Here is a 111,142-nt window from a genome sequence, read left to right as displayed (position 1 = left end):
GGCGAATGCGACAGTGGACGATTTGGACGCGTCTGAAACGGGCCGCGGCGGCTATGCCTACAAACTCTCCAATCCGGCTTCGTTTTTATGGACGATGCTGATCTTCCTGATCATCGTCGGTTTCGTCGCTTCCATCCTCTACCGCCAGGCCGCCCACGCCTTCCAGACCAATCCGGGTCTGAACAGCCTCATTCTCGGCGTTCTCCTGATCGGCGTCCTCCTGGTCTTCAACCAGGTGATCGCGCTGATGCCGGAAGTGCGCTGGTTCAACTCCTTCCGCGCCGCCGGCAGCGCCGATAAAGTCGGCCGCGAGCCGCGCCTGCTCGCGCCGATGCGCACGCTGATCGGCGGCCGCCGCAAGATGGCGTTGTCGACCAACGCCTTCCGCTCGATCCTCGATTCGATCGGTACGCGCCTCGACGAATCACGCGACACGTCGCGGTACCTGATCGGCCTGCTCGTCTTCCTCGGCCTGCTGGGCACGTTCTGGGGCCTCATTGAAACGATCGGCTCGATCAGCAACGTCATCGGGGCGCTCGATCCGAATTCCGGCAGTTCCAACGATGTGCTCGCGGCCATCAAGAGCGGTCTTGCCCAGCCGCTCTCCGGCATGGGCACAGCGTTCTCGTCGTCGCTGCTCGGCCTTTCCGGCTCGCTGATATTGGGCTTTCTCGACCTGCAGGCCGGCCGTGCCCAGAACCGCTTCTATACGGAACTGGAAAACTGGCTGTCCTCGGTGACCGATCTCGGATCGGACATGCCGCCGGTCGTCGCCGAAACCATCGCGAGCGGCTCCTCCGACGATATCAGGGCGCTGACCGAACAGCTGCGCGCTCTGGCTTCCGCCCAGACCAAGGGACCGGTCGATGCCCAGCAGAACGAACGGTCGCTGTCGGCCATGGCCAATCTCGCCGAGGGCATTCAGGGCCTGGTGAAGAACATGCGCAACGAACAGCAGATGCTGCGCGACTGGATCGAGGCGCAACAGGAAGAATCAAAGGCGCTTCGCCGCACGCTCGACCGGCTTTCCGACAAGATCGGGGGGAAGTAAGCGATGGCGCTCGGCAAGAACCGCCGTCGCGAGCGGGGGGTCGACTATTGGCCGGGTTTCGTGGATGCGCTTTCCACGCTGCTGCTCGCCATCATGTTCCTGCTTACGGTCTTCGTGCTGGCGCAGTTCCTGCTCAGCCGCGAAATCACCGGCCGCGACGAGGTGCTCAACCGGCTGAATGGCCAGATCGCCGAACTCACCCAGCTTCTGGCGCTCGAAAAGAGCAACAACCAGGATGCCGAGGATCAGCTGGCCAACCTGCAGTCGTCGCTCGCCACCGCCGAAGCCGACCGCTCGCGCCTGCAGCAGCTCCTGAACCAGGGAACCGGCAATAGCAGCGCCGCCAGTGCCCGCATCGGCGACCTCACCAACCAGCTCAACCAGGAACAGCAGCTGAGCGCGCGCGCCGCAAGCCAGGTCGAGCTGCTCAACCAGCAGATCGCCGCCCTCCGTGCCCAGATCGCCGCCGTCGAACAGGCTCTGCAGGCCTCGGAAGCCAAGGACGCCTCTTCGCAGGCGCAGATCTCCGATCTCGGCCGGCGCCTCAACGTCGCGCTGGCGCAGCGCGTCCAGGAGCTCAACCGCTACCGCTCGGACTTCTTCGGCCGGCTCAGGGAGATCCTGTCGGACCGGGAGAACATCCGCATCGTCGGCGACCGTTTCGTGTTCCAGTCGGAGGTACTCTTCCCCGTCGGCGGCAACGAACTCGACCCGGCCGGCCGGGTGGAGATGGACAAGCTCGCAGCCGCGCTTCTCGACCTTGCCAAGGAAATCCCGGCCGAGATCAACTGGGTGCTGCGCGTCGACGGCCATACCGACAATTCGCCGCTTTCCGGCACCGGCCGCTACCGGGACAACTGGGAGCTTTCCTCGGCCCGCGCCACGTCGGTGGTCAAATACCTGATCTCCAAGGGCGTGCCGGCCAACCGGCTGGTCGCGGCCGGTTTCGGCGAGTTCCAGCCGATCGCGCCGGGCGATACGCCCGAGGCCCGCTCCCAGAACCGCCGCATCGAGCTGAAGCTCACCGAGCGGTAAATCCGGCTATTTTCATATCGCTAAAGGCCGTCGCATCGCAAGCGACGAGGAAGAACCCACGGAATGGCCGAAGACAAGCCGGACATGGACGCCGTTATAAAGGCGGTCGCCGAAAGCCCTAGACGCGACAACAGCGCCTATCACAAGGCCATCGCCGAGGCGCGCCAGGCCTTCGAAGATGCCGAGGCAAAGCTTGGCGGGCCGGTCGAGGTGCGGACCAAGACCAAGATGAAGCGCAACGGCGACTACGTGGTGAAATGGACGTTCAAGCGACTGAAATAGGCATTTCAGGCGTTATGGAATGGCCGGCCGACGTGAACCCCAAACGGCTGAGACCACGGCGAACCTCCGGCGCGTTCATGAACAGGCGCCACAGCAGACCGGATCGATAGTTCTCGATCATCGCGATGATCGGGCCCTGATCGATCGCGAGATAGGTGCCGGCCACCCAGCCCGTCTTCGGGGCGAACGAATCGACAAAGCCGAATGCGCCGAGCAGCTTGCCGTCGCCGTAGTGAAGCAATGCGCGCATGGCGCTTTCCGCCTCGGCAGGCAGGAAGGGGAGGCTCGAGAGGGCCGCGGTCGGGGCGATGACGCCGCGATCGAATGTCGGCGAATGGGCGCCGTAACCCTGCGGCCCGTCGGATGCGCTGAGGCCCCAGACCCCGGCACCGGCATAGTCGGGCACGGTCAAACAATAGTCGTGGTTGATGCGCGTATGCGCCACGGCCTGGTCGCGGTAGTTGCTGCAATAGCGGTCGCTCAGGCCCCGCGGATCCAGCGCGCAGAAGGAATAATGCGAGATGAACAGCGGCCCGCCATAGGGCTCGCCCAGCGGAAGCTTCGTTCCGAGATAGGTCTCGCCGTTCAGCATGGCGCCCGAGCGTGCCCAGCCCGCATGGTAGCTTTCCGGCCTGATCGGATGGGTGTCCGAGCCTGCCGCCAGGACATAACAGGACAAGGCCTCGTTCCAGCCGCGGATCGGCAGGTTCATCGCCCAGTCGTAATTCGGGCTCCAGTGCCAGTAGAGAGCGTCGTCCTTGCCGCGGGTGAACCAGTCCCACTCCACCTCGTCGAACAATCGCGTGACATCCGCCCGCAATTTCTCTTCCCGGGTGGTCTCTCCGGCGAAATATTCCCGTGCGCAGATCAGCCCTTGCATCAGCAGCGTCGTTTCGACGAGGTCGCCGCCGTCGTCACGTCCTGAAAAGCGGATGACGTCGCTCGTGGAGCCGTCGATGAAATGCGCGAAGGCACCGTGGAAGGTCGGCGAATGCCTCAGGCGATCGATGATGGTCGATATGCGTGCGAGCGCCTGCGACCGCGTGATCCACTGGCGTTCGGAGGCGACGATGATGGCAAGCACCCCGAAGCCGACGCCGCTGATCGAAACCATATTCGGGGAGGGCGCGCCGGAGACAAAGCATTTGTCGAACGGCAGCCCCGATTCGGGATGGGCACCGTCCCAGAAGAAGCGGAAGGTCCGGGACTGTATCTTGTCCAGGCAATCATCGAGGGACAGGCTGGGCGGCAGTTGACTGAAATTCATGGACCTCGAGCTTCTGGCGGCAATAGTATACGCGATACTGGCGGTTCTGCGATAGGTAGGCACTCTGCCCGCCCGGTTCACGTCCAGCCTGGACCGGGCGAAACACGTTGGCGTGAAGGATCAGAGCGCGGCGGCGCTCTGCCGTTCGATGTCGTGGAACTGCAGGCGGGCGAGCTTGGCGTAGAGCCCTCCCTCGGCGATCAGGCTCTGATGCGTGCCTTCCTCGACGATCCGCCCATTTTCCAGAACCAGGATGCGATCGGCCTTCAGCACCGTCGCCAGCCGGTGGGCGATGACCAGCGTGGTGCGGTTCTGCATCAGTCCGTCGAGCGCCTTCTGGACCAGCGTTTCGCTTTCGGCATCGAGAGCCGAGGTCGCCTCGTCGAGCAGCAGGACGGGGGCGTCCTTCAATATGGCGCGGGCAATCGCGATGCGCTGGCGCTGGCCGCCGGAAAGGGTGATGCCGCGTTCGCCGGCCAAGGTGTCATAGCCGTTGTCGAGCTTGGAGATGAACTCGTCGGCCTGGGCGGCCATCGCCGCGGCACGGACCGCCTCGCGGCTTGCATCCGGTGCGCCAAAAGCGATGTTGTCGTGGATCGATGCGGCGAAAATGGTCACGTCCTGGGGCACGATGGCGAGGCGCGAGCGCAGGTCGGCAAGCTTTGCCTGACGCAAGTCGATACCGTCGAGCTTCACCGTGCCGGCGGAGGGATCGTAGAAGCGCAGCAGCAGCGAGAAGATCGTGCTCTTGCCGGCGCCGGACGGCCCGACGATCGCTACCGTCTCACCGGATTTCACCTTGAGCGACAGCGAATTGAGCGTGATGGCGCTGACGCGGGCGGGATAAGCGAAGGAGACCGTCTCGAACTCGACTTCGCCACGCGACGGGGAGGGGAGCGCGACCGGATTTTCGGCATCGCGAATGGCCGGGACCTCGTGCAGGAGCTCGGTCAGCCGCTCGGCGGCGCCGCCGGCTGCGGAAAGCTCGCCCCAGACTTCCGAAAGCTGGCCGAGCGAGCTGGCGGCGATTACCGAATAAAGCACGAACTGGCCAAGCGTTCCGGCGGTCATGGTGCCGGCCAGCACGCTCTGGGCGCCGTACCAGAGCACGCCGACGATGCTGCCGAAAACGAGAAGAATGCCGAACCCGGTCAACAGCGCACGGGCCTTGATCGCGGTGCGGGCGGCATCATAGGCGCTTTCGACCGTGCTGCCGTAACGGCCGTTGGCGGTTTTCTCGCCGCCGAAGGCCTGGACGGTGCGGGTGGCGCCGATCACCTCGGACGCGAAGGCCGAGGTCTGGGCGAGCGTGTCCTGGGCGGCGCGGGAACGTTTTCTGACCGAGCGGCCGAAGCCGACCAGCGGAAACACGATCAGCGGGATGGCGCCGAGCACCAGCGCGGAAAGCCGCGGGCTCGTATAGATCATCATGCCCATCGCGCCGAGACAGAGGATGGTGTTGCGCAGCGCCTGCGAGGCGGCGGAGCCGAAAGCGGACTTGATCTGGGTCGTGTCGGCGGTCAACCGCGAGACGATCTCGCCCGACTGGTTGACGTCGAAGAAGGACGGCGACAGCGACGTCACATGCGAAAACACCTCGCGGCGGAGGTCGGCCACGACCCGTTCGCCGATGGTGATGACGTAGTAGTAGCGCATGGCGCTGGCGACGGCGAGCAGCGCTGCCAATGCCAGCAGCATGCCAAAGTAGTTGTTGATGAAATGGCCGTCGGAAGAGGCAAAGCCATGGTCGACCATGCGGCGCACGGCGAGCGGCAGGGCAAGCGTGGTTGCGGCCGCGAGCACGAGGAAAACGATTGCCGCGGCGACCATCGAACGATAACGGGCAAGATAGGGAAGGAGCCTTGCAAGCGGTCTTAGGGCTCTGCCTCTCGGCTGGTTTTCTCGGGCGTCTGCCACGTCATCTCCATAGGCTCGAAAGGCTCATTTCTCGGCCTTGCGGGTACTTGTACTTCCGGCGACCTTCCTGTATAGGCTCCGCATCGAATTGGGAAGCCGTGACCAGACCGGTCTGCGGCTTCATTTATTAAAGAGGCCTCTCGCTCGCAATTGCGACAAATGGACCTCGCAGCGCAGGAATATCGACATGAAGGCTGGCATCCATCCGCAATACCACGTGATCAAGGTGGTCATGACCGACGGCACCGAATACGAAACCCGCTCGACCTGGGGTTCGGAAGGCGCAACCATGAACCTGGAAATCGACCCCAAGTCCCATCCGGCTTGGACGGGCGGCAACCAGCAGCTCATGGACCGCGGCGGCCGCGTTTCCAAGTTCAACAAGCGTTTCGGCGGCCTCGGCCTCTAATACGCTTCTTGGCGGACAAGATAGGAAGAGCCTGGCGCGAGCCGGGCTTTTTCGTTTCTCGTATTTGACGGGGGGAGCCGTTGAAAGGACAGTCCGATATTCCGGCAGCATTCCGGCGGATCGTGATCATGGGCAATGGCGGTTCCGGCAAGACCTGGCTGGCGCGGCGGCTGCCAGAGCCGCTCGGCCTGCCGCTCGTTCACCTCGACGACGTGCACTGGGAACCGGGCCGCTACGGGATCGCACGCGACAGGGCTGTCGTGCACGGTGATGTCCGGACGATCACGGCGGGAGAGGCCTGGCTGATCGAAGGTGTCTATGGCCTTTATGTCGATATCGCACTACCGAGGACGACGACGTTGATCTGGCTTGATCTGAGCGAGGAGGAATGCCTGGCGAATATCATGCGGCGCGGCATCCAAGGCGGTGAAAGCCAGGAGTCCTTCGACGGGCTGCTGAAATGGGTGTCTGAATACAAAGCCCGAAAGAACAATTGGAATTCGTTCGACGGTCATCTGAAGCTTTATGAAAGCTTTTCAGGCGAGAAGGCCCGGCTGACGAACAGGGCCGAGGTCGATGCCTATACGGAGCGTTTCTTGCAGGCATGAAAAAGCCGGCGCAGAGGGCACCGGCTTTGATCCTGGCGAAAAAGGGCTTATCAGCTGCCGAAGGCGGTGCGCAGCAGGCTGAGCTGGGCGCGGACGCTGTTTTCGTTGTCCGGCAGCACGGCTGCGTCGGCCGGGCGGTAGATTTCGCGGTCGAGAATGGCGACGCGGTTCTGGAGGCGCAGCGAACGCTCGACGAGGTCGCGGAAACCTTCCGGCAGATCGAGCCAGCCCGGAGCATTGCGGTCGACGTTGAAGCCGTCGAGGCGGACCTTGCTCTTTTCCGACATCACCTGTTCGCGGCTCATTTCGCCATTGTTGACGGCGCGCTGCAGAAGCAGCCAGGAGGCCATCTGCATGAGGCGGGTGGTGAGCCGCATGGACTCGGCTGCGTAAAGGACGGATGCCATGCGCGGCAGAACCTTGGAAGCGGCGCGGCCGGTACCGTCGAGGTAGCTCGCAGTCTCCTCGACCAGCGACATGCCCTCGGAGTACAGAGCCTTGAACTGCGAAGACGCAGCGGCGCGGCCTGCAAAACTTACGGTATTCAATCCCTGTTCGGACATCGAGATCATCCTGCTTAACGCAATCACATTCAGGCAATGACAACGGCGGATAAAAGTTCCCATGCCGTTCTGATGGCTTGAAGATGATACTTATAATGGAAATCCGCAAGGCGTTTCTTAAGGAAAGGTTAATACCCACAAGAAGTGGTAAACGGCCACCATGTTCCTGAAATGAGACGCATTTCACGCCCCAATACAGGACTTTGTTGCTCTGGGAAAGCCGGCAGAAAAACGTTGGCCTTGCAACGCGCGCGGCAAGACATGGGACCGGGCCGGCAAGGTCCCAAAAAAGAAGAGCCGCGGAAAGGCGGCTCTCAAGGTAAAACAGGGAGAAATCAGACCATTCGCCGAATGGTGAAACTGTCTGAGTCCAGGAAGCCTGAACGTCCCCATATTCTCAGATGATGATTAATATAGTCTTAAAAGTAAGCAGAAATACTTAGCATTCTTCGCTGCGGTCCGGCGTTCAGGATCGGAACAAATTGTCCGCCGCGCGCCGGCCGGCCGCCTTTGTCTCCTTCTCGGCCTCGATCCGGGCGATCTCCTGCCTCAGGAGGCCGATTCGCGATTCGAGCTCGTCCACCGACAGCATGGAGAGGTCGCAGCCGAGTTCGTGGGTGGTGGGCTTCTTCGGCCGGTCGTCGTCGAGAAAGCTCATGATGCCTCCTTCCTTGCGTTCATTTCTGGCCTGGCGTTCATGTCCGGCCTGGCATTGGCTTCCGGCAATGAGCCGCTGGTCTTGGCGCGCGGGTCGAGCGACAGGCTTTCCGGCGTGGCAAGCGGAGAGGTCGAGGCCGGCGCGGTCGTGTAGGCTTCGCGCTCGGCGACTGGGATGGGTGCCCGCTGGCGGCTGCGGATGATCGCGTAGGCGGTCACCAGAAGGTGGGCACCGGCCGTCACCGCAAACAGCGCATACGGGCCGGCCCAGGTCATCACCGGACCGCCGAGCGTGGGGCCGATGATCGTGCCGATGCCATAGAGAAGAAGCAGGCCGCCTGAGACTTTCACGAAGTCCTCCGGGGCAGCAAAGTCGTTGGCATGGGCAACCGCGATCGGATAGAGCGCGTTGGCGGCGGCTCCGTAGATCGCCACCAGCACGACGATGTCGTAGGTGCCGGATGGCCGGACCAGCACGATCGCCAGGCCCGCGAGCGCTGCCGCGGCCGAGAGGCCGGCGAGCACGTGGCGGCGGTCCATCCGGTCCGACAGCCGGCCCGCCGGAAACTGCATGATCGCGCCGGCGAAGATGGTGATGCTGACCATCGCCGCGACCGCTCCCTGGTCGAGGCCGGCACGCGTGCCGAAGACGGCGCCGAGCGTGCCATAGGCGCCGTTGGCGACGCCGATCAGGAGAATGCCGATGCAGGAGATCGGCGAGTTGCGGAAGAGGGCGCGCAGATCGAGCCGGGCGCGCTTCAGCGGTTGCGGCGACGCGGCTTTGGAAAGCGTGGTCGGCAGTGCCGCAAGGCTGTAGAGGATGCCGCAGATCATGAACAGCGTCGGCGTCGCGATATCCGCGAACGGCACCATGAGCTGGCCCCCGACGACGCCGAAAAGGGTGATCGAGATATAGAAGGAGAAGATCGTGCCGCGGCTTTCGCTGGTGGCGCGCTCGTTGAGCCAGCTTTCGATGATCATCGAGGTGCCGGCGGTGCAGAAGCCGGTGATGGCGCGCAGCACCAGCCACGTGTTCTGGTCGACCAGCAGTCCGGTCAAAAGCACGTTGAGGCAGATCAGCGACAGGAAGCCGGAAAAGGCGCGGACGTGGCCGATGCGGCGCACCACGTTGGGCGCCACGAAACAGCCGATCACGAAGCCGGATGCCCAGGTCGTGCCGAGCAGGCCGAGCACTTCGTTGGAATATCCCTCCTGCGCACCCCGCACCGGCAGAAGCAGGCTCTGCAAGCCATTGCCGAGGAAAAGCAGAAGCGTACCGCAGAGGAGGGCGAGGATTGGAAGGAGGTTTCGTCTCATCTTTGCTACTGTCAGCTCTCTGCGCGAATGCGATCAATCACGGCTTCACCGGCAAGCATTGTTGCATGCGGATGAACCGGGCGTTAACGAAAGCGAAGCGGATTAGCTATTCCTCGAATCCCCTCCACATCTATCTGTCGTGGGGCGCAAAAATGTCCAGCCTGTGGCGGACGAGATCGGCAAGGCGGAGATGACAAAGACAATCGCGGTCCTTCTGGTCCTCGCCATGCTGATACAGATCATCAAGCCGCTCAATTTGCCGGGCATGAGGCGCCGAGGCGATTTCTGGAAGCTCGCCGTTGTCGCCTTCGCGGTCTGGAGCGTCGCGCTGATCCTGCGCGAATTCACCACACTCTGACGCCGAGACTAGACGTCGATGGAGCCGCGCATGACGGGCACGCAGCGGCCGCTGATGGTGACATCGGTGACGGTACCGGCCGACTTGACGACATCGAGCTCGATAATGCTGCGGCGGCCCATCTCGACGCCCTGTTCGATCGTCACATGCACCCCGGCATCCTTCTCCGGCGCCTGCGTGACCAGGAAGGCGGACAAGGCGGCGGAGGCGCTGCCGGTGGCCGGATCTTCCATGACATTGTCGAGCGGCGCGAACATGCGGGCGCGGAGGCTCCAAGGCGTTTGCGGGCTGCGGACATAAAGGAAGACGGGGAAGTCGAGCCCGGCGCCGGCGTGTCTTGCGGCAGCCTCATGGAACATCGTGATGTTCGGCCGGGCGGCGGCAAGCGCGTCGAGGCTATCGAGTTCGGCGATCGCGAAGGCGAGGCCGACGGAGGCGAAGACCGGTTTGTGGGCGGTGGTGCGGATGTGTTCCGCATCGATCGAAACGCAGCCGGCTATGAGGCTCGGCTCGATCTCGGCGCCGATCTCCAGCGGGCGCGGCGCGCGGATCGTTGCGCCGATCACGCCGGCCGCGTCCCGCAGCAGCCCGACCTCCACCAGACCGGCGATCTCTTCGAAACGAAGCTGGTCGGTGACCGGCTTGCCGAACAGGTCGGGGCGCTGGCCGAGCACGTAAGCGGTGCCGACATTGGGATGGCCGGCAAAGGGGATTTCCATCGTCGGGGTGAAGATGCGAACCCGGGCGCTGTTCTCCGGATTTTCCGGCGGTAGAACGAAGGTGCTTTCGGCATAGTTGAACTCGGTGGCGATCTGCTGCATCTGCCGGTCGGTGAGCCCGCGCGCATCCGGCACGACGGCGAGCGGATTGCCGGCGAAACGCTCGGTCGTGAACACATCGACGGTGACGAAATCGGCGGTCGGCATGGCGAAACTCTCCGGAAGCGATGCCGGATTTAAAGCCTCGCCGACCGTCAATACCAGCCAATGTTTTTGATCGTGATCATCACGGGAATGAAAGCGATCGGCGCCATCGGCTCAGATAAGGCCGTGATCACGCATCGCCTTTTCCTCGTCGCCGGTGATATAGGCGAAAATCCTGGGCGCGCCATCGGCGATCGTCACCAGATAGAAGTTGGTGAAGCGCACATTGCCGGCTTCGCCCGCCTTGTTGACATAGGAAAAATCCCAGCCGACTTCGGCAAGCGCATGAAGATCATTGAGGCAGGTGATCTTCACGCCGGTAATGTCCATCCGCTTGCCGCCGACATCACGATATCGGGCGAAACCCTGCGGGATGACTTCGCGGAACGCTGCGTCATTGGCTCCCCCCAATACCCCTTGCGGTGCCGAGCCGACAAAATAGGCGGCGAAAAATGCGGCGATGCCGGCGACGTCTACCGACGCTGCGTCCTTCAGGGCGTCATTGCTGGTCCGGCCGTATTCATCGAACAGTCTGCGGACCTTGGTTTCCATTTCCGTCATGGGCAACCTCCCTTCCAGCAAGGAACGCCGTTTCGCCGGTTCGGTTCATATGTATTTTGATGCCGCGACAAAACAGAAAGGCCGCTCCGTTGCCGGGGCGGCCTTCTTCCTCCTCCTTGAAAAGGCGCTCCTCAAGCGGCCTTTTCGATATCCTTTTTCCAGCGGCCCTTGGCGGCCCCAGGCCCTGAGGGCCCGGTCAGGACTTGTTGACGCTTGCTGCGTAGATCTGATCGATCGTCGCAGCGATGCTCGCGTTGAAATCGGCGTCGCTCATCGAGACGCGCAGGTTTTCCGCCAGAGCGCGCGAGAAGCTGGCGATCATGCCATGGTTGCGGCTGAGCTTTTCGCAGGCATCCGCGGTGCTGTAGCCGCCGGAAAGGGCGACGACGCGGATGACCGACTTGTGAGCGACCAGGGGAGCGTAGAAATCGGCGACCGTCGGGATCGTCAGTTTCAGCATGACCTTCTCGCCTGCCGGAAGCTTGTCGAGCCGCTCGGCGATCTCGTCGCGCAGGATCGCTTCGGCCTGTTCCTTGGTCGGGCTCTTGATGGAAACTTCGGGCTCGATGATCGGCATGAGGCCCTGGCCGATGATCTGGCGGGCGACCTGGAACTGCTGCTCCACGACGGCGGCGATGCCGCCCTTGTCAGCATGAGCGATCACCGACCGCATCTTGGTCCCGAAAATCCCTTTTTCGCGACCGCGGATCAGGAGAGCATCCAGATCGGGCATCGGCTTCATCGTCTGAACGCCGTTTTCCTCGGCATTCAGGCCCTTGTCGATTTTGAGGAAAGGCACCACGCCGCGCTTTTCCCAGAGGTAGGACGGAACGGGCTCACCATCGACGTCGCCGTCCATGGTCCGCTCGAACAGGATGGCGCCGATAACCTTTTCGCCCGTGAAGGCGGGGGCGCTCATGATGCGGACGCGCATGGCATGCACCAGGCGGAACATCTCTTCGTCGCCCTGGTAGTCGGTGTCGGACACGCCGTAAAGACGCAGCGCTCCAGGTGTTGAACCGCCGCTTTGGTCCAGCGCCGCGATAAATCCGGGCGCGGAACTCATCTTGTTCAACATCTTGGCGTCCACCATACTACACTCCTGTCCCTAAGTTGGCGCGCAACGCGCGCATGTCTCCCTAAGCTTTCATTCGCGGATAACAGAAGTTTTTTTAAAGGGAAATGCACCCTTAAGTTATTGAAACGATTGAAATGCTTTCAATCGTTTAAAATATCTAAAAAATTTTAAACCCGTTAACTCCGAAGCGCGCCGCCCTATATGGCGCGCTCCCTGTTTCCCGGGCCGGCCAGGTCAGGCCGCCTTGACGAGCACGGAGACGCCCGGCAGTTCCTTGCCTTCCATCCATTCCAGGAACGCGCCACCGGCAGTCGAGACATAGGAGAAGTCGTCGGCAGCACCGGCATGGTTGAGGGCCGCGACCGTATCGCCGCCGCCCGCCACCGAGGTGAGCTTGCCGGCTTTCGTCTGGGCTGCGGCATGTTGCGCGGCGGCGACCGTCGCCTTGTCGAAGGGTTCGATCTCGAAGGCGCCGAGCGGACCGTTCCAGACGAGCGTCGAGGCCTTGGAAATCCACTCGTTGACGGCTGCGACCGATTTCGGGCCGACATCAAGCATCATCGCGTCGGCCGGGATGGCGGCGATATCTACCACTTCGTTGGCGGCTCCCGCCTTGAATTCGCGGGCGACGACGCCGTCGACCGGCAGCACGATGGCGCAATTGGCGGCTTTCGCTTCCGCCAGGATCGTCCGGGCGGTGTCGGCAAGGTCGTGCTCGCAGAGCGACTTGCCGACATCGATACCCTGCGCGGCGATGAAGGTATTGGCCATGCCGCCGCCGATCACCAGCGCATCGACCTTCTTGACCAGGTTCTGCAGGAGGTCGATCTTGGTCGATACCTTGGCGCCGCCGACGATGGCGACGACCGGGCGGGCCGGATTGCCGAGGCCCTTTTCGAGCGCTTCGAGTTCTTCCTGCATGGTGCGGCCGGCATAGGCGGGCAGGTGGTGTGCCAGCCCTTCCGTCGAGGCATGGGCGCGGTGGGCGGCCGAGAAGGCGTCGTTGACGAAGATGTCGCCGTTCTTGGCGAGCGCCTCGGTGAAGGCCGGATCGTTCTTTTCCTCGCCCTTGTGGAAACGGGTGTTTTCGAGAAGCAGGATATCGCCGTTCTTCATGGCTGAGATCGCCTGTTCGGCTTCCGGGCCGATGCAATCGGAGGCGAAGAGGATTTTTTGACCCAGCACTTCATTGACTGCCGAGACGATCAGCGAGAGCGACATGTCGGCGACCGGTTCGCCCTTCGGGCGGCCGAAATGGGCCAGCAGGATGACCTTGGCACCCTTCTTGGCCAGTTCCAGAATGGTCGGCGCGACGCGTTCGATGCGGGTCGCATCCGTCACCTTGCCGTCGGCGACGGGAACGTTGAGATCGACGCGCACGAGCACGCGCTTGGCTGCGATATCGGTGAGGTCGTCGAGGGTCTTGAAGGCCGGCATGATGTCAATCCATTGACTCGGGAAATGTGCAGCGGACCATACTATGCCTGACCGCCGACGCAAGGCGATTGGTTGCGACCATCCCCTTTCCGTGAGCCGCCTATGGGGAATGGTCGCTCATTTTATCGTGGGAATGCGGAAGGTGGAGGGTTTTATTCAGGCTCCTGCCGACAAGCCGCACAAGGACCGCGGGCAGGGATACCCGGCGCTCCGGCTGAGCTTTCGCTCCTCTATGCCGATCCTTCCGGCGGCACCGCGCCCGGCTTCACGGGCACGTGCTTGCCGCGATATTTGCGGATGAGGTCGCGGATGCGGTGGGCGATCTCGCGCATGTTGATGAAGATCGGCAGGTTGGTCGCCGGCTCCACCGGCTCCAGCGAAATGCCGATGCTGCGGACGTGTTCGTGCTCGTCGAGTTCGCGCACGATCAGGATGATCGAGCCGAAGCGGATGCGGTCGGCATAATCCGCCCTTCCGCCGAGACGCGACGTGATCAGGTCGCCGATTGTCATGTTCTGCTCGTTGGCGGAGAGCAGGCCGGGGCCATAGGCCGCGTCCAGCTCCTTGGCGGGCCTTGTCGGCGAGATCGCAAACGCGCCGAAAAATTCCGCGTCGTCCTCGTCGACCGGCACCTGGCTTGCGAAGATGCGGTCGAGCAGTTTCGAATAGGCGGGCGAGATGAACAGGTAGACCTGGTCGTTCTCCTTCAGCCGGCCGGCATATTGATAACGCATGCTGCGGCCGTCGCGGATGACCAGCGATGGCATCGCCCAGCGGGGAATGCGCTCGCCCTGCAGGATGGGGCTGCCCTTCATGACGCGGTAGGAGATCAGCTCGTGATGGGCGGTACCCGGCAGGTCGAGCTCGACCTTGTCGACGGCGCCGATGCGCGGCGGGATGATCAGGCCGAGCTTGTGGGCGACCGGCTTGATCGTCCAGCCCTGGACGAGGAGCGAGACCAGCACGATGATGAAGGTGATGTTGAAGAACAGCTGGCCGTTCTCGACGCCGCTCAGGATCGGCATGATCGCAAGCAGGATGGAGACGGCGCCGCGCAGGCCGACCCAGGCGAGGAAGCTGGTCTCCTGCTGGGTGAAATCGTAGGGCAGCAGGCTCAGCCACACGGCGATCGGCCGGGCGACGAAGATAAGGAAGAGGGCGAGCCCGATCGCCGGCAGAAGGATGGCCGGGAATTGCGACGGCGTGGCGAGCAGGCCGAGCACCAGGAACATGATGATCTGGGCGAGCCAGGTCAGTCCCTCGTTGAAACGGACGATCTGCGGCTTGGCGAACATCTTGCGGTTGCCGGAATAGATGCCGGCGACATAGACCGCCAGGAAGCCGCTGCCGCCCATGGCGCCGGTGAAGGAAAAGACCAGCAGCGCCAGCGTCAGCACGAAGATCGGCGCCAGGCCGCGGTCGGAGGTGAAGCGGTTCAGCACCCAGACGATCATCATGCCGCCGAACAGGCCGAAGAGGACGCCGAGCCCCATTTCCTCGACGAACAGGAACAGGAAATGCAGGTCGAGGCCGGAAAAACCCTGTCCGGTCGCGAGAAGCTCGGCAAGCGCGATGGTCAGGAAGATCGCCATCGGGTCGTTGGTGCCGGACTCGACCTCGAGCGTCGAGCGCACCTTGTCGCGGATGTTGATGCCGCTGACGCGCAAAAGGAAGAAGACGGCGGCCGCATCCGTGGAGGCGACGATCGAGCCGAGCAGCAGGCCTTCGAGCCAGTTGAAATCGAGGAAGATCGTCGCGGCGAAGGCGAAGATGCCGGCCGTCAGCAGCACGCCGGCCGAGGCGAGCGTGACCGCCGGCGCGGCGGCCATCCGGAACGAGTGGATGGGGGTCATGAAGCCGGAATCGAACAGCACGATCGCCAGCGCCAGGGAACCCAGCATGAAGGTGAAGGAAAAGTTCTCGAACTGGATGCCGAGCCCATCGACGCCGGCGAGCAGGCCGATCGACAGGAAGATCAGGAGAAGGGGCGCACCGAAGCGGAAGGCGAGGAGGCTCGAAAGGGCAGCCGCCAACACCAGGACCGTGCCGACCAGCAGGACGATATAAAAAGCCTCCACCTGGAACGTCCCTTCCTTGTCCCCGCGCCTCATACGATCCCCGCCCGCAGCCCCGGAACCGGAACTGTGCCACGCCGCAACGCGGCCATGCCAGAATGGGGCAGATGCCGGCCGAAGGCCAGCGAATCGACGGACCGATTAGGCGGGAACAATTCCGGCAAGAGAAGGGCAGGAGGCAAACAAGAGCGTGCGGGGAATAAAAAAGACGGATTAATGCCTTGGTGCCGATGGCTTTTCACTTTTCTGCCGGGAGACCCTGTCCAAACTTTCGTGACCTCTGTCAGCTATACTTGTATCCGATGGGTAACTGATAAAGCTGAGACAAGACGGGCCAGAACGCATATGCGGCAGCTCTGCCATCGCCAAAATCTTTAAAGTGATCTCCCAGCCCTAACGCGTGGCCGATCTCGTGGATTGCTACTTCAAAGCTGGCAAGCTGACCGCTAGGTGCGTCGAGATTGATATACAAAATGCAATCGATCTCGCCATTTTGCTTAATCGCATTCATCGGCCAATGAGGGGCAGATCGTGCAGCCCCGACATTCCCCGTACACGCGATATTCGGGGTAGCAGGATTTCCTGCCGCAAAACCTTTTGTGAAGATAAGACCCCGTTCGCGCGCAAGCACATCAGCTTCACTTGCCAGCCGATCAAAAATCGACTTCTCAAGCGTTTTTTCGATCATTGAGAGTGCCGCCGCAGCGCGATAATCATCGTTCTCGAAGACCGGGATTTTCATGTTGCCAATATCCCATCGCTTCGCCCGCCCAGGGGCGTAAAACCTTATAGGAGACAGCTTGGCGCTTCCGTTAATTTTAGAAAGGACATCGACCGTGTCTTTAGGAGTATTCCTACGAATTCTCCAAATAATATTTTCAATATGGCAAATAAAAAAAGTCATTTCATAATTCATGTTGCGCAATTTATGCTCCGAAATGTTTATGCCTCTCCTGTATATTTTAGATAGATTAATGCCCAATAAAATATTGCCGGAAGCCACTTGGGGCTGTCAACCAGCGCGCGCCATATCGTACACATGATATCCCCCGTAGTTCGGAAATGTGAGTGTGCTTTACGGCTGTCGACTTGCTCTCGACGAACTTCTTCGAAGCGAATACCGCCTCTCCAGCAATCTCCCGCAAACAAAAAAACTCCCTTGCCGGGGGGAGGCGATGTCCTGCCGATGGCGTCCAATGATAGCCTCTGCGATCCTGAGATCTGCTTCGAGCACTCCACGTCAGTGTCGGCCATGCGTCCGATGGATCCCATTTGTTGTCGTACCGGCGCGAGATCGGAGGGCATTGCCTTCCAGCGCCTGGACGGCAATTTCTCACGGCCCTCGGCTTCGGTACGCCCGTCCTTGGTCGCGGTGAGGTCGAAGTACTTGAAGAGATCGGCGGACGGACGGATGTTACCGGGTTGGCATTAGTTTTGCGGGTCAGCCAAATTTTCTCGGGCGCACATACGCGACATATCAGCTTCCGAAATAGCGCGTCGGCGTCGTTCCGAGCGCCTTCTTGAACATCACGATGAATGCGGTGACGGATTCGTAGCCGAGGTCGCTCGACACTCTCTGGACCGTGGCGCCGCTCGCGAGTTCGCGCAGGGCGATGATCAGGTGCAGTTGCCGCCGCCAGCGGCCGAAGGTCAGGCCTGTTTCCTGGACCATCAGCCGTTTGAGGGACCGTTCGCTGGTCGCGATATGGGCGGCCCATTCTTTCAGGGTGCGGCGGTCGCCGGGATTGGCCGTCAGGGCGGCGGTGATCATCGCGATCTTCGGATGGCCGGACACGGGCAGTTTCAGCCCCTCCTTCGGCATCACGGCCAGTTCGCCCAGGAGGACCTGCACGAGGCGGCCGATATGGTCGTCCGGAGCATAGCTGTCCGTTACGTCGGCAAGCCGCAGGATCATCTCGCGGAGCATCGGCGATACGGCGAGGGTGCAGCATTCCTGCGGAAGCGTCGCGGCGTCCGGTTCGACGAACAGATAGGAGAGGCGGGCGTTCGGCGTAACCTGGTTACTGTGGAGCACGCCGCCGGGAATCCAGATCCCGCAATCCGGCGGGACGATCCAAAGGCCGTTCGCGGCCGTGCAGGTCACTGCTCCATGCAGGGCGAGCACCAGCTGACCCTGCCTGTGCTGGTGCTGCGGCATCTCGCCTTCATAGTCGCTGAAGTCGAGCCGCAGGGCGACCGCCGGGCGATCCGACCGGTCTGGATCGAAGTCGGCGTAACAGGAACGGCGTTTTTTTTCGGTTTGGCCCGATTTGAAGATCATATGGCATTATCTCCAAATTCATCTGCGCCGCAATCCGTTACCGTTGGTGATCAGCAACGTGATGGAGACTGTTATGAAATTTGCTGTCGTCGGCGCAACCGGACGAATCGGCGCCACCCTGACGCAGACCCTGCTGGGGGCCGGGCACGAAGTAAGAGCGATCTCGAGGGGCGGCCCGGCCCTCGACGCGCTGGTCAGGCTCGGCGCCGAGCCGTTCCTGGGAAGTTTCGACACAGGCGCCGGGGAGCTCGACAAGGTCTTCTCGGATGTCGATGCCGCGTTCCTCATGGTGAAGACCGACTGGAACAATATCCACGGGCATTACCCGGCTGTCGCCAGCCGTTTCTTCGATGCGCTCCAGGGGTCTCCGGTCAAGCTGGCCGTCAGTCTGACCGCCATCGGCTCGGAAGTGAGCGGAAACACCGGCCATTTCGAGTGTTTTCATCATCTGGACCAGAAGCTGAACCAGCTCGGCAACATCGATCTTGTCCATCTGCGGGCCAGCTGGTTCATGGAGAACATGCTGGCTTTCACGGATGCGGTCGCGAGACATGGCCGGATCGGCTGGTCCGTCAATCCCGATGTGAAGCTCTCCTGGGTGGCGACGGCCGACATTGCCGGTCTGGCGGCGAGCGAATTGATGAACCCGACGGGCGAGCGCCGCGTCGTGCGGGAGGTCGGTTCGGAAGACCTGACGATGCCCGAGGTGGCCGCGATGATCGGCCGGGAAATCGGCAGGCCGGTGGAATACCGTTTCGTCGACAGGACGCGGCAGGAGATCGAAGCCGAATATCTGCAGAGGTTCGGGACGCCGGAACTGTGGTTGGACGACAGCCTGACCCTTGACGCCCTGAACGATGGCCGCGTGCGTTTCCACGGCGAGCGCAGCCTGCTGCCCACCCGGATGGAAACGTTCATCAGGGACGTCTGGAAGCCGCGTTATCTGGATTCGCTCGCCAACCAGGACGGGCGCGAGACATTCTACACCTGGAGTGCAAAGGCGTAGCCGCCGGAAGCGCTTCGTTATCCGGGCCTCCGGCCGGGGCATGGGCACTCGCCGGTTTTGCCGCCGACCTACCTTGCCGAAGGTGACCGCCCCAAACGAAAAACCCCCTCCCTTGCGGGGAGGGGGCGATACCTTGCCGGTGCCGCCCGAAGGCGGCCTCCGCGATCCTCAGATGAGCTTCGAGAACGCCACGGCCGTGTCGGCCATGCGGTTCGAGAAACCCCATTCGTTGTCGTACCAGGACAGGATGCGGACGAAATTGCCTTCGAGCACCTTGGTCTGGTCGATCGCGAAGATCGAGGAATGGCTGTCGTGGTTGAAGTCGCGGGAAACGAGCGGCTCTTCGGTGTAACCGAGGATGCCCTTCAGCGCGCCGTTCGAGGCGGACTTGATCGCTTCGTTGATTTCGGCGACCGAGGTCGTCTTCTTGGCGACGAACTTGAAGTCGACGACCGAGACGTTCGGGGTCGGCACGCGGATCGAGGTGCCGTCGAGCTTGCCCTTGAGGTGCGGCAGGACGAGGCCGACGGCCTTGGCGGCACCCGTCGAGGTCGGGATCATCGACAAGGCTGCGGCGCGGGCGCGGTACAGGTCCTTGTGCATCGTGTCGAGGGTCGGCTGGTCGCCCGTGTAGGAGTGGATCGTGGTCATGAAGCCGTGGTCGATGCCGACGGCGTCGTCGAGGACCTTGACCACCGGCACCAGGCAGTTGGTGGTGCAGGAGGCGTTGGAGATGACCAGGTGTTCGCGGGTCAGCTTGTCGTGGTTGACGCCGAAAACGACGGTCAAGTCGGCGCCGTCGGCAGGCGCCGAGACGATGACGCGCTTGGCGCCGGCCGTCAGGTGGGCGGCCGCCTTGTCGCGGGCGGTGAAGATGCCGGTGCATTCGAGCGCGATGTCGACGCCGAGTTCGCCATGCGGCAGGGTGGCCGGATCCTTGATCGCGGTCACCTTGATCGGCTTGCCGCCGCCGACGGTGATCGTGTCGCCCTCGACCTTCACGTCGGCCGGGAACTTGCCGTGGATCGAATCGTAGCGGAGCAGGTGGGCATTGGTCTCGACCGGGCCGAGGTCGTTGATGGCAACCACCTCGATGTCGGTGCGGCCGGATTCCACGATAGCACGCAGAACGTTACGGCCGATGCGGCCAAAGCCGTTGATGGCAACTTTCACAGTCATGTCAGTCTCCCGAAAATGTGCGGTCTGTCTTGGCGGGGCGCGCTCTACGCGCCCCCTTGATTGTCTGTCTCTGGCTCAGGCAAGCTGTTTTTCGGCTGCGGCGACAACCGCTTCCGCGGTGATGCCGAAGTGCTTGAAGAGATCCTTGGCCGGGCCGGAGGCGCCGAAGGACTTCATGCCGATGAAGGTCCCGTTCGGACCGATGAAGTGGTCCCATCCCTCGCGCACGGCCGCTTCGACGGCGATCTTGACCGGCGAATTGCCGATGACCGCGGTCTGGTAGGATTCCGGCTGGTCGAAGAAGAGTTCGACGCAGGGGACGGAAACGACGCGGGTGGCGATGCCCTTGCCGTCGAGCACGCCTTGCGCCTTCAGCGCCAGTTCGACTTCCGAGCCGGAAGCGAAGATCGTCACCTTGGCGTCGGCCGCCGAGACGAGTTCGTAGGCGCCCTGGGCGCAGAGGTTCTTCTCTTCATAGGTCTTGCGGGCCGGCGTCAGGTTCTGGCGGGTGAGCGCGAGACCCGACGGGCGGTGCTTTTCCTTGAGCGCCAGCTGCCAGCACTCGGCCGTCTCGGTCTCGTCGGCCGGGCGGAAGAGAAGCAGGTTGGGGATGGCGCGCAGCGCGGCCAGATGCTCGACCGGCTGGTGGGTCGGGCCGTCTTCGCCGACGCCGATCGAATCATGCGTCCAGACATGCACGACGCGGATGCCCATCAGGGCTGCGAGGCGCACGGACGGGCGGCAATAATCCGAGAAGATCAGGAAGCCGCCGGAATAGGGGATCAGGCCGCCATGCAGCGCGATGCCGTTGATGGCGGCTGCGGTCGCATGTTCGCGGATGCCCCAGTGCATGTAGCGGCCGGAGAAATCGGTCGGGGTGATCGACTTCATCTGGCTGGTCTTGGTGTTGTTCGACGGCGTCAGGTCGGCCGAGCCGCCGATCGTTTCCGGCAACAGGCCGTTGATGACTTCGAGCGCGTCCTCGGAGGCCTTGCGGGTGGCGACCGTCGGGTTGTTCTCGGCGATCTTCTTCTTGAAGGCGTCGATGGCGCTGTCGAAATTGCCCGGCAGGTCGCCGGCGAAACGGCGCACGAATTCGGCCTTCTTATCCGCAGCGGTGGCGGCGAGGCGGTCTTCCCAGTCCTTGCGGGTCTTGGTGGAGCGCAGGCCGGCGAGGCGCCAGGCGTCGAGGACGTCGGCCGGAACGGTGAAGGCTTCCGCCTCCCAGTTCAGGTGCTTGCGGGCGGCAGCGATTTCGTCGGCGCCGAGCGGGTTGCCGTGGACCTTGTGGGTGCCCTGCTTGTTCGGGGCGCCGAAGCCGATGATGGTCTTGCAGGCGATGAAGGTCGGGCGGTCGGATTTCTGGGCGGCCTCGATCGCGGCCGAGATCTGGTCCACGTCATGGCCGTCGACCTCGATCGTGTTCCAGTGGGCGGACTTGAAGCGCATGATCTGGTCGGTCGAATCCGACAATGAGACGGCGCCGTCGATGGTGATCTTGTTGTCGTCCCAGAAGAGGACGAGCTTGTTGAGCTTCAGGTGGCCGGCCAGCGCGATCGCTTCCTGGCTGATGCCTTCCATCAGGCAGCCGTCGCCGCAGAGCACGTAGGTGTGGTGGTTCTGCAGGTCGGAACCGAATTCCTCTTCCAGCTTGCGTTCGGCGATCGCCATGCCGACGGCATTGGCGATGCCCTGGCCGAGCGGGCCGGTGGTGGTCTCGATGCCCGAGGCATGGCCGTATTCCGGATGGCCGGCGGTCTTGGAACCGAGCTGGCGGAACTGCTTGATGTCCTCGATCGTCATGTCCTCGTATCCGGTGAGATAGAGGAGCGAATAGAGAAGCATGGAACCGTGGCCGGCCGACAGCACGAAACGGTCGCGGTCCGGCCAGAGCGGGTTCTTCGGGTCGAATTTCAGGTAGCGGGTGAACAGGACGGTCGCGATGTCGGCAGCGCCCATCGGCAGGCCGGGATGGCCGGAATTGGCCTTCTCTACAGCATCCATGGCGAGGAATCGGATTGCGTTCGCCATCCGGTTATGTTTGTCGAGAGAGGTCATGGCTAATCCGCTTTTTACGGGTGTCGGTCACGGTCCGCGTGGGACCACTTGAAGGGCGGCCCGGGGACCACCTGAGAGCGGCTGATCCTTAGCAGGTGCAACGCGCAAGTCAACAAAAGCACCGTTCCTCGAAGGGGTGATGACGAACTTTCCTGCAGCCTGCCTGAATTCTATGCAGCATGCGGGCAACCTGTGGCGAGGCGCAGAAACATAGTTGACGATCCACAGTTAGGACACTTTTGAGAGGCCTCGATTGATTGACCGGCTTGCGGGCGGTGAATAATCTGCCGCCCTTGCTGGAGGGGCCGATCATAGCGATTCGGCCGATTTCGCGTATCGACAGGAAGCTTCGCATGCCGTCGGAAAAGACGATCGACATGGTGATCTCGGAACTCAAGGCAGCGATCGGCGGCCTCGAGAGCGCCGTCGACGCGCGCATCGAGCGCCAGCGCGAGGCGCAGGACGTGGAAGGCGAGGTGCGCCGGGTGCATGCCGACCGCGCGCGCCTGGCGCAGGAGCTCGACCAGTCGCAATTCCGCGCCAATCGGCTGGAAGAGGTGAACCGGGAAGTCTCCCGGCGCCTGGTGACGGCGATGGAAACCATCCGCGCCGTGCTCGATCGCTGACACGCCAAGATCAAAAGGGAATGCCATGGCCCAGGTAACGGTGATGATCGACGGCAAGGCCTATCGCATGGCCTGCGAAGAAGGACAGGAGGGGCACCTGACCGACCTTGCCGACCGATTCGACCGTTACGTCGGCCACCTCAAGAGCCAGTTCGGCGAGATCGGCGATCTGCGCATCACGGTCATGGCCGGCATCATGATCATGGACGAGCTTTCGGAGGTCACCCGCAAGCTTGGCCTCATCGAAGCCGAGGTCGCGGCGCTCAAGTCCAACCGCGACGGGGCGCTCGAAAACCAGCAGCGCAGCGAGCAGCAGGTGGTCTCTGTGCTCGGCGAACTCGCCTCGCGGCTGGACGGCCTGACCGCCAAGCTCAACGGCCGCGCGCCGGCCCAGGTGAACTGATCCAAAGTTCATAATAAAGACTTTCCGCCACTGGTGCGGACCGGCGATCACACATATATTGGCGACGCGGTCTGCGCCTCACGACAGGAACCACAATCCCTGGGGCCATACTCGATCCAAAGGGAGCTGTCCCTGGCCAGGCCCGTGGGCTTGGACACACGGCGCCCACCTACGTTTGTAGGCACCCAGGATCGTAAACATCCATCGGTTGCCGTGGATCGCACTTCATCTTCCCCTCGATATCAGCGCGGTCCCCCGGCCACCCGGACTTCGCGCGGGTGGATCATGAATTTAAGTGATTCCTAATCTATTTACCATGCCGCGGACTTAGGAGCGTGGGATCGCGGCCTGGGCGATGCTCTTAATCCTCTTTTCAAACGACGGGATTACCTTCCCGACATGCGCATCAACGAGATCACCAACTGGGCCTACGGGGTCACGGTCGTGCTGACGGTGCTGTCGGGCACAGCCTTCCTGCTGTCTGCGAGAAGCGCGGACGAGGAGCGCCTCGCCGTCGAGGAACACCTGTCCCTCGATGAGCTCTCCGAACAGCTGGCGCTCGGCGCGGAAGAACGTACCGACGAGGTCCGGCTTTATGTGATGCGCGGCCAGGACCGGCATCTGAAGGCTTTCCAGAACAAGGAGGCGGAGGAGCAGGGGCTCGAACGGGCGATCAAGGATATCCGGGCGCTCGGAGCCTCCGACGGCGAGCTTGCCGCGCTCGTCGAAGTCGAGCAGGATGCCGATGCGCTCGATCAGCTCGAAGAGGCGGCCGTCGCGGCCTACCAGAGCGGCGACCGGGACGGCGCGCAGGAGACATTGTTCGGTCCCGAGCATGACCGTCTCCAGAGCGGGCTCATCGAAACCGTCACCCGCTTCCGCGAGTTGGTGAAGGCCCGTACCGGGACTGCGGTGGCGCTGGCGCAGTCGCGCAGCGACTGGTGGGGTTTTGCCGCCAAGACGATGCTCGCCATTACCGCAGCGCTGTTCCTCGGCGTCCTCTATTTCGTGCTGAAACGCCGCGTCGCCATGCCGCTCACCCGCATGACCGGCATCGTCACGCGGCTTGCCCGGCAGGACTATGCCGTGGAAGTGCCGCTCGACCGCCGGCGGGACGAGATCGGCGAGATGAACCAGGCAATCCATATCTTCCGCGAAAACGGGCTGGAGCGCGATCGCCTCGATGCCGAACGGCGGGCCGACCAGCTGACCAAGGATCTCATTCTGCAGATGATGCACCGTCTGCAGGCCTGCCAGACGCAAGGGGAGCTGGCGGACGTCGTCTCGCGTTTTGCGCCCCAGATCTTTCCGGACCTGGCGGGCCAGCTCTATGTGCTCAACGACAGCCGGACGATGCTCAACCAGATCGGATCCTGGCTCGATCCGCGGCTTTCGGCCATATCCTTCCAGACCAATGCCTGCTGGGGGTTGCGCCGCGGGCGGCCGCATCTCAGCAATCACGGCCAGGGCGACATTCCCTGCCAGCATCTCGGCGAAAGCGATGTCGCCGGGCTCTGCGTTCCCTTGACGGCGCAGGGCGACACGATCGGCCTCATCTATTTCGAGGAGCGTCCCGGCCACGAGATGGCGGCGGAAGGTTCGCGCCTCTATCTCGAGCTGATCGCCGAAAATATCGGCCTTGCGGTCGCCAACCTGCAGCTCCGCGACCGGCTGACCAATCTTGCGGTGCGCGATGCGCTGACGGGTCTTCTCAACCGCCGCTGCCTCGACGAGACGCTTTCGCGCCACGGGCGCGACCACGCGGGGCAGCCGCTCGCCTGCCTGATGATGGATATCGACCGTTTCAAGCGCTTCAACGACGAGTTCGGGCACGATGCCGGCGACATGGTGATGCAATATGTCGCGCAGATCATGCTCGATACCGTCGGCGAGGCGGGCACCTGCTACCGCTTCGGCGGCGAGGAATTCACGATACTCCTGCCGGACGCGGCGGAGACCGCCGCCTTCGAGCTTGCCGAACGGCTGCGGCAGAAGATCGCCGTCACGTCGCTCTCGCATGGCGGCCGCATTCTCGGCCTCGTGTCGATTTCGATCGGTGTCGCGGGTTCCCCTGTGGAGGGGCCGGTTTCGACGCTGCTCACGCGGGCGGACGCCGCACTTCTCGAAGCCAAGGCCGGCGGACGGAACCAGACCGTGCTTGCCGGCGCCGCAAAGCTTGCGGATCAGACGAGCCGCAACTCGGCCTGAGCCGGATCGCGACGGAACGCCGGGCTGCCGATATCCACTCCCGGCCTCGCCATTCTTCAGGCTTTGCTTGACAACGGACGCCGCAGCGACAAGTTCTTGCCGTCCTGTTCACTCGCCCTCTCGTTGACCTGCCGACCGGTATCCATGCCTTTTCTCAATTCGACCTTCGCACGATCCTCGCTGCTGATGCTTCTGCTCGGGGCGGGCGTCCTGGTGGCGATCGTGCTGTCCTCGTTCTTCCTCGCCCGGACGACGCAGGCCTATTTCCAGGACGTGGTCAAGCTGCGCGAGCTTCGCAGCGCCGCCGCCGACATCCAGCTTTTTCTGCGTGCGGCCGAATCCGGCCAGCGCGGTTACGTGCTGACGCAGGATCCCGAATTCCTGAAACCCTATACGACCGCAAGCGCGTTCATTCCGCGATTGCGCGAGCGGCTGAAGACATCCGCGGCCAATCTGGGCGGGATGCAGGTTCCGTTTGCCGAGCTCGATCCGCTGGTCGACGACAAGCTCGCCGAAATGCAGTCCACGGTGGAGATGGTGCAGAAGGGCAATGCCGTCGGGGCGATCGAGGTCATTCGCGGCGCCTACGGCCGACAGCTGATGGAAGGTATAACCGCGATCCTCGGCAGGCTGATGCGCGACATGGACCGGCGCATCGAGGCGGGGATCGACGACCTCAACGATTCCGCGTCGGCGCTGCAATGGATCACCATCGGTGGCGGACTGATGATCATCCTCGTTATCGGCGGCGCGATCCTGATCGTCGGACAGCATGTCCGTGCGCTCCAGCGGGCGCGTTCCGAGGTCGAGGAGCTCAATGCCGGGCTCGAGGAGCGCGTCAACGAGCGCTCCGAGGATCTGATCCAGGCCAATCGCGAGATCCAGCGCTATGCCTATATCGTCTCTCACGACCTGCGCGCGCCGCTGGTCAACATCATGGGCTTCACCAGCGAACTCGACGCGACGCTGAAATCGATCCGCACCTATGTCCTTGCCGACGGTGCGCCGCTGACCGAGAGCGAGGTGAGCGAAGCCCGCATCGCCGTCGAGGAGGACCTGCCGGAGGCGATCTCCTTCATCCGTTCGTCGACGAAGAAGATGGACGGGCTCATCAACGCCATCCTCAAGATTTCCCGCGACGGGCGGCGCGAACTGAAGCCGGAGCGGATCGATCTCGGGGAGTTGCTGGAGGCGACGGCCGCGAGCATCTATCACCAGGTCAGCGAGGCGGGCGGCGAGGTGAATATATCGGTCGATCAGGCGCGGGGCCTTATTACCGACCGATTTTCCATGGAACAGATTTTCGGCAATCTCTTCGACAATGCGGTAAAATACAAACATCCGGACCGGCCGCTCAGTCTTTCCGTCAAAGCCATGCCGATCGGCAGGGCCGCGATGAGAATAGAGGTTGCAGACAACGGCCGGGGTATTGCGCCGCAGGATCACGAGAGGGTTTTCGAGCTTTTCCGCCGCTCGGGAGTTCAGGATCAGCAGGGCGAGGGCATCGGGCTCGCGCATGTGCGTTCATTAGTTAGAAATTTAGGCGGCGAGATTACGGTGACATCCACATTGGGCGGCGGGACGACGTTCGTCATCCGGCTTCCGACGGATTTGTCACAGTATGTCAGGAGTAACGGGTCATGAAGGCTGCCGGAAAAGAAGTCACCATCGTCATGATCGAGGATGACGAAGGTCATGCGCGTCTGATCGAAAAGAATGTCCGCCGCGCCGGCGTCAATAACGAGATCATTCCTTTTACGAACGGCAATACGGCTCTCGACTTTATTCTTGGCGCCGATCGTTCCGGAAACTCAAATCAGGACCGCCATCTGCTGATCCTTCTCGATCTCAACCTCCCGGATATGTCGGGTATTGACATCCTGGAGAAGGTGAAGTCCAACCCTCACTCAAAGCGTCTGCCGGTGGTCATCCTCACGACCACGGACGATGAGCGGGAGATCCAGCGCTGCTACGATCTCGGTGCCAACGTCTACATCACCAAGCCGGTGGACTATGACAGTTTTGCGCATGCCATCCGACAGCTCGGGCTGTTCTTTGCCGTGATGCAGATACCCGGACAATAACGAGACGCGATGCCGCAAACCATACTCTATGTCGACGACGACCTTGCGCTTGCTCGACTGGCCGAACGCCATTTCGGGCGCGCCGGCTATGAGGTCATCCATGCCGTCAACGCGGCATCGGCAATGGACGCGGTGGAAAAAGGCGGTATCGACGTCATCGTTCTCGATCACTACCTGAAGGCGGAAACCGGGCTCGACATCCTTCACAGGCTGAAAGACCAGGGCTCGACCATTCCCGTGATCTACGTCACCGGTTCCAGCGACGCGACGATCGCCATCGACGCGCTGAAGAGCGGTGCGTCGGACTACGTCATCAAGACGGTCGGCGAGGAATTCTGGCCGTTGATGGAAAGCGCCATCGCGCAAGGCATCGCCAATGCGGAATTGCGGCGCGCCAAGGAAAAGGCCGATCAGGAGATCCGGCTTGGCAAGGAACGCGCCGAGGTTCTGCTCGCGGAGGTGAACCACCGGGTCGCCAACAGCCTGGCGCTGGTCGCGGCACTCATCCGCCTGCAGGTATCGAGCAGCAAGAGCGACGAGGTCAAGGCCGCCCTTTCCGAAACGCAGGCGCGCATCAGCGCGATCGCCGGCATGCACCGCAGCCTCTACACGTCCGACGACGTGCGGCATGTGGAGATGGACAAATATCTCGGCACGCTGGTGCGCGAGGTCCAGGGCTCGGTCAATGACGACCAGGGACCGTCGATCCGCCTGAATGCCGAACCGTTGTCGTTGACCTCCGACCGTGCCGTCTCCGTCGGCATGATCGTCACGGAACTGCTGACCAACGCGCTGAAATACGCCTATCCGGCCGGCACCGAAGGCGAGGTGCGGGTGCTTCTCAACCGCCAGGACGAGGGCAGCGCGCTTCTCGCCGTCGAGGACGACGGTATCGGCTGGCGCGAGGGGGACACGCCCAAGGGCACCGGGCTCGGCAGCCGGATCGTCAAATCCATGGCCGCCACGCTCGGCTCGACGATCCACTACGTGCCTTCACCTTCCGGCACCCGCGCCGAACTGACGATCAGCCTTCACTAGGCTGACGAGCCGTGATCGGGGCCTTTTTGCCATGGTCCAAACCGTTCATTTTGTTCCAACCATTGCAATGCCGGCATGGCGACCCTATGATTTCCGGATGCGAGTGAAGGTGCATAGCTCCGAGGACCGGTCTCGGTTTTCGGAACTGTGCGCGAAACATCGCGAACGAGGCGCTTCCGGCGCAGTCGTGTTGATATGTGCCGATCTCGCAATCGGTACATTCGTTTCGCGTGCAGGCATATTGTCCCAATTAAAGAGCTTCTCTTGTTAACCGAAATCCTTATCGTCATTGCCCTCACCGTCCTGAACGGTGTTCTCGCGATGTCGGAACTTGCCGTCGTCTCCTCCCGTCCGGTGCGGCTCCGGATCATGGCCGAACAGGGCAACCGTGGCGCGGCGACCGCCATCCGGCTTGCCGAAGATCCCGGCCGCTTCCTCTCCTCCGTCCAGATCGGCATCACCCTCGTCGGCGTGCTGTCCGGCGCATTCTCCGGCGCCACGCTTGGCGCGAGGCTGACCGCCTGGCTCGAAGCGCAGGGCATGGCCGAGAATGTCGCCGACTGGCTCGGCGTCGGCACCGTCGTCGTCGTCATTACCTATCTGTCGCTGATCGTCGGCGAACTGGTGCCGAAGCAGATCGCGCTCAGGGCGCCGGAAGCGGTGGCCGCCCGTGTCGCGCCGGCGATGAAGCTGCTCGCCACGGTCGGCGCACCGATCGTCTGGTTCCTCGATATTTCCGGTCGCCTCGTGCTCACCGTGCTTGGCCAGCGGGGCGAGTCGGGCGACCGCGTTACCGACGAGGAAATTCGCACCGTGCTTGCCGAGGCCCAGAGCGCCGGCGTGATCGAGACGGAAGAATCCGCGATGATCTCCGGCGTCATGCGGCTTGCCGACCGCACCGCGCGCGGCCTGATGACGCCACGCCGCGATGTCGAGGTCATCGATATCGAGGACGGGCCGGACGAAATCCGCGAGCAGCTTCGCGCCACCCAGCGCTCCCGCCTGCCTATCCGCAACGGCAGTTCGGACGAAATCCTCGGCACGCTGTTCGTCAAGGACGCCTATGACTTCATTGCCGGCGGCAAGATCCTCGATATCCGCAGCATCATGCGCGAGGCGCCCGTCGTCTCGGACCTGACCGGCGCGCTCGACGTCATCCAGGCGTTGCGCCGCGCGCCCGCCCATATGGTTCTGGTCTATGACGAATACGGCCATTTCGAAGGCATCATCACCTCGGGCGACATTCTCGAGGCGATCACAGGCGTCTTCCAGGAGGACGAGGTCGAGGAACCGGCGATCGTATCGCGCGACGACGGTTCGTTCCTGATCGCCGGCTGGATGCCGGTCGACGAATTCGCCGACCAGATGGGGTTCTCGCTCGGCGACGATCCGGGCTACGAGACGGTCGCGGGCTTCGTGCTTGACGAGATGAAACGCCTGCCGGAACTCGGCGAAAGCTTCACCAAGAACGGCTGGACCTTCGAGGTCATCGATCTCGACGGACGCCGTATCGACAAGCTCCTGGTCACGCGGTCGGACAAGGCATGATGAACGTCTCGAAGACCAAGGCGGAGCTTCGCGCCGCGCGGCTTGCCGCGCGGGACGCCATTCCGGCGGTCGAGCGGATCGAGAAGAGCCTTGCCCTTGCCTCGCACGGGGCGGAGGCAATCGGCATCGAGGGCGGCACGATCGTGTCGGGCTTCCTGCCGATCCGATCGGAAGTCGACGTGCGGCCGCTGATGGCCCATCTCCGGGACCTGGGCGCCCGGCTCTGCGTGCCCGTCATCCTCGACAAGCAGACCATCGTCTTTCGCGAACTGGTGCGCGGCGCCGAACTGGTGGCCGGCGTGTTCGGCACGTTCGGGCCAGGGCCGGACGCGGCCGAACTCGAGCCGCAGGTCATGCTGGTGCCGCTGTCGGTTTTCGACGCGGCGGGGCACCGGATCGGTTATGGTGGCGGTTATTACGACCGGGCGATCCACCGCCTGCAGCAAAAAGGCCTGAACCCGAAGCTGATCGGGATTGCCTTCGACTGCCAGGAAGTGGCATCAGTTCCCATTGAACCTCACGATATCAGACTAGACGCTGTCCTGACGGAGAGCGGTTACCGGCCCTTCGAAGACATGGGCCGCGCACGGATTGGATAAGAATGCGCCTTTTGTTCCTGGGTGACATGGTGGGCAAGACCGGCCGCGTGGCGGTCTGGGAAAAGCTGCCTGGACTCGTCGCCGACCTGAAGCTCGATTTCGTCATCGTCAACGGCGAGAATGCCGCCGGCGGCTTCGGCATCACCGAGGATATCTTCCTCGAGACGATCAATGCCGGCGCCGACGTGGTGACCACCGGCAACCACGTCTGGGACCAGAAGGAGGCGGTGAGCTTCGCCGGCCGCCACGAGCAGTTCCTGCGCCCCGCCAACTATCCGGCCGGCACGCCCGGCAAGGGATCCGGCATCTTCTATGCCCGCAACGGCGCGCGCATCCTGGTCGCCAACATCATGGGCCGGGTGTTCATGCATCCCGAACTCGACGACCCCTTCAAGAGCGCCGAGGCGATCCTCGCGGCCGCGCCCCTGAAGGAACAGGCGGACGCGATCATCTTCGATTTCCACGCGGAAGCGACCAGCGAGAAGCAGTGTTTCGGGCATTTCGTCGACGGCCGCGCCAGCCTTGTGGTCGGCACCCATACGCATGTGCCGACGGCCGACTGCCAGATCCTCAACGGCGGCACCGGCTACATGTCAGACGCCGGCATGTGCGGCGACTACGACTCGTCCCTCGGCATGGACAAGGAAGAGCCGCTCAACCGCTTCATCTCGAAAATGCCGAAGGGCCGTTTCGAGGCGGCGAGCGGACCCGCAACCATCTGCGGCCTCGGCATCGAGATTTCCGATACGACCGGGCTTGCGGAAAAGATCGAGCCGCTCAGGATCGGGCCACGGCTTGCCGAGACGATACCGTCGTTCTGGCGGTGACCTTCGTAGTTGATTGTCGCTGCCGGTGATGTTGGCCGTACGACATGGGCTGAAAAATCAACACACGATCACTTCGAGATAGTCGCGTGAGGCGAGATCCAGCATGACGGCATCGCGGGTTATGATGGCGACTTTCTTGATCCTTGCTGTAGCGATCAGATAACAATCTCCCGGGTCTCTATGTCCGGTGTCCATCACCACAGCGGCTGCCTCACAGGCGATCCGCTGTTTGATTGGAATAATTTTCGCTCCGGTCGCTGCAACGGCTCTCGAAAACCATTGAGATGGCGACTTCGCATCGAGATTGGGCGGGTCTCTATGCGCTGGTTTGCGAGAGGCGATCGCCAATTCCCAGGCCGTAATTGGAGATACGTAAAGCGTCCCTGATGCCTGATTGTCGGCGATCGCAATGAGAGCTTCTTGCGATAGCTTTTCAACAGCCGTTACCAGCCAATAAAAGGTGTGGGTATCGAGCAGCGCGCCCGGCAAGGTCAGTTCTTCGCGGAGGGCTTATGCAGCTTGGTTTGGACTTCGAAGGCTTGTTCGGCAATTGGCTTCGTGAGGTCGACGCTCTTTTTTATAGGCAGCTTTGAGGCCTTCATCGAATCCGCACCGCGCACTTCGACAAGGCGGCCGCTCTGTGAATCGCGCACCACCCATCTGCCGGTCGGTTCTCGTCTGAGTTCTGCCTTTGCCATGGCTTTTTATATAGCGCAGAAGCGCCGTCAGCGCGAGTCCCGGAGACGTCGTGATTGTGCCGGGCAGAGGCCAGATCATGCCTCCCACGTTCGACTAACGTTTCTGCTGACGCAGATGCCATTCCTTGAACTCTGCGATTGTTGTCATCTCTCCATCCAATACCGCTTCATAGACCAGCGCGCTCGGCACCGGCTTGCCGTTCTTCGGCGTGTTGGCGGCGAGTTCGGCCTTGATGGCGAGGATCGTTTCCCTCACCTCGTCGGTCAAGCGCGGTGGAAGCGTCTTCAGGTGTCCGAGGTCCGGCTGGCGGTCCGGGTCGTCGACGAACCAGATGTCGAAATTCCAGTCCTCGCCCTTTTCCGTGCGATAGGTGACCGCGAGATAGAGGCCGTCCGGGTAGCTCTGCGGTTCGGCATTCCAGGCGCCGCTATCGTTGCGGTAGCGCACTGCGCCGACGCGGCTGTCGAGCATCAGTTCACCGGCGATCTCGGCGACGGTCTTGCGGGTGGCGGGATCGAGCCTTTCGCAGATGACGGTGATGTCGATGTCGCGGCGGACCATCAGGGCGAGTGCGGAGCTTCCGACCCGCACCGGATTGCCGGCGGTGCGCAGCAGCGCGTCGAGATGCAGCGCGCCGACGATCGCATCCGCCTCGACCTGCAGTGCCGTCTGCCTTTCCAGTATGCCCGACATGGTTCTCTCCGTGCGTCGAGAGGGGTTTACGTCCCGTATCGCGGGACCGGCGTCAAGTCTCAGGCAGACATGCGCTTTGACATTTGCGCCGCGAACAAGTAGGGACGGCGCAAGTTCGGCCGCGAATGTTGCGGCCACGGCGCATCGCGCGCGACAATCCGAAAGACAGATTTAGATGACCGACTACAACGGCGCCGTTCCGGCGATCGCCAAGGCATTGGCGAAACGGGGCTATGTTACGCTGACCCCCGTCCAGAAATCCATGCTCGACCCGGCGCTGGCCTCTTCCGACGCGCTGGTTTCGGCACAGACCGGCTCGGGCAAGACCGTGGCCTTCGGGCTTGCGATCGCACCGACGCTGCTTGGCGAGGCGGAAAAGTTCGGTCCCGCAAGACAGCCCCTCGGCCTGGTCATCGCCCCGACCCGCGAGCTGGCGATGCAGGTGACCCGCGAGCTGGAATGGCTCTACGAGATGACCGGCGCGGTCATCACCAGCTGTGTCGGCGGCATGGATATCCGCAGCGAACGGCGCGCGCTCGAACGCGGCGCCCATATCGTCGTCGGCACGCCCGGCCGTCTCTGCGACCATATCCGCCGCAACGCGCTCGACATGTCCGAGCTGAAAGTCGCGGTGCTCGACGAGGCGGACGAGATGCTCGACCTCGGTTTCCGCGAGGACCTCGAATTCATCCTGGAATCGGCGCCGGACGACCGGCGCACGCTGATGTTCTCGGCAACCGTGCCGGCCGCGATCGCCAAGCTCGCCAAGAGCTACCAGCGCGATGCGGTGCGCATCGCCACCTCGGCCGAGGAAAAGCAGCATGTCGATATCGAATATCGCGCGCTCGCCGTCGCATCCGCCGACCGTGAAAATGCGATCATCAACGTGCTCCGTTATTACGAAGCCACCAATGCGATCGTGTTCTGCTCGACCCGTGCGGCCGTCAACCATTTGACGGCGCGGTTCAACAACCGCAATTTCTCGGTCGTGGCGCTTTCCGGCGAACTGACGCAGAACGAGCGGACGCATGCGCTGCAGGCGATGCGCGATGGACGTGCCCGTGTCTGCATCGCCACCGACGTCGCCGCCCGCGGCATCGACCTGCCGGGTCTCGACCTCGTCATCCATGCCGACCTGCCGACCAACCCGGAAACGCTGCTGCATCGCAGCGGCCGCACCGGCCGCGCGGGCCGCAAGGGCATCAGCGCGCTGATCGTTCCGGTCAATGCCCGCCGCAAGGCCGAGCGTCTGCTGGGCGGCGCCGGCATCTCCGCCACCTGGGCCCGTCCGCCGTCCGCCGAGGAGGTGACGCGCCGCGACGACGAGCGTCTGTTGGCCGATCCGATCTTTGCCGAAAAGCCGCGCGAGGAAGAGCAGGATCTGATCGCCAAGCTGGTCGAGAGCCACGGCGCGGAAAAGCTGGCGGCTGCATTCGTCAATCTCTACCGCACCAAATATTCGGCACCCGAGGACCTGATCGAGATTTCGGTGCAGCAGGATAGCCGCAAGCCGCGCGAGCGGTCCGGCGGCGAGGGCGACTTCCCGATGACGCCGCGCAGCCCGCGCGACGAGTTCGGCCCGGCCGTGTGGTTCTCGCTGTCGGTCGGCCGCAAGCAGAATGCCGAGCCGCGCTGGCTGATCCCGATGCTCTGCCGCAACGGCAACGTCACCAAGCGCGAGATCGGTGCGATCAAGATGCAGCAGGACGAAACCTTCGTCGAGATTGCCGCCGATCACGCCGACGCCTTCATGCAGGCGATCGGCAAGGACAAGGCGCTGGAGCGCGGCATCCGCGTGACGAGGCTGAACGGCGTGCCGGACCTCAGCCGTCCCGCGCCGGCCAAGCCCTATGCGAAGAAGTCCTACGACGACCGTCCCAAGGAGCCCTACGGCGACGACCGGCCGAAGGGCAAGCCGCGGAAGAACACGTCCAATGCGGCTGGTCCGGCTGCCCCCTGGGCAAGCGAGCCACGTGGCGACGGGAAGCCGTTCGGCAAGGAAGGCAAGCCCTTCAACAAGGATGCAAAACCGTTCCGCAAGGAGGGCCAGCCCTTCAAGAAGGACGACAAGCCTTTCAAAAAGAAGGACAAGCCGAAATCGGCCAACAAAAGCAATTTCGAGCGGCGGAAGTAATCTGGAAGGCGATCGGGTGTCGGTCTAGCCGAATGTCCGCGAAGCCCCGCATCCTCTTGACGTCATCCTTGGGCTTGTCCCAAGGATCTGCTCCGCCTCAATAAAATCTGGCGGCAGATGCTCGGCTCAGGGCCGAGCATGACGATAGGGTAGGTGGCAGACCCCAGAACGGCGGCGCGAAGCAGCCTTTTGTCGTTCAGAGGGTTTCCTCGAACAGCGTCAGCAGGCGCTTGAAGTGGCGCTCGGAACCGCCCTTGTCGTAGGCGCCATGATCCGGCACGGTCCAGCCATGCCCCATGCCGAGATAGTTTTCGACGGCATGGTCGACGCCGCCGACGCGAAAAGCTTCGGCGAAGCGGGCGGATTGTTCCGGCGGAAAGCTGTTGTCTATGCCGGCAACGCCGACATAGACCCGCGCCTTGATCCTGTCGGCGAGCCTGTGCGGGCTGTCTTCCGCATCGCTTGCGAGATTGCCGCCATGGAAGCTCGCCGCCGCCCTGATCCGTTCCGGATAGCGGGCTGCGGCGGTGATCGCGCGTGCGCCGCCCATGCAGTAACCGACCGTCCCGATCGCGCCGGTAACGCCTTCCGCCTCCAGCGCTCCGATAAAGGCGGCGCCGTCCTGCGCCGTCAGCGCCTGGGTGGCCGTCTGCATCATTTCCCTGATCCGGGTCTTTGAGGCTTCTTCGCTGAAGGCGGTCCGGGCGTTGAACGGACCATAATCGCCGGAGCGGTAATAGAGGTCCGGAACCAGCACGGTATAACCGGCGTCGGCAATCCGCTGGCCCATCCAGTAGAGTGCTTCGCGAGGGCCGAAGGCATCCATATAAATGATGACGCCGCTGGTCGCCGCCGCTCCGTTTTCCGGCTTGATGACGGCGGCCCTGGCCGTGCAGTCCTGCGTCTTGATCGCAATCTCGTGCTTCATGAAAATATCCTCTTGCGCTTCCGATCCGGGTGCCGGTGGGCCTCTGTCGGGCGCTGGCCATGCTTCTCAATAGTCAATTCCGTGCCCCCGACCAATGACAGAATTGTGAGACTGCCGCTTCCGATTGCGGCTGGACCGGCCTTTCGCATTGCCGCATGTTTTCGCCCGGGCCCATGGTTTCGCCCGGGAATGAGCATGAACGCAGTTCTTTGGGATCAGCATGATGCTACGGGCTCTCGCACTCGGTCTTTCCAGCCTCCTCCTGTCGGCTTTCGCCGCGTTCGCTCAAGACGGCCTGCCCGTCAGCCAATGCCAGGCGATCGCCCAGAAACTGCCCGGCGTCACCTTTGCGAGCTTCAGCCCCTCCGGTCCGCAATTTGCCCAGGCGAAGAAAAACCTCGCGCTGGCCGACCGGGAAGAGGTGAAGATCACCTTTGTCGGGCATTCCACCTATTTCATCGAAACGCCGGAGGGGGTGGGCATCGCCACCGACTATAGCGGGGCCTATCGCCCGTCGCGCCTGCCGGACGTGGCAACGATGAACAAGGCGCATACCACCCATTTTACGCTCAGCCCCGATCCCGGGATAAAGCATGTACTGCACGGCTGGAGCGACGTGCCGGGCGAAAAGGTCCAGCACAGGCTGATGGTGGGGGACGTCTATATCCGCAACGTCATGTCCGACATCCGCAACTGGGGCGGCGGCATCGAGGAAAACGGCAATTCGATCTTCATCTTCGAAGTCGCGGGACTGTGCATCGGTCATCTCGGCCATCTGCATTTCGAGCTCAACGAGGCGCAATATACCGAGATCGGCCGCCTCGACATCCTGATGGTGCCGGTCGATGGTGGCCTGACGATGGGTGCGGACAGCATGAGCCGGGTGGTGCAGCGGCTGCGTTCGTCGCTGATCCTGCCGATGCATCGCTGGGGTCCGCCGCTCGACAATTTCATCGCCATGTTCGACGCGAAGTTCGATATCGCCTATGCGAAGGAACCGACGATCCGGGTGTCGATGCGCAGCCTTCCGAAAAAGCCGACGATTTTGGTGCCGCAGGGGCTTTGACCCCCGCGGCCTGATGGTCCGGGTCTAGTGGAACTGTGGGAAGGCGAGGTGCTGCTTGACGCCGACATCCGGCATCTTCTCGTCGCTCAGATTGGCCTTGGCGATCTCCCAGCCGAATTTCAGCGTGCTGTCGGTGGAGGCCCAGATTTCCGCGTCCTCGACCCGGAAGGCCAGCAGGGTCAGAAGCGGGTCCTCCTTGCCGTGCTCGAACCACGCCGAGGTCACGGCGCTCCAGTATTCGTCGATCTTGGCGCGGTCATTGCGGACTTCCAGTGTGCCGGACAGGCAGGCGTGGTAATCATGGTTCTTGCCGACGACGCAGAAATGGGCGCGGCTGCCGGCGCGGATGGCGCGCACCAGATCGGTGTCGGCCTTGGTGAAGAACCAGATCGTGCTCGATTTGGGATCGGCATTCGGCGCCATCGGCTGGAAATGCATGTGCGAACCCTCGATGCCGAGCATGCCGGCGTGGATTTTGCTGATCTCGTCCCAGAGCTGGCGTTCGGGCGCTTCGCGGGCTTCGGTAAGGCTTGCCATCGATTGTCTCCTTGTTGTTGGTTCAGGTGAACAAACAGCAAGGCTTTGGCTTTGTTCCCGGCCTTGTTTCGGCAAGACGGCATCCGGAAAAGCCTCGCCTTACCCTGGAAATACCCTTGAACGGCTCCGGCTTCGAAATTATAAGGCGCCATTCCAGAACGAGTTCCAGAACAAGCTAAAGTGTCAGGGGTGCCATGGCTGGCCATTCACAGTTCAAAAACATCATGCACCGCAAGGGCAAGCAGGATTCGATCCGGTCGAAGATGTTTTCCAAGCTTGCGCGCGAAATCACCGTTGCCGCCAAGACGGGTCTGCCTGATCCGAGCATGAACGCGGCGCTGCGCCTGGCAATCCAGAACGCCAAGGCGCAGTCGATGCCGAAAGACAATATCGACCGGGCGATCAAGAAGGCTGCCGGCGCGGACGCGGAAAACTACGATTCCGTCCGTTACGAAGGTTACGGCCCGGGCGGCACCGCCGTTATCGTCGAGGCGCTGACCGACAACCGCAACCGCACGGCCTCCAACGTCCGCTCGATCTTCACCAAGGCCGGCGGCGTTCTCGGCGAAACCGGCTCGGTTTCCTTCTCCTTCGACCATGTCGGCGAAATCACCTACAAGGCGAGCGTTGGCGATGCGGACAAGGTTATGGAAGCGGCGATCGAGGCCGGCGCCGACGACGTGACCTCCGATGAAGACGGCCACACGATCATCTGCGGCTTCGAAAGCCTCGGCGAAGTGTCGAAGGGGCTCGAAGCGGTGCTCGGCCAGGCCGAGACCGTCAAGGTGATCTGGCGGCCGCAGAACACGATCGAGGTGGACGAAGAAAAAGCTCAGTCGCTGCTGAAGCTGATCGACAACCTGGAAGACGACGACGACGTGCAGAGCGTCTATTCGAACTTCGAAGTCTCCGAAGAGCTCATGGCCAAGCTTTCGGCCTGATCGCTCGACCGATATAAAAACAGAACGGCACCGCGATTGCGGTGCCGTTTTTGCATTCGGGGATGCTGCGTTCAGAAGACCTGGCGCAGGATCACGTAGAGGCCGAAGGCGATGGCGATCGAGGCCGGCAGGGTCAGAACCCAGGCCAGGAGCATGTTGCGCACGGTCGACCATTGCAGGCCGGAGCCGTTCGCGGCCATCGTGCCCGCCACGCCGGACGAGAGCACATGGGTGGTGGAGACCGGCAGGCCGAGATGGTCGGCAGCCCCGATCGTCACCATGGCGACGACTTCCGCCGAGGCGCCCTGTCCGTAGGTCAGGTGGGTCTTGCCGATCTTCTCGCCGACCGTCACCACGATGCGCTTCCAGCCGACCATGGTGCCGAGGCCGAGCGCCAGCGCGACGGCAACCTTGACCCACAGCGGGATGAACTTGGTCGCGTTGTCGACCGCCTGGTGGTAGGCCTTGACGGCATCTAGATCGGCGCCCTGCATCGGCAGCAGCTTGTTCTTGTCGATCAGTTTCAGCGCTTCGCCGATCAGGTAGACGTCATTGCGGATATTGCCGACGAGCGAGGTCGGAACCGCTTCGAGCGTCGGGAACTTGGAGATCTGCGCGCTCGACGTGTGGATGAACTGCTGCAGCGCCAGGGTCGTCGTATCGTTCCAGGCCTTGTTCTTGACGGCATTGGCGACTTCCGCCTTGGCGTCGGCCACCGTAACGCCCGGCTTGACGTATTTCTGCAGGGCCGTCTCGACATTGGCGGAGGCCTGTTCGTAGGCATGCAGATACTGCGCGTCCGGGGTACGATTCAAAGCGAAGGCAGTCGGCACGAGGCCGATCAGGATGAGCATGATCAGGCCCATGCCCTTCTGGCCGTCGTTGGAGCCGTGGGCGAAGCTCACGCCGGTGCAGGTGAAGATCAAGAGGCCCCGGATCCACAATGGCGGCGGCTTGTTGCCCTTCGGCTCCTCGTAGAGCGCCCTGTTGCGGACGAGGACTTTCATGACGAGCAGCAGGATTGCCGCAAGTCCGAAGCCGATCAGGGGCGAGATCAGCAGCGACAAGCCGATATTGGTTGCCTGCGACCAGTCGACGCCGCTGGTCGCGGTGCCCTGCGGTGCCAGGAACTGGTTGGCCAGGCCGACGCCGATGATCGAGCCGATCAGCGTGTGCGAACTGGAGGAGGGAAGGCCGAGATACCAGGTGCCGAGGTTCCAGATGATCGCCGCGATCAGCAGTGCGAAGACCATGGCAAGGCCGGAGCCGGAACCGACCTGCAGGATGAGTTCGACCGGCAGCAGCGCCAGGATGCCGAAGGCGACCGCGCCGCTCGACAGCAGCACGCCGAGAAAGTTGAAGAAGCCCGACCAGACGACCGCCAGTTCTGCCGGCATGGAGCGCGTGTAGATGACCGTGGCCACCGCATTGGCGGTGTCGTGGAAGCCATTGACGAACTCAAAACCGAGCGCGATCAGCAGCGCAAGGCCAAGCAGCAGCCACGGAACCGAGTTGGCGATCGCCAGATCGGCCGCCAATGCGTAACCGACGTAGCCGAGCCCGCCGATCAGGACGACGCCGAACAGCGGGATGAACCACTTTCCGAGCGAACTCGGGTTTTCCAGAGGGTGGTAGGAGGGGGAGGCACTGTGTTGGGAAGCGGTTGCGTCTGTCACGTTTCGGTACTCCGCATTTGCCAAGATTAACAAATGCTAACTCCGGCCGGTGAACCTCTTGTGACGCCGGCTTCTAGGCGGGCACGGGCTGTTTCTCCATCATCGGAAGCGTCGCGAACAGTTCGACGGACCTCAACCTTGCGTCGATATCGTGGATCGGCATGGAGATGATCAGTTCGTCGGCGCCGGTTTCTTCCAGGAACTCCCTGAGCTTCGCCTCGACGGTCGGGACCGAGCCGACTGCGGCGTAACGCAGCGTGTGCTCGACATTCATCTTTTCCATCGGCGTCCAGAGGCCTTCCATGCTGTCGACCGGTTTCGGGAAGCGGGTGCGGACGTTCTTGCGCAGGTTGACGAACTGCTGCTGCGACGAGGTGAAAGCGCGCTGCGCCTCCGCATCCGTTTCGGCCGCGACGCCCATGACGCCGACCATCATGTAGGGCTTGTCCATTCCGAGCGACGGCTGGAAACGGTCGCGGTAGATCGAGATCGCCTCCATCAGCATGTCGGGCGCGAAATGCGAGGCGAACGCATAGGGCAGGCCAAGGGCTGCGGCGAGATGGGCGCTGTAGACGCTCGATCCGAGCAGCCAGATCGGCACATGCGAATCCATGCCGGGCGTCGCAAGCAGGCCCTGGTCCTTTTCAGGCGTGCCGAGCAGACGCTGCAGTTCGAGAATGTCGTGCGGAAAACTCTCGGCCCCGGCGTCGAGATTGCGGCGCAGCGCGCTTGCCGTGCGCATGTCGGTGCCAGGCGCCCGGCCCAGCCCGAGATCGACGCGGCCGGGCAGCAGCGCTTCCAGCGTGCCGAACTGTTCGGCGATGACGAGCGGCGAATGATTGGGCAGCATGATGCCGCCGGACCCGACGCGGATGGTCTTGGTGGCCGCACCCACATGGCCGATGACGATCGCGGTCGCGGCGCTCGCGATCCCGGGCATGCCGTGGTGCTCGGCGAGCCAAAGGCGCTTATAGCCCTGCTCCTCGGCCTTGATCGCCAGGCGGCGGGACTGGTCGAGCGCATCGCTCACGGAATATCCTTCACCGACGGGTGAAAGATCGAGAATGGAGAAAGGGATCATCGGCACGTCCTGAGAGGCGGAAGACAGAGTGTTCCACTTATCTAGGCAGCCTTGTCCAGAAATACGACCCTGCCGTTGGCGGAAAAAGGCGGCCGGCGGAAAACCGACCGTCCGGGAGGACGATAAGAGACGATCCCTCCGATGTCACGACTTGACCAGCCGCAGGTGCGGACCGGGTTTCGCGGGCTTGCGGCTTTCTGGCACCGTCACGCTTCCCGGGCTGAGAATCGTGACCGGCGTGAAGCGCCCCGCGTGATGCGCCATCGCGCCGATTTCGCGGCCCATACCCCCGACCTTGCCCGTCAAAACGTCCAGGGCGCCGACCTGATCCCGGCTCGCCTTGGCAAGCGTCGTCATCGCCGTTCTCACCGCCGCGGCCGCTTCGATCTCCTTGCCGGAGCTGGCGGCGAGCGCCTCCGCATGTCCCTGCAGGGCATCCGCATAGATGGTCATCGCAGCCAGTTCGCCGCCTACCTTTTCGACCGACCTGCCACCCAGTTCGGCTGCTTCCGCGGATTTGCGTGACAGGCCGGAAATTTCCTTCGCCGCCTCGGCGGCGCGCTCGGCAAGGCCGCGGATTTCCTCCGCGACGGTCCTGAAATCGTTCTCGGCATCGCCTGAATGGGCCGCTTCGATGCCTGCGTTGAGGGCGAGCATGTTGGCCTGGAAGGCGATGTCGCGGATGTTCGCGCTGGCGGGTTCGATCTTCAGCGACGCCTTGCGGATGGCTTCCATCGCGACCGTCGCGGCCTGCATCATCTCCTTCGACGGACGCATGTCCAGCCGGGCACTGTGGGCGATGTCGGCGGCGTGCTGGGCCTGCATCTTCCGCTCCCTCAGCGCTTCGGCGAGCGCGCCGACATCGGCGGCGGCCTTGGCGATGGCTGCCGTGAGGCGGCCACCGGCCTCTGCCGCCTTCGCCATGTCGTCGCGGGTGGCGGCACAGGTCGAGTGAAGGCCATGGGCACCGCTGCCGATCACTCCAAGCACATCTTCCAGGATCGTCAGGGCATGATTGAAATCCGCGCGCAGGCCCTCGTATTCTTCAGGGAACGGCAGGTCGAGCCGCACGGTGAGATCGCCGACCGCGAGCCGCCGCAGGCCACCGTCGAGCGCCTCGACGACGGTCTTCAGGCCATACGTCTCATCTCGGGCAGCCTCGATCTCGCGCCTATGGGCCTTCTTCGCCACCGCCTCCCGCCGTTCGCGCTGCTCCTCATCCTCGATGAGGCGGGTGAGATGATCGCGGCAAAGCCGCTCGAGCGCCCGCGAGATCGTACCGATTTCATCGGTGCGCGACAGGTGTACGGGGGCCGCCGTGGTCTTTCCGGCCGCAATCTGCGAGGCTGCCCCGGCTATTTCCCGCAGCGGATCAACGAGTGCGCCGGTAACAGTCGCGGTGACGAGGGTCAGCGTGATCAGCGATGCTGCGATACCCAGCATCTCGAACAATGTCAGGTCGTGGGCGACATAGAAGAGGAGCCCCGCGAAAATCCCATTCTGTGCCAGCACAAGCCCGATCACCTTGGTGGAAAGGGATTGATGTCTGCCTGTCATGGCTGCCTCCTCACATTGCGTCCAACCTTGCGAATCTGCAACGCGCGAGGCGGGCAGCCGTTGCCGGCCGGCGGGCTCAGGGCGGGCAAACCTTCCCGACGTGGTTACCGGGAGGTAAATCGGCGACGCCAGTCTCGTTTTCGGTTTGTTCACATTCTCGTGGCACTGCTCAGGGCATCAGGATAGGGTATGGGCATGACAGGCACGATTCGCATCATCGGCATCGACCCGGGGCTACGGCGCACCGGCTGGGGCATTATCGAGACGCTCGGCAACAGCCTGAAATTCGTCGCTTCCGGCACGGTGACGTCGGATGGCGACATGGATCTCGCCTCCCGCCTCTGCCAGTTGCATGACGGGCTGGCGGAAGTTGTGCATGCCTACCAGCCGCACGAGGCGGCCGTCGAGCAGACCTTCGTCAACAAGGATGCGGTCGCCACGCTGAAGCTTGGGCAGGCGAGGGGTGTCGTCATGCTGGTGCCGGCCCGCGCAGGCCTGCCGGTTGCCGAATATGCGCCGAACGCGGTCAAGAAATCGGTGATCGGAGTCGGCCACGGCGAAAAGCAGCAGATCCACATGATGCTGAAGATCCTGATGCCGAAGGCGGAATTCAAGGGCAACGACGCGGCCGACGCACTGGCGATCGCCATCTGCCACGCCCATAACCGTGGTGGCCAGCGCATGCGCGCGGCGCTTGCGGGATAGTTTGTTCTTGACTTGTTCTGGTCGGGCGGATAGGTAATACCTCAGAGGTATTACTATGCGCGTCACAGAAAAAGGCCAGGTTACGATCCCCAAGGAAATCCGCGACCGATTGAAGATCGGGCCTGGGTCGCAGGTGGACTTCGTCGTGTCTGAAGACGGCGTAAGGCTGGTCAGGCTCGATGACGGCAAGCAGGATTTCAAAAGCTTCGAGGAATGGGCAGAGAGCGTCAAGGACACATGGGATGTTGGCGGCATGACGACCGACGAGTATATCGACTGGCTTCGAGGACCGCGTGATGACCTCGACCGTCGTTGATACCAATGTCCTCATCGATATGCTGGGACCTGCCACGCCGTTGCGGACGTGGTCGCACAGCGCCCTGAAACGGTGCGCGGAGGAAGGCGAGCTTGTCCTTACTCCGGTTATCTGGTCGGAACTGGCGGCATCGCCCCTCAGCGAGCTTGAGATCAGCCTGGCATTCGGTTGGCTCGGTATGAAGCGAGAAGCCCTGTCCTATGATGCAGCGTTCCAGGCGGGCAAGGCGCATTTTTCATACCGCAAAGCCGGCGGCCTTCGCGAGCGGACACTGCCGGATTTCCTGATTGGCGCCCATGCATTGGTGCGGTCGCATCGCCTTCTGACCCGCGATGCGGCCCGCTACCGTGCCTATTTTCCGGCCCTCGAAATCATCTCCCCCGAAACCCATCCCTGACGGACATCCTTCATGATCGGCAAGCTCAAAGGCACTATCGACGAGATCGGCGACGACAATGTGCTCGTCGATGTCCATGGCGTCTGTTACGAGGTGTTCTGCTCGTCGCGGACGCTGTCGAAGATGGGGTCGGTCGGCGAAGCGGTGGTGTTGTTCATCGAAACCTATGTGCGCGAAGACCAGTTCAAGCTGTTCGGGTTCCTGACGGCGCTGGAGCGGGAATGGTTCAACCTCTTGCAGAGCGTGCAGGGTGTCGGCGCCAAGGTGGCGCTTGCCGTGCTCTCGACCCTGACACCCTCCGAGCTCGCCAATGCGATCGCGCTGCAGGACAAGACGACGGTTTCGCGCGCACCCGGCGTCGGGCCGAAGGTCGCGGTGCGCATCGTCACCGAACTCAAGAACAAGGTGCCGGCCTTTGCCGGCGAAGCCTCGGTCAATATCGGGCTGAAGCAGGAACTCGGCGAAGGTGTCGCCGCAGCACCGGTCGCCGATGCGGTCTCGGCGCTCACCAATCTCGGTTATTCCCGCGATCAGGCCGCGAACGCGGTTGCGGCGGCGCTTAAGAACGGTGGCGAGGGGGGCGACAGTGCCAAGCTCATCCGGCTGGGGCTGAAGGAACTGGCGCGATGATTTGCCGTTCTGGCGGAAATTTGATAAAATTTCTGCCGATAGGCAATTTTTCGGAAAAGGTGATGCATGTGGTGGGAAGTTACTCTTTCGCCGAAGGGCCAAGTGACCATTCCGAAGGAGATGCGCGAGGTTCTCAATCTTCAGCCGGGAGATCGCCTGATCTATTCGCTGGTCGACGGAGAGGTGGTCATCACCCCCAAGAATCTCGATTTCAACGATCTGGCAGGGCTTTTGGGGAAGCCGCCGAAAGGGCGGGCGACGCTCGATAAAATCGATGCGGCGGTGCTCGCAGCCGGAGGCGCAAATGCCGTCGACACTGGTAAAGACAAGGAAGCGGATGCGGCCGCATGACGGTTTTCGGTCTGGATACAAACGTGGTCCTTCGTCTTCTGGTCGATGACGATCCGCTGCAGCGAGCGGGGGCATTGAAGTTCGGAGAAGGCCTTGGAAAAGGTTATTCCGCCTTTATCACCCTTGTCAGCCTGCTCGAGCTTGATTGGGCGCTCAGGTCGCAATACGGATTCAACAGGATGCATGCGGTGCTCGCCATACAGAAGCTTCTGCATATACGGGGGCTGGTTGTTGAGAACCACACGCTCGTCGTAAAGGCGCTTCGGTTTGTCGAATCGAACAGTGCGGACTTTGCCGATGCCCTGATTGCCTGCCGCTCGCTGGAGGAAGGCTGTGAATCGACAAAGACTTTTGATCAAAGGGCCGCACGCAAGGTCCCCGGAATGGAACTTCTCGCATGAGTGAACCCGCCCGCCTGATCACGCCGGAAAAGCGGGGTGAGGACCTCGATACGACGCTGCGCCCGCAGTCGCTGGACGAGTTCACCGGCCAGGCGGAGGCGCGCGCCAATCTGAAAGTGTTCATCGAGGCGGCGAAGAACCGTGGCGAGGCGCTCGATCACGTGCTGTTCGTCGGCCCGCCGGGGCTCGGCAAGACGACGCTGGCGCAGATCATGGCCAAGGAACTCGGGGTCAATTTCCGCTCGACATCGGGCCCGGTGATCGCCAAGGCGGGCGATCTTGCGGCGCTGCTCACCAATCTCGAAGAGCGCGACGTGCTGTTCATCGACGAAATCCATCGGCTCAATCCGGCGGTTGAGGAAATCCTCTATCCGGCCATGGAGGATTTCCAGCTCGATCTCATCATCGGCGAAGGCCCGGCGGCGCGGTCGGTGAAGATCGACCTGTCGAAATTCACGCTGGTTGCCGCCACCACCCGTCTTGGCCTGCTTACCACGCCGCTGCGCGACCGCTTCGGCATTCCGGTGCGGCTAGCCTTCTATACCGTCGAAGAGCTGGAACTGATCGTCAGGCGCGGAGCGCGGCTGATGGGCCTGCCGATGACCGATGACGGTGCCCGCGAGATCGCCAGACGCGCCCGCGGCACGCCGCGCATCGCCGGCCGGCTGTTGCGCCGGGTGCGCGATTTCGCCGAGGTGGCGAAGGCCGAAGCCGTAACCCGCGAGATCGCCGACGAGGCGCTGACCCGGCTTCTGGTCGACAATATGGGCCTTGACCAGCTCGACAAGCGCTACCTCAACATGATCGCCGTCAATTTCGGCGGCGGGCCGGTCGGCATCGAGACGATCGCGGCGGGCCTGTCGGAACCGCGCGATGCGATCGAGGATATCATCGAGCCCTATATGATCCAGCAGGGTTTCATCCAGCGCACGCCGCGGGGCCGCGTTTTGACCGCAAATGCGTGGAAACATCTCGGGCTCCAGCCACCGAAGGATCTCGAGGCCGCGCAGTTCCGGATGTTCACAGAGGATGATTGAGTGATTTCCCGTCGCGGCTTCCTGACGTCTCTTACGGGCAGTATCGCGGCGTTTCTGGCGCTGGCCGGATATGCGGTGGCCGAGCCGCTGGTGCGGTTGCGGGTCGCCCGGAATGCGTTCACGCCGCTTGGCTGGACGCCGGGGCTGAAACTCAGGATCGTGGCGCTTGCGGATTTCCATGCCTGCAAGCCCTGGATGCCGGCTGAGCGGATCGCTTCGATCTGCGAGGCCGCCAATGCGCTCGAACCGGACGTCATCCTGCTGCTGGGCGACTATGTCTCGGGCATGCGCTTCATCACCGATCAGGTGCCGGCGGATGTCTGGGCCGGCGCGCTTTCGAGCCTAAAGGCGCCGCTCGGTACCCATGCCGTTCTCGGCAATCACGACTGGTGGCAGGACAGCGAGGTTCAGGAGAGCGGTGAGGGCGTGCCCTTCGGCCGCAGGGCGCTCGAGGCAGCGGGCATCCCGGTCTACAGCAATCGGGCGGCGCGGTTCGAAAAGGACGGCAGGCCTTTCTGGATAGCCGGCGTGGAGGATCAGATCGCTCTTCTTCCTGACCAGAAAACCCGCCACTGGACGCTCGGCAAGGATGACCTTCCGGCCACTCTGGCGCAGGTCACGGACGATGCTCCCGTCATCCTGATGGCCCATGAGCCGGACATCTTTCCCAAGGTGCCCGATCGCGTGTCGCTCACCCTTTCCGGCCATACCCATGGCGGACAGGTGCGGTTGTTCGGTTATGCCCCGGTCGTCCCGTCCCGGTACGGCAGTCGGTATCTCTATGGGCATGTGGAGGAGGACGGTCGCAACATCGTCATTTCCAGCGGGCTCGGCTGTTCCGGCCTGCCCGTCCGCTTCGGCGTGCCGCCGGAAATCAACTTGATCGATCTGGGATAACCGATGGCTGGCCGTACCCGCATCCGCATCAAGACGAAGAACAAGCGCATCTTTCAGATGCGGATTGCCGGGCTCGGCTTTCGGGACGGGTATGTGCTGGTGCACCGGGCCACGGACGAGGCGTTCTGGACCTTTCCGGGCGGCCGGGCGGAAATCGGCGAGACCTCGGAGGAGACTCTCAGGCGCGAAATGGTCGAGGAGATCGGCGTGGAGGTGACGGTCGGGCGGCTGCTCTGGTCGGTGGAGAATTTCTTCCACTACGAGGACCGCGACTGGCACGAGCTCGGTTACTATTACCTGATGGACATTCCCGAAACGTTTCCCTTCCATCCAACGGAAATCGTTCACCGGGTCAAGGACGAGCACGATCTGGAATTCAAATGGGTTCCGGCCACGGTCGAGGCGCTGAGGGCGCTCGACATCCCACCCTATTTCATCGCCGAGGAGATCGAGAGCCTGCCGGTTAGCCCCCGCCATCTCGTCTGGCGCGACGGCGATCTCGACCTGAAATCCTGAAGTCTGATTTTTCCGGTATCGGCCGGATTGAGAGGTTGCTAACGGCGACCTTCGGCTGGCGCGTGCCGGACCGCCGCTCCCAGGCTGGCGTTGCTGCGGGAACATCTGCGCGCTGCTGTCCGTTTCTCCCCCGAAAGGAGAGCGCCATGCAGAAGATCGAGGTCGGAAACGAGGTCGCCTGGACCTGGGGACGATCCGAAGCCCGGGGCAAGGTCACCCAGAAATTCACCAGCGATGTGGAGCGCAGGATCAAGGGCAAAACGATCAAGCGCAAGGCGGATGCCGATGAGCCTGCCTTTCTGATCAAACAGCAAGACGGGGACCGCGTTCTCAAGAAAGAGGCCGAACTGAGGAAGACCCATGGATAGCGAAATCCCCGATCACATCCCGCCGGCCGAAGTGGCGGCGGCTGCTGAAAAAGGCCTGAAGCTGCGCTCGCAGCACCGGCGCGGCGGCACGATGGTCGGCGTGGCAAGAGCCCGCGACCTCAAGAACCGGAAGTCGATCTCGGAAAAGACGGTGCGGCGGATGGTGAGCTATTTCTCCCGCCACAAGGCCGACAAGCGGGCCGAAAATTTCGGCGACGACGACAATCCGTCGACAGGTTATATCGCCTGGCTTCTCTGGGGCGGCGATGCCGGCCAGAAATGGGCCGAGGAGCACAAGAAGGCGATCGAAAAGACCAAGAACGAGGCGAAGATGCGGCGCTTCAACCAGTCGCACTGAAAGAGCGCACAAGATCTTCGATCGTCTGTCGCAGGAGATCCGCCCCGCCGGGCTGCCAGCCAAGCGCCCTCAATTTGTCCGTCGACATGAGATTTACCGTGCGGCGATCCGCGGGTGCCGGCAGATCATGGCGGGCACCCGGCAGATGGCCGAGGATTTCGTTCGTGTCGGTCAGGATATCGGCAGCATTGAAGACCTGGCCCGCGACCTTGCCGGCTTCGGTTTCCAGCATGAGGCGGACGGCGGCGGCGACATCACGGCCGTGGATTTCCGTTCCCGGCCTCGAGGGGACCGGGCGGCCGGCGCGGAAGTCTGCAAAGAGAGCGTCCCATTTGTTGGGGCGCAGATTGCCGTAGACGCCGGTCAGCCTCAGAGACGAAGTTGTAAAGCCGGGGGCAGACAGGTCTGCCAATGCCCGTTCGGCATGGAGCTTGATTTCGCCGTAGAGGCTGGCGGGTTTCAGGAGCATATCTTCGGTGAGCAACGTTCCTGCCGCCTGCCCGTCATAGACGGCGCGGCTCGACAGGAAGATTGCGCGGCGTGTCCCGGCCTTCCTGGCGGTCTCGAACAGCTTCACCGTGCCGTCGAGGTTCAGCCGGCGGAAGCGTTCCGGTTCGTCCCCTTCGCCGCCGCGGTATTGTCCGGGCAGATGGTCGAAGGCGGCGTGGACAAAGAAATACGCGTCGTCAAAGATCTCGATCTGGTCGAGGGCGGGATCGAGCGAAAGACGCGCGAAAGTGACCGGTTTGGAAAAGAAGCCGGATGCCGGCGGCGTGCGTCCCCCGACGATCACCGGGTAACCCGCTTCCAGCAAGCCTTCGACGATATAGCGCCCGACGAGGCCGGTGCCGCCGGAGACCAGGACCTTCATGGCGTCTCTCCCGGTCTGGGCAAAGAGGAGAGGGCTGGGATGGGGCGGTCGTCGTAAAATGCCTGCCAGAGGTCGATCAGCGGCCGCAGCCGTTCGGCCTTCGGGTGATCCTTTTCCCACGGCTTCTCATACTGGTAGTGCAGCACGCCGATGCTTTCCCAATTCCAGAGATCGGGCATGGCGAACCACACATATTGGAGCATGTTCATGAAGATGGGCAGGCCGTGCCAGTCGGGAAAGAAGCTCTCCAGAAACGTCTGGTCCGTGCGCCGCCAGAAGGCGTCCGGCTGGTCGAGTGCTGTCAGCATTCCGTCGAATGTATCGGCAGATGGTTTGGCGACGAAGACGCCGGAGTTGAGGCGGTGGAAGTCGGAGAGGCTTTCGTAGACGTTCGGGGCAGCGGAGAATTCCGGATAGGAAAACAGCCTGTCGATCGGTTTCAGCACCAGCGCATCGGCATCGATGAACACGCAGGTCTCGTATTCGGCGAGTTGCCAGAGCCGGAGCTTGCAGAAATTGTCGAGCGGCGTGTGGAAGTCCGGCTTGCTGCCCTTGGTGAAGGGGGCGGCGCCATGCAGGTTCTTTCGCTGATGCCGTTCGTTGAAGGCGTCGGATAGCGGCAGGTGTTCGACCTTCACCAGGCGGCAGCCGAGGGCTTCGAGCGGGGCGAGGGAAGGGCGCTCGACGCCGCCGGTATGGAGGATGACGATATCGGCGCCCGTGCCGGTGCGGCGGATAGAGCGCGCGAGGGCGATGGCGCCCATGGCGTAGTCGGCATTGGTGACGAGGGTGACGAAGGCGTTGGTCATGGCGTGTAGTGCCCCGTTGCATTCCTCTCCTTCGTCATGCTCGGGCTTGTCCCGAGCATCTGCTATCGCTCGACAGTTTTTGGCGGGTGGCAGATCCTGGGGACAAGCCCGAGGATGACGGAAGGTGATGTGGCAGATGAGGAGTACCTATCGGCGCCCCCCCTGGTCAAAATCTCACGAAACCGACTTCAGCCGCTTCCCTTCCGGGTCATGCTCCACTTTCGCCGCAATATCCCTGGTCCAGGCGGAGACGGCTGGAACGCGTGATCTGTCAACGCGATAGGCGTATTTCTTCGCAACATCGACGATCTCGCCGAGCAGTCCCTCGCCGAGCGTGGTCGGTTCGAGGCCGAGGCCGAGGAATTTTTCGTTCTTCACCATCAGCTCGTTTTCCGGGGCTTCCTTGCGCGGGTTGGGCAGCCAGGCGATCCGCGAACCGGTCATTTTCGAGATCATTTCGGCAAGATCGCGCACCCGGTGGGTTTCGGTCATCTGGTTGAAGATCTCGACGCGGCTGCCGCGGGTAGGCGGGTTGTGGAGGGCGATTTCAATGCAGCGGACCGAATCCTGGATATGAATGAAGGCGCGCGTCTGGCCGCCGGTGCCGTGGACCGTGAGCGGATAACCGATGGCCGCCTGGATGAGAAAACGATTCAAGACCGTCCCGTAATCCCCGTCATAGTCGAATCTATTGATCAACTGCGCGTGGCGGCGGGTCTGTTCCGTATGGGTGCCCCAGACGATGCCTTGATGCAGGTCGGTGATCCGCAGCCCGTCGTTCTTCGCGTAGAACTGGAAGAGCTGCTGATCGAGGCACTTGGTCATGTGGTAGATCGAGCCGGGATTGCTCGGATAGAGGATTTCCTGGGAGACGGTGCGGCCGTCGGCGGTCTCGATACCGACCGGCAGGTAACCTTCCGGAATTGCCGCGCCGACCGTCGAATAACCGTAGACGCCCATCGTGCCGAGATGGACGAGATGCGCGTCCAGATCCAGTTCCACCAGTGCATTCAACAGGTTATGCGTGGCGTTTACATTGTTGCTGACGGTATAGTTCTTGTGCCGGTCGCTCTTCATCGAATAGGGCGCGGCGCGCTGTTCGGCGAAGTGGATGATGGCATCGGGGCGGTGTTTCGAAAGCCAGCCTTTCAGCAGTTCGTAGTCCTTGGCGAGATCGATCAGGTGGAAATGGATGCGGCGTCCGGTTTCGGCATGCCAGATCCGGGTGCGTTCCTGGATCGAATCCATCGGCGTCAGCGACTGGACGCCGAGTTCGGTATCGATCCAGCGGCGGGAGAGGTTGTCGAGGATATGGATCTCGTGGCCGGCGTCGGACAGGTGAAGCGATGTCGGCCAGCCGACGAAACCGTCACCGCCCAGGACTGCAATCTTCATGAGTTACTCTCCGCTGGTTTTCGACTTATTTCCTGATAGGGAGGATATGTGACAGGACGTCAAAACTGGGGCGGCATTGCGCGCCTATCCAGCGGAGTAGCGGAAATTTCCAAGGCAAGGCCATGAAGGAACACAATTTTTTGTTATCGGGCGAATTGGTGGAAGGCGGCCACCGGCTGGCCCAGCGTGTCTATTATGAAGACACGGATTTTTCCGGCCTCGTCTATCACGCCCGCTACCTGCACTTCCTGGAGCGCGGCCGCACCGACTATCTGCGCTGTCTCGGCTGCGAGCAGAGCGAGCTTCTCTCCGCCGACGAAGAGGGCTTGGTCTTCGTCGTCCACCGGATGGAGATCGATTTCAAACAGCCGGCCCGCATGGACGATATCCTGATCATCCAGACCATCACCGAAAAGGCGGGCGGCGCCAAGATGGTGCTCAACCAGGAGATCCGCCGCGGCGATACGCTGCTGATCGCCGCGAAGGTGGTGATCGCCGTCATCAACAGGCATGGGCGTCCACGCCGGCTGCCGGAAAGCGTGGCGGAGAAGTTTCTCGGGCGTCCGATGGAGCAGGTCGACCCGGCCTAGGACGGCTTACGGGCCGCCGCAGGCATGCTGCGAGTCGGCCATCGCCCAGCTCTGGCCGGTGCGGGCGTTGGTGACGAAATATTCGCGGCCCCGGTCGTCGTCCGGCGGGCAGCGTTTGGGAATGGAAATCAGGCACATGGTCACCTTGTCGCCGGGTTTGGAGGCGATCAGCGCTTCTTCGCGGTAGTAGGAGACCTGGTAGCCGTCATTGGCGTATTCGATGCCGGTGCCTGCATCGTAGTCTTCGTCCTTGATGGGGTCCTCGCCGATGCGCGGATGGACGGCGGTCACGTTCGTGACGGTGCACTGGCCGATCTTGGTTGGCAATGTGGGAGAGGGCTTGGCGCGGCCGGCCGCGATCGCGCTTGCGGTAATATCGGCGGGGATGCTCTTGGAACCGCCGAGTTCTCCGAGGATTGCCAGATACGCGCTCAGCACGCAGGAACGGTCGGAGCCGCAGGCCGATCGGTCGCTGTTGAAATCGCGCAGCGCCTGGCGCGTTTCAGCCTTGCGCTCCTTTTCGGCCTTTTCCCGGACCTGCGGAAGCACCGTATCCAGCGCCGAAAGGAGCGGATCGTTGCAGACCAGCCGCGCATCGGGAGAGGGGACCCCCTTGCAGTCGGACGAGTCGGCATGGGCTGAGCCCGCGACCAAGATCGTCAAGGCTATCATCACCGCACGCCACATGGTCCGTCCCCCCGAAAATCCGATTCCACAGTGTCATAATCCCTGAATGAGAAAAAACTAAGTTGTCAGTGGCCGGCTTTCCTTGCGCCAACTTGAAGTGATCTGGGAACTCGCGATTGCAAGGCCCCTCTAAACCTTTCGTTAACGATAATGGTGTCTTACTGACACATGAGGAATTTGTGCAACGCACGCCTTCCTTTGACCAAAATTGAAAGCGAGAAGCCAAGCTTGAAGCTCAGGGTATCTTGGGGTTAGGGCGAAGCGCTTCCGGCGATCAAAGACATACTCGCGAGAGCGCGCTTTTGAACCGCCCGGTCCTTAAAGCCGGGCGTTTGGATTCGGGGATAGTAGATGGAACAGGTAGGTTTGGCGGCGGCGGCGAGCGAAGTGAGCCTCTGGTCGCTGTTCATGCAGGCTGGTCTTGTGGTCAAGCTGGTGATGATCGGCCTTATCGGCGCATCGGTCTGGACCTGGGCGATCGTGATCGACAAATATATCAATTTCGGCAAGGCCAAGCGCCAGTTCGACCAGTTCGAGCAGGTGTTCTGGTCCGGCCAGTCGCTGGAAGAGCTTTACCGCACGCTGTCGGAGCGCACGAATACCGGCCTTGCGGCGATCTTCGTCGCCGCCATGCGCGAATGGAAGAAGAGCTTCGAGCGCGGCGCGCGTTCGCCGATCGGCCTGCAGATGCGTATCGACCGGGCGATGGACGTCACCATGTCGCGCGAGGCGGAAACCTATGAGGCGCGTCTCGGCTCGCTCGCGACGATCGGTTCGGCCGGTCCGTTCATCGGCCTGTTCGGCACCGTCGTCGGCATCATGACCTCGTTCCAGGCGATCGCCGGTTCGAAGTCCACCAATCTCGCGGTCGTCGCGCCGGGTATCGCCGAAGCGCTGCTCGCCACCGCGATCGGCCTCGTCGCCGCTATCCCGGCGGTCATCGCCTACAACAAGTTCACCGCCGATGCCGGCAAGCTTTCCGGCCGCATGGAAGGTTTCGCGGACGAGTTCTCCGCCATCCTGTCGCGCCAGATCGACGAGAAGCTGCAGCCGCGCCAGGCGGCGCAGTAAAAGCCTTTCGGGCTCTCGAGGAGTAACGTCTCATGGGTATGTCGGCAGGAGGAGCAAAGTCATCGGGTGGCGGTCGTCGTAGGCGCGGCGGACGTCGCGGCGGTGCGATCAGCGAAATCAACGTGACGCCGCTCGTGGACGTCATGCTCGTGCTGCTCATCATCTTTATGGTGGCGGCACCGATGATGACCGTCGGCGTGCCGATCGACCTGCCGGAAACGCAGGCCAAGGCAATGAACGCCGATACCCAGCCGATCACCGTCTCGGTCAATCCGAAGGGCGACATCTATCTGCAGGAAACGCCGATCGCCCTCGACGAGATCGTGCCGAAGCTGCAGGCGATCGCGACCACGGGCTATAACGAGCGCATCTATGTGCGCGGCGATACGACCGCCGCCTACGGCGTCGTGATGAAGGTCATGGCCCGCATTTCCGCCGCCGGTTACAAGAATATCGGCCTCGTCACGCTTCAAGAACAGGCGAAGTGATCGAACCACCATGAAGGTCAGTCTCGGCACATCGCTGGTTCTGCATACGGTGGTTCTAGGCTTAGCCCTGGTCTCGCTCAGCGCCCCCGCGTCTTTCGAAGTGGCCGACGTGGAGGCGCTGCCCGTCGATATCGTACCGGTGGAATCGATCACCCAGACCCAGCAGGGTGACAAGAAGGCGCCCCCTGCCGCGAAGCCTTCGCCGAAGGAAACCAAGAATCAGAAGATCGTCGATAACGCCCAGAACGCCGGCGAGAACAATGTCGATCTGAAGACGCCTCCGACGCCCGTCACCAAACCGGCTCCAACGGAAGTGACAGCCGCGCCAAAACCTGTCGAAAGGCCGACGCCGACCCCGACGCCGGAACAGAACCAGGTCAAGGACATCGTCAAGGAGGAGACGGCTCCGAAGCCGACCGAGATGGCCGCCCTGCCGCAGCCCAAGCCGGAAATCACGCCTCCGAAGCCCGAGCCCACTCCGCCGAAGCCCGAACCTATGCCGCCAAAGCCGGAGGCCGCCAAGCCGACGCCCGCGCCGGTGCAGGCCGAGAATACGTCCGAAACGGGAGAGTTGCCGCAGCAGGTTCCGATGCCTGCTTCCAAGCCGCAGCCGCCGAAGCCCGAGCCGCCGAAGGAGCAGGCCAAGCCCGTCGAAAAACCGGTTGAGAAGCCGGTCGAGACGAAGCCGGCTGCCAAGCCGACCGAGACGGCGAAGACCGACAACAAGTCGACCGCATCCGTCAAGCCGTCCGACAAGAAGGAAGGCAAGCAGCAGGAAACCGCAAAGTCTTCGTCTTCGATGCAGAGCGATTTTAATGCCGACCAGATCGCCGCCCTCCTGAACAAGCAGGATGCATCCGGTGGCGGCGCCAAGCGTTCGACGCAGGTCGCCTCGCGCGGCGACACCAAGACCATCGGCACAGGCCTCAGCTCCAGCGAGATCGACAACGTCAAGGGACAGATCCAGGGCAATTGGGCGCTCGTCGGCGGCCTGACCGGCGTCTCTGAAGTCCGCGTCAAGATCAGGGTGCAGCTCGATCAGTCCGGCAATATCGTCGGCGACCCGGAAGTGACTGCCACCGGCGGTCCGGAAGGCACCCGGCGTGCGGTCGAAGGCAGCACGCGCCGTGCCCTCATGAAGTCCGCTCCGCTCAAGAATTTGCCCGCCGCAAAATATGAAGGCGAAAAAGGTTGGAACGTTTTGGTGCTGAACTTCGATCCGTCGGAGTTCGCATTGTGAGCCGGCAGGTATGGAACCGATGACACGGAACCTGCCCCGAAACTCTGGTGTTAAGCTGAAAGGCTTGTGTAAATGATCAAGAGCTCCTTTTTCCGCGCCGTGATGGTGGCCGCGGGGATGTTGACGGCCTTCATGGCCGCCACCCCGGCCAACGCTCTCGTCGAGATCAACATCAACAAGGGCAACATTCAGCCGCTGCCGATCGCGGTGACGGATTTCCTGTCGAACAACGAACTTGGCGCGCAGATTTCCCAGGTGATCGCCGCAGACCTGCAGCGCTCCGGCCTGTTTGCGCCCATCAACAAGAGCGCCTTCATCGAAAAGATCTCCGATCCCAACAAGGCGCCGCGTTTCGAGGACTGGAAGGTCATCAATGCGCAGGCCCTGGTGACGGGCCGGATCACCCGCGAGAACGACGGCCGCCTGCGCGCCGAATTCCGCCTCTGGGATACGTTTGCCGGCAGCCAGATGACCGGCCAGCAGTTCTTCACCCAGCCGGAGAACTGGCGCCGTGTCGCGCACATCATCGCCGACGCGATCTACAAGCAGATCACCGGCGAGAACGGCTATTTCGATACCCGCGTCGTGTTCGTCTCCGAAAGCGGACCGAAGACCGCCCGCCAGCGCCAGCTGGCGATCATGGACCAGGACGGCTTCAACGTCCGCATGCTGACCAACACCAAGGATATCGTGCTGACGCCGCGCTTCTCGCCGAGCCGGCAGGAAGTCACCTACATGTCGTTCGAAGGCAACCAGCCGCGGGTCTACCTGCTGCAGCTGGAGACCGGGCAGCGCGAAGTGGTCGGCAATTTCCCGGGCATGACGTTCTCGCCGCGGTTCTCGCCGGATGGTCAGAAGGTGATCATGAGCCTTCAGCAGGAAGGCAATTCCAACATCTATACGATGGACCTGCGCTCGCGCACCACGACGCGGCTCACCTCGACGGCGGCGATCGACACGTCGCCTTCCTATGCGCCGGACGGCGGGCGTATCGCGTTCGAAAGCGACCGCGGTGGCCGCCCGCAGATCTACGTGATGAATGCCGACGGTTCCGGCCAGACGCGAATCTCCTTCGGCGACGGCTCCTATTCGACGCCGGTCTGGTCGCCGCGCGGCGATCTGATCGCGTTTACCAAGCAGTCGGGTGGCAAGTTCTCGATCGGCGTGATGAAGCCGGACGGGTCCGGCGAGCGCATCCTGACCAGCGGCTTCCATAACGAAGGTCCGACCTGGGCGCCGAACGGCCGCGTGCTGATGTTCTTCCGCCAGAATGCCGGCGCCGGCGGCCCGCAGCTCTATTCCATCGACCTGACGGGCTATAACGAACTCCAGGTCAAGACGCCGTCCTACGGTTCGGACCCGGCCTGGTCGCCGCTGCTCGAATAGGGCATTTGGGCAAAAGAGGCGGTTTTCCGCCTCTTTCCCGCCCCAATCTGCTGAAAATGAACGAAAATGGACGCCGGGAATATTTTGTTAACCATAAGAATTTGATCATGGTTAACCGAACCCGGTTAGAATCTGGAAACTCTGAAATACTGATCAAGGAGAGACCGGCCATGAGCCGCATCGATACTTCGGCCATGAGCCGCATGCAGATCCTCGCCCGCAATCCTGCCGTCATCGCGCTGACGCTGGCACTTGCGCTCGCCGGCTGCGCCAACAAGAAGAACCTGCCGAACAATGCGGGTGAGCTCGGCCTCAACGGCGCGGGTGCGGCAACTCCCGGCTCGACCCAGGACTTCACCGTCAATGTCGGCGACCGCATCTTCTTCGATACCGACAGCACCTCGATCCGTGCCGACGCCCAGCAGACGCTCGATCGTCAGGCCCAGTGGCTGGCCCGCTATCCGAACTACGCGATCACCGTCGAAGGCCATGCCGACGAACGCGGCACGCGCGAGTACAACCTCGCGCTCGGCGCCCGCCGCGCTGCCGCCACCAAGGAATATCTCGCCTCGCGCGGCGTTCCGGCGAATCGCATGAAGACCATCTCCTACGGCAAGGAACGGCCGGTCGCCGTCTGCGACGACATCTCCTGCTGGTCGCAGAACCGTCGCGCCGTCACCGTTCTGGGCGGCGCCGGTATGTGATCCGCGCCACAGGCTGATAATAAAAGGCGGTCTTCGGGCCGCCTTTTTGTTTTTTCCATAGTTTGGCCCTGTTTTCGGGGATTTTTGACGTCGAGCTCGGTTGCTTTTTGCCGGCAGTTGGAAAAATCTCCTCTCGCGCCAATCCGGCGCAGACTAAAGAGCAGGACGGACTAAGATGAAGAAACTTGTCTTGGCAGCAATGCTGGGGCTGATGGCGACGAGCGCCCCGGCCGGGGCTTTGTCGCTGCCGAAACTCTTCCAGGGCGGCAATCACCCTGCTGCAGAACAGCCGCGGGAGACCACTCCGCCCCCGGTCATTCTGGCGCAGAGCAATGACGCCGTCCGTATCCAGCAGCTCCAGGAAGAGGTCCGCCAGTTGAATGGCCGGATCGAGGAAATGAGTTTTCAGCTGCTCCAGATGCAGGAGCAGATCCGCAAGACGCAGGAAGACAACGAATTCCGTTTCCAGGACCTGGAAAAGAAGAAGCGCACCGAAGCAGACGACACGACCGGGAAACCGGCCGTGGCGTCCAACCGGGCTCCCGCCGCCCAGCCTCCGTCGCAGCCGTCCACGGCGCCCGTCCAATCCTCCGACGACGTTGCGCGGATCATCGATTCGCCTTCCAGCCAGGGCCTCGGCGGGGCGACCGCCCCCGGCCGCGCACCGCCCCCGACGACGCTCGGTTCGATCGATCTCGACGCGAGCGGCAATCCGCGCGCGGCAACGCGCAACGACCGCGCCAATAATGCAGCCGGGCTTCCTGGCGTCGATACCGGTCCCCAGGTTCAGCCCAAGACGCCGCCCGCATCGACCGGCAGACCCGATCCGCAGCAGACGGCCTCGCTCGGCAGCGAGAACGACGCCTATCAGACGGCCTATAACCACGTGCTGGCCGGCGACTATCCTCTCGCCGAGAAGGAATTCAACGGTTACCTGACGGCCTATCCGAAGGGCGCCAAGGTGGCGGATGCCAGCTTCTGGCTCGGCGAATCGCAGTATTCGCAGGGCAAATACAACGACGCCGCCAAGACCTTCCTCAACGCGCACCAGACCTATGGCAAGTCGCCGAAGGCGCCTGAGATGCTTCTGAAGCTCGGCATGTCGCTCGCGGCCCTCGACAATACCGAAACCGCCTGCGCGACCCTCAAGGAAGTCGGCCGGCGTTATCCGACCGCGCCCAAGGCGGTGCTCGCCAAGGTCGGCAGCGAACAGAAGCGCCTGGCCTGCTGATCCTCCGGTGACCGCCGGCCCGAAGACCCTGTCGCCCGAACAGGCCGCCGAGCGGCTGATCGCCGATATCGCCAGACCCGCGCGCCTTCTCGTCGCAGTTTCCGGGGGCAGCGATTCCTGCGGGCTTCTGATCGCCCTTTCAAAATTCAATCCCGCTGGTTCCGGCCTGTCGCTTTTCGCGGCGACGATCGATCATGCGCTGAGGCCCGAATCCGCCGACGAGGCGCGCGCTGTCGCAGCGCTTTGCAGCACGCTCGGCATCCCGCATGTCATCCGCCGATGGGAGGGGGAAAAACCCCGCACCGGCATTTCCGCCGCGGCCCGCGAGGCGCGCTACCGGCTGCTGGTGGACGTCGCCGACGAGATCGATGCGACTGCGATCCTCACCGGCCACACGCTCGACGACCAGGCGGAAACCATCGCCATGCGCGCCATCCGCGGCGAGGGCGAAGAGAATTCGGGCCTCTCCGGCATGGCGCAGGCGGTGCTTCTCGACCGCCGCCGCTGGCTGTTCAGGCCATTCCTTGCGACGCGCCGAGCCGATATCCGTGCTTTTCTGACGAACGAAGGGCAGGGCTGGATCGACGACCCAAGCAATGTCGATCCGCGCTACGAGCGGGTGAGGGTTCGCGGGCAGCTGGCGCAGGAAAGCCCGTTCGATGCTGCCGCCCAGCTTGCGGCCGCCGCGCGGCGCACGGCGCTTTCGGAGGCTGCGGCGCGGCTTGTCCGAAAGCATGTGACGGTCCGCCATGGCGTTCTGGCGCATATCGATCCCGCGGGGCTGGAGGGGGATGCGGCCGTGCGGCGTCATGCGCTGTCCCTGCTCGCTGCGGTGCTCGGGGGCAGGGCGCATGCGCTCGGCAGCGAAAGCATGGATCGGGTGATGGCCTTTCTCGACGGCGGCCTGCCGGGCCGCATTACCGCCGGCCGGGTAATCTTCGACCGGCGCCGCGACGGGCTTTATGTCGTGCGCGAAAACCGCGGCATACTGCCGCTGCATGTTCCGCCCGGCGGCACGGTGATCTGGGACGGCCGCTACCGTATTGCCAACCGCGCTTCTGCCGACATCGTCGTCGGCCCCACCGCGCCGGATCGCGACGAAGCATTGGAGCTGTTTCCCGACGTGCCGCCCGCGATCGCCATGCGCGCCGTGGCGGCGATGCCTTTCATCGAATCCAATGCCCTCCTTTCGGCCGAGGATCGCCAAAACAAGGAGATGGCCGAACGAAGTATCGTCCAGCCCCTTCTTGCACCTTTCGACCGCTTTTTGCCGCAGTTCGAACTTACTCTGGGCAATGAGTTCGCGGTTTTGCTCGGATGCGACGTTTTTCCCCGGCTGCCAATTAAGGATTCCTCGCGGAAAAGGTAGGCGGCGGGTTTGGTTCGCCTTGGCAAGGACTTGCCGCAACCCTATGTTATGCGGCAAGCAAGGCGGCCGCCTCAAGAAGCTGGCCGTCGCAGTCCGGGGAGTTCAATGAACCCAAACTTTCGTAATATCGCCCTCTGGGTCATCATAGCCCTCCTGCTGGTCGCGTTGTTCAGCATGTTCCAGACGGCACCGTCGCAGACCAGTTCGCGTGAAGTCCCCTATTCGCAATTCCTGCGGGATGTGGATTCGGGTCGCGTGCGCGATGTCGTCGTGACGGGCAACCGGGTACTCGGCACCTATACCGAGAACGGTTCGGGATTTCAGACCTATTCGCCTGTCATCGACGACAGTCTGATCGATCGGCTGCAGGCCAAGAACGTGACCATCGTCGCGCGTCCGGAAACAGATGGTTCGTCCGGTTTCCTCAGCTATCTCGGCACGCTCTTGCCGATGCTGCTCATCCTCGGCGTCTGGCTGTTCTTCATGCGGCAGATGCAGGGCGGTTCGCGCGGCGCGATGGGCTTCGGCAAGTCCAAGGCGAAGCTTCTTACCGAGGCGCATGGCCGCGTGACGTTCGAGGACGTCGCAGGCGTCGACGAAGCCAAGCAGGATCTGGAAGAAATCGTCGAATTCCTGCGCGACCCGCAGAAGTTCCAGCGTCTCGGCGGCAAGATCCCGCGCGGCGTGCTGTTGGTCGGACCTCCCGGCACGGGTAAGACCCTGCTGGCGCGTTCCGTCGCCGGCGAAGCCAATGTGCCGTTCTTCACCATTTCCGGTTCCGACTTCGTCGAAATGTTCGTCGGCGTCGGCGCAAGCCGCGTGCGCGACATGTTCGAGCAGGCGAAGAAGAATGCGCCCTGCATCATCTTCATTGACGAAATCGACGCGGTCGGCCGTCATCGCGGCGCCGGTCTTGGCGGTGGCAACGATGAGCGCGAACAGACCCTCAACCAGCTCCTCGTCGAGATGGACGGTTTCGAAGCCAATGAAGGCATCATCCTGATCGCCGCGACCAACCGTCCGGACGTTCTCGACCCCGCGCTCCTGCGTCCCGGCCGTTTCGACCGCCAGGTGGTCGTGCCGAACCCGGATATCGTCGGCCGCGAGCGCATTCTCAAGGTTCACGCCCGCAACGTGCCGCTCGCGCCGAATGTCGACCTCAAGGTTCTCGCCCGTGGCACGCCCGGCTTCTCCGGTGCCGACCTGATGAACCTCGTCAACGAGGCAGCCCTGATGGCCGCGCGCCGCAACAAGCGCATGGTCACCATGAGCGAGTTCGAAGACGCCAAGGACAAGATCATGATGGGCGCCGAGCGCCGTTCGTCCGCCATGACCGAAGCCGAAAAGAAGCTGACCGCCTATCACGAGGCCGGCCATGCGATTACCGCCCTCAAGGTCGCCGTGGCCGATCCGCTGCACAAGGCGACGATCATTCCGCGCGGCCGCGCGCTCGGCATGGTCATGCAGCTGCCGGAAGGCGACCGCTATTCGATGAGCTACAAGTGGATGGTCTCGCGTCTCGTCATCATGATGGGCGGCCGTATCGCCGAAGAGCTCACCTTCGGCAAGGAGAACATCACGTCCGGTGCCTCTTCGGATATCGAGCAGGCCACCAAGCTTGCCCGCGCCATGGTCACCCAGTGGGGCTTCTCCGACGAACTCGGCCAGGTCGCTTACGGCGAGAACCAGCAGGAGGTCTTCCTTGGCCATTCTGTCTCGCAATCGAAGAACGTCTCCGAGGCCACGGCCCAGAAGATCGACAACGAAGTGCGCCGCCTGATCGATGAAGCCTATGCCGAGGCACGCAAGATCCTGACCGACAACCACGATGAGTTCGTGGCGATCGCCGAAGGCCTGCTCGAATACGAGACGCTGTCGGGCGAGGAGATCAAGGCGCTGATCAAGGGCCAAAAGCCGTCGCGCGATCTGGGCGACGATGCACCTCCGACCCGCGGTTCGGCTGTGCCGAGCGCCGGTTCGAAGAAGGACGAACCCAAGGGCGGTGAGCCCGAAAGCGGTCTCGAACCGCAGCCGCACTGAGCCTTTACTGACCAACTCAAAAAAGCCGCCGCGGAGCGATCCACGGCGGCTTTTGCTTGGAAGGGTTTATTTATTAGTAACGGGATATAATCGATTTTGACGCTAATTTATGTGCTTGTGCCTTTAATTTATGGCATGAGCCAAGCTTCAGGCCGGTTTTGCCGTCTAACATTATGCGGGGTTCGAATCCCCGCCTTGAGGCCGCGACGTTCAGGCGCGATGACGAAGGAGCTTATATGACACGCCGCTATTTTGGCACCGATGGCATTCGCGGACAGTCCAACATCCATCCGATGACGCCGGATCTCGCGATGCGCGTCGGCATTGCCGTCGGCACGATCTTCCGCAACGGCAATCATCGCCACCGGGTAGTGATCGGCAAGGATACGCGCCTGTCCGGCTACATGCTGGAAAACGCCATGGTGGCGGGCTTTACCGCCGCCGGCCTCGACGTCTTCCTGCTCGGGCCGATCCCGACGCCGGCAGTCGCCATGCTGACCCGCTCGCTGCGTGCCGATGTCGGCGTGATGATCTCCGCCTCCCATAACCCTTACGAGGACAACGGCATCAAGCTGTTCGGACCGGACGGCTACAAGCTGTCGGACGAGCTCGAAATGCGCATCGAGGACCTGCTCGACAGCGACCTGCATTCGCAGCTCGCCAAGTCCGGGGATATTGGCCGGGCGAAGCGCGTCGAGGGCGACATCTACCGCTATATCGAACACGTCAAGCGCACGCTGCCGCGCGACGTGACGCTGCATGGCCTGCGCGTCGCGATCGATTGCGCCAATGGCGCGGCCTACAAGGTGGCCCCGCTGGCGCTCTGGGAACTCGGCGCCGAGGTGGTGACGATCGGCAACCAGCCGAACGGCACCAACATCAACCTCGACTGCGGCTCGACCAGCCCGGAAGCGCTGCAGAAGAAGGTGCATGAAGTGCGCGCCGATATCGGTATCGCTCTCGATGGCGACGCCGACCGCGTCATCATCGTCGACGAGCGCGGCGAAATCGTCGACGGCGACCAGCTGATGGCGGTCATTGCCGAGAGCTGGGCCGAGGACCGGAAGCTGAAGGGCGGCGGCATCGTTGCGACCGTGATGTCCAATCTCGGCCTTGAACGTTTCCTCAATGCCAAGGGGCTTGATCTCGCCCGTACCAAGGTCGGCGACCGTTATGTCGTCGAGCACATGCGCAACAACGATTTCAACGTCGGCGGCGAACAGTCCGGCCATATCGTGCTTTCCGATTTCGGCACGACGGGTGACGGCCTTGTCGCGGGCCTGCAGGTTCTGGCGCGGGCGAAGCGGCTCGGCAGGCCGATCAGCGAGATCTGCCGCCGTTTCGAACCCGTGCCGCAGCTTCTGAAGAATGTCCGCTTCCAGGGCGGCAAGCCGCTGGAGGACGTGATCGTCCGCCAGGCGATCGCCGATGCGGAAGCCGAACTCGCCGCCAAGGGCCGCCTGGTGATCCGCCCGTCCGGCACCGAGCCGCTGATCCGGGTGATGGCGGAAGGCGACGACCGGGGACAGATCGAACGGATCGTCGACGGCCTGGTTGGCGTGATCGCCAACGTCCGCACCGCGGCCTGAACGGGCATAGCCTCAATGAAAAAAGGCCACCCGCAGTTTCTGCGGGTGGCCTTTCATTTTGTGCGGAGATTTCCGGATGACCGGAAATCCGTTTGCCGGTGCTCAGAACTCTTCCCAATCCTGCTTTGCGGCTGCGGCATTGCCCTGGAATGACTGGGTGACTTTCGCGACCATCTTGCGAGCCGGCGATTCCGCCGGGCGGCTGTGACCGGATGCGAGCGCGGGTGAGGCCCGATGCGAAGAGGGAGCCATTGCGGCTCCTCCGCCGATATGGAACTGCGACAGGAGCTGGAAGAGGCTCTCGGACTCCCGGGCCAGATTGTGGGCCGCCGCAGTCGACTGCTCGACCATGGCCGCATTCTGCTGGGTTCCCTGATCCATGGTGTTGACCGAGGTGTTGATCTCCTTGAGGCCGGTCGCCTGTTCCTTCGAGGCTTCGACGATGGCCTCGACATTGCCGTTGACCTGCTGCACCTGGACGACGATCTCTTCCAGCGCCTTGCCGGTTTCCCCGACCAGCGCCACGCCGCTCTTCACGTGGTCGTTGGAGGTGTGGATCAGTTCCTTGATCTCCTTGGCGGCCTTTGCGGAGCGCTGGGCGAGTTCGCGCACTTCCTGCGCCACAACCGCGAAACCCTTGCCGGCTTCGCCGGCCCGGGCGGCTTCGACGCCGGCATTGAGCGCCAGCAGGTTGGTCTGGAAAGCGATCTCGTCGATGACGCCGATGATGTTGCCGATCTCGACGGCAGACGAATCGATCTTGCCCATCGCTTCGACGGCATCGCGGACCACGCGGCCCGAGTGCTCGGCGTTTTCCTTGGTCATGCGCACGAGGTTGCCGGCCTCCTGGGCGCGATGGCTGGAGTCGGAAACCGTGGTGGTGATCTCTTCCAGCGCCGCTGCGGTTTCCTCGACGGAGGCCGCCTGCTGCTCGGTGCGCTTGGCAAGGTCGTCGGAAGCCGAACGGATTTCCTGAGCGCCGGCGGCGATCGCACTCGCATTTTCGGCGACCTTCTGCATCGCTTCGCGAAGTCTTGCCACCGCAGCGTTGAAATCCACCCTCAACTGGTCGAGCGAGGGGATGAAGGGGGTGTTGATCTGCCGGGTCAGGTCGCCGTTCGCCAGGGCCTGCAGGGCATCCGCGAGCTGGCGGACTGCCTGGCCGGTCTGCTCGGAGAGGGCGCTGCGTTCGCTCGCTTCCTGTTCCAGCCTGTGGCGTTCTCCGACGGTCCGCTTCGCCTCGGCATCCGCTTCCCGCTCGGCCTTGATGGAGATGGCATCTCGCAGGGCGGCCACGGCGCGCGCCAGCATGCCGATCTCGTCGCCGCGCGCCTCGATCGTCCGGTCGCCTTCGAGGCTGCCGGCGGCCATGGCGTTCAGCGATTGCTGCAGCTTGGAGAGCGGCCCGATGATCGAGCGGGCCGTCAGGAAGGCGGCGATGATCGAGAGCAGGGCGGCTATGCCGAGGGCGGCCAGCGCGACGGTGCCGAAGCCGCTCGCCGCGTCGCGGGCATCGCCGCCGATCGATTTGTTGAGCGCCTCCTGGTAGTCGATGAATTTGTTGATCGCGCCGAGCCAGGAGACGAAGAGCGGACGGGCCTGTTCCAGCAGGATCTTGCGCGCCGCATCGCCATCGCCTTTTTCCTGCAGCGAAATGATCTGGGCGACGAGCGGATTGGTCTTCGACTGGATGTCTGCAATTTCGGCCAGTATCGTCTTTTCCCGATCCGATGCGCCGGTGGGAGCGGCGATCATTTCCGCCATGCGTTTTTCGTTTTCCGCATAGGAGGCCGCGAGCTTTGCGATCAGCGCTTCCGCTTCCTTGCGCTCCGTATCGGAGGTGACGAGCGTCACGTCGCGGATGGCGATCGCCCGGTCGTGCACGCTGCCGCGGTAGTTGATGGCATAACGCTGCTTGACGCTATTGACGTCATTCACGGTTGCAAGGTCGTTGTCGATCGTTTCCACCTTGCCGGTGGAGTAAAAGGTCAGCCCGACCATCAGGAGAAGCAAAAAGCCGAACCCGACGGCCAGCCGGAATGCGATGCCGAATGTTTTGAGTTTGCTCATGGACAGTTCTTTCCCTTGCGGCGCCCTGCGCCGCAGCTATACCCGGTCAATCTTCTCCTGAAGGGCATTCGGACAATTCCATCGCCGCCACTCGTCGATGGAGTTGTTTGATTGATGGATGAGATATCGCCGGATCGAACTGTGCTATCAGTCTAAACCAAGGGTTCAGAATGCACTCAGTCTGGTTGTACTTCCCAGTTATTCGGCTTTACCGATTCCCCCGCATTTCCCATTTCGGAATATGCTAAAAATAGGCATCTATAGTTGATAAACGATTAATTGATTATCTAAGCTTAAATTACCTTCCGCTACTGGAGCGGCGGGTCATAATCTGGAATGGCTGACTATGGCGGCTTCGTCCACTTGGCGGACTGCCCAGAATTACCAAGTCTTCGCCGGGGCGCCGCCAAGCAAGTCTCCGGATCTGCCGTTACTTGCAGAATTACCGACCGTTTTAAGGAAAACGCGCGGTAAACAAGCATGGTTAAGCGAGACTTAACCTTTGTCCATCATCATCCATGGCGGATCAACCCGTTGGCTGCGCGTTTTGCATGCCATACGCGATACGAGCTTTGGAGATGAACCCATGAGAAAGTTGCTGGCCAGCGCGTTTGCGCTGACACTGACGGTGAGCGCCGCCAATTCCGCCGATCTTTACCAGCCGCAGCCGGAGCCCTATCAGGATGCGCCGGAAGTGACCGTCCAGGAGGCGACCGGCTGGTACCTTCGCGGCGACGTCGGTTATTCCTTCAAGAAGTCGCGCGGCACCGAATTCTACCAGGGTACCGGCGCACCTGGCGTGGCGCTGGCGGAATTCGACCGTTCCGATCTGCGTGATGCCTTCACGCTCGGAGGCGGTGTCGGTTACCAGATCAACAGCTATCTGCGCACCGACGTCACCCTCGACTATATGTTCGACAGCAAGTTCCGCGGTTCCACTCATGGCAGCTGCGGCGCGGGTCCCGTCTGCACGTCGACGGACCTCGCTGCCCTGCACGCCTACTCGCTGATGGCGAACGCCTATGTCGACCTCGGCACCTATGGCTACTTCACGCCTTACGTCGGTGCCGGTATCGGCGGCACCTACGTCAAGTGGTCGAACCTGCGCAACACGTCCTGCGACGACGCCGGCGCTGGTTGCGACGCGGAAGTGAGCCATGGCGGCGAAAAGAGCTGGCGCTTCACCTACGCCCTCATGGCCGGCGCGTCGATCGACATCACCTGCAACGTCAAGGCTGACGTGGGTTACCGCTTCCGTCAGGTTGCCGGCGGCGACATGTTCGGTCTCGCATCGGGCGGTGGCCCGGGCAGGGACAAGGGTTTCTATTCGCATGAAGCCCGCGTCGGCGCCCGCTACATCTTCGGCGGTTGCGATACGCCGCCGGCCTACGAGCCTCCGCCGCAGCCGATCGTCTACAAGTAAGCTTCTTCCATCTCCAAGCGAAAGCCGCCTCAGGGCGGCTTTTTGCGTTTGGCGCGGCAAACGCGGTGAAGATGCGGCAAAAATTTATCCGCGGGCGACATCACCCGCTTGACTGTGAAAGCGGACAGGCATATCCACGGCGGCGGGACACCTCTCCCCAACGAGAGGCCATCTATCTGGAAGGATAGCCATATGGCAAACGCCGCAAAGCCGGACCTGCGTCCGAACAATACCCACTTTTCTTCTGGCCCTTGCTCGAAGCGCCCCGGTTGGTCGCTCGAAGCGCTCTCCGATGCTCCGCTCGGTCGTTCGCACCGCGCCAAGGTCGGCAAGGCGAAGCTGAAGCAGGCCATCGACCTTACCCGCGAAATTCTGAACGTGCCGGCGGATTACCGCATCGGCATCGTGCCGGCCTCCGATACCGGCGCCGTCGAAATGGCGCTCTGGTCGCTGCTCGGCGAGCGCGGCGTCGACATGCTGTCCTGGGAAAGCTTTGGCGCCGGCTGGGTCACCGACGTCGTCAAGCAGCTGAAGCTCAAGGACGTCCGCAAGATCGAAGCCGGCTACGGCCTGCTTCCGGACCTTTCCACGGTCGATTTCGACCGCGACGTGGTCTTCACCTGGAACGGCACGACCTCGGGCGTGCGCGTGCCCAACGCCGATTTCATCCCGGCAGACCGCAAGGGCCTGACGATCTGCGACGCCACTTCGGCGGCTTTCGCGCAGGACATGGACTTTGCCAAGCTCGACGTCGTCACCTTCTCCTGGCAGAAGGTTCTGGGCGGTGAGGGCGGTCACGGGATGCTCATCCTTTCCCCGCGCGCCGTCGAGCGCCTGCAGACCTACGTGCCGGCCTGGCCGCTGCCGAAAATCTTCCGCCTGACCTCGGGCGGCAAGCTGATCGAAGGCATCTTCGTCGGCGAGACGATCAACACGCCGTCGATGCTGTGCGTCGAGGACTATATCGATGCGCTCAACTGGGCGAAGTCGGTCGGCAGCCTTGAAGGCCTGATCGCCCGTGCCGATGCCAATGCCAAGGTCATCCACGATTTCGTGGCCGCCAATGCATGGATCGACGCCCTTGCCGTCGATCCGGCGACGCGCTCCAACACCTCCGTCTGCCTCAAGATCGCCGACGCGGATGTTGCCGCTCTCGACGCCGACGCGCAGGAAGCCTTCGCCAAGGGCATGGTGTCCATCCTCGAAAAGGAAGGCGTCGCGCTCGACATCGGTGCCTATCGCGATGCGCCTTCGGGTCTTCGCATCTGGGCCGGTGCCACGATCGACGCAGCCGACATGAAGGCCCTGATGCCTTGGCTGACCTACGCTTTCGAAACGCAGAAGGCTGCGCTTTCCAAGGCCGCCGCTTAGCCAAGTCGCGTATCGGCTCCGCTCAAAAGGCGGAGCCCATTCCCTCATTCACGACAGAAACCTTTTCAGGAGGCCTACTGATGGCACCTCGCGTTCTCGTATCCGACGAACTGTCGGAAACCGCCGTCCAGATCTTTCGCGATCGCGGCGTCGAAGTCGATTTCCAGCCGAAGCTCGGCAAGGACAAGGAAAAGCTCGCCGAGATCATCGGCAACTATGACGGCCTCGCGATCCGTTCTGCCACCAAGGCGACCGAGAAGCTGATCGCCGCCGCGACCAACCTCAAGGTCATCGGCCGCGCCGGCATCGGCGTCGACAATGTCGATATCCCGGCCGCCTCGCGCCGCGGCATCATCGTCATGAACACGCCGTTCGGCAACTCGATCACCACGGCCGAACACGCTATCGCCCTGATGTTCGCCGTCGCCCGCCAGCTTCCGGCGGCCGACAGCTCGACCCAGGCCGGCAAGTGGGAAAAGTCGCGCTTCATGGGCGTCGAGATCACCGGCAAGACGCTCGGCGTCATCGGCGCCGGCAATATCGGCGGCATCGTCTGCAAGAAGGCGATTGGCATCGGCATGCATGTCCTCGCTTACGACCCCTTCCTGTCGGCCGAACGCGCCGAGGAAATGGGCGTCACCAAGGTCGAGCTCGACGAGCTGCTGGCGCAGGCCGATTTCATCACCCTGCATGTGCCGATGACCGACAAGACCCGCGGCATCCTCGGCAAGGAAGCGCTCGCCAAGACCAAGCCCGGCGTGCGCATCATCAACTGCGCCCGCGGCGGCCTGGTCGATGAAGCGGCACTTGCCGAAGCCATCAAGTCCGGCCATGTCGCCGGCGCCGGCTTCGACGTGTTCGAAGTCGAACCCGCCACCGAAAGCCCGCTCTTCGGTCTCGAAAACGTCGTCTGCACCCCGCATCTCGGCGCATCGACCACGGAAGCGCAGGAAAACGTCGCGCTTCAGGTCGCCGAGCAGATGTCCGACTACCTGGTCAAGGGCGCCGTCTCCAATGCCATCAACATGCCGTCGATCACGGCGGAAGAAGCGCCGCGCCTGAAGCCGTTCATCCGGCTTGCGGACGTGCTCGGCGCCTTCGTCGGCCAGGTCACCGAGGATGCGATCAAGGAAATCGAAATCCTTTATGACGGCTCGACGGCCTCGATGAACACCAAGGCGCTGACCAGCGCGCTTTTGGCCGGCCTCATCCGCAGCCAGGTCGCCGACGTCAACATGGTCTCGGCGCCGATCATGATCAAGGAAAAGGGCATCATCCTGTCCGAAGCCAAGCGCGACAAGTCGGGCGTGTTCGACGGCTATATCAAGCTGACGGTCACCACCGACACGATGACCCGCTCGGTCGCCGGCACGGTGTTCTCGGACGGCAAGCCGCGCTTCATCCAGATCAAGGGCATCAACCTCGACGCCGATGTCGGCGCCAACATGGTCTATATCGCCAATACCGACGTTCCCGGCATGATCGGCTTCATCGGCACGACGCTCGGCAATGCCGGCGTCAACATCGCCAACTTCCACCTCGGCCGCGACAAGGAAGGCGGCGACGCGATCGCTCTCCTTTATGTCGACGGTCCGGTTCCGGCCGACGTGCTGGCGAAACTGACCGCCAATCCGGCGATCCGCCAGGCCAAGCCGCTGGCGTTCAACGTCGACTAAGGACTCCAAGGCTGCCCGCGTCCGTTGTGGTCGCGAGGGGTTCCCGAACAGGACAAAGGCCTCCGGTGAAAACCGCCGGAGGCCTTCGTCATTTTATCCGTCCGGCATATCCTGCATGTCGGAGAGTTCGATGCCATGCGTGTCGAACCACCATTCCGGGCTCATGCCGGGATGCCTTTCCCGCAGATGCAGGTACCTGGTCCGAAGCCGTTCCTGGCGCTGGACCTCTTCGATGAAGAAGGGATGGTCGAGCGTGCCGCCCATCCGATGCAGCCGGCGGAGCAGTTTGCGCAGCACATAACCCTGCTCCTTGTTTCCCGGACGATAACCGCTTTCGATGATCTTCACGATCGCGCTGCCCAGCGTTTCGAGCGCATTCTCCGGCGGCGTGCCGTTGATGAGCATGTCGAGGCGATCGGCACCAAAGCCGACGTCGATGCAGGTTCCGAGCGGATTGACGATGTTGCCGATCTCCACGCCATCCTTGTAGAACTCGGTGCTGTATCCGGTGATGCTGCCATCGCTCCACGTGCATTCCGGATCCGGGACGATCGGAATGCGTCCGCGGTAAAGCGGCGTCCATTCCGCCAGGCGGTCCGGATGGATGGTGACGTGATCCGGCACAAGACCGAGCGTTCGCAGGAACTCGAGCCAGAAATCGATGGCGGCGCCAACACTCATCTCCCGGAAGGAGAAGAGGCCGAGCATGGTGAAGTGGAGGAAGTGTGTTCCGTCTCCGATTTCATCGTGGTCGCCCAGGCGCAGGCATGCCTGACTGTTTGCGACGGTTCCCCTATGGGACGGATCGGAGAAGAGGGGTTTGTATTGCTGCATGCCGGCGCTGCAGAAGAGCGTGGTGGCGTCATGCGGCCTTACGGATTGAATGTTTGTGAAGTCGATGCCTTTTGACAGGCAGAAGTCTCGATAGTGCCGGATCAGGCGTCCCGCGGTGACATAGGCAACCTCCTTTGCGTTTCGTGTGCCTCGGCAGAAGGTAATGGCATTCGGCCCGCTGTGCAATCTGGTCTGCGGGATCATCTTTCGGTGCGGAGACCCCGCGCCGGGATGTCGCAGGCTCATATCGATAGAATCTACTTTTGATTGTATTTTGACCGCTTGGCTCCCGTTTCAAACTCCGTTATCTACTTCGGCGGGAAAAATTGAGGATGGGCCTAAAATCCCGAAGGTCGCCTCTCTATATAAACCGAGAATACCGCACTCGAGCGGTTTATGAGGAGAAAACGATGTTATCGAAGCTTCGGCGTTTCAAGAACCTGTTCGCGATCATGGCGATCGGAATGGCGGTTTCCTTGACCGCCGTGGATTTGGCTGAGGCCCGTCGCGCCAGCGGTGGCGGTTTCGGCAGCCGCGGCACGCGCACATACTCGGCCCCGGCGACCACCAATACCGCGCCGGCGGCGCCGACCGGCATCAACCGGTCGATGACGCCCAATACGCAGCAGAACGCCACGACCCCGCAGAACGGTTTTGGCCAGCAGGCGGCGCAGCAGCCCCGTCGCGGCCTTTTCGGCGGGATGTTCGGCGGCCTGCTCGGCGGTCTCGCCCTCGGCGGCCTGATCGGCATGTTCATGGGCACCGGTTTCGGCGGCATGGCCGGCATGCTCGGCATGTTGCTGCAGATCGCGCTGATCGGCGGTCTCGCCATGCTGGCTTTCCGTTGGTTCGCCCGCCGTCAGCAGACGGCCGGCGGTCCGGCAGGCGGCATGAACACCGGTTTCGGCCAGCCGCGCAACGCCTATGATGCGCCGAGCCAGAACACCTCGTCCTTCCAGATCCCCAAGATCGGGTCGCTGGGCGGCGGTGGTCAGGGCGGTTTCGGCGGCGGCCATAATGCCGCTCCGCGCCAGGCAGGTCCCGAGACCGACGAGATCGGCATCACCAACCGCGACCTCGACCAGTTCGAGAAGCTGCTGACCAATGTCCAGTCTGCCTATGGCGACGAGGACTATGCCAAGCTGCGCGGCCTCACCACGCCGGAAGCGATGTCCTACCTGGCCGAAGAACTCGGCGAGAACGCCACCAACGGCGTCAAGAACGAGGTGAAGGACGTGAAGCTGCTTCAGGGCGACCTCGCGGAAGCCTGGCGTGAAAACGGCCAGGATTACGCGACCGTCGCGATGCGCTATTCGAGCGTCGACTACATGAAGGACCGCAATACCGGCGCCGTCGCCGAAGGCGATCCGAATGCGGTCACCGAAACCGTCGAAGTCTGGACCTTCGTGCGCAAGCCGGCCAACGACTGGAAGCTCTCGGCAATTCAGGCGGCGGCCTAACTCCCAAGCAGCGCGATGGTCTTTTCGTCGCGCTCGTCATCAAAGAACTGCGAAAGGGCTCGGCTGAAAGGCGAGCCCTTTTTGCTGACCGCCTCGAACAGCGTCATCGAGCTCTTGAACTTCATGTCGTCGGGGGAGCCGAGGATCGCGTGGGCTGAACGATCCGTGTGGGACAGCATCGCTTCGGTGCATTCGATGAGCCGGGGCCCGAGCAGCGGGTGTTCCAGATAGGCCGTCGCTTCCGCCCTCGACCCGATCGCGAAGCGCTGCGACATGATCGAAAAGCCGAGGCCGGCGACCTGGGGGAAGATGTACCACATCCAGTGGGAAAGTTTTTTGCCGTCGCGCAGCTCGCCGATGACGCGCGCATAGACAGGCGCCTGCGCGTCGACAAAGCGCATAAGGTCGAATTGCATTGTTTCTCCGTCCCGATCGCCCTGTTGCCACAAATCACCCCGGTGTCATGAAGCCCCCCAATCGTGAAGTTTTTGCGGCCACGCCTTTCGATGCCGCATTGCCTGGCCTGGGGGAGCGGCGAAGGCTTCACCGGCAATTGAGGGGAGCGTTACCGCGCGAAAATTCGTCTGGATGTTTTACAAAGCCGGTCATAGACAGCTCGGCATGGAAATTTCCGCTGGATCACTATTCTCGATGAACGAAGCAAGCCCGATATGCGCCGTGCTGATCCATGTCGCGGATGTTTCGCAGGCACTGGACTGGTACCAGGCGGCATTCCCGCATGCAGTGCGGCGAAACCTCGCGGCTTTCGATTTCGAGTTTCTCGATATCGACGGAGTCTGCCTCGAGATCGTGCCTGCCGACGAGAAGGTGGGAATGGGCGCAGGCGGATCGGTCGTCTATTGGCGGGTCGATGATTTCGACGCGGCGCTCAAGCACTTTACGTCCATCGGTGCTGCGCTCTATCGGGGACCGCTCGAGATCCAGAACGGACTGCGCATGTGCCAGGTGCGAGATCCGTGGGGAAACTGCATAGGTCTTCGGGGTTGAGAATTGACCGTTTCTTCACGTGACCGATTCACAATGGGCTGTCGGAGCGCGGAGATGGGACGATGGTACTGAACTGGGTGATCTTCCTCGGCGGCATCGGATACCTGACCTATGCGGTCGGCTCGGCAATGACCGGGCAGGAGATTTTACTGTTCGGCGATGACGCCCTCTTCCTGCGTTATTCGGAGCACAGTACTCTCGTCGAGCTCTATTTCGGCGCTATCGCGACCTGCACGCTGTTTGCCGGCATCTTTGTCGTCGGCAGCCTGGTGCCGGAGACCGAATTCGGGCGGGCGACCCGGAGCCTGTGGGCCTGGCTCGAAAAACTGCCCGGACGTTGAACCGATTCGCGCTCCTCCTTGCGCGAAGGGCCAATCCTTTCTATATCCCACAACAATTGCCTCCGACGGCCGATCCCGCCGCAGGCCCTTGACAGGTTGCCTCCTGCGCTTGGAGCGGCGGCTTGAGATACCGAGAGAGTTACCCGTGAATACGCTGGATTTTGACAAGAGGCCGGAAGACACACGCGTTGTCGTTGCCATGTCGGGGGGAGTGGATTCCTCCGTCGTTGCCGGTCTGCTCAAACGCCAGGGTTATGACGTGCTCGGCATCACGCTGCAGCTCTATGATCATGGCGCGGCAGTGCACCGCGCCGGCTCGTGCTGCGCCGGCCAGGATATCGACGATGCGCGGCGCGTTTCCGAAACGCTCGGAATCCCGCATTACGTGCTCGATTACGAAAAGCGGTTCCGCGAAACGGTGATCAACCCGTTCGCGGAGGCCTATGCGATGGGCGAAACGCCGGTCCCTTGCGTTGCCTGCAACCAGACGGTCAAATTCGCCGATCTTCTGGCGACGGCGCGGGAACTCGGCGCTGACGCGCTGGCGACCGGCCATTATATCCGCTCCTCCGCCAATCCGTCGCCGGACAATCCGAACCGCCGCGCGCTGTTCCGGCCGATCGACAGTGATCGCGACCAGAGCTGGTTCCTGTTCGCGACGACCCAGGAGCAGATCGACTACCTGCGTTTCCCGCTCGGCGGCATGTCGAAGGCGCAGGTGCGCGATCTCGCCGAGGAAATGGGCCTGGTGGTCGCCAAAAAGGCCGACAGCCAGGACATCTGTTTCGTGCCGCAGGGCAAATATGCCGACATCATCGCCAAGGTGAAGCCGAACGCAGCACTCGCCGGCGATATCGTGCATATGGACGGGCGCGTGCTCGGCCGCCACGAGGGCATCGTGCATTATACGATCGGCCAGCGGCGCGGCATCGGCATCGCCACCGGCGAGCCGCTCTATGTCATCTATCTCGATGCGCGCTCGCGCCGGGTGATCGTCGGGCCGAAGGAAGCGCTCGATACGCATCGCGTCTATCTGCGCGACGTCAACTGGATCGGCGACGGTTCGCTGGGTGAGGACGCGAAGGGCGGGTTCGCCTGTTTCGCAAAGGTGCGCTCGACCCGCCCGCCGACGCCTGCGACCCTCCATTGCGACAGCCAGGGGATCTATGTGGATCTCGCAATCGGCGAGGCCGGCGTGGCGCCGGGCCAGGCCTGCGTGCTTTATTCGGCCGAAGGTGCCGATGCGCGCGTTTATGGCGGCGGTTTCATCGAGCGTTCGGAACGGGCGGCCGACGCCGAAACCGCTCTGAAGGCACTGCTTTCGACGCCGGTCGCGGCCTGAAACCGGCACTTGCCGGGGCGTATGAAATTGCTGCCGGTTTTTGCCCGAACCCTGCTTGACACTTCGGTGACGGGGGACTTATAAGCCGCACGACCAAAGCGGAACCGGCCACGCCGGAATTTCGCAGTCCCTGTGGCGGGGTAGCTCAGTTGGTGAGAGCGCAGGATTCATAACCCTGAGGTCGGCAGTTCAATTCTGCCTCCCGCTACCATTCATTCACCCGACATGTCTTCAATCCACCCGCTCGGTTCGATCGAACCGGCGCGGCGAATGTCGGTCTGGTGCATTGTCCTTGCGGCTAGATCGCAGGCGCAGTCCGGCCGGAACACCTCTTTTGAGAACGACGGCGATCGTGAGCCTTCGGGACTGGGATCCCGGGCGATGGCCAACATCCGCTGCGGATCTGCGTCGTGATCCGCACGCAGACCGGCGTCAGCGGCGCAACAACGGAAGCAGCTGATCTCCCTGCCGCCTGATCTCCGCGAGATAAGGGGTGTCGGAAAGCACGAAATGGGTGATTCCGAGATCCTCGTATTTGCGCAGCGAACGGGCGACGTCCTCGGCCGAGCCGACGAGCCAGGTGGTGCCGGCGCCGCCGCCGCCGAATTTTCCGGGCGCGGTGTAGAGGTTGTCATCGAGAACGTCGCCGCGCTCGTGCAGCGCCAGCAGCCGGCGCTGGCCCACGGCAACCGGTTTTCCGTGGTCGTTCCAGTTGCCGGCCTTGCCTCTGGCCATCTCGGCGACCTTCGCCTCGGCGTCGGCCCAGGCCTGTTGCGTGGTGTCGCGGACCAGCGTGGTGATCCGCAAGCCGAATTCCAGCGGCGGAAGATCGCGGTCGAGCTGCCTGCTCAGCGCCTTCAGCCGCTCGATCCTCTCCCGCACGCCGTCGAGTGGTTCGCCCCAGAAAAGCTGGACGTCGGCCTCCGTCGCGGCCACCTGCTCGGCAGCTTCCGAGGCGCCGCCGAAATAGAGCCTTGGGTGCTTGCGATCACCGAGGGGCTGGAGGCGCGGCTCGATCGTGGATCCGGCCACCCGGAAATGCTCGCCCTCGAATGTGACGTTCTCTTCGGTCCACAGCCGGCGGACCAGCCGCATGAATTCCTTGGTGCGCGCATAACGATGCGCCTGATCGCCTTCGCTATCGCCATAGGCGGCGAGATTGTCCTGGCCGGAAACGATGTTGACCCGCACGCGGCCGCCGCTGAGGTGGTCCAGCGTCGCCGCGGCGGAGGCGAAATTGGCCGGGCGCCAATAGCCAGGGCGGATCGCGATCAGCGGCTCGAACGTGGTGGTGCGGGCGACAAGGGCGGTCGAGACGGTAAACGTATCCGGCCGGCCCCAGCCGGTGCCGACGAGGGCGCCCCTCCAGCCGTGCTCCTCGAGCGCCCTTGCCTGGGCGGTCAGCATATCCAGGCTGTTGTGGTTCTCGCCGGAAGAATCGCCGCGATGGCCGGCTTTGACGTCGTTGGGGATGTACCAGAGGAATTCGGAACTGCTGCTCATGTGACTGGCCTGCATTTGTTAACATTGAAACGGGGAACGGGAGGGAGGCATCCGGTTCGGGGAGCGTGTGTGAAGCTGGCCGGGACCGAAAGGAACGAGGCGGCGGCCGAGGCCTTGGGGGCGATCCCGTCAGACGACGATCGGGTTGAGGGCGCCATCCATGCCGATCACGACCCCGGTGACGTAGCTTGCCTTCGACGAGCTCAGGAAGGTGACAACGTTGGCGATCTCCTGCGGCGTCGCCATGCGGCCGAGCGGGATGCGCTGGACCAGTTTTTCCAAAGCCGCCTGTTCGCTGATGCCATGGAGGGCCGCTTCCGCCCTGAGGCCTTCGGTCACCCGTTCCGTCTCGGTATTGCCGGGATTGATGCCGACGACCCGCAGGCCGCTGGCGGCATAGGCATTTGCAAGGCCGACTGTCGCCAGCATCAGCGCCGCATTGGCCGCGCCGCCTGGAAGGTGGATCGGCGAGGCGACCTTGCCGCCGCCGCCGATGACGTTGACGATCACCCCCGTGCGCCGGGCCGCCATCCGTTTGACCACCGGATCGATGACGTTGATGTAGGAGAAATACTTGGCATCCATCGCGGCGCGCCAATGGGCCGGGCTCAGGTCCTGCGGGGGAGTGCGGCGCGCGGCACCCGCGCAGTTGACGAGGATGTCCAGCGCTCCGATTTCGGCCTCTATCCTGTCGACGAGGTCAAGTGCGTCTTTTTCCGAAATCAGATCGGCCGTAAAGCCGACAGCGCCCGGCAAGACAGCCAGCGCCGCGTCGATATTCGCCTGGGAGCGCGAACAGATGACGACGCGGGCTCCTTCGGCCAGGAGCGATTGTGCACAGGCAAGTCCGATGCCTTTCGAACCGCCGGTGATCAATGCCGTCTTGCCGTTCAAATCGAGTAGCATGGTCAGCCGCCTCCCTGAAATTCAAGAGAGGCTAGGCTTTCGGGGATTTCGGAACAAGAAATGGGCGACTGCCGGGACCCCGGTTACGGGGAAACGGTTCCTTAGTTGGCCTCCTGGGGAAACAACTCTTCCATGCGAGAACCCGGCGAGCAATTGCCAAACATGCCGGGAGCGCCGCGATGCGCTGCGGCGCGGGCTGCCCGCCGTCCTAACCGCGAATGATTTCCTCATAAGCCATCGAAGCCTGCAGCAGCGGTTCGTCTCGGTTGGCATTGGCCGAAAGGAGGAAGCCGACGGGCATGTCCGCCTCGCCGGTGCCGCAGGGGATGGAGACGCCGCACCAGTCGAGGAAATTGCCGAAGCCGGTATTGCGCAGCGTCCTGCCGTTGGTGGCGAAGAACAGCTCGTCGTCCTTTTCGAGCGGTTCGATCGGCGGCGCCACATGGGCGACGGAGGGCATGGCGACGAAACGGTCGCCGATCAGGGCTTCGGTTTCGGCGATCATGCGGGCGCGGTTTTCGACGATGGCGATATAGTCGGACAGGCTGGTCTTTTCGCCGAGGCGGGTGCGGGCGACCACCCGGTGGTCCATCGCCGCGGCATCCGGGCCCGAGAGTCTCTCCCGATGCAGGGCGAATGCCTCGGCAGTGACCATCGGGCCGTATTTGGCCATCAGTTTCGGAAGCTCGTCGAAGGCCGGAAAGGCGAGGCGGGTGATCCTGGCTCCGGCCTTTGCAAGCCGTTCGATCGTGGCTTCGAAGGCCGCCACCACGCCGGGCTCGGCACCGTCGAAGACGATGTTGGTCGGAATGACGATGTCGAGCGGCTTTGCCGGCAGGCGGGCCACGTCGGGCGCTGCAAGCCCGCGCATGGCAGCATCCACCCAGACGGCGTCCTGCACCGTGCGGCAGAGAGGGCCGAGCGAATCGAGGCTCGTCGCGAGCGGATAGACGCCGTCCATCCGATAGCGGCCGCGGGTCGCCTTGTAGCCGACGATGCCATTGAAACCGGCCGGGATGCGGATCGAGCCTCCCGTATCGGTGCCCATCGCCACGGGTACCAGGCCGGCCGCAACCGCGACGGCCGAACCGGAGGAGGAGCCGCCGGGAATGCGTGGCGCATCCTTTCCATGCGGATTGTGCGGCGTGCCGTAATGCGGATTGATGCCGATGCCGGAAAAGGCGAACTCACTCATATTGGTGCGGCCGATCGCGACCATGCCCACCTGTTTCAGGAGGTCGACGATGGCGGCGTCCTTTGCCGCAGGCGGTGCCTGTCGCAGGACTTTCGAGCCGGCGGTGGTCGGCATGCCCTCGATGTCGAACAGATCCTTCCAGGCGATCGGAATACCGTCGAGCAGGCCGAGCGAGCGGCCCTCCTTCAGGCGCTTCGAGGCGGCACGGGCTTCCGCCGTGGCGCGCTCTTCGAGCAGCGAGACGAATACCGCCTTGTCCGGATAGGCCATTATGCCTGACAGCACCGCTTCCGTGACCTCGACCGGATCGACCTTGCGCATCTGGATGAGCGCGGAAAGTTCGGCGATCGACATGGCACCAAAGGATTTCGTCACGGCAGTCATTCTCCCCATTCCGTTACTGGCGGCCCACAGATGTATCGGATATTTTGTCGATGGGTAGAGGATTTATCGGCCCTGCTTGTGGCATGGAACTTCCCGCATATCGGCGAAGTTCAGTGAGTCCACCGCGTCAGCGGGATATCGGGAAGGATCAGCCCATGAAAAACATCATCGCCATCGCCGGTCTCGCGATCGCACTTGCCGGCTGCAGCACGGACGGCGGCGGAACCACCGGGGCCATCGACATCGGACCCGGCATCCAGCCGATACCCGGCAGTATCACCTATCGCGGCCAGCCGCGCACCAAGCTCACCAAGTCGCCGATCGGCAGCGTCGTGCCCCACGAGTTCCGCAACGAACTCGGCCAGCGGGTCGAGGAAAACTACATCATCCAGCCTGACCGCAGCCTCAAACTGGTCAGCCGGCGGGTCTATCGCGATCCGTTCGGCATCGACGACTAATTGGCTTCAGGCGCGATACGGGCCCAGGCGCGTTCTGTGGCGATCGGTTCGTCGGTCGTGATCTGATCCGGCTTCAATGCCATCAGGGCGGCGAATTGCCGTGCTTCTGCCTCGTCGAACCCCGCGTCCGGGCTTCGGAGGTTGAAGGTCCAGGCATCGACCAGCCTGCCGGCATCGTGGCAGAGGCCGATCAGATCGAGCCCGTCCTTCGCAGCCTGCAGCACCAGTTGCCAGGCCAGGTAGATGGTGTCCGGCTCCGTCGGGCCGGCAATATCTGCGCGCAGGTCCGTCTCCACGCCCTTGAGGCCCTGGTCCCGGTAGATGTCGACGAGCTTGTTGGTCGGGTCGATGCCGCGCTTGAGATCCGGCAGCCTGTTCTTGACGGCGACGATGAGATCGAGATCGGCGCCGCTGATGATGATCGAGGAGCCGGCGCCGGCGAAATATCCGGCGAGATGATCCACGCCGCGCGAGCCAACCGCCGCGAATTCGTCCTTCATGTCGAACTGCAGGAGGGCATCGGGATGGGCGGTCCGAAGCATGGTCGCAAGGTCTTCGCTGAGGATCGGCGGATGGCCGCCTTCCAATAGCGTCAGGCCGCGGATGGTTTCCGGCAAAGCCTCGCGGATGAGGCCGTGGCCGGTGGTCTCCCCTTCCAGTTCTTCGTCATGCAGGACGACGAAGCCGCCATCGGCGCGGACGCGCAGGTCGAGTTCGCTCGAGGCGCCGAGGCGAAAGCCCTCCGCCATGACGCCTGCCGAAAACAGCGGATCCTTGAAACTGCGGCGCAGGCGATGCCACTTCAGCCGGGTGAAATGGCCCTTATAGGCGATGCCGAGGCCTGAAAATTCTGAAGCCATGAAATTCCGTCTAAGGTGGGTGGCGGCGATTCGATCGATGCCAGACTATTGTTTTGGAGCTGCCTGCCATAGATCGATGACAGAATTTTCATGGCTGAGCCTCAAAAGCGGTGATTATCGCTATCGCGGAACGGCTTGTTATGAGGACCTGCCGGATAGTATCCCGAAAATACGCATTATCTCCTGTCACGAAAGGCAGATCTCATGTCCCATGACGCAAACTGGGCGCCTCTTCCTCCCACCAGCACCGGCCTGCGCGGTCGCTGCCCGCGTTGCGGCCAGGGGCATCTGTTCCAGGGGTTCCTGTCGCTGCGGCCAAGCTGCGAGGCCTGCGGCCTCGATTATTCTTTCGCCGATCCGGGGGATGGTCCCGCCTTCTTCGTCATGTGTTTCGGCTGCATCCCGAGCATAGCGCTTGCGGTGTGGATGGAGACCAGTTTCCAGCCGCCCTTCTGGGTACATCTGCTGATCTCGCTTCCCTTCCTGCTCCTCACTTGTCTCGCGCCGATGCGGCCCTTGAAAGGCTGGCTGGTGGCGAGCCAGTATTTCTACAAGGCCGGGCCGGGCAAGGTCGACAAGGGTCAAGGTCCGACGTCCCCCGGCGATGGTCGGGGCAACGGCTGACCGGCGCCGGCGCGTCAGACTTCCTGAACAAGCCTTGCCGGATGGTGAGGAACAATTTTCTCACAAAACCATTCGGCAGGGAGAATTCAAGGAGCATGCAATGTCCGATGCCGATGAAACCGAAATGGAAGTTCACCGAAGGTCGCTTGCGGTCGAAGGTGTGATGATGATGCTGATCGATGGGCTGGCCGCCCGCGGCACCATCTCGGCGGACGAGGCGGAGGACATGCTGCGGATCTTGTCGAAGAGTTCGGCGGCTTCGGCGGCAAGGGCTTCCGGTTCTCTTCGGATCGTACGCCAGCTGAAACGGCTGCGCCGCGGCGACGGTGCAATGACGCCGGGAGCGTGAATTCGAGGAAGCGCGGCGCAACGGCCAAGGGGCGCGGTCCGACGCACCTTTTCTTTTCCGTCCTGTGTTTGACCGGGAACATCTCCAGTCGGGGCCAGTTGGGGGAACTCTTTACGGCTTCAAAGACGAGGAAAGCTCCATGGCTCAGTACCCCACTCCGCCGTTTCCCGAACAGCAGCAGCCGATGCCGGGATTTACCGGACGCATGGATCCGGTGCCGGATCACGGCGAGCTCTCCTATCGCGGTTCTGGCCGCCTGGCCGGCAAGAGGGCGGTCATCACCGGCGGCGACAGCGGCATCGGCCGGGCGGTCGCGATCGCCTATGCGCGCGAGGGCGCCGATCTTTTGATTTCCTATCTCGACGAAGACGAGGATGCGGAGGACACCAGGCGCCTGATCGAAGAGGCCGGCCGCAAGGCGGTGCTGGTACGAGGCGACATCAAGACCGCGGCGCATTGCCGCTCGATCGTCGACCGGGCCGTCAAGGAGCTCGGCGGCATCGACATCCTCGTCAACAACGCCGCCCATCAGGCGACGTTTTCCGACATTGGAGACATCAGCGACGAGGAATGGGAGCTGACCTTTCAGGTCAACATCCACGCGATGTTCTATCTCACGAAAGCAGCGGTTCCCCATATGAAACCGGGCAGCGCGATCATCAATACGGCCTCGATCAATTCCGACAGTCCGAGCCCGACGCTGCTCGCCTATGCCACGACCAAGGGTGCGATCCAGAATTTCACCGCCGGGCTGGCGCAATTGCTGGCCGAAAAGGGCATCCGTGCCAATGCGGTCGCGCCGGGACCGATCTGGACACCGCTCATCCCCTCCACGATGACGGAGGATCGGGTGAAGAATTTCGGCAAGCAGGTGCCGATGCAGCGCCCCGGCCAGCCGGCCGAACTTGCCACGGCCTATGTGATGCTTGCCGATCCGCTCTCCAGCTACGTTTCCGGCGCGACGATCGCCGTCACCGGCGGCAAGCCCATCCTGTAGTCATGCTCTCCTCCCAACGAAGACAGCGGCGGCGTGGCTCACGCCGCCGTTCATGTCTTGGAGGGATGCGTCAGGTGCGGCGGCCGACTTCCCGCGCCAGATCCTCGAAACAGAACTTGGTACCCTGTTCGCTCGCTTCGTTGGCCAGAAGCAGCAGCCGGATCGGAAATGCGATCGCCTTCTGGTGGGACGTGGAGACGGCAAGCGGCTTGTCGTCGGCAAGCACCGTGCGTTCGGCTGCCTGCAGGGCGCCCTGGATTTCCCCGTGGGAGAGGACGCCCTTTTCGACCAGAAGCCGGTTGATCGCTGCGACTGCAAGATAGAGGCCTTCGAGCTGCGGATTGGCGGTGTTCATGTCTCTGTCCTTTGCGTGGAAGACGGAACGGAGGAGGCGGCATTTTCGTCGATCAGCCGGGCGCCGCGCTGCTGGGTCAGGTAACGCCAGATCCATTGGACGCTGACGAGCAGGCGCTTTTCGAAATTGACGAGAAGATAGACGTGGACGAGCGCCCAGAGGAACCATGCCAGCCGGCCTTTGAGCGTCCATTTGCCGAAATCGAAGATTGCGGCATTGCGGCCGATGACGGCCGTGTTGCCGCGATTGTGGAAGCGGAACGGCTCTGCCGGCCTGCCATCGAGAAGTTTCTCCCGCAGCGCCTTGCCGAGATACTGGCCCTGCTGCTTGGCGACCTGGGCAAGGGCCGGCAAGGGCTTGCCGTCTTCGCCAAGCCCCAGCGCCGTGTCGCCGATCGCAAAGATATCCGGAAAGCCGGTGATGGAAAGATCCGGTTCGACCGGAATGCGGCCACCCGCCTTGCCTTCGATGCCGAGCCATCTTGCCGAAGGGGCTGCCTTGACGCCCGCACCCCAGATGACGCAGCCGGTGCGGAAACGCTGCGAGCCGGCAACCACTTCGTCCTTGGTGACGGATTGGACGGCAAGGTTGGTCATCACCTCGACGCCCGCATTTTCCAGTGCTTTCATGGCGTATCGGGTGAGGTTGTCGGGAAAGGCGGCGAGGATTTTCGGGCCGGCCTCGATGAGGATGACCCGCATGTGATCCGGCTCCAGCCTGCGGAAGTCGCGGGCGATCATGAAATGGCCGAGCTCGGCGATCGCGCCGGCCATTTCGACGCCGGTCGGGCCGCCGCCGATGATGACGCTGGTGAGGAGGGCTTTTTTCTCCTCCGGGTCATGGGAAAGCTCCGCCTTCTCGAAGGCGAGCAGCAGGCGCTGGCGGATCAGCCGTGCCTCGTGGATGGTTTTCAGCCCGGGCGCCCAGGCGCGCCAGTCTTCGTGGCCGAAGTAATTGTAGTCCGAACCGGTGGCGATGACGAGGCGGTCGTAGGGAACCGACGTGCCGTTGTCCAGCATCACCGTCCTGGCGGCCGCATCGACGCCGGTGACTTCAGCCAGCATGACGTTGATGTTCCGGAAACGCCCGAGCGTGCGGCGGATCGGCTCGGATATGTCGGCGGGAGACAGCGCGGCGGTCGCGACCTGATAGAGAAGCGGCTGGAAGAGATTGTGGTTGCGCCGGTCGATCACGGTCACATCGATGGCACTGTTTCCGAGCGCTCCCGCGGTCGCCAGCCCGCCGAAACCGGCGCCGACGATGACGACGCGGGGCGGTTTGTTTTCGTTGCCCGTCATGCCGCTCTGAAAAGTCTCGCCGGCCATATTGCCCCACCCTGTTGGCGGAGCAGAGCTCCGCTGGACGCTCGTTCAACCCACGCCGGAGGCGTTTGTTCCGAGCCTATTTTGCCGGAACCTTTTACGTCCGTCGCCGTTCAATTTTACGACATCAACAGGAGAACGTCATGAACAGCATCGTTTGGTTGGTCGGCGCAGTCGTCATCGTCATCGCCGTTCTGAATCTCGTCGGGTTTGCTTGATTTATTGAATGAATCCAATCGGAAGCCATGCTTCCACCCGGAGCGAACTGAAAAGGAGACAGTCATGAACAGCATCGTATGGCTCGTGGGAGCCGTCGTTATCGTTCTCGCCGTTCTGTCCTTCATCGGCATAGGCTGATCGGTGTGAAGCAAGCTGAAGGATATGGATAAGGCGCCGTCCGCAGGGATCGGCGCCTTCTCTTTGTCGGCTTCACCTTCGAAGCGCCGGCGGATCACTCCGCCAGCAGAAGCGCGAAGGGATGGTCGGCGAACGCCCAGTTAATCGCAATGCGATCCTTGGGATCGATCACCTTGCCCGTGCAGACGTCGCGGTAGCGGCGATTGCCGAGCCGTTCGGGCAAGGCGACCTCGGTTTCCGCCCAGCGCTCCGATCGCGACGGAGCTAGCCCGGTATGGAGCGCGTTGATCACCAGTCGCGGCGCGACGACGACGAAGGCATCGTCCATATCGGCGCGCGCGAAGGCCAGGATATTGTCGGCTCGCTTGCCCGATGCCGTCAGGGGCAGGTATTCGCCCCTGCGGAACAGCGTCGGCGCCTCCTGGCGCACGCGCAGCAGGGTGGCGATGATATGCTGTTTCAGCCGGCCGCTCTGCCATTCCTCCTCCTGCGTGGAGGTAAGTTTTTCCCTTTCCGCCAGCCGTTGCCGCAGCATGCCGAAATCCGGTTCGCGGCGATTGTCCGGATCGACGAGGCTCAGGTCGAGGCTTTCGCTGCCCTGATAGATGTCCGGTACGCCGGGCGCCGTCAGCTTGACGATCGTCTGGGTAATGCCGTTGACGAGGCCGGCGCGGACGAACGGGCGGAGCGTATCGACGAAGTCCGTAAGAAAGGCCTGGTTGCCAGGCGACAGGAGGGTCCGGGCGTAATCCATGACCGCCTGTTCGTAGGCCTCGTTGGCCGTGCCCCAGTTGGTGCGCAGCTTTGCCTCGCGCAACGCCTTTCCGACATAGGCGAGGAAACGTGTCTGCAGCGCCTCGAGGCCCGCCGCGTCTCCTGCCTCGAGATCGTTCGGCCAGACGCCGGCGAGCGCCTGATACAGCATCCACTCGACCGCGGGTTCGGGGGCGGGGCCGTCATCGAGTGGCCGGACGGCGGATCTGTTCATGCCTCGCCAGCGGCCCACGGCATCGGCCCACAGGTCGGGGGCTTCGGTGATCGCATAGAGCCGGGCGCGGGCATCCTCGCCGCGCTTGGTGTCGTGGGTGGAGGTGCCCGACAGCGCGTCGGGCTGCCTTTCCAGCCGCGTCCGCATCTCCGTATGAAAGCGATCGAGCGAGTAGGCCCGGGGCAGGGGCTCGGCTCCGACCTCGTTGAGGGCGAGTGCCATGTGCTGACGGAAGAACAGCGTATCCTCCACAGACTTCGCCATCAGTGGACCGGTGAGCTGCTGGAACCGGGTGCGGAAAATCGAGGCCACGGGTGCTGCCACCGGTTCGACGTTGCCCGCCAGAACGCGTTCGAGGAAGGCGAGTGCGGCGTCCTCCGGCGGGTTCGGGCCGTTGCGCACCTTGTCGAGAACGTTCGCCAGCATTTCACGTCCTTCCGGCGGAAGGCCCTCCCGCGTGCCATAGGTGCGGTAGACCGGGAAAGCGACGAGCAGTTCCCGCAATGCCGTCTTTACCGTCGCCTCCGACAGCGCGGACCCGGGATCTTCCACGGATTGAACCTGCTTGGCGATATTGAGCAGCGTCGAAACCTCGCCGGCAAAATTGTTGTCGGCCATCAAGAGCTTCGCGGCGCGGAGTTCGGTTTCCATGTCCACCGGTTCGCCGATTGCCTTTTCATACGCGCTCCGCAGTTCGTCCAGCTTCCGGCCATCGACCAGCGCGTCGCTGACGGCCGCGATGAACTCGTAGCCGGTCGTGCCCGAGATCGGCCAGTCGCCAGGGATATGCTCGCCTTCGCCGAGGATCTTTTCGACGGTGATGTAGCATTCCGGCCCGGCCTCGTGCCGCAGGTGTTCGAGATAGGCTTTCGGATCTGCCAAGCCGTCGACATGGTCGACGCGAAGGCCATCGACCTTGCCGCTGTGGACGAGTTCGAGGATCAGCCGGTGGGTATCGTCGAACACGACATCGTCCTCCACCCGCACGCCGGCAAGCCCGGTGATCTCGAAGAAACGGCGATAGGAGAGTTCGCGCGGCGCATCCCGCCAGGACATCAGCCTGTAGGGTTGCCGGTCGTGCAGCCCGGCAATCGCCGCGCGATCGGTGATCTCCAGAGTTTCCTCCTCGCGGCCGGCGTAGCTCGCCGGCGTCAGCGGATAATACGTGTCGTAATAGGCCAAGGCGGGCTTGCCGTTCTCCGGATCGGCCTTGACGGCAATCTCGCCGGCGTCCAGCACCTTTTCGAACGTGTCGCCGAGGAAGGGCAAAGTCAGGCGTCGCGTCCAGTCGATGTCGAAATGGCGGGCGTATCGGCTCTTCTCGCCATTCTCGACGACGTCGCGCCACCAGGGGTTTTCAAGCGAGGCGGCCATGTGGTTCGGAACGATGTCGAGAATCAGCCCGAGGCCCTCGGCCTTCAGCGCCTTCACCATCCGTTCGAAACCGTCGCGGCCGCCGATCGCGGGATCGATCCCGTTGGCGTCGGTCACGTCGTAGCCGTGGGTCGAACCGGTCGTGGCGGTGAAGATCGGCGAGGCATAGAGATGGCTGATGCCGAGCCGCTTCAGATAGGGCACCAGCCCGATCGCGCGATCGAAGGTCATGCCGTTGCGGAACTGGAGGCGGTAGGTGGCGGTCGGGATCATCATTCGGCGGCTCCGGCGCGGACGAGGATGGAGTTGGGCGGCAGGTCCTTTGCCTGTTCGGGCCATGCGAAGATTGCCTTGCCGGGCATGTCCGGCGTCGCCTGCGCCTTCGCGCCAATGTTGATCGCCATCGAGAGCTTGCCGTCCGGGAAATCCCAGGAGACCGCGAGGAAACCCTTGTCCGCCTTCAACACCTTGCCGGAGCGGCCGCGGGCAGAGCCTAGAAGCGGCACAACGATCTCCTGCCGCAGCTTCAGGAGCGTTTTGGTGAATTCCAGCCAGTCCCTGCCGTCCGCGGCTTTGAGCTTCTTCCAATCGAGCTTGCTGACATCGAAGGTCTTTTGCGCATTCGGATCGGGAACCGTCTCGCCCTCGTGACCGGCATGGCCTTCGAATTCCTTGCGGCGGCCGTCGCGAACGGCCTTGGCAAGATCGCCGTGGAAATCGGTGAAGAACAGGAAGGGGTTGGTCTCGCCATATTCTTCACCCATGAACAGGAGCGGGATATGCGGCGACAGAATGAGCATGGCGAGGAGCGCCTTCACCCTGTCGGCGCCGGCCAGTTCGATCAACCGTTCGCCCTGCGCCCGATTGCCGACCTGGTCATGGTTCTGGATGAAATCGACGAAGGCGACCGGCGGCTGGTCGAGGCTCTGTACGCCGCGTTTTTTCCCGGTCTGAGGCGAGGTTTCACCCTGGTAGGCAAAACCTTCCGCCAGCGCCCGCGCCACGAGCTTTTCGGGCTCCTTGGCGAAGTCCTCGTAATAGGCATGCGTCTCGCCGGTCGCAAACACATGGGCTGCGTTGTGGAGGTCGTCGTTCCACTCGGCGGTGAATAGCGGCGCCCTGCCGTCTTCGGCGCGGGGGTGCAGGAACGTGACGTTGCGGCTGTCCTCCGTCGTCAGGTGGATGGCCCGCTCGGGGATCTCGGCGCGGATGCGCTCGGCGATCTCGATGAGAACGTGTTTTTCCGACGAATCGTCGATCTGGTCGATGGCGTCGAAGCGCAGCCCGTCGAGGTGGAATTCCTCCAGCCAGTAGAGCGCGCATTCGGTGATGTAGCGCCGCACCGGCTCGACATCATAGGCGATCGCCGCACCCCAGGGCGTCGTCTTCTCCTTGAGGAAGAAGTCGGGCGCCAGAAGCGGCAGATAGTTGCCCTCGGGGCCGAAATGGTTGAGCACGATGTCGAGCACCACCGTCAATCCGTGGCCGTGGGCGGCATCGATGAAAGCCTTGAAATCCTCCGGCGGGCCATAGGCGGCATGCGGCGCATAGAGAAGGACGCCGTCGTAACCCCAGCCTCGGTCGCCGCCGAAATGAGCGACAGGCATGACCTCGATCATGGTGATGCCGAGTTCGGCCAGATAGGGCAGTTTCTCGATCGCGGCCTTGAAAGTGCCTTGCTCGGTGAACGTGCCGATATGGAGTTCGTAGACGACCGTCTCCTCCCAGGGCCGCCCCGGCCATTCGGCATGCTGCCATGTATAGCTTGTCGGATCGATCACCAGCGAAGGGCCGTTGACGCCGTCCTTCTGCCCCCGTGAGGCGGGATCGGGCACGACCGTCCCGTCCGCAAGCACGTAGCTGTACTCCGAGCCGGGGGCGATGCCGGTGGCCAGCAGTTCGAACCAGCCGTCGTCGCTGCGGCTCATCTCCGTGTCGTCGCCGTTCAGCCTCAGCGTCACGATCTCCTGACCCGGCGCCCAGAGCCGGAATCTTACCTCGCCGGCCGCGACATATTCGGCTCCCCATGTCTTTGGAAAGGCACGAAACTCGGTAACGGCATTCAAGTCCGACATGCTGGCCTGCCCCTGGTTGAGAGAGACCGCCAAACGGTCGAAGTCGCTTCGAGTTCCATTGTGGGGCATACGCGCAACAAAATTGCGCGGCGGTGTAACAAATAACAAGTTCAAAGGAGTAGTCGGCGGCCCGGTTCGGCTCTAATTTAGCAGTCATGCAGGCGGTTTCGGGGAGGAGATCAGTGCATGCTGACTGAGGAGGAAGAGCTTATCCGCTCGACTGCCGCGGAGTTTTCCCGGGAGGTCCTGAAACCAGGCGCCGCGGCGCGCGACAAGTCGCACGCGATCGAGCCGGACGTGCTGAAACAGCTCGGTGAACTCGGGTTTCTCGGCATGCGGACGGCGGAGGAATGGGGCGGCGTCGGTTGTTCCTATGTCGCCTATGCCAGCGCCCTGATGGAGATCGCCGCCGGCGACGGCGCGATCTCGACGCTGGTCAGCGTCCACAATTCGCCGGTCTGCTCCCTCCTCGACATGCATGCTTCCGACGACCAGAAGGAACGGTTCCTGCGTCCGCTTGCCGAGGGCAGCCATATCGGCGCCTTTGCGCTGACCGAGGCCGATACCGGCTCGGACGCGGCGGCGATCCGCACCCGGGCCACGCGGGACGGCAGCGACTACGTAATCAACGGCTCGAAGATGTTCATCACCTCGGGCAAGATCGCCGGTACGGTGATCATCTTTGCCGTCACCGATCCGAGTGCCGGCAAACGCGGCATCTCGGCCTTCGTCACCTCGACGGATGTTCCCGGATTTTCGATCTCCAAGATCGAGGAGAAGCTGGGGCAGAAGGCGTCCGATACTGCCGCGCTGATGTTCGACAATATGCGCATCCCGGAAAGCCAGCGGATCGGCGCCGAGGGGGCAGGGCTGAAGATCGCGCTGTCGGGGCTGGAAGCGGGGCGGATCGGCATCGCGGCCCAATGCGTCGGCATGGCGCAGGCCGCCTTCGACGTGGCACTCACCTATGCGAAAGAGCGCAGGACTTTTGGAAAGCTGCTGCTCGATCACCAGGCGATCGCCTTCCGGCTGGCGGATGCGAAGACCCAGATTGAGGCAGCCCGACAACTCGTGCTGCATGCCGCAAGGCTGAAGGATCGCGGCGAGCCGTGTCTCGACGAGGCCTGCATGGCAAAGCTGTTCGCCTCTGAGATGGCCGAGAAAGTCTGTTCGGCGGCGATCCAGACGCTCGGCGGTTACGGCTATATTTCCGATTTCCCAGTCGAGCGCATCTATCGCGATGTCCGCGTCTGCCAGATCTACGAGGGCACGTCCGACATCCAGAAGATCATTATCGCCCGCGGGCTGGCGAACTGAGGAGGGCGGGATGCGGATCGAAGGCGGAAATTTCCTGGTGACCGGTGCGGCGTCCGGACTTGGGCTTGCGACAGCTAAAATGCTTGTCGAAGCCGGTGGTTGCGTCGCTTTGCTCGACCTTGACGAGACGAGCGGTCAGGCGAGAGCGGAGGAACTCGGCAAGGGCGCGGTCTTCGTGAAGACGGATGTGCGCAGCGGCGAGGCGGTGGAGAAAGCCGTCGCCGAGGCCGAGGCGGCCAACGGCCCGATCCGCGGGGCGGTTTGTTGCGCCGGCATCGCGCCATCGGAAAAGGTGCTCGGCAAGCAAGGCGTCCATGCGCTCGAAAGTTTCGCCCGCGCGCTGGAGATCAACACGATCGGCACGTTCAACGTGATCCGGCTGGCGGCGCAGGCGATCGCCAAAGCCGAGCCGAACGAGGAGGGCGAGCGCGGCGTGCTGGTCGCCACGGCTTCGGTCGCCGCCTATGACGGGCAGATCGGGCAGGCGGCCTATTCCGCGTCGAAGGCGGCGGTTGCCGGCATGACCCTGCCGATCGCCCGCGAGCTTGCCCGCGACGGCATCCGCATGATGACGATCGCGCCCGGCATATTCGAGACGCCGATGATGGCCGGATTTTCCGACGAGGTGCGCGCCTCGCTCGGCAAGTCGGTGCCGTTTCCGCCGCGGCTCGGACGGCCGGCGGAATTCGCGCGGCTGGTGCGCGACATCATCGAAAACCCGATGCTGAACGGCGAAGTGATCCGCCTCGACGGGGCGCTCCGGATGGCGCCGCGCTGAACGGCAAATTTTGATCGGTTCTTTGGGAGGAGAAACGAATGACGGATGGACAGAGACTGAGCCTGCATGTGCCCGAGCCGGAGGTACGGCCGGGCGGCAAGCCGGATTTCTCCAATGTGCCGATCCCCAAGGCCGGCTCGGTGCGACGGCCGGACGTGGATGTCGATCCGAAGGAGATCCGCGACCTCGCCTATTCGATCATCCGCGTGCTCGACCGCGAGGGCGAGGCCGTCGGCCCCTGGGCCGGCTCGCTGATATCAGAGGAACTGATGGAGGGGCTGAAGCACATGATGCTGCTGCGCGTCTTCGATCAGCGCATGCTGATGGCGCAGAGGCAGGGCAAGACGTCCTTCTACATGCAGCATCTCGGCGAGGAGGCGGTCTCCTGCGCCTTCCGCAAGGCGCTTCTGCCGGGCGACATGAACTTTCCGACCTATCGGCAGGCAGGCCTCTTGATCGCCGGCGGCTATCCGATGGTCGAGATGATGAACCAGATCTATTCCAACGATGCCGATCCTCTGAAGGGGCGGCAATTGCCGATCATGTATTCGTCGAAGGAATTCGGCTTCTTCACCATCTCCGGCAATCTCGCCACCCAATATGTACAGGCCGTCGGCTGGGCCATGGCGTCGGCGATCAAGAACGATACGAAGATCGCCGCTGCCTGGATCGGCGACGGATCGACGGCCGAGTCGGATTTTCATTCGGCGCTGGTCTTTGCCTCCACCTATCGGGCGCCCGTGGTCCTCAATGTCGTCAACAACCAATGGGCCATCTCGACCTTCCAGGGTGTTGCCCGCGGCGGTTCGGGCACGTTTGCCGCCCGCGGCCTTGGTTACGGCCTGCCGTCGCTGCGCGTCGACGGCAACGACTATCTCGCCGTGCACGCGGTCGCCAAATGGGCGGCGGATCGGGCGAGGCGCAATATCGGCCCGACGCTGGTCGAATACGTCACCTATCGCGTCGGCGCGCATTCCACCTCCGACGATCCCTCCGCCTATCGCCCGAAGGAGGAGTCGGAGGCGTGGCCGCTCGGCGATCCCGTCATCCGGTTAAAGAACCACCTGATCCGCATCGGCACTTGGAGCGAGGAACGCCACAAACAGATGGAGGCGGAAATCCGCGACACGGTTGTCGCCGCCCAGAAGGAGGCGGAGCGCCACGGCACGCTGCATTCCGGCGGCAGGCCTTCGATGCGGGACATGTTCGAAGGCGTCTACGCGGAAATGCCGCCGCATCTGAAGCGGCAGCGGCAGCAGGCGGGGGTGTGAGGATGATTGGCGTTTCCATTCAGCTCTGCCCCTCACCTGCCTGCCGGCATCCTCTCCCCGCGCGCGGGGAGAGGGGTCTTTACCGCAGCGCCGGCGTGCCCCCTTCGCCCCGTTTACGGGGAGAAGGTGCCCGGAGGGCGGATGAGGGGCATGTCCGCAGCGCCGAACTTTCCCCGGAGGCCCGCCCATGCCGCGGATGACGATGATCGAGGCGATCCGCAGTGCCATGGATGTCTCCATGGAGCGCGACGGTGATGTGGTCGTGTTCGGCGAGGATGTCGGTTATTTCGGCGGCGTCTTCCGCGGCACCCAGGGGCTGCAGCAGAAATACGGCAAGACGCGCTGCTTCGACGCGCCGATCAACGAATCCGGCATTGTCGGAGCGGCGATCGGCATGGCGGCCTATGGGCTCAAACCCTGCGTCGAGATCCAGTTCGCCGATTACATGTATCCGGCCTACGACCAGCTCACCCAGGAGGCGGCGCGGCTGCGTTACCGGTCCAACGGCGATTTCACCTGCGGCATCACCGTGCGCATGCCGACCGGCGGCGGCATCTTCGGCGGGCAGACGCATAGCCAGAGCCCGGAGGCGCTGTTCACCCATGTCTGCGGCCTGCAGGTCGTGGTGCCCTCCAATCCCTATGACGCCAAGGGCCTGCTGATCGCCTCGATCGAGAACCCGGACCCGGTGATCTTCCTCGAACCGAAGCGGCTCTATAACGGCCCCTTCGACGGCCATCACGACCGGCCGGTGACCTCCTGGGCGGGGCATCCGCTCGGCGAGGTGCCGGCCGAACATTACGTGGTGCCGCTCGGCAAGGCGGTGGTGCGGCGTCCGGGCTCGGCGGTGACAGTGCTTGCCTATGGCACGATGGTGCATGTGGCCGAGGCGACGGCCGAGGAAACCGGCATCGATGCCGAGATCATCGACCTGCGCACCCTCATGCCGCTCGACCTCGACACGATCGTCACCTCGGTGAAGAAGACCGGGCGATGCATGGTGGTGCACGAGGCGACGCTCACCTCCGGCTTCGGCGCGGAACTGGCGGCTTTGGTACAGGAGCACTGCTTCTACCATCTCGAAGCGCCGGTCATCCGGGTGGCGGGCTGGGACACGCCTTATCCGCATGCGCAGGAATGGGATTATTTTCCGGGGCCGGCCCGTGTCGGCCGGGCGCTGCGCGACATGATGGAGGCCTGAGACATGGCGGAAAAACTCATCAAGCTGCCGGACGTCGGCGAAGGCGTGGCGGAAGCCGAGCTGGTGGAATGGCACGTCAATGTCGGCGACCTGGTGCGCGAGGACATGGTGCTCGCCGCGGTGATGACCGGCAAGGCGACCGTCGAAATTCCGTCGCCGGTTGAAGGCGAGGTGACCTGGCGGCATGGCGAGGTGGGCGACGTGATCGCCACCGGTACCGTCATCCTCAAGATCAGGATCGCCGGTGAGGGGAGCGACGGCGAGGAGCCGGAGGCCGAGAACGGTGACCGCGGGGAGGAGCCACGGGTTAAACCGGTTGTTTTGCCCGTTGCAGCTCTCGAACAGGCTCTTGAGAAAAAGGTTGAATCTCTTAAACCAAAAGCTGAGATGGCTGCGCCGTCCCCTGTGGCCAAAGCTCCGCCTCATGCCGGCGCGCCCCGCGCCGAAGGTGAAAAACCGCTGGCGCCGCCGGCCGTCCGCCTTCGGGCCAAGGAAGCGGGCATCGACCTCCGGCAGGTGGCGGGCACAGGTCCGGCCGGGCGCATCAGCCATGAGGATCTGGATGCGTTCCTGAACAGCCAGGGTGGCGGCGGGGCTGTCGCCGCGGGCCTGCAGCCGAACAAGGCGGTGCAGGAGGTCAAGGTCGTCGGCCTGCGCCGCCGCATCGCCGAAAAGATGGCGCTGTCGAAATCCCGCATCCCCCACATCACCTATGTGGAGGAGATCGACATGACCGCGCTCGAAGAGCTGCGGACCCGCATGAACGGCACCCAGAAGCCCGGCCGGCCGAAACTCACCATCCTGCCCTTCCTGATGCGGGCGATGGTGAAGGCGCTCGGTGAGCAGCCGGGCATCAACGCGCTTTACGACGACGAGGCCGGTATCGTCCGTCAATATGGCGGCGTGCATATCGGTATTGCGGCGCAGACGCCCTCGGGTCTGGTCGTGCCGGTTGTGAAGCACGCCGAGGCGCGCGACATCTTTGACTGCGCCCGGGAAGTGGCACGCCTCAGCGATGCGGCCAAAAACGGCACCGCTTTGCGAGAGGAGCTGTCGGGGTCGACGATCACCATCAGCTCGCTCGGTGCGATGGGCGGCATCGTCTCGACGCCGGTCATCAACCACCCGGAAGTGGCGATCATCGGCGTCAACAAGCTCGCCGTCCGGCCGCATTGGGATGGCACGCAATTCGTGCCGCGCAAGATGATGAACCTGTCTTCCAGCTTCGATCACCGGGTGATCGACGGCTGGGATGCCGCGACATTCGTGCAGCGCCTGAAGGCGCTGATGGAAACGCCGGCGCTTATCTTCGTCGAGGAGTGAGGTGAGAGAACAACAATGAAAGAGATCACCTGCAAGCTTCTCGTCATCGGGGCCGGTCCGGGAGGTTATGTCTGCGCCATCCGGGCCGGCCAGCTGGGGGTAGACACCGTCATTGTCGAAATGGCGAAGCCGGGTGGCACCTGTCTCAATATCGGCTGCATTCCCTCCAAGGCGCTGATCCATGCGGCAGACGATTTCGCGAAGACCGTCGCGATGGCGGCGGGCCGGAATGCGATGGGCATCAAGGCCGATAACCCGGCCATCGACCTTGCAAAAACCATGGCCTGGAAGGACGGTATTACCGGCCGGCTGACGATGGGTGTGTCGAGTCTTCTCAAAAAGGCCGGCGTCAAGATCGTCGTCGGGCGGGCGAAATTCCGGGACGGCAAGACGGTCGCCGTGGAAACCGAAACCGGGGAGCAGGTCATCCGCGCCGAAAACATCGTCATTGCCACGGGTTCGGCGCCGGTCGAGCTGCCGATGCTGCCGTTCGGGGGCAAGGTCATTTCTTCGACCGGTGCGCTGTCGCTGACCGAGGTGCCGGAGAGGCTCGCGGTGGTCGGCGCCGGTTATATCGGCCTTGAACTCGGCATCGCCTTTGCCAAGCTCGGGTCGAAGGTGACGATCGTCGAAGCGCTCGACCGCATCCTGCCCCTCTACGATACGCAGCTTACCCAGCCCGTCGCCAGGCGGCTCGCGGCTTTGGGTGTCGAGGTTCTGCTCGGCACGAAGGTGAAAGGCCCGTCCTCAAATGGAGAGGCCTTGCTTGCGGAGACCGGCTCCGGCGAGGAAAGGCGTATCGCCGCAGACAGGATCCTCGTGACCGTCGGCCGCAAGCCGGTCACCGAAGGCTGGGGCCGCGAGGAGCTGGAGCTCGATACGGACGGCCGTTTCCTTCGGATCGACGAGCAGTGCCGCACCTCGATGCGCGGCATTTATGCAATCGGCGACGTGACCGGCGAGCCGATGCTGGCGCACCGGGCGATGGCGCAGGGCGAGATGGTGGCGGAGATCATCTCCGGTAAGCGAAGGTCCTGGGACAAGCGCGCCATTCCCGCGGTCTGCTTCACCGATCCGGAGATTGTTTCGGTCGGCATGTCGCCGGACGAAGCGAAGGCTGCGGGACGCGAGATCAAGATCGGCCAGTTCCCGTTTTCCGCCAACGGCCGGGCGATGACGCTGTCGGCGGAGGAAGGTTTCGTGCGGGTGGTGGCGCGGGCCGACAACCATCTTGTGCTGGGCATCCAGGGCGTAGGAGCGGGGATATCCGAACTCTCTGCGGCATTCGGGATCGCCGTCGAGATGGGCGCGCGGCTGGAGGATATCGCAGGCACGATCCACGCGCATCCGACACAGTCGGAGGCGTTTGCCGAGTCGGCGCTGAAGGCGCTGGGGCATGCGCTGCATGTGTGAGCATATGCCGGCAAGTTGCCGTGGACGCGCGGATCACCGCAGGATATTCGTGCCTTGAAGCGGAGGCGGTGATGAAGAGACTGTTTGCGATATGCATCTCGTTGTTGCTTCTGCCGGCTGCCGCGCTTGCCGAAACGCGTTGCGGCTGGCTGATCAATCCGACGCCCCGCAACTGGACGCTGGTCGATGCTCAGAACGAATGGCTGATCATGCTTCAGGGCGGCTATGAAGCCAAGGGCATGGACAAGATCAAGGACATGGCCGAGGGCGAGCATGTCACCATCAACTACAGTCACGGCTATGCCTGCTTCTGCATGAACGTTTCGACCGAGAAAGACGGAATCGTCAGGGAGATTTACTCCACGCGCCAACTGCCCTTGTCGAAATGCCGACGCGATCCGGCACTCAGCGAGCCCAGATGAACGAACACGCCTCTCGGGTGTCCGGCACGGACGGGTTTGGCAACGAGAATATCCTAGAGCTGCAGCATTGCGTAAGGCCTGCCGGACGGCTTCTCGATATGGGAGGCGACGTTATAGACGGGCGCCCCGCCCGGCGTCCGGCCCTCGTAAGTGCCGCGATGCGCATGGCCATGGACCACGGCTTTCACCGGAAAACGATCGATGGTCTCGGCCAGTCTTGACGAACCGAGGAACGGATAGATCTCCTCCGGTTCGCCGGCCACCGTTTCGCGGATCGGCGCGTAATGCAGCACGACCATCGCCCGTTCGGAGCGCACCTGGCGCAGCGCGTTCTCCAGCCGCATCGTTTCCTCGACGCTCTCCGTGACCATGGCCTTGATCGCCGGCTCGCCGAAGGAGCCGAGCATGTGGCGGCCGAAGCCGCCGGCGAAGCCCTTGGCTCCGGCAAAACCGACACCGTTGATTTCGACCGCCTGGCCTTCCAGAAGATGGATGCCGGCATCCTTCAGAATGTTCGTGACTTCCTCGACGCAGCCGCATTCGTAATCGTGATTGCCGAGCACGCCGACGATCGGGATCGAGCAGGCGCGCAAGTCCGAAGCCAAGATTTCCGCCTCCTTGACCTTGCCGAGATCGGTCAGATCGCCGGTGAGGACAAGGATGTCTGCTGCCTGGGAAATCTCGGTGAACAGTTCCTTGTAGGACGTCGTGCCGTGTTCCTTGACATGCAGGTCGCCCATGGCGGCGATCCTCAGCTTGCCGTTCGCCTTTTCCGTTTCCGCTTTTCTGGTTTCGGTCTTTGCGTCGGTCGTCTTGCTCACGCCAAACCTCCTTCGGCCGTTTCCTCTTCGACGCCGTCGCGAAGGTCGCCTTCGCCGCCAACATCGGCAAAACCCCACTCCTTCACGTCGATCTCGAAATCCACGCGGCTGAACATGCGGCCGCGGCAGATCTTCATCTGCGGCAGCGGCAGTTCGCGCTGCGCCTTCAGGCGGTCGAGCAACTCGTCCAGCAGCCAGTCGGGCACCTTGTCGCGCTCGGTCGGGTAGATCCAGCGGAAGTTCAGGAGGTGGATCAAAAGCACTTCCCAATGCACTTCCATGTGGTTCAGCAGCCGCTCCCAGTCGATCTGGTCGTGGGCGCGCAGGATCATGTGGACGATGTCGCCGCCGTCATAACGGTGGCGGAGCTGCACGAAACATTTCGACCAGATGAGTTCGGTCGGCGCGATGATACGCACCTTGTGGCCGTTCATGTCGATCTGGCGGGCGTTTTCGAACCAGGCGTCGCTAATCGGCATGGTGCCGTTCGAGGCGGCGAAGATGACGTCGAAGAAATGCCGGCCCTTCTTCACCTTGCCGAGCCAGCGGTCGTCCTCGACTTCGATCTGGTAACCCTTGTCTTTGAAGTGGGCGAGGATGCGGGCGTAATCGCCGGCCTTGCAGAAGATATCGAGATCCTTGGTGGGGCGGGTGATGCCGGTATAGGCGCTGATGGCGAAGGTGCCGGCCAGCAGGAAGGGGATGTGGCACTTGACGAGATCCTCGACCGCCTCGGCGACGAAGGCCTCGGAATCCGCGTCGGCCAGCGTCGGCGCAGCCCTTACCTCCATTCCCGGCATCGTATCGACCGGGTGGGTGGCCTTCTCCCTCGGCAGGTTCTGCGCGGCATTCGCTTCAGCATTCATCGAGGATCTCCGAATTTGAACTCGCGCAGAGGAACACCCGGACATGCCGGGAGGTTCCGTTTCGGGGTGTTTTAGAGATAGGAGCGTTTCAGCGTTCGGGATTGTCCGCATTCGCCATCGGGCTGGGACGGCCGTCCGGCTGGTCGCCGTCAACCCGCTGGTCGAGGTCTTCGAGGTCGGTTTCCACCAGGTAGGTATCGCCGGCTCCGAGGCGGGATGCTTCCTTGACAGCCTCCTGATTGGTCTCGTTCGTCTGCGCCTGGAGTGCGTCGTCGGCCCGCTCCCGGTCGGCCCGTTCGACGTGTTCGGATTGATCGGCGGTGTCGGGTTTGCGGTCAGCGTCCATAGGTGTTCCTTTCCTCAACTTCGCGCCCGTCGGGAGCGATGGCCTGTCGTTCAGAACACGCCGATGCCGGAGAGGTTCCGTTGGGCAGGGGGGAACCAAGCGTTGCCGAGCGGTGTTGACCGCCACGATAAAACAGGAGGCAGATATGCCAGCGAAATCCAAAGCACAGCAGAAAGCAGCCGGCGCAGCGCTCGCCGCCAAACGCGGCGACATCAAGAAGGGCGAACTCAAGGGCGCTTCGAAGGGTATGGAGAAATCCATGAGCGAAAAGCAGCTCGAAGAGTTTGCCTCGACCAACCGCAAGGGCAAGCCGGATCACGTCGACCACCACTGACCAGATATCCGATCGGGCTTCCGGTCCGAGACCGGAACTTCGCGGAGAGACGGACGTTCTGCGGGACGTTCGTCTTTTCGTGGAGGAGGAAAGTCATGCCGCCTGAAGAACTCGATACGACCCTGACGGCGCTGCCGCTCAGGATTGGCGTCTATATTCCCGATGACCTGATGGAAGACTGGTTTGCGCCCGGGACCGGCATGAAGCCGGTCAGCGACGCGGCCTTGAAGGCGGCGGAAGCCTATGGACGCCGTTTCGAATGCGAATTCAAATATTACCCGGAGCGGATGGAAGGCGTTTTCTGGAAATGGGTGCCGGCCCTCTAGGCAGCTTTTTGAGGCCTCACAGACTTGAAAGTCGATGAGGCGCGCCGCGCCGCTAAGATCGCTCTCCTCGTATCGGGCAAGCGACCGGTCCGCCTATGGGCGCGGCGGCGCCTCATTCAATGACAATCACCCAGGGGCGGCACGTGGCTGAAAACGATCGTACGGCCGCCAGCCCGCTTCGCGAGGTCTGCCATAATACGCAAATGCACGGGAAAACGAAAGGTTCCGCTAAAAATGATTCGGACGGTTATTTTTCGCCCGAATCACCGAAACTCATAGAAACGCCTGGGTTTATGCCAGGTAGCTGTCGCGCAGCGTCTCGAACTTCTGCAGCTGTTCGGGGATCAGTTCGCGTGCGGCATCCCGCTTGACGAAGACCTTGAACATTGCCGAACCCTTGGCATTCATGAACCACACGGAGCAGGAGCGGCGGCCGTGGAAGGCACGGTCGACGAAGGTCACCGACGCGCAGTTGTCCTTCTTGATGTGACCGCCGATCGGGCTGTCGCCGTGGATGTTGAACCAGCCGTGTCCCTCCGAACCCATCGGCAGGCTGCCTTCCGCCTCCAGCACGATGTCTTCGGTATGGACGATGAACAGGACCTCGCCCCAGGTGCTCATCTCGGCCCAGATGTCCGCGAACTTCTCCTTGTCGGCGATGACCGCCGCGCCCCTGGGCAGGATTTCGAGGATCTCGGCAGGCGTCACGTCGGCATTGGCGGCGATCGCCTCGACGACGCCGTCGGGCTTTTCCGCAAGGGCAGCGATCGCCCGTTCACGACGGTCCGGCTTGATTTCGGAAACGGCGTTCATCACGACCTCAGGCGGCAGCGTCGGCGCGCACGCCGTTCTTGTCTTCGTGGATGATCACTTCGAAACCTTCGAAATGCGGGCCGGAGAGATATTCAACCTTGGCGCGGTTGTTGCCGGCATTCGCATGAGCGGCGCGGAACTGTTCCGACTTCGTCCAGGCCTGGAAGTCCTCGAAGGTTTCCCAGACGGTGTGAGATGCGTAGAGAGTGTGGTCCTCAGCCTTAGGGCCCTTGAGCATGTGGAACTCCACATAGCCGGGCAGCTCGGCAAGGCGGCCCTGGCGGCCACGCCAGATGGCTTCGAATGCGTCTTCGTAGCCCGGCACGACGCGGAATCGGTTCATCGCAATATACATGATCAGTCCCTCATTTTAAGTTTCACTTTCGGCTCAAGATATCTGTGGCCGGTCCCCTTGAAAAGCCCAAAAAACTTGCGTAGTCAACTCAAGTTATCGCCGCCGGCTTGGCGGAACCGGGGCATTTTGCGCTTCGGCCTGCGCACAAGGAGCAGAGTATCATGGGGTCTTCCTTCACCTTCAGAGGGCTATTCGCAGCCGTCCTCCTGGGCGCCAGCCTCGCCGCGGGCGTCGCCTCAGCGTCCGACAAGGGCAATCCGGAAGCCAAGCGGATCGTCTCGATCGGAGGCACGATCACCGAGATCCTCTATGCGCTCGGCGCCGAGGACCGGATCGTAGCACGGGACTCGACGAGCTTCTATCCGGATGCGGCGACTTCCAAGCCCGATGTGGGCTATATGCGCGCGCTTTCCGCCGAAGGCATTCTCGGGCAGAAGCCCGATCTGATCCTGATGGAGGAGGGGTCCGGCCCGCCGCCCGTCATCGAAATCCTCAAGGCCAGCGAAGTGCCGATGGTCGTCATCCCGACGCCGGCGAAGGCTGATTTGATCGGCAGGAAGATCCGGGACGTGGGCGCGGCCGTCGGGCTTTCCGACAAGGCCGAGGCGCTCGCCGTGAAGACGGAAGAGGGGCTGAAGAAGCTCGCCGCCGACGTCGCGAAAATTCCCGGGCCGAAGAAGAAGGTCCTGTTCGTGCTCTCGCTTACCAATAATCGCGTCATGGCCGGCGGTGCCGATACCGAGGCGGGCGCGGTGATCGAAATGGCCGGCGGCGTCAATGCCGCGCCGACCATCAACGGCTACAAGCCGCTTGCCGACGAAGGCGTCATCGCCGCCAAGCCGGATGTGGTGCTCTCGATGTCGCGTGGCGACCACGCTCTCACACCGGAGCAGGTTTTTGCCACGCCGTCGATGCAGACGACGCCTGCTGCCGCCAACAAGGCGCTTGTCACCATGGACGGGCTGCTGCTGCTCGGTTTCGGGCCGCGCACGCCGGACGCCGCTCGCTCGCTCGCCGCACAAATCTATCCGGGAGCGATCAACTGATGATGAAGGCGCTGGCGATGCCGTTCCGGCCGGTGGAGGATGGAGACCGGACCCGCAAGGGTATCGTCGTACTGCTCCTGCTGGCGGCGGCGTTGTTTGTCGCTTGCCTGCTTTCGCTCGGTATCGGCCCGACCGGCGTCGATCTGCATGATCTCTGGATCTATGCGACCGGCAGTGGCGCGAGCCTCTCAACCCAGGAACGGGTGATCCTCGAGGCGGTCCGCCTGCCGCGCACCGCGCTCGGCCTTCTGGTCGGCGCCGGGCTCGCCGTCTCCGGTGCGATGATGCAGGGCCTGTTCCGCAACCCGCTCGCCGATCCCGGCATCGTGGGCGTCACCTCCGGCGCGGGCCTTGCCGCAGTCGCGGCCATCGTGCTCGGCAACGGCATCCTGGCACCTGTCGCCATGGTTCTCGGCAATCAGTTCCTGCCGTTGATGGCCTTCTTCGGTGGGCTGTTCAACACCTGGATGCTCTACCTTATCGCCACCCGCGACGGGCGTACCTCGACGACGACGCTGATCCTTTCGGGTATCGCGATCGGCGCGCTGTCGGCGGCCCTGATGGGCCTGATGATCGTGATGGCCGACGACCGGCAACTGCGGGACATCACGTTCTGGAGCCTCGGCTCGCTCGGGGGCGCGACGTTCGGGCGCGTGTTTTCCATCCTCCCCTTCATCGGCGCGGTGATCGTCATCATCCCCTTCGTGGCGCGCGGGCTCGACGCGCTGGTGCTCGGCGATGCCGCCGCCTTCCATATGGGCATACCGGTTCAGAGGCTGAAGAAGATCGTCATCGTCGCGGTCGCCGCCGCCTGTGGCTCCACCGTCGCGGTCGCCGGTTCGATCGGTTTCGTCGGCATCGTCGTGCCGCATCTGCTGCGCCTCGTGATGGGGCCGTCGCACCGCTTCCTGCTGCCGGGCTCGGCGCTCGGGGGAGGAGCTTTGCTTCTGATCGCCGACTGTGTCGCGCGTACCGTGGCCGCTCCGGCGGAACTGCCGATCGGCGTCGTCACCGCCCTGTTCGGCGCGCCGGTCTTCCTTTTCCTGCTGCTCGGCAAGAACGGCATCACCATGCGGGACATGCCATGATTTCAGCCGAAAACGTCACCGTCACCCGCTCCGGCCGCAAGCTCATCGACAATGTCGGGCTCGATCTCGAACCCGGCCGGTTCACCGTCGTCATCGGCCCGAACGGTGCCGGCAAGTCGACGCTGATGAAAGTGATCTCCGGCGAAATGAAGCCGGATACCGGTTTCGTCAGCTATCACGGCGCCAGCGTCGATCTCTGCCAGCCGGTCGATCTCGCCAGGCGCCGGGCGGTTCTGCCGCAGGCGACGCAGCTCGCCTTCCCCTTCACCGCGCTCGAAATCGTGCGCATGGGAGCGGTGGCGCAAGGGGCGCTCAACCCGACCGAACAGGCCCGCCAGGCACTTTCCCGCGTGGGCTTGCGCGGATTCGAAAGCCGGCCGTATCCGTCGCTGTCGGGCGGTGAGCAACAGCGGGTGCAGTTCGCCCGCGCCCTCGCGCAGGTGCCGCAGCCGGTCGCGGACGGCGTGCCGCGCGCGCTGTTCCTCGACGAACCGACCGCCAGCCTCGACCTCGGCCACCAGATCTCGGTGCTGGAAATCGCCCGCGATTTCGCCGATGCGGGCGGCATCGTGCTCGCCATCCTGCACGACCTCAACCTTGCGGCCGAATTCGCCGACCATCTCGTGGTGCTGAATTACGGCCGGGCGGTGGCGGAAGGCGCCTGCCTGGAAACGGTGAACGACGAGATCATCGCCAGCGTCTACGGCATCGCCGGCGCCGTCGGCCGCATTCCGGCGGCCCATATCCCCTACGTCCTGCCGCAATCGCGACACCGCTGAACGGTTAGATGGTCACGTATCCGGCCGGGTGACGATGAAGGTCGCCGAGCCGAGCATGACGGCTGCCACCAGCACCGCCCGCCACAGCGGCGGCGAGGTGCCGAACAGGAAGACCGCATAACTCAGGGCCATGAGGGAGATCGCCGCGATCTTCGCCTTACGGGCGATCGCGCCCTTTTCCCGCCAGTTGCGCAAGGGCGGCCCGAATTTCGGATGCTCGAGCAGCCAGGTTTCCAACCGCGGCGAGGAGCGTGCAAAGCAGCCGACGGCCAGAAGCAGGAATGGCGTAGTGGGCAGGACAGGCAGGAAAGCCCCGACAATGCCGATCGCTACGAACAGCCACCCGAGGGCGAGAAAGAGGAGACGCATGAAATGACCTATGGGATATCCTGAGTAGAATAGACAAGTTCGGGAGCAACGTCTTCATCCAATTTCTCGTGGTCGTTCGCCCTTCCCATTTAAGCGCCGCCGGTTATAGTGCCGCCGGCTTCAATAACCGCAGGGAAAATGATGTCGCAACAGAAAGTGCTCGTCGTCGGCGGGGCCGGTTATATCGGTTCCCATACGTGCCTGGTGCTCGCCGAGCGGGGTTATCACCCGATCGTTTTCGACAATCTCTCCAACGGACACGCGGAATTCGTGCGCTGGGGTGAGCTGGAACAGGGCGATATCCGCGACCGCGCCCGGCTCGACGAAGTTTTCGCCAAGCACAAGCCCGATGCCGTGCTGCATTTCGCGGCGCTGATCGAGGTGGGGGAATCGGTCAAGAACCCGGTCGCCTTCTACGACAACAATGTCATCGGGGCGCTGACCCTGCTGTCGGCGGCGATCGATGCGGGCGTCAGGGCCTTCGTGTTCTCCTCGACATGCGCGACCTATGGACTGCCGGACCGTGTGCCGATGGACGAGACGCACAAACAGGCGCCGATCAATCCCTATGGCCGCACCAAGTTCATCATCGAGCAGGCGCTGAAGGATTACGGGACCTACAAGGACCTGAAGTCGGTGATGCTGCGTTACTTCAATGCCGCGGGCGCTGATTTCAAGGGCCGGATCGGCGAATGGCATACGCCGGAAACCCACGCCATTCCGCTCGCCATCGAAGCGGCGCTTGGCCGCCGCCAGGGTTTCAAGGTGTTCGGCGACGACTACGACACCCGCGACGGCACCTGCGTGCGCGACTATATCCATGTGCTTGACCTCGCCGATGCGCATGTGCGGGCGGTCGATTACCTGCTTGGCGGCGGCGAGACGGTCGAACTCAACCTTGGGACCGGCACCGGCACGACCGTGAAGGAACTGCTTGCAGCGATTTCCGAAGTCTCCGGCAAACCCTTTCCCGTGGAATATGTCGGCCGGCGCGAAGGTGATTCCACATCGCTGGTTGCCAATAACGACAAGGCGCGGACGGTTCTCGGCTGGGAACCGAAATACGGGCTGAACGATATCATCCGTTCGGCCTGGGATTGGCACTCGCGCTCGAACCACCACGTCATCTGAGGACAGGACATGGCCGAAGCCGAGGTCAAGCTCGAGGAAAGCTGGAAACATGTTCTCGGACCGGAGTTTTCCGATCCCTATATGCATGAGCTGAAGCGTTTCCTCGTTGCCGAAAAGGAAGCGGGCAAGCGGATCTTCCCGAAGGGTTCGGAATATTTTCGCGCGCTTGACCTCACGCCGCTCGACGAGGTGAAGGTCGTGATCCTCGGTCAGGATCCGTATCACGGTTTCGGACAGGCGCATGGCTTGTGCTTTTCCGTGAAGCCCGGCGTGCGCATTCCGCCATCGCTCGTCAATATCTACAAGGAGATGGAGACGGATCTCGGCATTCCGCCGGCCAGGCACGGCTTCCTCGAGCATTGGGCGGAGCAGGGCGTGCTCCTGCTCAACAGCGTGCTGACGGTGGAGGAGAGCCAGGCGGCCTCCCACCAGGGCAAAGGCTGGGAGCGTTTTACCGATGCGGTGATCCGCGCGGTCAACGACGAGTGCGATGGCATCGTCTTCATTCTCTGGGGTTCCTATGCCCAGAAGAAGGCGGCTTTCGTCGATCAGCAGCGCCATCTGGTGCTGCGCTCGGCGCATCCGTCGCCGCTTTCGGCCCATAACGGGTTTCTGGGCTCTCGCCCCTTCTCGAAGGCGAATGCCTATCTGCAGTCGATCGGCAAGGATCCGGTCGATTGGCGCCTGCCGGAACAAGTCTAATTCTGTGAACGATTAACCAACGCTTGTCTACGCAAGGTGAACAATGCGTTCGGATCGTCGCGTCTATCCAATTGCCGGTCGTTCCACCATCTTTACCCCAGAAAGCGGGCCGCACAGGCGGCTCCCAAGACAAGGGGTTTAAAAATGCTCGACCAGATCAAAGGCCTCCACCACGTCACGTCGATGGCCGCCAGCGCCAGCACCAACAACAAGTTCTTCACCGATACGCTCGGTCTTCGCCGCGTCAAGAAGACCGTCAACTTCGACGCTCCGGATGTCTACCATCTCTATTACGGCGATGAGGTCGGCTCGCCCGGCTCTGTCATGACCTATTTCCCGTTCCCGCATATCGCCCGTGGCCGCCAGGGCACTGGCGAAGTGGGCACGACGCTGTTCTCGGTTCCGGAAGGCTCGTTCGGTTTCTGGACCGATCGCCTGACGAAGGCCGGCGCCGAAGGCATCAAGGCCGATACCGCATTCGGTGAAAACCGCCTGCATTTCGCCGGCCCCGATGGCGACGGTTTTGCGCTCGTCGAAGTCAAGGACGATGCCCGCAAGCAGTTCATCGGCAATGGCATTTCCGAAGATCATGCGATCCGCGGCTTCCATTCCGCTTCGCTGCGTCTGCGCGATGAAGGCGCCACCGCCGAGCTGCTGAAGTTCATGGGCTATCAGCAGGTCGACAGCCAGGACGGCGTGCTCAGGCTCGCCATGCCGGGCGGCAACGGTGCCGATGTCATCGACATCGAAACCATGCCGAACATTGCCCGCGCCAATCTCGGCGCCGGCTCGGTCCACCACATCGCCTTTGCCGTCGAGAACCGCGCAACGCAGCTCGAAGTCCGCAAGGCGCTGATGGATACCGGTTACCAGGTCACGCCGGTCATCGACCGCGATTATTTCTGGGCGATCTATTTCCGTACGCCGGGCGGCGTTCTGTTCGAAATCGCCACCAACGAACCCGGTTTCGACCGCGACGAGGATACCGCCCATCTCGGTGAAGCCCTGAAGCTGCCCACGCAGCATGAGCACCTGAGGAAGGTTCTCGAACAGCATCTCGAACCGATCGGCGCCTAACGGCTGCAGTGATCAAGGAGAAAAACAATGAGTTACGACAGTTATGTGCACCGGGCGCGTCCCGGTGCACCCGGTGCGCCGATCCTGTTCGTCTTTCACGGCACCGGCGGCGATGAAAACCAGTTCTTCGATTTTGGCGGCCGGCTGTTGCCGGGCGCCACGGTGATCTCGCCGCGCGGCGACATTTCCGAACACGGTGCGGCGCGCTTCTTCCGGCGCAAGGCGGAAGGTGTCTACGATTGCGAGGATCTTGCCCGGGCGACCGAGCGGATGAGCGAATTCGTCGCCGCCAACCGCGAGCGTTACGAATCCTCGACCGTGCTCGGCCTCGGTTTCTCGAACGGCGCGAACATTCTCGCCAATATCATGATCGAGAAGCCGGGCCTGTTCGATGCGGGCGTATTGATGCATCCGCTGATCCCGTTCGCGCCGAAGGACCGCAAGCGCCAGGACACGGCCCATGTGCTGATCACGGCCGGCCAGCATGACCCGATCAGTTCGGTGGAGCAGACCACGGCCCTTGCCGATTATTTCAGGGCGCAGGGGGATGCGGTGACGCTGGAATGGCATGGCGGCGGGCATGAGATCCGTCCCAACGAGATCGAAGCCGCCAAGAAGTTCTTCGCGCCCTATGGCGCTTGATGCTTAAAAGGAAAATGCCCGGCTCCTCGATCGAGGGCCGGGCGTTTTTGTCCCATATTGGCCGGTTCCTATTGGCGGGCGGTCGCCGTGCCGAACACTTTTGTCAAAGCCGGCTTTGCTTCGGAAGTTTTCTCCTCCGCCTCGTCGTTGCTGCTTTCCTCGCCCTTGCGGAAATAGTTGGCGACCGTCTGCGTGTGCCACTGCAGCAGTTCGTAACAGTAGGTCATCTCACGGTTCTCCGCCGACCAGTAGGCGTTCGGCTCCCCGCACTCGGCGGCGGTCAGCTTGATGCCGTCTTTCAACGCGTAGAGATTGGCCATCAGCGTTGCGACGTTGTCGAGAAGCTTGGCCTTCCTTGCGGCGTCGGCATAGTCCTTGAGGTCCCTTGATTTGGGAGACCGATAGTCGATGACGAATTTCGTCTTCCTGTCGCCGCTCTGCATATGCGGCTTCAGAAGGCCGAACCAGCTGTCGCGGGCCTTCTGGTATTCGCCTACGCATTCGTCGCGGCGGCTTTTCGGCATTTCCAGGTCGTCGGCGGATTCCTTGAATTTTCCGGCATCCTTGCCGACCATCAGGCAGACCATGTTGAAGGCGCGCTGGCGGTCGAGGGCGTGGGCGCCCCAGAGCTCCTGCTCTTCCTCCGCCTCCTCGCTTGCTTCCGCCGAGAACGTCCAGCCGTCGACGGAGTCGATGAGGGCGGTGTTGAACGCGTCCTTGTTCGGCGCCAGCAGCAGCAGGGTGGAGAGCGTGTCCACCGCGTCCTCCTCGCGGCCGAGAACCGGCAGGTCGAACTCCGAGACCAGCATGTGACCGGCTTCGTGCAGCAGGAAGAACATCGAGTTGCCGAGGCTGAACTCGGTCGTGTCGTCGACCTGCTGGCTGGTCAGGTCGTGGAGGTCCTGCTCCAGGGTCGTCGCGCCGGCATCGGTGGCGCAGAAGGGCAGGAGCCCGGCAAGGGCGATGGAAAGGAGAGTGCGTCGCATCCGGCCTGTCTGCCTTTTTGAACTCGATGTTGACCTGTCGCGTTCTAGATCCAGCTGCCGCCGAGCTTCTCTGGTCGTCGCGATATGATCTACTCACTACCAGCAAGCTTTTAAGGCCGGGTGAAACAGTATTGTTGCTGATCTATTTCGACGGGTTTCGCGAATACCCAAGGCTTGTCGGAATTCCTCGGTCCTCGTCTGTCGCGCGGTGCCCGCGAAACCGGTTCGGGCGATTGCACACGCAAGCGTGATGGCCCAAGTGACAGAACGTCGCGGGTGGCGCGGTTGTTAACGGGCGACCGAATATATACATGCTTACCATCAGCACGCTAGTTTTTCAGCCATGCCCAACAACACCCCGACCCTCGGTTTTCTTTTGAACGACGTTGCCCGCCTGTTTCGAAAGCGCTTCGAACAGCGCGCGAAGCATATCGGCCTGACGCGCGCCCAGTGGCAGACGATCGCCTATCTCGCTCGCTGCGAAGGCATTCACCAGAAGGCGCTCGCGGAGCTTCTGGAAATCTCGCCGATCTCGCTGATGCGGGTGCTCGACAATCTTGCGGAACGCGGCCTCATCGAGCGCCGGCCGCACGAGACCGACCGGCGGATCACGCTGCTCTACACGACCGAAAGCTCGAGAGCCCTTCTCGACGATGGTCGCAAGTTCGGCGATGCGACGCGCAAGGATGCGCTCGAAAATATCTCGGACGCCGATCGCGCCCGCCTCTTTGAAATACTCGAACACATGAAATCCAACCTCGTAACGGCCTGCCGCACACCGGCCGACAAAGCTTAAAAGAAGTCCTCCCATGACCGAGACCTCCGCCCGTTCGCCCGAGACCAGCAATGTCACCGTTCTCGAAACGCCTGCTCCGGCAGCGCCCGAGCACAGCAAGGCGCGCAAGCGACGCAGCCTGACGCGGCCGGTGCTCTTTGCGCTGCTGCCGGTCGCTCTGGTCGTCGGCGGTTATTATTACGTCGAGGGCGGCCAGATCATGTCGACCGACAATGCCTATCTCCAGGCGGACATGATCGGCGTTTCGACAGATGTCGCCGGCACGGTCGCATCCGTAGATGTGCGCGAGAACCAGGAAGTCAGCCGGGGCCAGGTTCTCTTCACGCTGAAACCGGACAGTTTCCGCATCGCGCTCGACGGCGCCAAGGCGAAACTCGGTGCTGCCCGCAACCAGCTGCTCAACCTGCAGGCCTCCTATAGGGAAACGCTCGCCCAGATCGCCCAGGCTGAAGCCGACATTCCCTATTACCAGACCGTGCTCGAACGCCAGCAGCGCCTGATATCCGGTTCGGCGGCGTCGCAGACGGCCTATGACGACGCCAAGCACAATCTTGATGCCGCCCAGCAGAAGGTCGCGGTCGCCAAGGCGCAGGCCGACGCGACGCTTGCCCAGCTCGGCGGCAATGCCGACCAGCCGATCGAGCAGAACCCGCTCTATCTCGAAGCCCAGGCGGCGATCGATGACGCGCAGCGCCAGTTTGACGACACCGTGGTGCGGGCGCCCTTCGACGGCATCGTCACCAATGTCAGCGCGCTCCAGGTCGGCAGCTATCTGGAAGCAGCCCAGCAGGGTTTCTCGCTGGTCTCGACGAAGAACATGTGGATTGCCGCCAACCCGAAGGAAACCGAGCTGACCTATATCAAGCCCGGCCAGCCGGTGACGATCAGCGTCGATACCTATCCGGGCGTCCAGTGGACGGGCAAGGTCGCGAGCGTCAGCCCGGCCTCGGGCTCCAGCTTCGCGCTGCTCCCGGCGCAGAACACGTCCGGCAACTGGGTCAAGGTCGTGCAGCGCATCCCGATGCGGGTTTCGATCGACGACACGGCCGGCAAGCCGCCGCTTCGTGCCGGCATGAGTACCGTGGTCGATGTCGATACCGGTCACAAGCGCGGCCTGCCGGAATTCGCCCAGAAGCTTCTCGACCATTCGTCGGCCTACGCCCATGAGTAGCGTGGCTTCACCGGCAGCGTCAGCTGTGGTGGCCAATCGCGGCGCGATCACCGCCTGCGTCATCCTGGCGGTCATCATGCAGGCGCTCGACACGACGATCGCTAACGTCGCGCTGCCCTATATCCAGGGCAGCGTTTCGGCTTCCGCCGACCAGATCAACTGGGTGCTGACCTCCTATATCGTCGCTGCCGCAATCATGACGCCGCCGTCCGGCTTCCTCGCCGCCAAGTTCGGCCGCAAGCGGGTGCTGCTCGTCGCCATCTTCGGCTTCGTCGCCGCGTCGGTCCTCTGCGGGCTCGCCCAGTCGTTGCCGCAGATCGTCGGCTTCCGCCTGCTGCAGGGGT

At 62.9% G+C, this 111,142-nt stretch carries 114 protein-coding genes, 1 tRNA gene and 1 other RNA gene (2 of these 116 cut by a window edge); 72 read left to right on the top strand and 44 right to left on the bottom strand.

Features of this window, described 5'->3' with window-relative positions:
* From J2X76_RS10605 to J2X76_RS10595, 3 genes are all read left to right on the top strand, one after another.
* Positions 1–1,051, top strand: partial view of a flagellar motor protein MotA gene (locus tag J2X76_RS10605; RefSeq protein WP_113126407.1) — the 3' portion only. 2 nt of this gene lie to the left of the window's left edge; 1,051 of the gene's 1,053 nt are visible here — the last part of the coding sequence; only part of the start codon is in view: it crosses the left edge, with 1 base visible at position 1; the stop codon is at positions 1,049–1,051.
* A 3-nt stretch (positions 1,052–1,054) separates the two neighbouring features.
* Positions 1,055–2,086 carry a peptidoglycan -binding protein gene (locus tag J2X76_RS10600; RefSeq protein WP_113286634.1) on the top strand — a complete coding sequence of 344 codons (1,032 nt, stop codon included), beginning with the start codon at positions 1,055–1,057 and terminating at the stop codon, positions 2,084–2,086.
* A gap of 63 nt (positions 2,087–2,149) precedes the next feature.
* Positions 2,150–2,368 carry a hypothetical protein gene (locus J2X76_RS10595; protein WP_113126409.1) on the top strand — a complete coding sequence of 73 codons (219 nt, stop codon included), beginning with the start codon at positions 2,150–2,152 and terminating at the stop codon, positions 2,366–2,368.
* Here the strand turns inward: J2X76_RS10595 and J2X76_RS10590 are convergent.
* Together J2X76_RS10590 and J2X76_RS10585 are read right to left on the bottom strand one after the other, a co-directional pair.
* Positions 2,352–3,635, bottom strand: a complete 1,284-nt coding sequence (locus tag J2X76_RS10590; RefSeq protein ID WP_310215741.1) for a glucoamylase family protein — start codon at positions 3,633–3,635, stop codon at positions 2,352–2,354. The two genes, J2X76_RS10595 and J2X76_RS10590, sit on opposite strands and share 17 nt — an antisense overlap.
* Positions 3,636–3,755: 120 nt before the next feature.
* Positions 3,756–5,552: an ABC transporter transmembrane domain-containing protein gene (locus J2X76_RS10585; protein ID WP_310215739.1), complete on the bottom strand. Its 1,797-nt coding sequence runs from the start codon at positions 5,550–5,552 to the stop codon at positions 3,756–3,758.
* Positions 5,553–5,739: 187 nt separating this feature from the next.
* Between J2X76_RS10585 and rpmE the strand changes: the two genes are divergently transcribed.
* Positions 5,740–5,961 carry a 50S ribosomal protein L31 gene (gene rpmE / locus J2X76_RS10580; RefSeq protein WP_113126412.1) on the top strand — a complete coding sequence of 74 codons (222 nt, stop codon included), beginning with the start codon at positions 5,740–5,742 and terminating at the stop codon, positions 5,959–5,961.
* Between the two features lie 128 nt (positions 5,962–6,089).
* Positions 6,090–6,569, top strand: coding sequence for an AAA family ATPase (locus J2X76_RS10575; protein WP_310216538.1), 480 nt, complete (start codon positions 6,090–6,092; stop codon positions 6,567–6,569).
* A 50-nt stretch (positions 6,570–6,619) separates the two neighbouring features.
* On the opposite strand, the gene J2X76_RS10570 is transcribed toward J2X76_RS10575, so the two are convergent.
* The 3 genes from J2X76_RS10570 to J2X76_RS10560 form a co-directional block, all read right to left on the bottom strand.
* The gene (locus J2X76_RS10570) at positions 6,620–7,132 is read right to left on the bottom strand and encodes a DUF1465 family protein (RefSeq protein ID WP_113286867.1); all 513 of its coding nucleotides are present in this window, start codon (positions 7,130–7,132) and stop codon (positions 6,620–6,622) included.
* Positions 7,133–7,598: 466 nt separating this feature from the next.
* A complete protein-coding gene (locus J2X76_RS10565) occupies positions 7,599–7,790 on the bottom strand; it encodes a DUF1192 domain-containing protein (protein ID WP_113126414.1) in 192 nt (63 codons plus the stop codon).
* Entirely contained in the window at positions 7,787–9,106 is a 1,320-nt protein-coding gene (locus J2X76_RS10560) for an MFS transporter (protein WP_113126415.1), read from the bottom strand. The genes J2X76_RS10565 and J2X76_RS10560 overlap by 4 nt, the downstream gene beginning before the upstream one ends.
* A gap of 190 nt (positions 9,107–9,296) precedes the next feature.
* Here J2X76_RS10560 and J2X76_RS10555 point away from each other — a divergent pair, with 190 nt between their 5' ends.
* The gene (locus J2X76_RS10555) at positions 9,297–9,464 is read left to right on the top strand and encodes a hypothetical protein (protein ID WP_310215732.1); all 168 of its coding nucleotides are present in this window, start codon (positions 9,297–9,299) and stop codon (positions 9,462–9,464) included.
* A gap of 8 nt (positions 9,465–9,472) precedes the next feature.
* On the opposite strand, the gene J2X76_RS10550 is transcribed toward J2X76_RS10555, so the two are convergent.
* The 7 genes from J2X76_RS10550 to J2X76_RS10520 all read right to left on the bottom strand — a co-directional run bounded on the left by J2X76_RS10550 (position 9,473) and on the right by J2X76_RS10520 (position 17,819).
* Positions 9,473–10,390 (bottom strand): PhzF family phenazine biosynthesis protein, encoded by a 918-nt coding sequence (locus J2X76_RS10550; RefSeq protein ID WP_310215730.1) that lies wholly within the window; start codon positions 10,388–10,390, stop codon positions 9,473–9,475.
* A 111-nt stretch (positions 10,391–10,501) separates the two neighbouring features.
* Positions 10,502–10,948: a hypothetical protein gene (locus J2X76_RS10545; protein WP_310215728.1), complete on the bottom strand. Its 447-nt coding sequence runs from the start codon at positions 10,946–10,948 to the stop codon at positions 10,502–10,504.
* A gap of 196 nt (positions 10,949–11,144) precedes the next feature.
* Positions 11,145–12,041, bottom strand: coding sequence for a fructose bisphosphate aldolase (locus tag J2X76_RS10540; protein ID WP_310215726.1), 897 nt, complete (start codon positions 12,039–12,041; stop codon positions 11,145–11,147).
* Between the two features lie 219 nt (positions 12,042–12,260).
* Positions 12,261–13,463 carry a phosphoglycerate kinase gene (locus J2X76_RS10535; protein WP_310215724.1) on the bottom strand — a complete coding sequence of 401 codons (1,203 nt, stop codon included), beginning with the start codon at positions 13,461–13,463 and terminating at the stop codon, positions 12,261–12,263.
* A gap of 230 nt (positions 13,464–13,693) precedes the next feature.
* Entirely contained in the window at positions 13,694–15,574 is a 1,881-nt protein-coding gene (locus J2X76_RS10530) for a potassium/proton antiporter (RefSeq protein WP_310215723.1), read from the bottom strand.
* A 247-nt stretch (positions 15,575–15,821) separates the two neighbouring features.
* Positions 15,822–16,463 carry a hypothetical protein gene (locus J2X76_RS10525; RefSeq protein ID WP_310215721.1) on the bottom strand — a complete coding sequence of 214 codons (642 nt, stop codon included), beginning with the start codon at positions 16,461–16,463 and terminating at the stop codon, positions 15,822–15,824.
* A 552-nt stretch (positions 16,464–17,015) separates the two neighbouring features.
* Positions 17,016–17,819, bottom strand: coding sequence for a helix-turn-helix transcriptional regulator (locus J2X76_RS10520; protein WP_310215720.1), 804 nt, complete (start codon positions 17,817–17,819; stop codon positions 17,016–17,018).
* Between the two features lie 73 nt (positions 17,820–17,892).
* Between J2X76_RS10520 and J2X76_RS10515 the strand changes: the two genes are divergently transcribed.
* A complete protein-coding gene (locus J2X76_RS10515) occupies positions 17,893–18,825 on the top strand; it encodes an NmrA family NAD(P)-binding protein (RefSeq protein WP_310215718.1) in 933 nt (310 codons plus the stop codon).
* Between the two features lie 168 nt (positions 18,826–18,993).
* Here J2X76_RS10515 and gap read toward each other — a convergent pair whose 3' ends face one another.
* Positions 18,994–20,004 carry a type I glyceraldehyde-3-phosphate dehydrogenase gene (gene gap, locus J2X76_RS10510; protein WP_310215716.1) on the bottom strand — a complete coding sequence of 337 codons (1,011 nt, stop codon included), beginning with the start codon at positions 20,002–20,004 and terminating at the stop codon, positions 18,994–18,996.
* Between the two features lie 75 nt (positions 20,005–20,079).
* Positions 20,080–22,062 carry a transketolase gene (tkt, locus tag J2X76_RS10505; RefSeq protein ID WP_310215714.1) on the bottom strand — a complete coding sequence of 661 codons (1,983 nt, stop codon included), beginning with the start codon at positions 22,060–22,062 and terminating at the stop codon, positions 20,080–20,082.
* Between the two features lie 353 nt (positions 22,063–22,415).
* On the opposite strand from tkt, the gene J2X76_RS10500 reads away from it, so the two are divergent.
* The 10 genes from J2X76_RS10500 to J2X76_RS10455 all read left to right on the top strand — a co-directional run bounded on the left by J2X76_RS10500 (position 22,416) and on the right by J2X76_RS10455 (position 31,395).
* A complete protein-coding gene (locus tag J2X76_RS10500) occupies positions 22,416–22,688 on the top strand; it encodes a DUF4164 domain-containing protein (RefSeq protein ID WP_113126739.1) in 273 nt (90 codons plus the stop codon).
* A gap of 25 nt (positions 22,689–22,713) precedes the next feature.
* Positions 22,714–23,091 (top strand): cell division protein ZapA, encoded by a 378-nt coding sequence (locus J2X76_RS10495; RefSeq protein ID WP_310215711.1) that lies wholly within the window; start codon positions 22,714–22,716, stop codon positions 23,089–23,091.
* Between the two features lie 65 nt (positions 23,092–23,156).
* A non-coding RNA gene (gene ssrS, locus J2X76_RS10490) (6S RNA) lies at positions 23,157–23,315 on the top strand.
* Positions 23,316–23,490: 175 nt separating this feature from the next.
* The gene (locus J2X76_RS10485; RefSeq protein ID WP_310215709.1) at positions 23,491–25,299 is read left to right on the top strand and encodes a diguanylate cyclase; all 1,809 of its coding nucleotides are present in this window, start codon (positions 23,491–23,493) and stop codon (positions 25,297–25,299) included.
* A 144-nt stretch (positions 25,300–25,443) separates the two neighbouring features.
* Positions 25,444–26,943 (top strand): ATP-binding protein, encoded by a 1,500-nt coding sequence (locus J2X76_RS10480; RefSeq protein WP_113126430.1) that lies wholly within the window; start codon positions 25,444–25,446, stop codon positions 26,941–26,943.
* Entirely contained in the window at positions 26,940–27,383 is a 444-nt protein-coding gene (locus J2X76_RS10475; protein WP_113126431.1) for a response regulator, read from the top strand. The genes J2X76_RS10480 and J2X76_RS10475 overlap by 4 nt, the downstream gene beginning before the upstream one ends.
* A gap of 9 nt (positions 27,384–27,392) precedes the next feature.
* Positions 27,393–28,421 carry a histidine kinase dimerization/phosphoacceptor domain -containing protein gene (locus J2X76_RS10470; RefSeq protein WP_113126432.1) on the top strand — a complete coding sequence of 343 codons (1,029 nt, stop codon included), beginning with the start codon at positions 27,393–27,395 and terminating at the stop codon, positions 28,419–28,421.
* Between the two features lie 264 nt (positions 28,422–28,685).
* The gene (locus J2X76_RS10465; protein ID WP_113126433.1) at positions 28,686–29,969 is read left to right on the top strand and encodes a hemolysin family protein; all 1,284 of its coding nucleotides are present in this window, start codon (positions 28,686–28,688) and stop codon (positions 29,967–29,969) included.
* Complete coding sequence (locus J2X76_RS10460; RefSeq protein ID WP_113286301.1) at positions 29,969–30,568, top strand: 5-formyltetrahydrofolate cyclo-ligase; 600 nt, start codon at positions 29,969–29,971, stop codon at positions 30,566–30,568. The genes J2X76_RS10465 and J2X76_RS10460 overlap by 1 nt, the downstream gene beginning before the upstream one ends.
* A gap of 2 nt (positions 30,569–30,570) precedes the next feature.
* The gene (locus tag J2X76_RS10455; RefSeq protein ID WP_113126434.1) at positions 30,571–31,395 is read left to right on the top strand and encodes a TIGR00282 family metallophosphoesterase; all 825 of its coding nucleotides are present in this window, start codon (positions 30,571–30,573) and stop codon (positions 31,393–31,395) included.
* 57 nt (positions 31,396–31,452) lie between these two features.
* On the opposite strand, the gene J2X76_RS10450 is transcribed toward J2X76_RS10455, so the two are convergent.
* From J2X76_RS10450 to J2X76_RS10440, 3 genes are all read right to left on the bottom strand, one after another.
* On the bottom strand, positions 31,453–31,884 hold the full coding sequence (locus tag J2X76_RS10450; protein ID WP_310215703.1) for a type II toxin-antitoxin system VapC family toxin: 432 nt from the start codon (positions 31,882–31,884) through the stop codon (positions 31,453–31,455).
* A 2-nt stretch (positions 31,885–31,886) separates the two neighbouring features.
* Positions 31,887–32,093, bottom strand: coding sequence for a hypothetical protein (locus tag J2X76_RS10445; RefSeq protein WP_310215700.1), 207 nt, complete (start codon positions 32,091–32,093; stop codon positions 31,887–31,889).
* A 94-nt stretch (positions 32,094–32,187) separates the two neighbouring features.
* A complete protein-coding gene (locus J2X76_RS10440) occupies positions 32,188–32,787 on the bottom strand; it encodes a hypothetical protein (protein WP_310215697.1) in 600 nt (199 codons plus the stop codon).
* Between the two features lie 175 nt (positions 32,788–32,962).
* Between J2X76_RS10440 and J2X76_RS10435 the strand changes: the two genes are divergently transcribed.
* Complete coding sequence (locus tag J2X76_RS10435; protein WP_310215694.1) at positions 32,963–34,921, top strand: DEAD/DEAH box helicase; 1,959 nt, start codon at positions 32,963–32,965, stop codon at positions 34,919–34,921.
* A 196-nt stretch (positions 34,922–35,117) separates the two neighbouring features.
* Here the strand turns inward: J2X76_RS10435 and J2X76_RS10430 are convergent, their stop codons facing one another.
* A complete protein-coding gene (locus J2X76_RS10430) occupies positions 35,118–35,849 on the bottom strand; it encodes a dienelactone hydrolase family protein (protein ID WP_310215692.1) in 732 nt (243 codons plus the stop codon).
* 220 nt (positions 35,850–36,069) lie between these two features.
* On the opposite strand from J2X76_RS10430, the gene J2X76_RS10425 reads away from it, so the two are divergent.
* A complete protein-coding gene (locus J2X76_RS10425; RefSeq protein ID WP_310215689.1) occupies positions 36,070–36,915 on the top strand; it encodes an MBL fold metallo-hydrolase in 846 nt (281 codons plus the stop codon).
* Between the two features lie 24 nt (positions 36,916–36,939).
* Here the strand turns inward: J2X76_RS10425 and J2X76_RS10420 are convergent, their stop codons facing one another.
* Complete coding sequence (locus J2X76_RS10420; protein WP_310215687.1) at positions 36,940–37,452, bottom strand: pyridoxamine 5'-phosphate oxidase family protein; 513 nt, start codon at positions 37,450–37,452, stop codon at positions 36,940–36,942.
* Positions 37,453–37,646: 194 nt separating this feature from the next.
* Here J2X76_RS10420 and J2X76_RS10415 point away from each other — a divergent pair, with 194 nt between their 5' ends.
* Positions 37,647–38,393, top strand: coding sequence for a YebC/PmpR family DNA-binding transcriptional regulator (locus J2X76_RS10415; protein ID WP_310215685.1), 747 nt, complete (start codon positions 37,647–37,649; stop codon positions 38,391–38,393).
* A gap of 71 nt (positions 38,394–38,464) precedes the next feature.
* Here J2X76_RS10415 and J2X76_RS10410 read toward each other — a convergent pair whose 3' ends face one another.
* The 3 genes from J2X76_RS10410 to J2X76_RS10400 form a co-directional block, all read right to left on the bottom strand.
* Positions 38,465–40,018 (bottom strand): inorganic phosphate transporter, encoded by a 1,554-nt coding sequence (locus J2X76_RS10410; protein ID WP_310216535.1) that lies wholly within the window; start codon positions 40,016–40,018, stop codon positions 38,465–38,467.
* Between the two features lie 124 nt (positions 40,019–40,142).
* On the bottom strand, positions 40,143–41,150 hold the full coding sequence (locus tag J2X76_RS10405; protein WP_310215683.1) for an LLM class flavin-dependent oxidoreductase: 1,008 nt from the start codon (positions 41,148–41,150) through the stop codon (positions 40,143–40,145).
* 144 nt (positions 41,151–41,294) lie between these two features.
* Positions 41,295–42,707, bottom strand: a complete 1,413-nt coding sequence (locus J2X76_RS10400; RefSeq protein WP_310215680.1) for a methyl-accepting chemotaxis protein — start codon at positions 42,705–42,707, stop codon at positions 41,295–41,297.
* 195 nt (positions 42,708–42,902) lie between these two features.
* Here J2X76_RS10400 and ruvC point away from each other — a divergent pair, with 195 nt between their 5' ends.
* The 11 genes from ruvC (at position 42,903) to J2X76_RS10345 (ending at position 48,683) form a co-directional block, all read left to right on the top strand.
* Positions 42,903–43,412 carry a crossover junction endodeoxyribonuclease RuvC gene (gene ruvC, locus J2X76_RS10395; protein ID WP_113126741.1) on the top strand — a complete coding sequence of 170 codons (510 nt, stop codon included), beginning with the start codon at positions 42,903–42,905 and terminating at the stop codon, positions 43,410–43,412.
* Positions 43,413–43,467: 55 nt separating this feature from the next.
* A complete protein-coding gene (locus J2X76_RS10390; RefSeq protein ID WP_310215678.1) occupies positions 43,468–43,728 on the top strand; it encodes an AbrB/MazE/SpoVT family DNA-binding domain-containing protein in 261 nt (86 codons plus the stop codon).
* Positions 43,709–44,125, top strand: coding sequence for a type II toxin-antitoxin system VapC family toxin (locus J2X76_RS10385; protein ID WP_310215675.1), 417 nt, complete (start codon positions 43,709–43,711; stop codon positions 44,123–44,125). The genes J2X76_RS10390 and J2X76_RS10385 overlap by 20 nt, the downstream gene beginning before the upstream one ends.
* 12 nt (positions 44,126–44,137) lie before the next feature.
* A complete protein-coding gene (gene ruvA / locus J2X76_RS10380) occupies positions 44,138–44,755 on the top strand; it encodes a Holliday junction branch migration protein RuvA (protein ID WP_310215672.1) in 618 nt (205 codons plus the stop codon).
* A 66-nt stretch (positions 44,756–44,821) separates the two neighbouring features.
* The gene (locus tag J2X76_RS10375) at positions 44,822–45,106 is read left to right on the top strand and encodes an AbrB/MazE/SpoVT family DNA-binding domain-containing protein (protein WP_310215669.1); all 285 of its coding nucleotides are present in this window, start codon (positions 44,822–44,824) and stop codon (positions 45,104–45,106) included.
* On the top strand, positions 45,103–45,507 hold the full coding sequence (locus J2X76_RS10370; RefSeq protein ID WP_310215666.1) for a type II toxin-antitoxin system VapC family toxin: 405 nt from the start codon (positions 45,103–45,105) through the stop codon (positions 45,505–45,507). The genes J2X76_RS10375 and J2X76_RS10370 overlap by 4 nt, the downstream gene beginning before the upstream one ends.
* Entirely contained in the window at positions 45,504–46,544 is a 1,041-nt protein-coding gene (gene ruvB, locus J2X76_RS10365; RefSeq protein WP_113126450.1) for a Holliday junction branch migration DNA helicase RuvB, read from the top strand. The genes J2X76_RS10370 and ruvB overlap by 4 nt, the downstream gene beginning before the upstream one ends.
* Positions 46,545–47,441 (top strand): metallophosphoesterase, encoded by an 897-nt coding sequence (locus J2X76_RS10360; RefSeq protein ID WP_113126451.1) that lies wholly within the window; start codon positions 46,545–46,547, stop codon positions 47,439–47,441. It begins immediately after the preceding gene.
* A gap of 3 nt (positions 47,442–47,444) precedes the next feature.
* Positions 47,445–47,957 (top strand): NUDIX hydrolase, encoded by a 513-nt coding sequence (locus J2X76_RS10355; RefSeq protein ID WP_310215663.1) that lies wholly within the window; start codon positions 47,445–47,447, stop codon positions 47,955–47,957.
* A gap of 146 nt (positions 47,958–48,103) precedes the next feature.
* On the top strand, positions 48,104–48,325 hold the full coding sequence (locus J2X76_RS10350) for a DUF2945 domain-containing protein (protein ID WP_113126453.1): 222 nt from the start codon (positions 48,104–48,106) through the stop codon (positions 48,323–48,325).
* Positions 48,318–48,683 carry a hypothetical protein gene (locus tag J2X76_RS10345; protein WP_113126454.1) on the top strand — a complete coding sequence of 122 codons (366 nt, stop codon included), beginning with the start codon at positions 48,318–48,320 and terminating at the stop codon, positions 48,681–48,683. The genes J2X76_RS10350 and J2X76_RS10345 overlap by 8 nt, the downstream gene beginning before the upstream one ends.
* Here the strand turns inward: J2X76_RS10345 and J2X76_RS10340 are convergent.
* From J2X76_RS10340 to J2X76_RS10330, 3 genes are all read right to left on the bottom strand, one after another.
* A complete protein-coding gene (locus J2X76_RS10340; protein ID WP_310215659.1) occupies positions 48,667–49,554 on the bottom strand; it encodes an NAD(P)-dependent oxidoreductase in 888 nt (295 codons plus the stop codon). The two genes, J2X76_RS10345 and J2X76_RS10340, sit on opposite strands and share 17 nt — an antisense overlap.
* Positions 49,551–50,363: a glycosyltransferase gene (locus J2X76_RS10335; RefSeq protein ID WP_310215657.1), complete on the bottom strand. Its 813-nt coding sequence runs from the start codon at positions 50,361–50,363 to the stop codon at positions 49,551–49,553. Before J2X76_RS10335 ends, J2X76_RS10340 begins: the two co-directional genes overlap by 4 nt.
* Positions 50,364–50,537: 174 nt before the next feature.
* The gene (locus tag J2X76_RS10330) at positions 50,538–51,758 is read right to left on the bottom strand and encodes an NAD-dependent epimerase/dehydratase family protein (protein ID WP_113286273.1); all 1,221 of its coding nucleotides are present in this window, start codon (positions 51,756–51,758) and stop codon (positions 50,538–50,540) included.
* Between the two features lie 122 nt (positions 51,759–51,880).
* Between J2X76_RS10330 and ybgC the strand changes: the two genes are divergently transcribed.
* Positions 51,881–52,348 carry a tol-pal system-associated acyl-CoA thioesterase gene (ybgC, locus tag J2X76_RS10325; protein ID WP_310215655.1) on the top strand — a complete coding sequence of 156 codons (468 nt, stop codon included), beginning with the start codon at positions 51,881–51,883 and terminating at the stop codon, positions 52,346–52,348.
* Positions 52,349–52,354: 6 nt separating this feature from the next.
* On the opposite strand, the gene J2X76_RS10320 is transcribed toward ybgC, so the two are convergent.
* Positions 52,355–53,011: a hypothetical protein gene (locus J2X76_RS10320; protein WP_310215652.1), complete on the bottom strand. Its 657-nt coding sequence runs from the start codon at positions 53,009–53,011 to the stop codon at positions 52,355–52,357.
* A 375-nt stretch (positions 53,012–53,386) separates the two neighbouring features.
* On the opposite strand from J2X76_RS10320, the gene tolQ reads away from it, so the two are divergent.
* The 9 genes from tolQ (at position 53,387) to glmM (ending at position 64,153) form a co-directional block, all read left to right on the top strand.
* Positions 53,387–54,106: a protein TolQ gene (tolQ, locus tag J2X76_RS10315; protein WP_113126460.1), complete on the top strand. Its 720-nt coding sequence runs from the start codon at positions 53,387–53,389 to the stop codon at positions 54,104–54,106.
* Between the two features lie 32 nt (positions 54,107–54,138).
* A complete protein-coding gene (gene tolR / locus J2X76_RS10310; RefSeq protein ID WP_113126461.1) occupies positions 54,139–54,594 on the top strand; it encodes a protein TolR in 456 nt (151 codons plus the stop codon).
* Positions 54,595–54,604: 10 nt separating this feature from the next.
* Entirely contained in the window at positions 54,605–55,834 is a 1,230-nt protein-coding gene (locus J2X76_RS10305; RefSeq protein WP_310215649.1) for a hypothetical protein, read from the top strand.
* Positions 55,835–55,906: 72 nt separating this feature from the next.
* Positions 55,907–57,220 carry a Tol-Pal system beta propeller repeat protein TolB gene (gene tolB, locus J2X76_RS10300; RefSeq protein WP_310215645.1) on the top strand — a complete coding sequence of 438 codons (1,314 nt, stop codon included), beginning with the start codon at positions 55,907–55,909 and terminating at the stop codon, positions 57,218–57,220.
* 170 nt (positions 57,221–57,390) lie between these two features.
* The gene (gene pal, locus J2X76_RS10295; protein WP_024164010.1) at positions 57,391–57,924 is read left to right on the top strand and encodes a peptidoglycan-associated lipoprotein Pal; all 534 of its coding nucleotides are present in this window, start codon (positions 57,391–57,393) and stop codon (positions 57,922–57,924) included.
* 175 nt (positions 57,925–58,099) lie between these two features.
* Complete coding sequence (ybgF, locus tag J2X76_RS10290; RefSeq protein WP_310215642.1) at positions 58,100–59,155, top strand: tol-pal system protein YbgF; 1,056 nt, start codon at positions 58,100–58,102, stop codon at positions 59,153–59,155.
* A 7-nt stretch (positions 59,156–59,162) separates the two neighbouring features.
* Positions 59,163–60,524: a tRNA lysidine(34) synthetase TilS gene (tilS, locus tag J2X76_RS10285; RefSeq protein WP_310215639.1), complete on the top strand. Its 1,362-nt coding sequence runs from the start codon at positions 59,163–59,165 to the stop codon at positions 60,522–60,524.
* 105 nt (positions 60,525–60,629) lie between these two features.
* Positions 60,630–62,564 (top strand): ATP-dependent zinc metalloprotease FtsH, encoded by a 1,935-nt coding sequence (ftsH, locus tag J2X76_RS10280; RefSeq protein ID WP_113286268.1) that lies wholly within the window; start codon positions 60,630–60,632, stop codon positions 62,562–62,564.
* Between the two features lie 236 nt (positions 62,565–62,800).
* Positions 62,801–64,153, top strand: coding sequence for a phosphoglucosamine mutase (gene glmM / locus J2X76_RS10275; RefSeq protein ID WP_113126743.1), 1,353 nt, complete (start codon positions 62,801–62,803; stop codon positions 64,151–64,153).
* 102 nt (positions 64,154–64,255) lie between these two features.
* Here the strand turns inward: glmM and J2X76_RS10270 are convergent, their stop codons facing one another.
* Positions 64,256–66,223: a methyl-accepting chemotaxis protein gene (locus J2X76_RS10270; protein ID WP_310215586.1), complete on the bottom strand. Its 1,968-nt coding sequence runs from the start codon at positions 66,221–66,223 to the stop codon at positions 64,256–64,258.
* Between the two features lie 586 nt (positions 66,224–66,809).
* On the opposite strand from J2X76_RS10270, the gene J2X76_RS10265 reads away from it, so the two are divergent.
* The 3 genes from J2X76_RS10265 (at position 66,810) to serA (ending at position 70,693) form a co-directional block, all read left to right on the top strand.
* Complete coding sequence (locus J2X76_RS10265) at positions 66,810–67,646, top strand: porin family protein (protein WP_310215585.1); 837 nt, start codon at positions 66,810–66,812, stop codon at positions 67,644–67,646.
* A 192-nt stretch (positions 67,647–67,838) separates the two neighbouring features.
* A complete protein-coding gene (locus tag J2X76_RS10260) occupies positions 67,839–69,017 on the top strand; it encodes a phosphoserine transaminase (protein WP_310215584.1) in 1,179 nt (392 codons plus the stop codon).
* 80 nt (positions 69,018–69,097) lie between these two features.
* The gene (gene serA / locus J2X76_RS10255; RefSeq protein WP_310215582.1) at positions 69,098–70,693 is read left to right on the top strand and encodes a phosphoglycerate dehydrogenase; all 1,596 of its coding nucleotides are present in this window, start codon (positions 69,098–69,100) and stop codon (positions 70,691–70,693) included.
* Positions 70,694–70,786: 93 nt separating this feature from the next.
* Here the strand turns inward: serA and J2X76_RS10250 are convergent, their stop codons facing one another.
* Positions 70,787–71,731: an alanine--tRNA ligase-related protein gene (locus J2X76_RS10250; RefSeq protein WP_310215580.1), complete on the bottom strand. Its 945-nt coding sequence runs from the start codon at positions 71,729–71,731 to the stop codon at positions 70,787–70,789.
* 206 nt (positions 71,732–71,937) lie between these two features.
* On the opposite strand from J2X76_RS10250, the gene J2X76_RS10245 reads away from it, so the two are divergent.
* Entirely contained in the window at positions 71,938–72,987 is a 1,050-nt protein-coding gene (locus J2X76_RS10245; protein ID WP_310215579.1) for a Tim44 domain-containing protein, read from the top strand.
* Here the strand turns inward: J2X76_RS10245 and J2X76_RS10240 are convergent.
* A complete protein-coding gene (locus J2X76_RS10240; RefSeq protein WP_310215577.1) occupies positions 72,984–73,403 on the bottom strand; it encodes a DUF1810 domain-containing protein in 420 nt (139 codons plus the stop codon). The genes J2X76_RS10245 and J2X76_RS10240 overlap by 4 nt on opposite strands.
* 235 nt (positions 73,404–73,638) lie before the next feature.
* Between J2X76_RS10240 and J2X76_RS10235 the strand changes: the two genes are divergently transcribed.
* The 4 genes from J2X76_RS10235 (at position 73,639) to J2X76_RS10220 (ending at position 75,889) form a co-directional block, all read left to right on the top strand.
* Positions 73,639–73,995: a VOC family protein gene (locus J2X76_RS10235; RefSeq protein WP_113286262.1), complete on the top strand. Its 357-nt coding sequence runs from the start codon at positions 73,639–73,641 to the stop codon at positions 73,993–73,995.
* Positions 73,996–74,057: 62 nt separating this feature from the next.
* The gene (locus J2X76_RS10230; RefSeq protein ID WP_310215573.1) at positions 74,058–74,336 is read left to right on the top strand and encodes a hypothetical protein; all 279 of its coding nucleotides are present in this window, start codon (positions 74,058–74,060) and stop codon (positions 74,334–74,336) included.
* A gap of 145 nt (positions 74,337–74,481) precedes the next feature.
* Complete coding sequence (mnmA, locus tag J2X76_RS10225; protein WP_310215572.1) at positions 74,482–75,678, top strand: tRNA 2-thiouridine(34) synthase MnmA; 1,197 nt, start codon at positions 74,482–74,484, stop codon at positions 75,676–75,678.
* A 134-nt stretch (positions 75,679–75,812) separates the two neighbouring features.
* Positions 75,813–75,889, top strand: a tRNA-Met gene (locus J2X76_RS10220).
* Between the two features lie 221 nt (positions 75,890–76,110).
* On the opposite strand, the gene J2X76_RS10215 is transcribed toward J2X76_RS10220, so the two are convergent.
* The 3 genes from J2X76_RS10215 to J2X76_RS10205 all read right to left on the bottom strand — a co-directional run bounded on the left by J2X76_RS10215 (position 76,111) and on the right by J2X76_RS10205 (position 79,657).
* Positions 76,111–77,181, bottom strand: coding sequence for an LLM class flavin-dependent oxidoreductase (locus tag J2X76_RS10215; RefSeq protein WP_310215569.1), 1,071 nt, complete (start codon positions 77,179–77,181; stop codon positions 76,111–76,113).
* Positions 77,182–77,310: 129 nt separating this feature from the next.
* Positions 77,311–78,087, bottom strand: a complete 777-nt coding sequence (locus J2X76_RS10210) for an SDR family oxidoreductase (RefSeq protein WP_310215566.1) — start codon at positions 78,085–78,087, stop codon at positions 77,311–77,313.
* A gap of 208 nt (positions 78,088–78,295) precedes the next feature.
* Positions 78,296–79,657 carry an amidase gene (locus J2X76_RS10205; protein ID WP_310215564.1) on the bottom strand — a complete coding sequence of 454 codons (1,362 nt, stop codon included), beginning with the start codon at positions 79,655–79,657 and terminating at the stop codon, positions 78,296–78,298.
* Between the two features lie 164 nt (positions 79,658–79,821).
* Here J2X76_RS10205 and J2X76_RS10200 point away from each other — a divergent pair, with 164 nt between their 5' ends.
* Positions 79,822–80,124: a hypothetical protein gene (locus J2X76_RS10200; protein WP_113126479.1), complete on the top strand. Its 303-nt coding sequence runs from the start codon at positions 79,822–79,824 to the stop codon at positions 80,122–80,124.
* Here J2X76_RS10200 and J2X76_RS10195 read toward each other — a convergent pair.
* Positions 80,121–80,984, bottom strand: a complete 864-nt coding sequence (locus J2X76_RS10195) for a glycerophosphodiester phosphodiesterase family protein (RefSeq protein WP_310215562.1) — start codon at positions 80,982–80,984, stop codon at positions 80,121–80,123. The genes J2X76_RS10200 and J2X76_RS10195 overlap by 4 nt on opposite strands.
* 204 nt (positions 80,985–81,188) lie before the next feature.
* Between J2X76_RS10195 and J2X76_RS10190 the strand changes: the two genes are divergently transcribed.
* The 3 genes from J2X76_RS10190 to J2X76_RS10180 all read left to right on the top strand — a co-directional run bounded on the left by J2X76_RS10190 (position 81,189) and on the right by J2X76_RS10180 (position 82,954).
* On the top strand, positions 81,189–81,608 hold the full coding sequence (locus J2X76_RS10190; RefSeq protein ID WP_113126481.1) for a DUF983 domain-containing protein: 420 nt from the start codon (positions 81,189–81,191) through the stop codon (positions 81,606–81,608).
* 100 nt (positions 81,609–81,708) lie between these two features.
* Positions 81,709–81,957, top strand: coding sequence for a hypothetical protein (locus J2X76_RS10185; RefSeq protein ID WP_310215560.1), 249 nt, complete (start codon positions 81,709–81,711; stop codon positions 81,955–81,957).
* Between the two features lie 139 nt (positions 81,958–82,096).
* Positions 82,097–82,954, top strand: a complete 858-nt coding sequence (locus tag J2X76_RS10180) for an SDR family oxidoreductase (protein WP_113126483.1) — start codon at positions 82,097–82,099, stop codon at positions 82,952–82,954.
* A 70-nt stretch (positions 82,955–83,024) separates the two neighbouring features.
* On the opposite strand, the gene J2X76_RS10175 is transcribed toward J2X76_RS10180, so the two are convergent.
* From J2X76_RS10175 to treZ, 4 genes are all read right to left on the bottom strand, one after another.
* Positions 83,025–83,309 (bottom strand): hypothetical protein, encoded by a 285-nt coding sequence (locus J2X76_RS10175; RefSeq protein ID WP_046603595.1) that lies wholly within the window; start codon positions 83,307–83,309, stop codon positions 83,025–83,027.
* Positions 83,306–84,634, bottom strand: coding sequence for an NAD(P)/FAD-dependent oxidoreductase (locus tag J2X76_RS10170; RefSeq protein ID WP_310215556.1), 1,329 nt, complete (start codon positions 84,632–84,634; stop codon positions 83,306–83,308). Before J2X76_RS10170 ends, J2X76_RS10175 begins: the two co-directional genes overlap by 4 nt.
* Before the next feature lie 448 nt (positions 84,635–85,082).
* Positions 85,083–87,626: a malto-oligosyltrehalose synthase gene (gene treY / locus J2X76_RS10165; RefSeq protein ID WP_310215554.1), complete on the bottom strand. Its 2,544-nt coding sequence runs from the start codon at positions 87,624–87,626 to the stop codon at positions 85,083–85,085.
* On the bottom strand, positions 87,623–89,425 hold the full coding sequence (gene treZ / locus J2X76_RS10160; protein WP_310215552.1) for a malto-oligosyltrehalose trehalohydrolase: 1,803 nt from the start codon (positions 89,423–89,425) through the stop codon (positions 87,623–87,625). Before treZ ends, treY begins: the two co-directional genes overlap by 4 nt.
* A 186-nt stretch (positions 89,426–89,611) precedes the next feature.
* Here treZ and J2X76_RS10155 point away from each other — a divergent pair, with 186 nt between their 5' ends.
* The 7 genes from J2X76_RS10155 to J2X76_RS10125 all read left to right on the top strand — a co-directional run bounded on the left by J2X76_RS10155 (position 89,612) and on the right by J2X76_RS10125 (position 97,150).
* Positions 89,612–90,742: an acyl-CoA dehydrogenase family protein gene (locus J2X76_RS10155; RefSeq protein ID WP_310215549.1), complete on the top strand. Its 1,131-nt coding sequence runs from the start codon at positions 89,612–89,614 to the stop codon at positions 90,740–90,742.
* A gap of 10 nt (positions 90,743–90,752) precedes the next feature.
* Positions 90,753–91,520: an SDR family NAD(P)-dependent oxidoreductase gene (locus tag J2X76_RS10150; RefSeq protein WP_310215547.1), complete on the top strand. Its 768-nt coding sequence runs from the start codon at positions 90,753–90,755 to the stop codon at positions 91,518–91,520.
* A gap of 38 nt (positions 91,521–91,558) precedes the next feature.
* Entirely contained in the window at positions 91,559–92,791 is a 1,233-nt protein-coding gene (locus tag J2X76_RS10145; RefSeq protein ID WP_310215544.1) for a 3-methyl-2-oxobutanoate dehydrogenase (2-methylpropanoyl-transferring) subunit alpha, read from the top strand.
* 187 nt (positions 92,792–92,978) lie between these two features.
* Positions 92,979–93,992 (top strand): alpha-ketoacid dehydrogenase subunit beta, encoded by a 1,014-nt coding sequence (locus tag J2X76_RS10140; RefSeq protein ID WP_310215542.1) that lies wholly within the window; start codon positions 92,979–92,981, stop codon positions 93,990–93,992.
* A gap of 3 nt (positions 93,993–93,995) precedes the next feature.
* The gene (locus J2X76_RS10135) at positions 93,996–95,315 is read left to right on the top strand and encodes a dihydrolipoamide acetyltransferase family protein (RefSeq protein ID WP_310215539.1); all 1,320 of its coding nucleotides are present in this window, start codon (positions 93,996–93,998) and stop codon (positions 95,313–95,315) included.
* A gap of 15 nt (positions 95,316–95,330) precedes the next feature.
* A complete protein-coding gene (lpdA, locus tag J2X76_RS10130) occupies positions 95,331–96,728 on the top strand; it encodes a dihydrolipoyl dehydrogenase (RefSeq protein WP_310215537.1) in 1,398 nt (465 codons plus the stop codon).
* Positions 96,729–96,799: 71 nt separating this feature from the next.
* Positions 96,800–97,150 (top strand): DUF4087 domain-containing protein, encoded by a 351-nt coding sequence (locus J2X76_RS10125; protein ID WP_113126492.1) that lies wholly within the window; start codon positions 96,800–96,802, stop codon positions 97,148–97,150.
* Between the two features lie 53 nt (positions 97,151–97,203).
* Here J2X76_RS10125 and J2X76_RS10120 read toward each other — a convergent pair whose 3' ends face one another.
* From J2X76_RS10120 to J2X76_RS10110, 3 genes are all read right to left on the bottom strand, one after another.
* The gene (locus J2X76_RS10120) at positions 97,204–97,905 is read right to left on the bottom strand and encodes a metallophosphoesterase (RefSeq protein WP_310216532.1); all 702 of its coding nucleotides are present in this window, start codon (positions 97,903–97,905) and stop codon (positions 97,204–97,206) included.
* A 62-nt stretch (positions 97,906–97,967) separates the two neighbouring features.
* Positions 97,968–98,762 (bottom strand): nucleotidyltransferase family protein, encoded by a 795-nt coding sequence (locus J2X76_RS10115; RefSeq protein WP_113126746.1) that lies wholly within the window; start codon positions 98,760–98,762, stop codon positions 97,968–97,970.
* A gap of 163 nt (positions 98,763–98,925) precedes the next feature.
* Positions 98,926–99,183, bottom strand: coding sequence for a hypothetical protein (locus J2X76_RS10110; protein ID WP_310215530.1), 258 nt, complete (start codon positions 99,181–99,183; stop codon positions 98,926–98,928).
* 145 nt (positions 99,184–99,328) lie between these two features.
* On the opposite strand from J2X76_RS10110, the gene J2X76_RS10105 reads away from it, so the two are divergent.
* Together J2X76_RS10105 and J2X76_RS10100 are read left to right on the top strand one after the other, a co-directional pair.
* Positions 99,329–99,517: a DUF3008 family protein gene (locus J2X76_RS10105; protein WP_310215528.1), complete on the top strand. Its 189-nt coding sequence runs from the start codon at positions 99,329–99,331 to the stop codon at positions 99,515–99,517.
* 95 nt (positions 99,518–99,612) lie between these two features.
* Entirely contained in the window at positions 99,613–99,843 is a 231-nt protein-coding gene (locus J2X76_RS10100; protein ID WP_113126495.1) for a hypothetical protein, read from the top strand.
* Between the two features lie 291 nt (positions 99,844–100,134).
* On the opposite strand, the gene hutX is transcribed toward J2X76_RS10100, so the two are convergent.
* Positions 100,135–100,656 (bottom strand): heme utilization cystosolic carrier protein HutX, encoded by a 522-nt coding sequence (gene hutX / locus J2X76_RS10095; RefSeq protein ID WP_310215525.1) that lies wholly within the window; start codon positions 100,654–100,656, stop codon positions 100,135–100,137.
* 7 nt (positions 100,657–100,663) lie between these two features.
* Positions 100,664–101,011, bottom strand: coding sequence for an antibiotic biosynthesis monooxygenase (locus J2X76_RS10090; RefSeq protein ID WP_113126497.1), 348 nt, complete (start codon positions 101,009–101,011; stop codon positions 100,664–100,666).
* 161 nt (positions 101,012–101,172) lie between these two features.
* On the opposite strand from J2X76_RS10090, the gene J2X76_RS10085 reads away from it, so the two are divergent.
* Genes J2X76_RS10085 through J2X76_RS10075 form a run of 3 tightly spaced genes read left to right on the top strand, consistent with a single transcriptional unit; the run spans position 101,173 to position 103,924 of the window.
* On the top strand, positions 101,173–102,057 hold the full coding sequence (locus tag J2X76_RS10085) for an ABC transporter substrate-binding protein (RefSeq protein WP_310215523.1): 885 nt from the start codon (positions 101,173–101,175) through the stop codon (positions 102,055–102,057).
* The gene (locus J2X76_RS10080) at positions 102,057–103,145 is read left to right on the top strand and encodes an iron ABC transporter permease (RefSeq protein WP_310215521.1); all 1,089 of its coding nucleotides are present in this window, start codon (positions 102,057–102,059) and stop codon (positions 103,143–103,145) included. Before J2X76_RS10085 ends, J2X76_RS10080 begins: the two co-directional genes overlap by 1 nt.
* A complete protein-coding gene (locus J2X76_RS10075; RefSeq protein WP_310215519.1) occupies positions 103,142–103,924 on the top strand; it encodes a heme ABC transporter ATP-binding protein in 783 nt (260 codons plus the stop codon). The genes J2X76_RS10080 and J2X76_RS10075 overlap by 4 nt, the downstream gene beginning before the upstream one ends.
* Before the next feature lie 12 nt (positions 103,925–103,936).
* Here the strand turns inward: J2X76_RS10075 and J2X76_RS10070 are convergent, their stop codons facing one another.
* Positions 103,937–104,293, bottom strand: coding sequence for a YbaN family protein (locus J2X76_RS10070; protein WP_113285216.1), 357 nt, complete (start codon positions 104,291–104,293; stop codon positions 103,937–103,939).
* A 141-nt stretch (positions 104,294–104,434) separates the two neighbouring features.
* Here J2X76_RS10070 and galE point away from each other — a divergent pair, with 141 nt between their 5' ends.
* From galE to J2X76_RS10050, 4 genes are all read left to right on the top strand, one after another.
* The gene (galE, locus tag J2X76_RS10065; RefSeq protein ID WP_310215515.1) at positions 104,435–105,424 is read left to right on the top strand and encodes a UDP-glucose 4-epimerase GalE; all 990 of its coding nucleotides are present in this window, start codon (positions 104,435–104,437) and stop codon (positions 105,422–105,424) included.
* A 9-nt stretch (positions 105,425–105,433) separates the two neighbouring features.
* On the top strand, positions 105,434–106,126 hold the full coding sequence (ung, locus tag J2X76_RS10060; RefSeq protein ID WP_113285214.1) for a uracil-DNA glycosylase: 693 nt from the start codon (positions 105,434–105,436) through the stop codon (positions 106,124–106,126).
* A 144-nt stretch (positions 106,127–106,270) separates the two neighbouring features.
* Positions 106,271–107,203 carry a VOC family protein gene (locus J2X76_RS10055; RefSeq protein ID WP_113126504.1) on the top strand — a complete coding sequence of 311 codons (933 nt, stop codon included), beginning with the start codon at positions 106,271–106,273 and terminating at the stop codon, positions 107,201–107,203.
* A 27-nt stretch (positions 107,204–107,230) separates the two neighbouring features.
* Positions 107,231–107,845 carry an alpha/beta hydrolase gene (locus J2X76_RS10050; protein WP_113126505.1) on the top strand — a complete coding sequence of 205 codons (615 nt, stop codon included), beginning with the start codon at positions 107,231–107,233 and terminating at the stop codon, positions 107,843–107,845.
* A gap of 68 nt (positions 107,846–107,913) precedes the next feature.
* Here J2X76_RS10050 and J2X76_RS10045 read toward each other — a convergent pair whose 3' ends face one another.
* A complete protein-coding gene (locus J2X76_RS10045) occupies positions 107,914–108,831 on the bottom strand; it encodes a DUF4344 domain-containing metallopeptidase (protein WP_310215512.1) in 918 nt (305 codons plus the stop codon).
* 343 nt (positions 108,832–109,174) lie between these two features.
* On the opposite strand from J2X76_RS10045, the gene J2X76_RS10040 reads away from it, so the two are divergent.
* The 3 genes in view from J2X76_RS10040 to J2X76_RS10030 are tightly spaced (at most 13 nt apart) and all read left to right on the top strand, a layout consistent with a single transcriptional unit that may run on beyond the window.
* Positions 109,175–109,627, top strand: a complete 453-nt coding sequence (locus J2X76_RS10040; protein WP_113126507.1) for a MarR family winged helix-turn-helix transcriptional regulator — start codon at positions 109,175–109,177, stop codon at positions 109,625–109,627.
* Between the two features lie 13 nt (positions 109,628–109,640).
* The gene (locus J2X76_RS10035; RefSeq protein WP_310215510.1) at positions 109,641–110,798 is read left to right on the top strand and encodes an HlyD family secretion protein; all 1,158 of its coding nucleotides are present in this window, start codon (positions 109,641–109,643) and stop codon (positions 110,796–110,798) included.
* Positions 110,791–111,142, top strand: partial view of a DHA2 family efflux MFS transporter permease subunit gene (locus J2X76_RS10030; protein WP_310215507.1) — the 5' end (the start) only. It continues 1,193 nt past the right edge of the window; 352 of the gene's 1,545 nt are visible here — the first part of the coding sequence; it begins with the start codon at positions 110,791–110,793; its stop codon lies off the right edge, out of view. Before J2X76_RS10035 ends, J2X76_RS10030 begins: the two co-directional genes overlap by 8 nt.

This window comes from Neorhizobium sp. 2083, from assembly GCF_031455615.1.
Classification (GTDB): domain Bacteria; phylum Pseudomonadota; class Alphaproteobacteria; order Rhizobiales; family Rhizobiaceae; genus Neorhizobium.
Note: the sequence above shows the minus strand (reverse complement) of the source record. Positions and strands in the feature narration are given on the sequence as shown.

Coding starts and splice junctions, on each gene's coding strand:
- J2X76_RS10515 (WP_310215718.1), top strand. CDS start 17,893: ATGAAATTTGCTGTCGTCGGCGCAACCGGACGAATCGGCGCCACCCTG.
- J2X76_RS10245 (WP_310215579.1), top strand. CDS start 71,938: ATGTTATCGAAGCTTCGGCGTTTCAAGAACCTGTTCGCGATCATGGCG.
- J2X76_RS10535 (WP_310215724.1), bottom strand. CDS start 13,463: ATGCCGGCCTTCAAGACCCTCGACGACCTCACCGATATCGCAGCCAAG.
- J2X76_RS10370 (WP_310215666.1), top strand. CDS start 45,103: ATGACGGTTTTCGGTCTGGATACAAACGTGGTCCTTCGTCTTCTGGTC.
- J2X76_RS10185 (WP_310215560.1), top strand. CDS start 81,709: ATGTCCGATGCCGATGAAACCGAAATGGAAGTTCACCGAAGGTCGCTT.
- J2X76_RS10595 (WP_113126409.1), top strand. CDS start 2,150: ATGGCCGAAGACAAGCCGGACATGGACGCCGTTATAAAGGCGGTCGCC.
- J2X76_RS10235 (WP_113286262.1), top strand. CDS start 73,639: ATGAACGAAGCAAGCCCGATATGCGCCGTGCTGATCCATGTCGCGGAT.
- ftsH (WP_113286268.1), top strand. CDS start 60,630: ATGAACCCAAACTTTCGTAATATCGCCCTCTGGGTCATCATAGCCCTC.
- J2X76_RS10195 (WP_310215562.1), bottom strand. CDS start 80,984: ATGGCTTCAGAATTTTCAGGCCTCGGCATCGCCTATAAGGGCCATTTC.
- ung (WP_113285214.1), top strand. CDS start 105,434: ATGGCCGAAGCCGAGGTCAAGCTCGAGGAAAGCTGGAAACATGTTCTC.
- J2X76_RS10545 (WP_310215728.1), bottom strand. CDS start 10,948: ATGACGGAAATGGAAACCAAGGTCCGCAGACTGTTCGATGAATACGGC.
- hutX (WP_310215525.1), bottom strand. CDS start 100,656: ATGAACGCCGTTTCCGAAATCAAGCCGGACCGTCGTGAACGGGCGATC.
- J2X76_RS10340 (WP_310215659.1), bottom strand. CDS start 49,554: ATGAAGGTCCTGGTCTCCGGCGGCACCGGCCTCGTCGGGCGCTATATC.
- J2X76_RS10175 (WP_046603595.1), bottom strand. CDS start 83,309: ATGAACACCGCCAATCCGCAGCTCGAAGGCCTCTATCTTGCAGTCGCA.
- J2X76_RS10430 (WP_310215692.1), bottom strand. CDS start 35,849: ATGAAGCACGAGATTGCGATCAAGACGCAGGACTGCACGGCCAGGGCC.
- gap (WP_310215716.1), bottom strand. CDS start 20,004: ATGACTGTGAAAGTTGCCATCAACGGCTTTGGCCGCATCGGCCGTAAC.
- treY (WP_310215554.1), bottom strand. CDS start 87,626: ATGATGATCCCGACCGCCACCTACCGCCTCCAGTTCCGCAACGGCATG.
- J2X76_RS10440 (WP_310215697.1), bottom strand. CDS start 32,787: ATGTCGGGCATACTGGAAAGGCAGACGGCACTGCAGGTCGAGGCGGAT.
- J2X76_RS10530 (WP_310215723.1), bottom strand. CDS start 15,574: ATGAGGCGCGGGGACAAGGAAGGGACGTTCCAGGTGGAGGCTTTTTAT.
- J2X76_RS10570 (WP_113286867.1), bottom strand. CDS start 7,132: ATGTCCGAACAGGGATTGAATACCGTAAGTTTTGCAGGCCGCGCCGCT.
- J2X76_RS10405 (WP_310215683.1), bottom strand. CDS start 41,150: ATGATCCCTTTCTCCATTCTCGATCTTTCACCCGTCGGTGAAGGATAT.
- J2X76_RS10050 (WP_113126505.1), top strand. CDS start 107,231: ATGAGTTACGACAGTTATGTGCACCGGGCGCGTCCCGGTGCACCCGGT.
- J2X76_RS10350 (WP_113126453.1), top strand. CDS start 48,104: ATGCAGAAGATCGAGGTCGGAAACGAGGTCGCCTGGACCTGGGGACGA.
- rpmE (WP_113126412.1), top strand. CDS start 5,740: ATGAAGGCTGGCATCCATCCGCAATACCACGTGATCAAGGTGGTCATG.
- J2X76_RS10470 (WP_113126432.1), top strand. CDS start 27,393: ATGCCGCAAACCATACTCTATGTCGACGACGACCTTGCGCTTGCTCGA.
- ruvC (WP_113126741.1), top strand. CDS start 42,903: ATGACAGGCACGATTCGCATCATCGGCATCGACCCGGGGCTACGGCGC.
- J2X76_RS10420 (WP_310215687.1), bottom strand. CDS start 37,452: ATGGCAAGCCTTACCGAAGCCCGCGAAGCGCCCGAACGCCAGCTCTGG.
- J2X76_RS10135 (WP_310215539.1), top strand. CDS start 93,996: ATGGCGGAAAAACTCATCAAGCTGCCGGACGTCGGCGAAGGCGTGGCG.
- J2X76_RS10415 (WP_310215685.1), top strand. CDS start 37,647: ATGGCTGGCCATTCACAGTTCAAAAACATCATGCACCGCAAGGGCAAG.
- serA (WP_310215582.1), top strand. CDS start 69,098: ATGGCACCTCGCGTTCTCGTATCCGACGAACTGTCGGAAACCGCCGTC.
- ruvB (WP_113126450.1), top strand. CDS start 45,504: ATGAGTGAACCCGCCCGCCTGATCACGCCGGAAAAGCGGGGTGAGGAC.
- J2X76_RS10600 (WP_113286634.1), top strand. CDS start 1,055: ATGGCGCTCGGCAAGAACCGCCGTCGCGAGCGGGGGGTCGACTATTGG.
- J2X76_RS10200 (WP_113126479.1), top strand. CDS start 79,822: ATGAAAAACATCATCGCCATCGCCGGTCTCGCGATCGCACTTGCCGGC.
- J2X76_RS10485 (WP_310215709.1), top strand. CDS start 23,491: ATGCGCATCAACGAGATCACCAACTGGGCCTACGGGGTCACGGTCGTG.
- J2X76_RS10085 (WP_310215523.1), top strand. CDS start 101,173: ATGGGGTCTTCCTTCACCTTCAGAGGGCTATTCGCAGCCGTCCTCCTG.
- J2X76_RS10155 (WP_310215549.1), top strand. CDS start 89,612: ATGCTGACTGAGGAGGAAGAGCTTATCCGCTCGACTGCCGCGGAGTTT.
- J2X76_RS10330 (WP_113286273.1), bottom strand. CDS start 51,758: ATGAAGATTGCAGTCCTGGGCGGTGACGGTTTCGTCGGCTGGCCGACA.
- J2X76_RS10385 (WP_310215675.1), top strand. CDS start 43,709: ATGACCTCGACCGTCGTTGATACCAATGTCCTCATCGATATGCTGGGA.
- J2X76_RS10435 (WP_310215694.1), top strand. CDS start 32,963: ATGACCGACTACAACGGCGCCGTTCCGGCGATCGCCAAGGCATTGGCG.
- J2X76_RS10035 (WP_310215510.1), top strand. CDS start 109,641: ATGACCGAGACCTCCGCCCGTTCGCCCGAGACCAGCAATGTCACCGTT.
- J2X76_RS10335 (WP_310215657.1), bottom strand. CDS start 50,363: ATGACCAACGCCTTCGTCACCCTCGTCACCAATGCCGACTACGCCATG.
- J2X76_RS10445 (WP_310215700.1), bottom strand. CDS start 32,093: ATGGCAAAGGCAGAACTCAGACGAGAACCGACCGGCAGATGGGTGGTG.
- tkt (WP_310215714.1), bottom strand. CDS start 22,062: ATGACCTCTCTCGACAAACATAACCGGATGGCGAACGCAATCCGATTC.
- J2X76_RS10455 (WP_113126434.1), top strand. CDS start 30,571: ATGCGCCTTTTGTTCCTGGGTGACATGGTGGGCAAGACCGGCCGCGTG.
- J2X76_RS10105 (WP_310215528.1), top strand. CDS start 99,329: ATGCCAGCGAAATCCAAAGCACAGCAGAAAGCAGCCGGCGCAGCGCTC.
- ruvA (WP_310215672.1), top strand. CDS start 44,138: ATGATCGGCAAGCTCAAAGGCACTATCGACGAGATCGGCGACGACAAT.
- galE (WP_310215515.1), top strand. CDS start 104,435: ATGTCGCAACAGAAAGTGCTCGTCGTCGGCGGGGCCGGTTATATCGGT.
- J2X76_RS10550 (WP_310215730.1), bottom strand. CDS start 10,390: ATGCCGACCGCCGATTTCGTCACCGTCGATGTGTTCACGACCGAGCGT.
- J2X76_RS10075 (WP_310215519.1), top strand. CDS start 103,142: ATGATTTCAGCCGAAAACGTCACCGTCACCCGCTCCGGCCGCAAGCTC.
- ybgF (WP_310215642.1), top strand. CDS start 58,100: ATGAAGAAACTTGTCTTGGCAGCAATGCTGGGGCTGATGGCGACGAGC.
- J2X76_RS10230 (WP_310215573.1), top strand. CDS start 74,058: ATGGTACTGAACTGGGTGATCTTCCTCGGCGGCATCGGATACCTGACC.
- J2X76_RS10110 (WP_310215530.1), bottom strand. CDS start 99,183: ATGGACGCTGACCGCAAACCCGACACCGCCGATCAATCCGAACACGTC.
- J2X76_RS10125 (WP_113126492.1), top strand. CDS start 96,800: ATGAAGAGACTGTTTGCGATATGCATCTCGTTGTTGCTTCTGCCGGCT.
- tolR (WP_113126461.1), top strand. CDS start 54,139: ATGGGTATGTCGGCAGGAGGAGCAAAGTCATCGGGTGGCGGTCGTCGT.
- J2X76_RS10040 (WP_113126507.1), top strand. CDS start 109,175: ATGCCCAACAACACCCCGACCCTCGGTTTTCTTTTGAACGACGTTGCC.
- J2X76_RS10150 (WP_310215547.1), top strand. CDS start 90,753: ATGCGGATCGAAGGCGGAAATTTCCTGGTGACCGGTGCGGCGTCCGGA.
- J2X76_RS10305 (WP_310215649.1), top strand. CDS start 54,605: ATGAAGGTCAGTCTCGGCACATCGCTGGTTCTGCATACGGTGGTTCTA.
- J2X76_RS10210 (WP_310215566.1), bottom strand. CDS start 78,087: ATGCTACTCGATTTGAACGGCAAGACGGCATTGATCACCGGCGGTTCG.
- ybgC (WP_310215655.1), top strand. CDS start 51,881: ATGAAGGAACACAATTTTTTGTTATCGGGCGAATTGGTGGAAGGCGGC.
- J2X76_RS10425 (WP_310215689.1), top strand. CDS start 36,070: ATGATGCTACGGGCTCTCGCACTCGGTCTTTCCAGCCTCCTCCTGTCG.
- pal (WP_024164010.1), top strand. CDS start 57,391: ATGAGCCGCATCGATACTTCGGCCATGAGCCGCATGCAGATCCTCGCC.
- J2X76_RS10070 (WP_113285216.1), bottom strand. CDS start 104,293: ATGCGTCTCCTCTTTCTCGCCCTCGGGTGGCTGTTCGTAGCGATCGGC.
- tolQ (WP_113126460.1), top strand. CDS start 53,387: ATGGAACAGGTAGGTTTGGCGGCGGCGGCGAGCGAAGTGAGCCTCTGG.
- J2X76_RS10480 (WP_113126430.1), top strand. CDS start 25,444: ATGCCTTTTCTCAATTCGACCTTCGCACGATCCTCGCTGCTGATGCTT.
- J2X76_RS10540 (WP_310215726.1), bottom strand. CDS start 12,041: ATGGTGGACGCCAAGATGTTGAACAAGATGAGTTCCGCGCCCGGATTT.
- J2X76_RS10400 (WP_310215680.1), bottom strand. CDS start 42,707: ATGACAGGCAGACATCAATCCCTTTCCACCAAGGTGATCGGGCTTGTG.
- J2X76_RS10100 (WP_113126495.1), top strand. CDS start 99,613: ATGCCGCCTGAAGAACTCGATACGACCCTGACGGCGCTGCCGCTCAGG.
- J2X76_RS10045 (WP_310215512.1), bottom strand. CDS start 108,831: ATGCGACGCACTCTCCTTTCCATCGCCCTTGCCGGGCTCCTGCCCTTC.
- J2X76_RS10145 (WP_310215544.1), top strand. CDS start 91,559: ATGACGGATGGACAGAGACTGAGCCTGCATGTGCCCGAGCCGGAGGTA.
- J2X76_RS10555 (WP_310215732.1), top strand. CDS start 9,297: ATGACAAAGACAATCGCGGTCCTTCTGGTCCTCGCCATGCTGATACAG.
- J2X76_RS10080 (WP_310215521.1), top strand. CDS start 102,057: ATGATGAAGGCGCTGGCGATGCCGTTCCGGCCGGTGGAGGATGGAGAC.
- J2X76_RS10375 (WP_310215669.1), top strand. CDS start 44,822: ATGTGGTGGGAAGTTACTCTTTCGCCGAAGGGCCAAGTGACCATTCCG.
- J2X76_RS10560 (WP_113126415.1), bottom strand. CDS start 9,106: ATGAGACGAAACCTCCTTCCAATCCTCGCCCTCCTCTGCGGTACGCTT.
- J2X76_RS10140 (WP_310215542.1), top strand. CDS start 92,979: ATGCCGCGGATGACGATGATCGAGGCGATCCGCAGTGCCATGGATGTC.
- J2X76_RS10190 (WP_113126481.1), top strand. CDS start 81,189: ATGTCCCATGACGCAAACTGGGCGCCTCTTCCTCCCACCAGCACCGGC.
- J2X76_RS10355 (WP_310215663.1), top strand. CDS start 47,445: ATGGCTGGCCGTACCCGCATCCGCATCAAGACGAAGAACAAGCGCATC.
- J2X76_RS10345 (WP_113126454.1), top strand. CDS start 48,318: ATGGATAGCGAAATCCCCGATCACATCCCGCCGGCCGAAGTGGCGGCG.
- J2X76_RS10180 (WP_113126483.1), top strand. CDS start 82,097: ATGGCTCAGTACCCCACTCCGCCGTTTCCCGAACAGCAGCAGCCGATG.
- tolB (WP_310215645.1), top strand. CDS start 55,907: ATGATCAAGAGCTCCTTTTTCCGCGCCGTGATGGTGGCCGCGGGGATG.
- J2X76_RS10090 (WP_113126497.1), bottom strand. CDS start 101,011: ATGTATATTGCGATGAACCGATTCCGCGTCGTGCCGGGCTACGAAGAC.
- glmM (WP_113126743.1), top strand. CDS start 62,801: ATGACACGCCGCTATTTTGGCACCGATGGCATTCGCGGACAGTCCAAC.
- J2X76_RS10575 (WP_310216538.1), top strand. CDS start 6,090: ATGGGCAATGGCGGTTCCGGCAAGACCTGGCTGGCGCGGCGGCTGCCA.
- J2X76_RS10565 (WP_113126414.1), bottom strand. CDS start 7,790: ATGAGCTTTCTCGACGACGACCGGCCGAAGAAGCCCACCACCCACGAA.
- J2X76_RS10475 (WP_113126431.1), top strand. CDS start 26,940: ATGAAGGCTGCCGGAAAAGAAGTCACCATCGTCATGATCGAGGATGAC.
- J2X76_RS10215 (WP_310215569.1), bottom strand. CDS start 77,181: ATGAGCAGCAGTTCCGAATTCCTCTGGTACATCCCCAACGACGTCAAA.
- J2X76_RS10590 (WP_310215741.1), bottom strand. CDS start 3,635: ATGAATTTCAGTCAACTGCCGCCCAGCCTGTCCCTCGATGATTGCCTG.
- J2X76_RS10260 (WP_310215584.1), top strand. CDS start 67,839: ATGGCAAACGCCGCAAAGCCGGACCTGCGTCCGAACAATACCCACTTT.
- J2X76_RS10270 (WP_310215586.1), bottom strand. CDS start 66,223: ATGAGCAAACTCAAAACATTCGGCATCGCATTCCGGCTGGCCGTCGGG.
- lpdA (WP_310215537.1), top strand. CDS start 95,331: ATGAAAGAGATCACCTGCAAGCTTCTCGTCATCGGGGCCGGTCCGGGA.
- J2X76_RS10240 (WP_310215577.1), bottom strand. CDS start 73,403: ATGCAATTCGACCTTATGCGCTTTGTCGACGCGCAGGCGCCTGTCTAT.
- J2X76_RS10250 (WP_310215580.1), bottom strand. CDS start 71,731: ATGATCCCGCAGACCAGATTGCACAGCGGGCCGAATGCCATTACCTTC.
- J2X76_RS10265 (WP_310215585.1), top strand. CDS start 66,810: ATGAGAAAGTTGCTGGCCAGCGCGTTTGCGCTGACACTGACGGTGAGC.
- treZ (WP_310215552.1), bottom strand. CDS start 89,425: ATGTCGGACTTGAATGCCGTTACCGAGTTTCGTGCCTTTCCAAAGACA.
- J2X76_RS10055 (WP_113126504.1), top strand. CDS start 106,271: ATGCTCGACCAGATCAAAGGCCTCCACCACGTCACGTCGATGGCCGCC.
- J2X76_RS10115 (WP_113126746.1), bottom strand. CDS start 98,762: ATGGAGGTAAGGGCTGCGCCGACGCTGGCCGACGCGGATTCCGAGGCC.
- J2X76_RS10170 (WP_310215556.1), bottom strand. CDS start 84,634: ATGGCCGGCGAGACTTTTCAGAGCGGCATGACGGGCAACGAAAACAAA.
- J2X76_RS10500 (WP_113126739.1), top strand. CDS start 22,416: ATGCCGTCGGAAAAGACGATCGACATGGTGATCTCGGAACTCAAGGCA.
- J2X76_RS10520 (WP_310215720.1), bottom strand. CDS start 17,819: ATGATCTTCAAATCGGGCCAAACCGAAAAAAAACGCCGTTCCTGTTAC.
- J2X76_RS10390 (WP_310215678.1), top strand. CDS start 43,468: ATGCGCGTCACAGAAAAAGGCCAGGTTACGATCCCCAAGGAAATCCGC.
- J2X76_RS10460 (WP_113286301.1), top strand. CDS start 29,969: ATGAACGTCTCGAAGACCAAGGCGGAGCTTCGCGCCGCGCGGCTTGCC.
- J2X76_RS10495 (WP_310215711.1), top strand. CDS start 22,714: ATGGCCCAGGTAACGGTGATGATCGACGGCAAGGCCTATCGCATGGCC.